Source organism: Corynebacterium yudongzhengii (assembly GCF_003065405.1).
GTDB classification, from domain to species: Bacteria; Actinomycetota; Actinomycetes; order Mycobacteriales; family Mycobacteriaceae; genus Corynebacterium; species Corynebacterium yudongzhengii.
The window spans coordinates 2124979-2240321 of the sequence record NZ_CP026947.1 but is presented as its reverse complement, the minus strand read 5'-3'; the positions used below and the strand labels follow the sequence as shown (position 1 = coordinate 2240321).

General features: G+C 65.5%; 102 protein-coding genes, 3 pseudogenes and 2 riboswitches (2 of these 107 only partly in view). Of the genes and pseudogenes, 55 read left to right on the top strand and 50 right to left on the bottom strand.

Annotated features, from left to right (window positions below):
• Positions 1-55 carry the 3' portion of an FUSC family protein gene (locus C3B44_RS10400; protein WP_235840497.1) on the top strand. The gene continues 1121 nt to the left of window position 1, outside the view, so the window shows 55 of its 1176 coding nt (coding positions 1122-1176); its start codon lies beyond the left edge, outside the window; the stop codon is at positions 53-55.
• Between the two features lie 613 nt (positions 56-668).
• On the opposite strand, the gene C3B44_RS10395 is transcribed toward C3B44_RS10400, so the two are convergent.
• From C3B44_RS10395 to speB, 3 genes and pseudogenes are all read right to left on the bottom strand, one after another.
• A complete protein-coding gene (locus tag C3B44_RS10395; protein WP_108432300.1) occupies positions 669-2036 on the bottom strand; it encodes a YjiH family protein in 1368 nt (455 codons plus the stop codon).
• Positions 2037-2116: 80 nt separating this feature from the next.
• Positions 2117-3796, bottom strand: a pseudogene (locus C3B44_RS10390) (flavin monoamine oxidase family protein); the annotation flags it as partial.
• A 31-nt stretch (positions 3797-3827) separates the two neighbouring features.
• Positions 3828-4786, bottom strand: a pseudogene (gene speB, locus C3B44_RS10385) (agmatinase).
• A 272-nt stretch (positions 4787-5058) separates the two neighbouring features.
• Here speB and C3B44_RS10380 point away from each other — a divergent pair.
• Genes C3B44_RS10380 through C3B44_RS10370 form a run of 3 tightly spaced genes read left to right on the top strand, consistent with a single transcriptional unit; the run spans position 5059 to position 6759 of the window.
• Positions 5059-5820, top strand: coding sequence for a nitrilase-related carbon-nitrogen hydrolase (locus tag C3B44_RS10380; protein WP_108432298.1), 762 nt, complete (start codon positions 5059-5061; stop codon positions 5818-5820).
• 47 nt (positions 5821-5867) lie between these two features.
• A complete protein-coding gene (locus C3B44_RS10375) occupies positions 5868-6326 on the top strand; it encodes an Lrp/AsnC family transcriptional regulator (protein WP_108432297.1) in 459 nt (152 codons plus the stop codon).
• Entirely contained in the window at positions 6319-6759 is a 441-nt protein-coding gene (locus C3B44_RS10370) for an Lrp/AsnC family transcriptional regulator (protein ID WP_158268671.1), read from the top strand. Before C3B44_RS10375 ends, C3B44_RS10370 begins: the two co-directional genes overlap by 8 nt.
• A gap of 508 nt (positions 6760-7267) precedes the next feature.
• Here C3B44_RS10370 and C3B44_RS10365 read toward each other — a convergent pair.
• Positions 7268-8200 carry a DUF2382 domain-containing protein gene (locus C3B44_RS10365; protein ID WP_108432295.1) on the bottom strand — a complete coding sequence of 311 codons (933 nt, stop codon included), beginning with the start codon at positions 8198-8200 and terminating at the stop codon, positions 7268-7270.
• Positions 8201-8562: 362 nt separating this feature from the next.
• Positions 8563-9549 carry a hypothetical protein gene (locus C3B44_RS10360; RefSeq protein ID WP_108432294.1) on the bottom strand — a complete coding sequence of 329 codons (987 nt, stop codon included), beginning with the start codon at positions 9547-9549 and terminating at the stop codon, positions 8563-8565.
• Between the two features lie 148 nt (positions 9550-9697).
• Here C3B44_RS10360 and C3B44_RS10355 point away from each other — a divergent pair, with 148 nt between their 5' ends.
• Positions 9698-10990 carry an adenylosuccinate synthase gene (locus C3B44_RS10355; RefSeq protein WP_108432293.1) on the top strand — a complete coding sequence of 431 codons (1293 nt, stop codon included), beginning with the start codon at positions 9698-9700 and terminating at the stop codon, positions 10988-10990.
• A 14-nt stretch (positions 10991-11004) separates the two neighbouring features.
• Complete coding sequence (gene purT / locus C3B44_RS10350; protein WP_235840498.1) at positions 11005-12225, top strand: formate-dependent phosphoribosylglycinamide formyltransferase; 1221 nt, start codon at positions 11005-11007, stop codon at positions 12223-12225.
• Between the two features lie 506 nt (positions 12226-12731).
• Here purT and C3B44_RS10345 read toward each other — a convergent pair.
• Entirely contained in the window at positions 12732-14102 is a 1371-nt protein-coding gene (locus C3B44_RS10345) for an FAD-dependent oxidoreductase (protein WP_108432291.1), read from the bottom strand.
• A 162-nt stretch (positions 14103-14264) separates the two neighbouring features.
• Here C3B44_RS10345 and pta point away from each other — a divergent pair, with 162 nt between their 5' ends.
• Together pta and C3B44_RS10335 are read left to right on the top strand one after the other, a co-directional pair.
• Positions 14265-15629, top strand: a complete 1365-nt coding sequence (gene pta / locus C3B44_RS10340; RefSeq protein ID WP_108432290.1) for a phosphate acetyltransferase — start codon at positions 14265-14267, stop codon at positions 15627-15629.
• A gap of 3 nt (positions 15630-15632) precedes the next feature.
• On the top strand, positions 15633-16829 hold the full coding sequence (locus C3B44_RS10335) for an acetate kinase (protein WP_108432289.1): 1197 nt from the start codon (positions 15633-15635) through the stop codon (positions 16827-16829).
• Between the two features lie 452 nt (positions 16830-17281).
• On the opposite strand, the gene C3B44_RS10330 is transcribed toward C3B44_RS10335, so the two are convergent.
• From C3B44_RS10330 to C3B44_RS10315, 4 genes are all read right to left on the bottom strand, one after another.
• Positions 17282-18211: a hypothetical protein gene (locus tag C3B44_RS10330; protein ID WP_108432288.1), complete on the bottom strand. Its 930-nt coding sequence runs from the start codon at positions 18209-18211 to the stop codon at positions 17282-17284.
• A gap of 614 nt (positions 18212-18825) precedes the next feature.
• Positions 18826-21318 carry a serine/threonine protein kinase gene (locus C3B44_RS10325; RefSeq protein ID WP_199222460.1) on the bottom strand — a complete coding sequence of 831 codons (2493 nt, stop codon included), beginning with the start codon at positions 21316-21318 and terminating at the stop codon, positions 18826-18828.
• A complete protein-coding gene (locus tag C3B44_RS10320; protein ID WP_235840499.1) occupies positions 21311-22354 on the bottom strand; it encodes a glutamate ABC transporter substrate-binding protein in 1044 nt (347 codons plus the stop codon). Before C3B44_RS10320 ends, C3B44_RS10325 begins: the two co-directional genes overlap by 8 nt.
• Positions 22354-23871: a hypothetical protein gene (locus C3B44_RS10315; RefSeq protein WP_108432286.1), complete on the bottom strand. Its 1518-nt coding sequence runs from the start codon at positions 23869-23871 to the stop codon at positions 22354-22356. The genes C3B44_RS10320 and C3B44_RS10315 overlap by 1 nt, the downstream gene beginning before the upstream one ends.
• A 74-nt stretch (positions 23872-23945) precedes the next feature.
• On the opposite strand from C3B44_RS10315, the gene C3B44_RS10310 reads away from it, so the two are divergent.
• The 5 genes from C3B44_RS10310 (at position 23946) to C3B44_RS10290 (ending at position 28765) form a co-directional block, all read left to right on the top strand.
• Entirely contained in the window at positions 23946-24452 is a 507-nt protein-coding gene (locus C3B44_RS10310) for an NUDIX domain-containing protein (protein WP_108432285.1), read from the top strand.
• A 26-nt stretch (positions 24453-24478) separates the two neighbouring features.
• Entirely contained in the window at positions 24479-25432 is a 954-nt protein-coding gene (locus C3B44_RS10305; protein WP_108432284.1) for an ABC transporter ATP-binding protein, read from the top strand.
• Positions 25433-25438: 6 nt separating this feature from the next.
• Positions 25439-26257: an ABC transporter permease gene (locus tag C3B44_RS10300; RefSeq protein ID WP_108432283.1), complete on the top strand. Its 819-nt coding sequence runs from the start codon at positions 25439-25441 to the stop codon at positions 26255-26257.
• A complete protein-coding gene (locus C3B44_RS10295) occupies positions 26250-27425 on the top strand; it encodes a multidrug effflux MFS transporter (protein WP_108964118.1) in 1176 nt (391 codons plus the stop codon). The genes C3B44_RS10300 and C3B44_RS10295 overlap by 8 nt, the downstream gene beginning before the upstream one ends.
• 95 nt (positions 27426-27520) lie before the next feature.
• Entirely contained in the window at positions 27521-28765 is a 1245-nt protein-coding gene (locus tag C3B44_RS10290; RefSeq protein ID WP_108430557.1) for an IS256 family transposase, read from the top strand.
• Positions 28766-29600: 835 nt separating this feature from the next.
• Here C3B44_RS10290 and cls read toward each other — a convergent pair.
• From cls to thiC, 3 genes are all read right to left on the bottom strand, one after another.
• Complete coding sequence (gene cls, locus C3B44_RS10285) at positions 29601-31082, bottom strand: cardiolipin synthase (protein ID WP_108432282.1); 1482 nt, start codon at positions 31080-31082, stop codon at positions 29601-29603.
• 1 nt (position 31083) lies between these two features.
• Entirely contained in the window at positions 31084-31923 is an 840-nt protein-coding gene (locus C3B44_RS10280; protein ID WP_108432654.1) for an exodeoxyribonuclease III, read from the bottom strand.
• A gap of 10 nt (positions 31924-31933) precedes the next feature.
• Positions 31934-33709: a phosphomethylpyrimidine synthase ThiC gene (gene thiC, locus C3B44_RS10275; RefSeq protein ID WP_108432653.1), complete on the bottom strand. Its 1776-nt coding sequence runs from the start codon at positions 33707-33709 to the stop codon at positions 31934-31936.
• Positions 33707-33821: riboswitch (TPP riboswitch) on the bottom strand. (Overlaps the previous gene by 3 nt.)
• A gap of 83 nt (positions 33822-33904) precedes the next feature.
• Here thiC and C3B44_RS10270 point away from each other — a divergent pair.
• Positions 33905-34684 carry an SDR family oxidoreductase gene (locus C3B44_RS10270; RefSeq protein WP_108432281.1) on the top strand — a complete coding sequence of 260 codons (780 nt, stop codon included), beginning with the start codon at positions 33905-33907 and terminating at the stop codon, positions 34682-34684.
• A 29-nt stretch (positions 34685-34713) separates the two neighbouring features.
• Positions 34714-35943, top strand: a complete 1230-nt coding sequence (locus C3B44_RS10265; RefSeq protein ID WP_108432280.1) for an MBL fold metallo-hydrolase — start codon at positions 34714-34716, stop codon at positions 35941-35943.
• A gap of 782 nt (positions 35944-36725) precedes the next feature.
• Here C3B44_RS10265 and C3B44_RS10260 read toward each other — a convergent pair.
• Both C3B44_RS10260 and C3B44_RS10255 read right to left on the bottom strand, forming a co-directional pair.
• Complete coding sequence (locus tag C3B44_RS10260; protein WP_108432279.1) at positions 36726-37712, bottom strand: N-acetylglutamate synthase, CG3035 family; 987 nt, start codon at positions 37710-37712, stop codon at positions 36726-36728.
• On the bottom strand, positions 37713-38315 hold the full coding sequence (locus C3B44_RS10255) for a peptide deformylase (RefSeq protein ID WP_108432278.1): 603 nt from the start codon (positions 38313-38315) through the stop codon (positions 37713-37715).
• A 16-nt stretch (positions 38316-38331) separates the two neighbouring features.
• Here C3B44_RS10255 and C3B44_RS10250 point away from each other — a divergent pair, with 16 nt between their 5' ends.
• Genes C3B44_RS10250 through C3B44_RS10235 form a run of 4 tightly spaced genes read left to right on the top strand, consistent with a single transcriptional unit; the run spans position 38332 to position 41074 of the window.
• The gene (locus C3B44_RS10250) at positions 38332-38583 is read left to right on the top strand and encodes a DUF3263 domain-containing protein (protein ID WP_108432652.1); all 252 of its coding nucleotides are present in this window, start codon (positions 38332-38334) and stop codon (positions 38581-38583) included.
• A gap of 10 nt (positions 38584-38593) precedes the next feature.
• Entirely contained in the window at positions 38594-39337 is a 744-nt protein-coding gene (locus C3B44_RS10245; protein ID WP_158268659.1) for a LytR C-terminal domain-containing protein, read from the top strand.
• Positions 39337-40467 carry a glutamate--cysteine ligase gene (locus tag C3B44_RS10240; protein WP_108432276.1) on the top strand — a complete coding sequence of 377 codons (1131 nt, stop codon included), beginning with the start codon at positions 39337-39339 and terminating at the stop codon, positions 40465-40467. Before C3B44_RS10245 ends, C3B44_RS10240 begins: the two co-directional genes overlap by 1 nt.
• A 10-nt stretch (positions 40468-40477) precedes the next feature.
• The gene (locus C3B44_RS10235; protein WP_108432275.1) at positions 40478-41074 is read left to right on the top strand and encodes an alpha/beta fold hydrolase; all 597 of its coding nucleotides are present in this window, start codon (positions 40478-40480) and stop codon (positions 41072-41074) included.
• Positions 41075-41290: 216 nt separating this feature from the next.
• Here C3B44_RS10235 and mnhG read toward each other — a convergent pair whose 3' ends face one another.
• The 8 genes from mnhG to C3B44_RS10195 all read right to left on the bottom strand — a co-directional run bounded on the left by mnhG (position 41291) and on the right by C3B44_RS10195 (position 50219).
• Positions 41291-41722: a monovalent cation/H(+) antiporter subunit G gene (gene mnhG / locus C3B44_RS10230; RefSeq protein ID WP_108432274.1), complete on the bottom strand. Its 432-nt coding sequence runs from the start codon at positions 41720-41722 to the stop codon at positions 41291-41293.
• 3 nt (positions 41723-41725) lie between these two features.
• Positions 41726-42001 (bottom strand): monovalent cation/H+ antiporter complex subunit F, encoded by a 276-nt coding sequence (locus C3B44_RS10225; protein WP_108432273.1) that lies wholly within the window; start codon positions 41999-42001, stop codon positions 41726-41728.
• Between the two features lie 5 nt (positions 42002-42006).
• Positions 42007-42516: a Na+/H+ antiporter subunit E gene (locus C3B44_RS10220; RefSeq protein WP_108432272.1), complete on the bottom strand. Its 510-nt coding sequence runs from the start codon at positions 42514-42516 to the stop codon at positions 42007-42009.
• A complete protein-coding gene (locus C3B44_RS10215) occupies positions 42516-44243 on the bottom strand; it encodes a Na+/H+ antiporter subunit D (protein WP_108432271.1) in 1728 nt (575 codons plus the stop codon). Before C3B44_RS10215 ends, C3B44_RS10220 begins: the two co-directional genes overlap by 1 nt.
• Positions 44236-44733, bottom strand: a complete 498-nt coding sequence (locus C3B44_RS10210; protein WP_108432270.1) for a Na(+)/H(+) antiporter subunit C — start codon at positions 44731-44733, stop codon at positions 44236-44238. The genes C3B44_RS10215 and C3B44_RS10210 overlap by 8 nt, the downstream gene beginning before the upstream one ends.
• Positions 44734-47784: a Na+/H+ antiporter subunit A gene (locus tag C3B44_RS10205; protein WP_108432269.1), complete on the bottom strand. Its 3051-nt coding sequence runs from the start codon at positions 47782-47784 to the stop codon at positions 44734-44736.
• A gap of 345 nt (positions 47785-48129) precedes the next feature.
• On the bottom strand, positions 48130-48648 hold the full coding sequence (locus C3B44_RS10200) for an acetyl-CoA acetyltransferase (RefSeq protein WP_108432268.1): 519 nt from the start codon (positions 48646-48648) through the stop codon (positions 48130-48132).
• 209 nt (positions 48649-48857) lie between these two features.
• A complete protein-coding gene (locus C3B44_RS10195; protein ID WP_199222434.1) occupies positions 48858-50219 on the bottom strand; it encodes a dipeptidase in 1362 nt (453 codons plus the stop codon).
• Between the two features lie 229 nt (positions 50220-50448).
• On the opposite strand from C3B44_RS10195, the gene groL reads away from it, so the two are divergent.
• From groL to ppk2, 4 genes are all read left to right on the top strand, one after another.
• The gene (gene groL, locus C3B44_RS10190) at positions 50449-52089 is read left to right on the top strand and encodes a chaperonin GroEL (protein WP_108432267.1); all 1641 of its coding nucleotides are present in this window, start codon (positions 50449-50451) and stop codon (positions 52087-52089) included.
• A 415-nt stretch (positions 52090-52504) separates the two neighbouring features.
• Positions 52505-52705 carry a hypothetical protein gene (locus tag C3B44_RS10185; protein ID WP_108432266.1) on the top strand — a complete coding sequence of 67 codons (201 nt, stop codon included), beginning with the start codon at positions 52505-52507 and terminating at the stop codon, positions 52703-52705.
• Positions 52706-52775: 70 nt separating this feature from the next.
• Positions 52776-52922, top strand: a complete 147-nt coding sequence (locus C3B44_RS10180; RefSeq protein ID WP_108432265.1) for a porin — start codon at positions 52776-52778, stop codon at positions 52920-52922.
• A gap of 1047 nt (positions 52923-53969) precedes the next feature.
• The gene (ppk2, locus tag C3B44_RS10175) at positions 53970-54866 is read left to right on the top strand and encodes a polyphosphate kinase 2 (protein ID WP_108432264.1); all 897 of its coding nucleotides are present in this window, start codon (positions 53970-53972) and stop codon (positions 54864-54866) included.
• Positions 54867-54882: 16 nt separating this feature from the next.
• Here the strand turns inward: ppk2 and C3B44_RS10170 are convergent, their stop codons facing one another.
• The 5 genes from C3B44_RS10170 to C3B44_RS10150 all read right to left on the bottom strand — a co-directional run bounded on the left by C3B44_RS10170 (position 54883) and on the right by C3B44_RS10150 (position 61103).
• On the bottom strand, positions 54883-55803 hold the full coding sequence (locus C3B44_RS10170; protein WP_108432263.1) for a sulfite exporter TauE/SafE family protein: 921 nt from the start codon (positions 55801-55803) through the stop codon (positions 54883-54885).
• Positions 55804-55880: 77 nt separating this feature from the next.
• Positions 55881-59792, bottom strand: a complete 3912-nt coding sequence (locus C3B44_RS10165) for a Pls/PosA family non-ribosomal peptide synthetase (protein ID WP_108432262.1) — start codon at positions 59790-59792, stop codon at positions 55881-55883.
• A 2-nt stretch (positions 59793-59794) separates the two neighbouring features.
• On the bottom strand, positions 59795-60265 hold the full coding sequence (locus C3B44_RS10160; protein WP_108432261.1) for a MarR family winged helix-turn-helix transcriptional regulator: 471 nt from the start codon (positions 60263-60265) through the stop codon (positions 59795-59797).
• A 59-nt stretch (positions 60266-60324) separates the two neighbouring features.
• Positions 60325-60621: a rhodanese-like domain-containing protein gene (locus tag C3B44_RS10155; protein WP_108432260.1), complete on the bottom strand. Its 297-nt coding sequence runs from the start codon at positions 60619-60621 to the stop codon at positions 60325-60327.
• 5 nt (positions 60622-60626) lie between these two features.
• Positions 60627-61103, bottom strand: a complete 477-nt coding sequence (locus C3B44_RS10150; protein ID WP_108432650.1) for an inorganic diphosphatase — start codon at positions 61101-61103, stop codon at positions 60627-60629.
• A gap of 730 nt (positions 61104-61833) precedes the next feature.
• Between C3B44_RS10150 and dacB the strand changes: the two genes are divergently transcribed.
• From dacB to C3B44_RS10090, 12 genes are all read left to right on the top strand, one after another.
• Entirely contained in the window at positions 61834-63132 is a 1299-nt protein-coding gene (gene dacB, locus C3B44_RS10145; RefSeq protein WP_108432259.1) for a D-alanyl-D-alanine carboxypeptidase/D-alanyl-D-alanine endopeptidase, read from the top strand.
• An 18-nt stretch (positions 63133-63150) separates the two neighbouring features.
• Positions 63151-64080 carry a tRNA lysidine(34) synthetase TilS gene (gene tilS / locus C3B44_RS10140; RefSeq protein ID WP_108432258.1) on the top strand — a complete coding sequence of 310 codons (930 nt, stop codon included), beginning with the start codon at positions 63151-63153 and terminating at the stop codon, positions 64078-64080.
• Positions 64081-64102: 22 nt separating this feature from the next.
• Positions 64103-64690 (top strand): hypoxanthine phosphoribosyltransferase, encoded by a 588-nt coding sequence (gene hpt / locus C3B44_RS10135; protein WP_108432649.1) that lies wholly within the window; start codon positions 64103-64105, stop codon positions 64688-64690.
• Positions 64691-64802: 112 nt separating this feature from the next.
• Positions 64803-67220 (top strand): ATP-dependent zinc metalloprotease FtsH, encoded by a 2418-nt coding sequence (gene ftsH, locus C3B44_RS10130; RefSeq protein ID WP_108432257.1) that lies wholly within the window; start codon positions 64803-64805, stop codon positions 67218-67220.
• Entirely contained in the window at positions 67207-67818 is a 612-nt protein-coding gene (gene folE, locus C3B44_RS10125; protein ID WP_108432256.1) for a GTP cyclohydrolase I FolE, read from the top strand. The genes ftsH and folE overlap by 14 nt, the downstream gene beginning before the upstream one ends.
• A gap of 50 nt (positions 67819-67868) precedes the next feature.
• Entirely contained in the window at positions 67869-68684 is an 816-nt protein-coding gene (gene folP, locus C3B44_RS10120; protein ID WP_108432648.1) for a dihydropteroate synthase, read from the top strand.
• Positions 68677-69045, top strand: a complete 369-nt coding sequence (folB, locus tag C3B44_RS10115; RefSeq protein ID WP_108432255.1) for a dihydroneopterin aldolase — start codon at positions 68677-68679, stop codon at positions 69043-69045. Before folP ends, folB begins: the two co-directional genes overlap by 8 nt.
• A complete protein-coding gene (folK, locus tag C3B44_RS10110; RefSeq protein WP_108432254.1) occupies positions 69045-69548 on the top strand; it encodes a 2-amino-4-hydroxy-6-hydroxymethyldihydropteridine diphosphokinase in 504 nt (167 codons plus the stop codon). Before folB ends, folK begins: the two co-directional genes overlap by 1 nt.
• Positions 69549-69568: 20 nt before the next feature.
• Positions 69569-70036, top strand: coding sequence for a DUF3180 domain-containing protein (locus C3B44_RS10105; protein ID WP_108432253.1), 468 nt, complete (start codon positions 69569-69571; stop codon positions 70034-70036).
• Between the two features lie 10 nt (positions 70037-70046).
• Complete coding sequence (locus C3B44_RS10100; RefSeq protein WP_108432252.1) at positions 70047-71057, top strand: DUF6779 domain-containing protein; 1011 nt, start codon at positions 70047-70049, stop codon at positions 71055-71057.
• Complete coding sequence (locus C3B44_RS10095; RefSeq protein WP_146183480.1) at positions 71054-71755, top strand: 6PGD fold domain-containing protein; 702 nt, start codon at positions 71054-71056, stop codon at positions 71753-71755. The genes C3B44_RS10100 and C3B44_RS10095 overlap by 4 nt, the downstream gene beginning before the upstream one ends.
• Positions 71752-72564, top strand: coding sequence for a pantoate--beta-alanine ligase (locus C3B44_RS10090; RefSeq protein WP_108432250.1), 813 nt, complete (start codon positions 71752-71754; stop codon positions 72562-72564). Before C3B44_RS10095 ends, C3B44_RS10090 begins: the two co-directional genes overlap by 4 nt.
• On the opposite strand, the gene C3B44_RS10085 is transcribed toward C3B44_RS10090, so the two are convergent.
• Complete coding sequence (locus C3B44_RS10085; RefSeq protein WP_108432249.1) at positions 72542-73507, bottom strand: Ldh family oxidoreductase; 966 nt, start codon at positions 73505-73507, stop codon at positions 72542-72544. The genes C3B44_RS10090 and C3B44_RS10085 overlap by 23 nt on opposite strands.
• A 140-nt stretch (positions 73508-73647) precedes the next feature.
• Between C3B44_RS10085 and C3B44_RS12100 the strand changes: the two genes are divergently transcribed.
• Both C3B44_RS12100 and C3B44_RS12095 read left to right on the top strand, forming a co-directional pair.
• The gene (locus tag C3B44_RS12100; RefSeq protein ID WP_268876438.1) at positions 73648-74346 is read left to right on the top strand and encodes an alkaline phosphatase; all 699 of its coding nucleotides are present in this window, start codon (positions 73648-73650) and stop codon (positions 74344-74346) included.
• A gap of 22 nt (positions 74347-74368) precedes the next feature.
• On the top strand, positions 74369-75148 hold the full coding sequence (locus C3B44_RS12095; RefSeq protein WP_268876439.1) for an alkaline phosphatase: 780 nt from the start codon (positions 74369-74371) through the stop codon (positions 75146-75148).
• Positions 75149-75151: 3 nt separating this feature from the next.
• Here C3B44_RS12095 and C3B44_RS10075 read toward each other — a convergent pair whose 3' ends face one another.
• On the bottom strand, positions 75152-77023 hold the full coding sequence (locus tag C3B44_RS10075; RefSeq protein ID WP_108432248.1) for a BCCT family transporter: 1872 nt from the start codon (positions 77021-77023) through the stop codon (positions 75152-75154).
• A gap of 105 nt (positions 77024-77128) precedes the next feature.
• On the opposite strand from C3B44_RS10075, the gene lysS reads away from it, so the two are divergent.
• Positions 77129-78688, top strand: coding sequence for a lysine--tRNA ligase (gene lysS, locus C3B44_RS10070; RefSeq protein WP_199222435.1), 1560 nt, complete (start codon positions 77129-77131; stop codon positions 78686-78688).
• Positions 78689-79407: 719 nt separating this feature from the next.
• On the opposite strand, the gene amrS is transcribed toward lysS, so the two are convergent.
• Positions 79408-80460 (bottom strand): AmmeMemoRadiSam system radical SAM enzyme, encoded by a 1053-nt coding sequence (gene amrS, locus C3B44_RS10065; protein WP_108432246.1) that lies wholly within the window; start codon positions 80458-80460, stop codon positions 79408-79410.
• 1 nt (position 80461) lies between these two features.
• Positions 80462-81700, bottom strand: coding sequence for an AmmeMemoRadiSam system protein B (gene amrB / locus C3B44_RS10060; protein WP_158268660.1), 1239 nt, complete (start codon positions 81698-81700; stop codon positions 80462-80464).
• A 163-nt stretch (positions 81701-81863) separates the two neighbouring features.
• Here amrB and C3B44_RS10055 point away from each other — a divergent pair, with 163 nt between their 5' ends.
• On the top strand, positions 81864-84665 hold the full coding sequence (locus tag C3B44_RS10055; RefSeq protein WP_108432244.1) for an ATP-dependent Clp protease ATP-binding subunit: 2802 nt from the start codon (positions 81864-81866) through the stop codon (positions 84663-84665).
• Positions 84666-84868: 203 nt separating this feature from the next.
• On the opposite strand, the gene C3B44_RS10050 is transcribed toward C3B44_RS10055, so the two are convergent.
• Positions 84869-86035 carry a lipase family protein gene (locus C3B44_RS10050; protein WP_108432243.1) on the bottom strand — a complete coding sequence of 389 codons (1167 nt, stop codon included), beginning with the start codon at positions 86033-86035 and terminating at the stop codon, positions 84869-84871.
• 147 nt (positions 86036-86182) lie between these two features.
• On the opposite strand from C3B44_RS10050, the gene C3B44_RS10045 reads away from it, so the two are divergent.
• Positions 86183-86353, top strand: a complete 171-nt coding sequence (locus C3B44_RS10045) for a DUF4236 domain-containing protein (protein ID WP_108432242.1) — start codon at positions 86183-86185, stop codon at positions 86351-86353.
• Here C3B44_RS10045 and C3B44_RS10040 read toward each other — a convergent pair.
• Positions 86332-87204 carry an HhH-GPD family protein gene (locus C3B44_RS10040; protein ID WP_108432241.1) on the bottom strand — a complete coding sequence of 291 codons (873 nt, stop codon included), beginning with the start codon at positions 87202-87204 and terminating at the stop codon, positions 86332-86334. The genes C3B44_RS10045 and C3B44_RS10040 overlap by 22 nt on opposite strands.
• 24 nt (positions 87205-87228) lie before the next feature.
• Between C3B44_RS10040 and C3B44_RS10035 the strand changes: the two genes are divergently transcribed.
• Both C3B44_RS10035 and C3B44_RS10030 read left to right on the top strand, forming a co-directional pair.
• Positions 87229-87894 (top strand): carbonic anhydrase, encoded by a 666-nt coding sequence (locus tag C3B44_RS10035; RefSeq protein ID WP_108432240.1) that lies wholly within the window; start codon positions 87229-87231, stop codon positions 87892-87894.
• A gap of 10 nt (positions 87895-87904) precedes the next feature.
• Complete coding sequence (locus tag C3B44_RS10030; protein WP_108432239.1) at positions 87905-88585, top strand: hypothetical protein; 681 nt, start codon at positions 87905-87907, stop codon at positions 88583-88585.
• Between the two features lie 752 nt (positions 88586-89337).
• Here the strand turns inward: C3B44_RS10030 and C3B44_RS10025 are convergent.
• The 3 genes and pseudogenes from C3B44_RS10025 to C3B44_RS10015 all read right to left on the bottom strand — a co-directional run.
• Positions 89338-89604: pseudogene (locus C3B44_RS10025) on the bottom strand (DUF805 domain-containing protein); the annotation flags it as partial.
• Positions 89605-89724: 120 nt separating this feature from the next.
• Positions 89725-91113, bottom strand: coding sequence for a DNA repair protein RadA (gene radA, locus C3B44_RS10020; RefSeq protein WP_108432238.1), 1389 nt, complete (start codon positions 91111-91113; stop codon positions 89725-89727).
• Between the two features lie 9 nt (positions 91114-91122).
• Positions 91123-91701: a hypothetical protein gene (locus tag C3B44_RS10015; RefSeq protein ID WP_146183481.1), complete on the bottom strand. Its 579-nt coding sequence runs from the start codon at positions 91699-91701 to the stop codon at positions 91123-91125.
• Between the two features lie 239 nt (positions 91702-91940).
• Between C3B44_RS10015 and C3B44_RS10010 the strand changes: the two genes are divergently transcribed.
• Genes C3B44_RS10010 through ispF form a run of 3 tightly spaced genes read left to right on the top strand, consistent with a single transcriptional unit; the run spans position 91941 to position 93694 of the window.
• Positions 91941-92519 (top strand): CarD family transcriptional regulator, encoded by a 579-nt coding sequence (locus tag C3B44_RS10010; protein WP_108432236.1) that lies wholly within the window; start codon positions 91941-91943, stop codon positions 92517-92519.
• Between the two features lie 19 nt (positions 92520-92538).
• Positions 92539-93222: a 2-C-methyl-D-erythritol 4-phosphate cytidylyltransferase gene (gene ispD, locus C3B44_RS10005; RefSeq protein ID WP_108432235.1), complete on the top strand. Its 684-nt coding sequence runs from the start codon at positions 92539-92541 to the stop codon at positions 93220-93222.
• Between the two features lies 1 nt (position 93223).
• Positions 93224-93694 carry a 2-C-methyl-D-erythritol 2,4-cyclodiphosphate synthase gene (gene ispF / locus C3B44_RS10000; protein WP_108432234.1) on the top strand — a complete coding sequence of 157 codons (471 nt, stop codon included), beginning with the start codon at positions 93224-93226 and terminating at the stop codon, positions 93692-93694.
• On the opposite strand, the gene C3B44_RS09995 is transcribed toward ispF, so the two are convergent.
• The 3 genes from C3B44_RS09995 to C3B44_RS09985 are packed head-to-tail and all read right to left on the bottom strand — an operon-like array spanning position 93691 to position 96594.
• Complete coding sequence (locus C3B44_RS09995) at positions 93691-94644, bottom strand: ArsA family ATPase (protein ID WP_108432233.1); 954 nt, start codon at positions 94642-94644, stop codon at positions 93691-93693. The two genes, ispF and C3B44_RS09995, sit on opposite strands and share 4 nt — an antisense overlap.
• Positions 94635-94913, bottom strand: a complete 279-nt coding sequence (locus C3B44_RS09990; protein ID WP_235840462.1) for a cory-CC-star protein — start codon at positions 94911-94913, stop codon at positions 94635-94637. Before C3B44_RS09990 ends, C3B44_RS09995 begins: the two co-directional genes overlap by 10 nt.
• Positions 94903-96594, bottom strand: coding sequence for a carbon starvation CstA family protein (locus C3B44_RS09985; RefSeq protein ID WP_108432232.1), 1692 nt, complete (start codon positions 96592-96594; stop codon positions 94903-94905). Before C3B44_RS09985 ends, C3B44_RS09990 begins: the two co-directional genes overlap by 11 nt.
• Before the next feature lie 143 nt (positions 96595-96737).
• On the opposite strand from C3B44_RS09985, the gene nagB reads away from it, so the two are divergent.
• Both nagB and C3B44_RS09975 read left to right on the top strand, forming a co-directional pair.
• On the top strand, positions 96738-97532 hold the full coding sequence (gene nagB, locus C3B44_RS09980; protein WP_108432231.1) for a glucosamine-6-phosphate deaminase: 795 nt from the start codon (positions 96738-96740) through the stop codon (positions 97530-97532).
• Positions 97533-97546: 14 nt separating this feature from the next.
• The gene (locus tag C3B44_RS09975; RefSeq protein ID WP_108432230.1) at positions 97547-98332 is read left to right on the top strand and encodes an alpha/beta fold hydrolase; all 786 of its coding nucleotides are present in this window, start codon (positions 97547-97549) and stop codon (positions 98330-98332) included.
• Positions 98333-99437: 1105 nt separating this feature from the next.
• Here the strand turns inward: C3B44_RS09975 and C3B44_RS12005 are convergent.
• Positions 99438-99962: a hypothetical protein gene (locus C3B44_RS12005; RefSeq protein WP_235840463.1), complete on the bottom strand. Its 525-nt coding sequence runs from the start codon at positions 99960-99962 to the stop codon at positions 99438-99440.
• 96 nt (positions 99963-100058) lie between these two features.
• Between C3B44_RS12005 and C3B44_RS11825 the strand changes: the two genes are divergently transcribed.
• Positions 100059-100298 carry a transposase gene (locus C3B44_RS11825; RefSeq protein WP_108430616.1) on the top strand — a complete coding sequence of 80 codons (240 nt, stop codon included), beginning with the start codon at positions 100059-100061 and terminating at the stop codon, positions 100296-100298.
• A 105-nt stretch (positions 100299-100403) separates the two neighbouring features.
• The gene (locus tag C3B44_RS11820; protein ID WP_199906017.1) at positions 100404-100889 is read left to right on the top strand and encodes a transposase; all 486 of its coding nucleotides are present in this window, start codon (positions 100404-100406) and stop codon (positions 100887-100889) included.
• A gap of 46 nt (positions 100890-100935) precedes the next feature.
• On the opposite strand, the gene C3B44_RS09960 is transcribed toward C3B44_RS11820, so the two are convergent.
• Both C3B44_RS09960 and C3B44_RS12000 read right to left on the bottom strand, forming a co-directional pair.
• On the bottom strand, positions 100936-101187 hold the full coding sequence (locus C3B44_RS09960) for a HigA family addiction module antitoxin (RefSeq protein ID WP_235840472.1): 252 nt from the start codon (positions 101185-101187) through the stop codon (positions 100936-100938).
• A gap of 14 nt (positions 101188-101201) precedes the next feature.
• Positions 101202-101420 (bottom strand): type II toxin-antitoxin system RelE/ParE family toxin, encoded by a 219-nt coding sequence (locus C3B44_RS12000; RefSeq protein ID WP_268876440.1) that lies wholly within the window; start codon positions 101418-101420, stop codon positions 101202-101204.
• A 972-nt stretch (positions 101421-102392) separates the two neighbouring features.
• Between C3B44_RS12000 and cysS the strand changes: the two genes are divergently transcribed.
• The 5 genes from cysS (at position 102393) to C3B44_RS09930 (ending at position 107836) form a co-directional block, all read left to right on the top strand.
• Positions 102393-103778 (top strand): cysteine--tRNA ligase, encoded by a 1386-nt coding sequence (gene cysS / locus C3B44_RS09950; protein WP_108432229.1) that lies wholly within the window; start codon positions 102393-102395, stop codon positions 103776-103778.
• Between the two features lie 13 nt (positions 103779-103791).
• Entirely contained in the window at positions 103792-104733 is a 942-nt protein-coding gene (gene rlmB / locus C3B44_RS09945; RefSeq protein ID WP_108432228.1) for a 23S rRNA (guanosine(2251)-2'-O)-methyltransferase RlmB, read from the top strand.
• A 19-nt stretch (positions 104734-104752) separates the two neighbouring features.
• Positions 104753-104851, top strand: a riboswitch (TPP riboswitch).
• Positions 104844-105650 (top strand): hydroxyethylthiazole kinase, encoded by an 807-nt coding sequence (thiM, locus tag C3B44_RS09940; protein WP_108432227.1) that lies wholly within the window; start codon positions 104844-104846, stop codon positions 105648-105650. (Overlaps the previous riboswitch by 8 nt.)
• A gap of 2 nt (positions 105651-105652) precedes the next feature.
• A complete protein-coding gene (thiE, locus tag C3B44_RS09935; protein WP_108432226.1) occupies positions 105653-106285 on the top strand; it encodes a thiamine phosphate synthase in 633 nt (210 codons plus the stop codon).
• A gap of 3 nt (positions 106286-106288) precedes the next feature.
• On the top strand, positions 106289-107836 hold the full coding sequence (locus C3B44_RS09930) for a bifunctional hydroxymethylpyrimidine kinase/phosphomethylpyrimidine kinase (RefSeq protein ID WP_108432225.1): 1548 nt from the start codon (positions 106289-106291) through the stop codon (positions 107834-107836).
• A gap of 3 nt (positions 107837-107839) precedes the next feature.
• On the opposite strand, the gene C3B44_RS09925 is transcribed toward C3B44_RS09930, so the two are convergent.
• The 4 genes from C3B44_RS09925 to C3B44_RS09910 all read right to left on the bottom strand — a co-directional run bounded on the left by C3B44_RS09925 (position 107840) and on the right by C3B44_RS09910 (position 111812).
• Entirely contained in the window at positions 107840-108685 is an 846-nt protein-coding gene (locus tag C3B44_RS09925; RefSeq protein WP_108432224.1) for a CE1 family esterase, read from the bottom strand.
• A gap of 469 nt (positions 108686-109154) precedes the next feature.
• Positions 109155-110063, bottom strand: a complete 909-nt coding sequence (locus tag C3B44_RS09920; protein ID WP_108432223.1) for a metal ABC transporter permease — start codon at positions 110061-110063, stop codon at positions 109155-109157.
• Entirely contained in the window at positions 110064-110765 is a 702-nt protein-coding gene (locus C3B44_RS09915; RefSeq protein ID WP_108432222.1) for a metal ABC transporter ATP-binding protein, read from the bottom strand.
• Positions 110766-110777: 12 nt separating this feature from the next.
• The gene (locus tag C3B44_RS09910) at positions 110778-111812 is read right to left on the bottom strand and encodes a metal ABC transporter solute-binding protein, Zn/Mn family (RefSeq protein ID WP_108432221.1); all 1035 of its coding nucleotides are present in this window, start codon (positions 111810-111812) and stop codon (positions 110778-110780) included.
• Positions 111813-111918: 106 nt separating this feature from the next.
• Here C3B44_RS09910 and C3B44_RS09905 point away from each other — a divergent pair, with 106 nt between their 5' ends.
• Positions 111919-113025, top strand: coding sequence for a LacI family DNA-binding transcriptional regulator (locus tag C3B44_RS09905; protein WP_108432220.1), 1107 nt, complete (start codon positions 111919-111921; stop codon positions 113023-113025).
• Positions 113026-113029: 4 nt separating this feature from the next.
• Here the strand turns inward: C3B44_RS09905 and otsB are convergent, their stop codons facing one another.
• The 3 genes in view from otsB to C3B44_RS09890 are tightly spaced (at most 21 nt apart) and all read right to left on the bottom strand, a layout consistent with a single transcriptional unit that may run on beyond the window.
• On the bottom strand, positions 113030-114283 hold the full coding sequence (gene otsB, locus C3B44_RS09900; protein WP_199906016.1) for a trehalose-phosphatase: 1254 nt from the start codon (positions 114281-114283) through the stop codon (positions 113030-113032).
• A 21-nt stretch (positions 114284-114304) separates the two neighbouring features.
• Positions 114305-114784: a hypothetical protein gene (locus C3B44_RS09895; RefSeq protein ID WP_108432219.1), complete on the bottom strand. Its 480-nt coding sequence runs from the start codon at positions 114782-114784 to the stop codon at positions 114305-114307.
• Positions 114781-115343, bottom strand: the 3' portion of a protein-coding gene (locus C3B44_RS09890; protein WP_108432218.1) for an alpha,alpha-trehalose-phosphate synthase (UDP-forming). Its footprint extends 889 nt past the window's final position; 563 of the gene's 1452 nt are visible here — the last part of the coding sequence; its start codon lies beyond the right edge, outside the window; the stop codon is at positions 114781-114783. Before C3B44_RS09890 ends, C3B44_RS09895 begins: the two co-directional genes overlap by 4 nt.

The following is a 115343-nucleotide window of genomic DNA, read 5'->3' as shown; positions in this document are numbered from 1 at the left end:
GCCGACGTCGAAGACCCCCGCAGTTCCGCCCGAGATCTGGGACGGGCGGGAGTAGCGCGGGGCCTGTGGAGGGTTGCGGATTCGTGCCAAACGGTGGGTTGCTGGGAGGCTGGTTGATGGGGCGGTAGCGCGTTCGTATGCCTGGTCGAAAGGAGTCGGTCCGAAACGAGTCTCACGAGGTCGAAACCAGTGCTCCTTTAGGGGTTCCTGTTTTCGACCAGCGCTAGCGCAGTATGCGAATGGGGTTGCCCAACCCCGGTCGCGGCCGGTTTCGTGGGGGCTCGCGTGGCACTCGAACACAAACGCTTGAAGGAAGAACCTTGTAGGACGCCAAATCGGGCTATTTTTCGCGCAAATCCTTGTCGGGCGCGCCCTTCAAGCATCTTCCTTTAAGCGTTTGTACAGCGACAAAGCGGGCTCGCGCCGAAAGGGCGCCTGCCTCGTCCTGTCGACTGACTGTCTCACAGCGTGACAAAGCGGACATCATGTTCTCATAGGAGTTTGAATCCTTGTTCCCAATAGTGAACTGACTGATGCCCGCTTTGTAACGCACCTTGAAAACAGAAAAACAAGGAGTGTCACTGCCATCATGCCTGAGACCATCACAACGACACAACTCGTCGACGGGCTTCTCTTGTGAGGCGGGCGCGGGGGACGTCGATAAGCGATCAGTAGAACAGGTGGGCCATCGCCACGATGACCGGTAACGTGATGACGGTGCGAAGCAGGAAGATCGCCACCAGGTGGTGGAAACGCACCGGGATCCGCGAGGCCAGGAGTATGCCGCCGACCTCAGACATGAAGATTAGCTGCGTGATCGACAGGGCACCGATGATAAACCGGGTGATCTCCGCGTCGATGGAAGCAGCGAACGCCGCCGGCAGCAGCATGTCCGCGAAACCGATCAAAAGGGTGCCGGAGGCTGCCTCGGCCTCCGGGACCTGCATCAGCTCCAGCACGGGGACGAACGGGGCGCCAAGCCAGGTGAACAGAGGCGTGTGCTCGGCGAGCATCACCGACACGGTGCCAATCGCGAGGACGCCCGGGACCACCACGATCCACATTTCCAACACGTTGGAAAGCCCGTTGCGGATCACAGAGCTGAGGCGCACCTCAGAACCGCGCTGCACGCCGTTGGTCCAGGCCCGGCGGAGCATGCCGTGCTGCGGCCGGGTTTCGTCCTCCGGTTTCGGGGTGACGCCTTCGGCGTACTCGTCGGGAATACGGGTCAGCGGCGGGATACGCACCATGATGATCCCGGCGATGAACCCCGCGACCACGATGGTGAGGTAGAACCGCAGGAACATGTGCTGCAGGTCGAGGTATTCGAGGATCACCACGGTGAAGGTGACCGATACGATGTTGAAGGTGGTGCCCAGCACCGCCGCTTCGCGCTTCGTGTAATAGCCCTGCACATACTGCTGGTTGGCCATCAGCACGCCGATGGAGCCATCGCCTAGCCAGGAGCTCAGCCCCACCACCGAGGAGCGGCCGGGCAGGCGAAACAGCGGGCGCATCAACCGGGTCATCAGCGCGCCGACGAAGTCCAGCAGCCCGAAGCTCAGTAGCAGCGGCAACAGCAACCCGGCCAGCAAGAAGACCGACACCAGCACCGTGGCCAGATCGAGGATCACCATGCCGGTGTTTTCGCCCCACACCTCCTCCGGGCCGATTTGTATGACGATCAGCACCGCGAGGATCAGCCCGACGACGCGCACCGCCATCCACGCCCAGCCGATGTCGAAGAGGGTGCGGCCCAAGCGGGTGTCGAGGAAGGCGGGCCGTGCCGTCCACCAGAGCAGGCTGCCGAGCACGGAGATCGCCACCAGGACAATGATTGCCCAGGACACGATGCTGCCGAGGGCCGTCGTCAGGGAGTCGGAGATCAGGGCGATGGGGATGCCCAGGGAGCCGGCGCCGTCGGGAACCGGGATCATGAAGATCAGCACGCCCAGCAACGAGGGCAGCAAGAACCACAAGATGCTGGATGTCCGGGAACGGGTGGTGGTCGTCGACGACGTCGAGCCCTCACTCATCGGATACCGTCCTTCGTAGTATTCGACACCGCCGCAGGATCAGTCGTCGCGGCCTTGTCTACGTTGTTGTCACTGTTGTCGAGGCGCACCGGGCGGAGTTCGTCGAACAAATCGCCCGGTCCGGGGTTGGCGGGTGCGGAGGGACCGCCGAGGTGGCGCACCACGCCCCACACGGCGTTTAAAGCGGTAGTGACCGCCCCCTCCGCCCAGCCGGCGGTGAAGGAAATATCGTCACCGGCAAGGAAGATTCCGCGCTGGTGGTCGTCCAAGTCGTCTTGGACGAAGTGGCTGAACAGCCGTTCCTGGTACCGGTAGTGGCCAGGCAGGTTGTTCTTGAACGCGCCCATGAAGTTCGGATCCGACTCCCAGGACACCGTGATCGGTTCTCCCACGATGTGGGAGCCGATGTCCAGGCCGGGGTAGATCTTGTGTAGCGAGTGCAGCATCGTTCGGGTGCGTTCGGTGGCATCCAGAGACAGCCACTTCAGTGCGTCGTCGTTCCAGGTATAAGACAGGAGTATAGCCGCGGGCCTGTTCGGACCCTCGTCCAGGAGGTACGTCGCGCGGGGAAGGCGGTCGGTCAGCGTCATCGACATCACCGGCCGTCCCGTGTCCGGGTCAATGTCGCGCCAGAAGGGCCGGTCGACCATCACGAAGGTCTTCGAGGAGAGCATGTAGTGGCTCTTTTCGATCGCGGTCCACATATCGGCGCTGAACAGGGACTCGTCGGTATCGATCCGGCTAGACAGCAGCCAGGACTGACACGTCACGACGGCGGCGGCGTATTCCCGGGTGCGTCTCCATTTCTCCGTGATGCGGAACCCCGCGGGAGCCCCTGAGCCCGCTGAGCCTTCGGCGCGGTGGATGCCGGTGACCGCGCCGCGCGGGGCGCCGTCGTGAAGCGACGCCAGCGAGGTGCCGGCCGGCCAGTGCACCAGATCGGCCGGGGTGTGCTCCCAGAGCTCCAGGGGCAGGCGCTGTGCTCCGCCGACGATGCCGCGGTGGTGGTCGTCGGCGTCGGTAAACACCACGCGCAGCACTTCCAGGATCGAGTTTGTGAAGTCGGTGTCCCAGCCGCCGGACCCGAAGCCGACCTGGCCGAAAGTCTCCAGGTGCTCGAAACTCAACTCCCGGAACGCCTTCGACGACGAGAGGAACCCATAGAACGAAGTGTCGTCGTACTTCGCCACCAACTCGTTCCACAGCCTCTTCAGCGTGTGGGTATCCCGGGCGCGGATGGCGTCCTGGATGGCGTCGATCTCGGCGTCTTCGGTGAGAGCCTGCTTCCAGGCCTCGGCGACCTCCTGGTAGAACTCGGGAAGATCTTCCGGAGATTCGGCGTAGACCGTCTTGTTCTTCAACTCCACCATGGTGGAGGGAGTGACCTCGGCGAGGGGATTCGGGAAAGCGCGGGTCTTGAGGCCCAGCTGGTCGACGTAGTGGTAGAACGCCCGGCCGGAGGTGGGAAAACGCATCCCGCCTAAGTCGACAACGACCTCGTCGTTGCCGTTGAACGCCTGGGACTTCAGCCGACCGCCGATGGCGCCGGCCTCATAGACGACGGGCTTCAGGCCCATCTTCATCAGCTCGTAGGCGGTGACCACCCCGGCGAGCCCGGCGCCAATGACCGCCACCTCGGTGCCGTAGGCGGATTCCGGAACAGAACCCAGCCCGGCCGGGTGCGCCAGGTAGTGGTCGTAGCTGAAGGGGAAATCGGGGCCGAGCATGGTCAGCGGCGAAGAAGCGGGCGAAGCGGTCATGGTGGGCCTTTCGATGTGTTAGCTCGTGGTGTCAGCGCAGTGAATGATTCATGGCGGAGATGAGTTCGTAGACCACGTGGCTGGCGGCGATGCCGGTCAGCTGGGCGTGGTCATAGGCAGGGGCCACCTCCACGACGTCGGCGCCGACCAAGTTGAGATCCGCCAGGCCGCGCACCACCCTAAGGATTTCGCGGCTGGTCATTCCGCCGGCTTCGGGAGTGCCGGTGCCCGGGGCGTGGGCGGGGTCAACCACGTCGATGTCGATGGAGACATACACGGGGCGATCGCCCAGCCGGGCCCGGATGCGGTCGATCGCTTGGGCGATGCCGTGTTCCTCGATGTGGACGCTGCTGGTGATCTGGAAGCCGAGCGTTTCGTCGTCGATAAGATCTTGTTCGCCGTAGAGCGGGCCGCGCGTGCCCAGGTGGGCGCTGGCGGTGAGATCGATGAACCCTTCCTCCGACGCGCGCCGAAACGGGGTGCCGTGCGTGATGGGGGCGTTGAAGTAGGTATCCCAGGTATCGAGGTGCGCGTCGGCATGCAGCACAGCCACCGGGCCGTGTTTTTCGGCCATGACCTTCAGCATCGGGTAGGCGATGGTGTGGTCGCCGCCGATGCACACCAAGCGGTCGGCGCGCTCCAAGAGTGCGCGGGCGCCGTCGGCTATCTGGGTGATGGCCTCGTCGATATTGAAGGGGTTGGCCACGATGTCGCCGGCGTCGGCCACCTGGGCGACGGCGAACGGGGAGATGTCCAGCGCCGGGTTATAAGGACGCAGCAACCTGGAGGACTCGCGCACGTGGGAGGGGCCGAAGCGGGCGCCGGGCCGGTAGCTAACGCCTGTGTCGAAGGGCACCCCGGCCACTGCGATGTCGGCGTGGCCGACGTCGTCGAGCGTCGGCAGTAGGGCGAAGGTGGCTGGCCCGCATAGCGGGGAGTCTGCGATGAGTCGCGCGGGCCGATCGGCTCGGGCGTGGGCGGGACGGTCATAGGGCCTCCTCACTCAAAAATGTGACGCGCTGCACAATTATGTGCAATGGGTATTAAGCGCTGCGTGGAGCCCTGGCAATGGTGCGTGACGACGTGGAGCGTGGCTTTCGCAGCGGGTTTGAGGTGATATCGCACCATAGTGTTGACCACAACGCATGCCGGATGGCGGGCCGCGAAGGATCTGTCGGTTGTGGTGGTCATTTGCGCCGAATTCGCCTTGGTATGTCCTCGGCGGCCTCGCCGGGGCGGCGGTTTGCTGGATAATAGGGGCCATGAAAATCGCGGTGTTCCAGGGCAGGGCCGAGCCGACCCAGATCGAGCGCAATCTGGGCGTGATCGAGGTGGCGGCTGCCGACGCCGCCGAGCGCGGCGCCGCGCTGCTGCTCACCCCAGAACTCCTCCCGGTGGGATACGCGCCGCGACGCATACGCGGCGGCATCAGCGCAGGTGACGTCGCCGAAGCCCACCTCAAGCTGGAAGAGATCGCGCGTACCCACCGGATCGCCCTGGCCTATAGCCTGCCCGGGGAGGAGGCCCCGGCATCTCGCGGGATTACCGCCACCCTGGTGGATGCCACGGGCACGCGCCGGGCGCACTATCAGAAGGTGCACCTGTTCGGCGAAGATGAGAAGGCCGCGTTTCGCTCCGGGATGGCGCCTCCTCCGGTGGTGGATCTCGACGGGCTGCAGGCGGGCCTGGCGGTCTGCTACGACATCGAGTTTCCGGAGATAGCCCGGGCGGCGGCCACCGCCGGGGCGCAGTTGCTGCTCGTGCCTACCGCCTTAGCCGGCGACGTACCGGAGATCCCGCAAATGCTCATCCCCGCTCGGGCGCTGGAGAATCGGATGACGGTGGCCTACGCGAACCACGTGGGGGTCGAGGACGGCCTGGACTTTGCGGGGCGCAGCGTGGTGGCCGGCCCGGATGGTGGTGTTCTCGGCGCGCCGGATCCCGGGCTGCTCGTCGTCGACGTGTCTGCTCCCACGACGCCGGGTCCGGAGGAGCCGTGGTACCTGGAGGACCTGCGCCCATAAGTCTATAGCGGCTGGTCGAGCGCGGGTTTGGGGCGGAAAGAGGGGCTATGAAGCGAGATCTCGACGAGGCCCTCATCCAAGCCCTGCGGGAAGACGGCAGGGCCACCTACCAGGAGCTGGCCACCCGCCTCGGGGTGCAGCGCGCTTTGGTCTCTGCTCGGGTGCGCGCCCTAATCGATTCGGGCGAGGTCCGGATCGTGGCTGCCGCCGACCCGGCTTTCGTGGGCGATCGCGCCCTCGCTCATGCCTCGATCACCGGGCATGGCGATCTCCGCGAACTGACCGAACGACTGTGCGCGCGGAGCGAGATCCCTCTCGTATCGGCGACGTCGGGGCCGATGGACATCGTCGCCGAGATCCGCGCGAGCGATCAGATGGCCCTGCGTGAGACGGTGCGCTGGATCCGCGGGCTGGCTGGGGTCGATACGGTGCGGATAAACGTATACACCGACGTTTGTGCGCGGCACCTTCTCTTCGCACTTCACCGGGACGGCGAGCGTGGATAGCATTGATGCCGCGCTCATCGAGCACCTGCGCCGTGATGGCCGCGCCAGCTACCGGGATCTGGCCGAGAAGGTTCGCCTCTCCCAGACCGCCGTTCGCGCCCGGGTGCACCAAATGCTGGAAGAACGCATCCTGAAAATCGGCGCGGTGATTCGCCAGGACAGCGACTCGACCCGGGTGAAGGTGGGCGTCGGGCTGAACCTCGGCGGCGATGAGGCCGCCGTGCTGGACGTGCTGGCGGAGAGGCCGGAAGTCGAATTCACTGCTCGGACGCTGGGTGGCTACGATCTTATCGCGACGGTCGTCGGGACCTCCCCGCGCGAGCTTTTCGCCCGGCTGCGCCGCCTCGACGCCGTTAATCGCATGACCACCTGGTTCCACCTGCACACCGTGAAAGAGGACTACGGGCAGTCGATCTCTGGGCTGCGTGGCTGAGGGGTGGTGTTTCGGCTTGTGGGGCGTCTGTGTGGCTGAGCTGTGTGCATGTTGCGCCTGCGCTGGTCGAAATCAGGTGCTCCTAAACGAGTCCCGCGAAGTCGAAACCAGTGCTCGTTTCGACCGGTTGTTTTCGACCGGGAGGCGTGGTTAAACGCCGTTAAGGTACTGGTGGGGTGGATGGGGCGTGAGCGTGGATTGTGGTGGTTCCGGTGTGGTGGCATGCCTCCCGTTCGTCTCCCCGGCCAACCCGCACGCATGTTGCGCTTGCGCTGGTCGGAAGGAGGTGTCCCTAAAGGAGTCCCGCGCGGTCGAAACCAGTGCTCGTTTCGACCGGCTGCTTTCGACCAGCGCAAACGCACCATGCGCCCACCACGAACACAACCGCGAACGCAACCACGCACACAGCCAAAACCCCACCAAAACACGGAAAAACCCCTCACCACAAGCGGTGAGGGGCCCTTCGCTATGACCGTAAGCCGACCTTAAGCCGGAGAGCTTAAAGAGCTTACTTCTTGTCGAGGTTGTCGGTGCCCTCGGACTCGATGCGCTCCTTGGCGACGTCCTCGGTGACAGTCTCGGTGTCCTGGATGGTCTCCTTGTTCAGGTTGACCTTCTCGACCGGGACGGACTCCTTGGAGACGTTCACGCGCTCCCCGTGCAGGGTGACGGAAGCCTCGTCGTTGTCGCCAACCTTCTGGTTGGTGATGTTCTTGGCTTCTTCCTCGGAGATCGGGGTGCGCTCGACGGAGACCTCTTCGCGCTCGACCGGGACCTCGACGGTCTCGGTGTCGTGCACGGTGTACTTGCGCAGGCGGACCTCGCCAGCGTCCTGCTTCTCCTTGTCGACCTTCAGGCGCTCCTCGGAGCGGATCATCTCGCCCTCGTTGGTGGTGTTCCCAGCGGCCGGCTCGGTCTCGGTTTTCTCAGCAGCGGCCTTCTCGGCGGCGACCTTGTCCTCAGCGGCGTGCTCGCCGTGGGTCAGGTCGTGCTCGCGGTTGGCGTCGGCAGCGGCGCCACCGGCAACGCCCGCACCGGCACCGGCGACACCTGCGCCAGCGGCGCGGTTGTTGCTGCCCTCGGCGTTGGCTTCACGACGATCCGCCTCGTAGTTCGTGCGGTTCTCGGAGTTCTCCAGGCCGTAGTGGCGGTACAGGCTCTCCTGGTCCTCGTTGGACAGGTGAGCGTCACCGTCGACGTTCGGGGCGTCCTTGATGCGGTCCTTCTGGAAAGCCAGGCGCAGCTCGTCGCCCTCGAAGGAGTGGCCACGCAGCGGGACCAGCGAGGAGCTCATGCCGAACAGGCCGTGGTTGACCTCGATGAAGTCCGGCTGGCCGGAAATGTCGTTGATGAAGACTTCGTTGACGCTGCCGAGCTTCTCGCCGTCGACGTCGTAAGCGGTAGCGTCCAGCAGTTCGCGGATCTGACGGTTGTTGGCCATTGGAATTGTCCTTTCCGTTGAAGTTTGTCTGGAGAATTCCCAGATGGTTCTTTTTGTGGGCCGCCCCGCTATCGGAGCGAGCGACACCGTCCATCCTAGGGATGTTTCGCAACTGCTGCATTGACCGAACGTGTCTGTCTCCGCGGCGGTGGTGAACTGGGTGGCGCCGATCGAAAGCTACAGGTATAAGTGCGCGGTGAAATCTTAAATCGTCGAAAAATGCCCTTTGCGCTGCACTTCAGGTGACCCGATCGATAAGTCCAAGCGCATAAAACGACCGCGCGTTTAAGGCCAACATGAACGCAACCTTTCGGGCATATTGCCGGCCTATAACGATCCCGTAAAGTGTTAGCTATCTCACATTAGGCGGGGCGGGCGATTTGTAGGTCGCGCAGGTGTCGATAAAACGTCACCCGATCCACCGGCCGCTTAGCCTCCACCCCGTCGACCGTCACGAGCATCCGGTTGCCGCCCGCCTGGAGTGCGCGCCCGTAGGTCGTTGTGCGCGGATCGACCCCGCCGGTCGGCGCCTCAGCCGCGGAGACCAACCATCGCAGCGCCGGGGTCTCATAAAAGCTCTGTGCCTGCTGCGGTCCGATGCTGTCGACGACCCGGTCGCTCAGCCGCGCGCGCAAGCCTCGGCGCGAGGAACCAGAACCGGAACCCGCGGGCGGCGTCATGATGCGTAGGGCGGCGATGCCGGGGGCGCCGATCGTTGGCACCAAACGAGCCCCGAACTGGCTGAAGAAGCGCACGTTGGCGGGCCGGATCTGCTGCTGGACGAGGGTGGTGTCGTCGACGATGATCTCTCCTTCGAAGGCGCCGCCGTCGGAGTGCGTGACCGTCGCTACGCCTGCGACCACCACACCTTGGTCGTTGCGGATCACCGGCACCGGCTGCGGGCGCCCGCGCAGCGCCAAGGCCAGCTGGCCGGGCCGGGCGCTCGGCAGCGACCAGTTCGTCGCCGCCGCCGACGTGGGGTCAGTGGGCACGTAGCCGACCGGCGCCCAGAGGTAATCGCCGCGCATCATGCGGGTGAGTACGGCGCTGAGTGCGGCGTCGTCACCTGCGACGACCACCCGCAGCTCCTCCTCGGGCGACTGCGGCGGCGGTCCCGGCTCCCCGAGGTGGGAGACGTCCGGGCGCTGCGCGATCTCGTCGAGCGACGGCGTGGGATCGTGGGGGAGGACCTCGTGGGCGAGCTCGTCGAGAAACCGCAGTTCCTTGCGGTGAGGGCGGGCGTCGAGCTGGTGGATCGTGACCGTGGCCGTGGGCGCGGCGAGCGCGTCCAGATCGGCGCGCGCGGGCAGGTGGGCCGCGGAACCGCAGGCCAGGTAGGCGATACGCATAGGTTTTAACGTACCGGGGGAGTGGGGGCGGGTGGGAACCAGGCGTCGAGAATTTCGGTCGAAGCCTGCGGCCACTAGGATGAGTGGGCGGTTAGCAGGGGCCGGCGACAGGCGCCCAAGCCTCGGAGAATTATTCGGGAAGTGACACATGGCTGCAATCGTGATCGTCGGTGCCCAGTGGGGCGACGAAGGCAAGGGCAAGGCCACGGACATCCTTGGCGGGCGGGTGGATTACGTCGTCAAGCCCAACGGCGGTAACAACGCCGGGCACACCGTCGTCGTCGGTGGGGAGAAATACGAGCTGAAGCTGCTGCCGGCCGGCATCCTCTCGGAAAACGCGACGCCGGTGTTGGGCAACGGCGTGGTCATCAACTTAGAGGCGCTGTTCGAGGAGATCGACGGCCTCGAGGCCCGCGGCGCGAACGCCTCCGAGCGCCTCAAGGTCTCCGCGAACGCGCACCTCGTCGCGCCCTATCACCAGGTGCTCGACCGCGTGCACGAGCGGTTCCTGGGCAAGCGCGCCATCGGCACCACCGGCCGCGGCATTGGTCCGACGTACGCGGACAAGGTCGCCCGCATCGGCCTGCGCGTGCAGGATGTTTTCGACGAGTCGATCCTGCGCCAGAAGATCTCTTCGGCGCTCGACGTCAAAAACCAGATGCTGGTGAAGATGTACAACCGCAAGGCCATCGAGGTCGAGGAGGTCGTCGAGTACTTCTTGAGCTTCCGCGAGCGCCTCGAGCCGCTCGTCGTCGACAGCGAGTACCTGCTCAACACGGCTCTCGACGAAGGCAAGCACGTGCTCATGGAGGGCGGCCAGGCGACGATGCTGGACGTCGACCACGGCACCTACCCGTTCGTGACCTCCTCGAACCCTTCGGCCGGGGGCGCGTGCGTCGGCTCCGGTATCGGGCCGACGAAGATCACCAGCTGCCTGGGCATCATCAAGGCGTACACCACGCGCGTGGGTGCTGGTCCGTTCCCGACCGAGCTTTTCGACAAATGGGGCGAGCACCTCCAAAACGTCGGCGGCGAGGTCGGCGTCAACACCGGCCGCAAGCGCCGCTGCGGCTGGTACGACTCGGTGATCGCCCGCTACGCCAGCCGGGTCAACGGTTTTACTGACTATTTCCTCACCAAGCTGGACGTGCTCACCGGCATCGGCGAGATCCCGATCTGCGTGGCCTACGACGTCGACGGCGAGCGTTTCGACGAGATGCCCACCAGCCAGACCCAGTTCCACCACGCGGAGCCCATCTTCGAGACCATGCCCGCCTGGGACGAGGACATCACCGGCTGCACCACCTTCGACGAGCTGCCCGAGAAGGCCCGCGACTACGTGCTGCGCCTCGAAGAGCTCTCCGGCTGCCGGATCTCGTATATCGGTGTCGGCCCGGGCCGCGACCAGACCATCGTGCGCCACGACGTCCTCGCGTCCTAAACTGGACTGTCACCATGTACCCACATCCCCCGATCGAATCCATCGGCACGCCTATGTCGGGCAACGCCACGACCGTGTTGCTGCTCGGCTCGGGTGAGCTCGGCCGCGAATTAACCCTGTCCTTCCAGCGCCTCGGCCTCGAGGTCCATGCCGTAGACCGTTATGCGGACGCGCCCGCCCACCAGGTAGCCCAGTATCAGTACGTCGCCGACATCTCCGACACCGACCAGGTCCGCTCCCTGATCCGCCGCATTAGGCCCGACTTCATCGTCCCCGAGATCGAATCGGTCGCCGTCGACGCGCTCATCGAGATCGAAGAGTCCACCGGCGTGCACGTCGTGCCCTGCATCCGCGCCTGCGCGCTGACGGCTCGTCGCGAAGGGATCCGCTCGGTCGCCTGCGACGGACTTGGCTTGCCGACGACCGCCTATGCCTTCGCCACCACCCTGGAAGAGTTCCGGGAGGCGTGTGAGGAGCTGGGCTATCCCTGTGTGGTCAAGCCGGCCGTGTACACGTCGAGCATGCGCCACGTCTTGGTCGAATCGCCCGAGGATGTCGAACGCGCCTGGGGGCAGGTCTACCGCCCGACCGACCGGGGTGAAGACGCGATCGTCGTCGAGCGCTTCGTCGACTTCGACGCCGAGATCACCATCCTCGCCGTGCGCTCCATCGACCCCGCCACCGGTGAGCTGGCGACCTGGTTCAGCGAACCGATCGGCCACCGCCACCACCAGGGCGCGCTGATTGAGTCCTGGCAGCCCATCGAGATCACCGAGGACGCGATGGACAACGCCCGCTCCGTCGCCGCGCGCATCACCAACGCGCTGGGCGGACAGGGTGTGTTCGGTGTCGAGCTGTTCATCGCGGGTGACGAAGTCTACTTCTCGTCCGTCTCCCCACGCCCACACGACACCGGCATGGTCACCCTCGGCACGCAACGGTTCTCACAGTTCGACCTGCACGCCCGCGCCATCCTGGGCCTGCCTATCGACGTCACCCTCACAAGCCCCGGCGCCTCCGCGTTCCTGCTCGCCGAAGAGTCCTCTCGCAACGTCTCCTACTCCGGGATCAACAAGGCGCTCTCGGTCGCGGAGACAGACGTCCGCCTCTTCGGCAAACCCACCGCCTACCCCGGGCGCGCGATGGGGGTGGTGCTCACTACCAGCGAGACCGTCGACGGAGCCCGGCGGGCCGCGCGCGACGCCGCCAGCATGGTGGAGATCCGGACGCGGTAGGGCTGGGTTTTCGGGACTGTTGGGGTGCGGTTGTGGTGCCATGCGTCTCACTGGTGCTGTCGTTTCTCGACGGGCGCCTGTTGCGCTAGCGCAAGACGAACGCGGGCTAACCGGAAGCCTGTAGGCGCCCGGGAGCTCCACCTCAGTCCACGCACCAACCCCATCCGTCACAGCAGAAACTTAAACGCCGTTTAACGCGTTTAGTCAGACGCCTGGTCGAAATCACCCCCATAGAAAGGAGCCCCACGCGGTCGAAACCAGGACTCCTTTAGGGGTGATTCCTTTCGACCAGCGCTAGCGCTGCATGGCAGGCAAACCTAAAAGGTCGCGCAAGCCCCACAGAAGAAACCGACGAGACGGATAAAAAGACTGGCCGGCGACCCTAACCGCCCGTCCGCCCAAGCTCTCGTGTTGCGCTACAGTATCATGGACGAACAGCGCAGAACGCTCAGCTCACCAGCGAAAACGCAGCCACCGCAAACGCGAGCCCAAAAGCAAGCCCAAACCTACTCCGTAATATCCTGCGGTCCGGAGTACTTCAGCATGTCGTCCCACTCGACGATCTTTTTGCGCTCGCGACCTTCGGCTTCGCCGGCGGCGCGTTCGGCGTCATCGAGGCGGTGCCAGCCGGCCCAAGTGGTGATCGGGTGGTCGGATTCCTCGAAGAAGGCTGCGACGTCTTTGCGGGTCCGCTTCGGAGCGGGGGTGAGTTTCTGGGCGCGGTAGTCGTCGAGAAGCATGGTGATGGTGTCTTTGGCGTCGGACTTGGTGTTGCCGATCAGCCCGACCGGTCCCCGCTTGATCCAGCCGGTGGTGTAGAGGCCGGGGACGGGGGTGCCGTTGACGTCGTTAAGTACGTGGCCGCCGTCGTTCGGGATGACGGAGGCGTGGTGGTCGAAGGGGACGTCGCGCACGCCTTCGGGGCGGTAGCCGACGGCCCGGTAGACCTGCTGGACGTCCCAGGTGTGGAATTCGCCGGTGCCGGTGACCCCACCGTTGCCGTCGAGCTCGGTGCGCTCCGTCTTCAGGCCCACAACCCGGCCATCGGAGCCCAGCACCTCGACGGGGGAGTGGAAGAGGTGGATGTAGATCTTGTGCGGGGCGTTCTTCGGCTCGCGCATGGCGTAGCCCTCGAGGATCTGACAGACCTGGTCGACGGCCTTCTTCTCGCGGCGGGCGGTTTCGGAGGCGGCGTCGTAGTCGATGTCCTCGGGATCGACTATGACCTCGATGTTCTCCGAGTAGTCGAGCTCCTTGAGCTCCTGCGGGGTGAACTTCACCTGCGCGGGCCCGCGGCGGCCGAAGATGTGCACCTCCTTGATGCGGGAGGCGTTGAGGGATTCATAGACGTTGTCGGGGATTTCGGTGACGTGCAGCTCATCGGCGGTTTTCGCCAGGATGCGGGCGATGTCGAGGCCCACGTTGCCGACGCCGATCACCGCGACCTTCTCCGCATCCAGGTCCCAGTCGCGGCGGAAGTTCGGGTTGCCGTCGTAGAAGCCGACGAACTCGCCGGCGCCGTGGGTGCCCTCGAGATCCATGCCGGGGATGTCGAGGTCGCGGTCGGCGGTCGCGCCGGTGGAGAAGACGATCGCGTCGTAGAACTCGCGCATCTTCTCGACGGTGATGTGCTTGCCCACCTCCACGTTGCCGATGAGCTCGATCTTCTCGTTTTCCAGCACCCGGTGCAGGCTGCGCACGATGCCCTTGATGCGCGGGTGGTCCGGGGCCACGCCGTAGCGGATGAGTCCGAACGGGGCGGGCATCTTCTCGTACAGATCGACCTCGATGTTGACGTCCGACTTCACCAAGAGGTCGGAGGCGTAGATCCCGGCGGGGCCGGCGCCGACGACTGCGATACGTACGTGGCTGGACATGGGTTGGTAGTCACGACCTTTCTCAACGGGTGCTCATCCCAGAGTTTCCCCCAGTGTACTTGAGGTGCGCTGCGTAAATACCTGCACGGTGCGGGCCGCTTTGGCAGACTGGGAAGAGCACTGCTCAGTCAAGGACAACTCTAAGGAAGGGCCCGCACTGTCATGTCCGCCAATTCATCCGTGCTGCTGACCGTCGTCGGTCGCAACTTCGATGGTCTCGACGTCGACGCAATCGCCACCCAACGCGGCCTTACGCGCACCAACATCAACGATCTTGGGAGTAACGTCGCCGAGGTGCTCGAGGCGGTCGGGGAGATCGGCGGACAGCTGTTCGTCGGTTCCGGCAACCAGGTTCTCGACGCCAAGTCCGCCGCCGCACTCGGCGTGCCGATGGTGGTCAGCTACGACCGCCCTGGCCCGCACGTCGATATCTATGTGGCGGAGTCGGAGAGGTCCGGCACGGTCGTCGCCGAGGCGTGCGACGCCGAGCGCACCCCGGCGGCCGTCGCGGCGGCGCAGGATATCGAGGTCAAGCCGTACATGTCGCCGTCCGTCTTCAAGCATGGGCTGGCTGAGCAGGCCCGCACGACGGGCGCGCACATCGTGCTGCCCGAAGGCGAGGACGACCGCATCCTGGAAGCCGCCCACGAGGTGCTGGAATCCGGCATCGCGCGGCTGACCATCCTGGGCGATCCCGATGACATCCGCGCCCGCGCCGAAGAAAAGGGCCTGGACATCTCGGGCGCTGACATCATCAACCACGAAACCTCCGAGCTGCGCGAGGAGTTCGCCGCCGACTTTGCCGAGCTGCGGAAGCACAAGGGCGTCACGCTCGAGCAGGCGCGCGAGACGATGCAGGACATCTCGTACTTCGCCACGATGATGGTGCACAAAGGACTTGCCGACGGCATGGTCTCCGGCGCCGCCCACACCACCGCGCACACCATCAAGCCGTCGTTCCAGATCATCAAGACGGTGCCCGAGGCCTCGGTCGTCTCCTCGATCTTCTTGATGGTCATGCGCGGGCGCCTCTGGGCGTTCGGCGACTGCGCCGTCAATCCCAACCCGACGGCCGAGCAGCTCGGCGAGATTGCCGTCGTCTCCGCCCGCACCGCCGCCCGTTTTGGTATCGACCCGCGTGTGGCCGTGTTGAGCTACTCCACCGGTGCCTCCGGCGCTGGCCCCGACGTCGAGCGGGCGGTGCAGGCCGTCGCAAAGGCGCGGGAGCTCGACGGCGAGTTGCTTGTCGACGGCCCGCTCCAGTTCGACGCCGCCGTCGACAAGGGAGTCGCCGCGAAGAAGATGCCGGACTCCGAGGTCGCCGGCCAGGCCACCGTCTTCATCTTCCCGGACCTCGAGGCCGGCAACATCGGCTACAAGACCGCCCAGCGCACCGGTGCCGCCCTCGCCGTCGGCCCGATCCTGCAGGGACTGAACAAGCCGGTCAACGACCTGTCGCGCGGCGCGACAGTCGCTGACATCGCCAACACCATCGCCGTCACCGCTATCCAGGCAGGAAAGAAGTAAACCATGTCCTATGTACTCGTGATCAACTCCGGCTCCTCGTCGATCAAGTTCCAGATCGTCGACCCCTCCGCCGGTGCCACGGACACCCCGTTGGTCTCGGGGCTCGTCGAGAAGATCGGTGAATTCCGCGGCGGCCTCACCATCAAGCACAACGGCGAGAAGCACGAGCACGTGCTGACGATCCCCAACCACACCGCCGGCTTCAAGCGCGCCTTCGCGGAGCTCGACCGCCTGGGCTGCGGCCCCACCCAGCTGGACATCAACGCCGTGGGTCACCGCATCGTTCACGGCGGCACCATCTTCTCGGAGCCGGTGCTTCTCGACGAAACCGTCGTCTCCACCCTCCGCGAACTCATCCCCCTCGCCCCGCTGCACAACCCGGCGAACATCGACGGCATCGAGGTCGCCCGCCGCCTGCTTCCGAACCTCCCGCACGTCGGCGTCTTCGACACCGCCTACTTCTCTGACCTGCCGGATTCGGCGGCGGTCTATGCGATCGAGAAGTCGCTGCGCGAGGAATACCACATCCGCCGCTACGGCTTCCATGGCACCTCGCACGAGTTCATCGCCGGCGAGCTGCACAAGCAGTTCGACCAGCCCGCCGAGGAGATCAACCACATCACGCTGCACCTCGGCAACGGTGCCTCCGCCTCGGCGGTGCGCGGCGGCAAGCCCATCGACACCTCGATGGGCATGACCCCGCTCGAAGGCCTCGTCATGGGCACCCGCTGCGGTTCCATCGACCCCGGCATCATCTTCCACCTCTACCGCGAGGTCGGCCTGAGCATCGACGGTATCGACAAACTGCTGAACAAGCGCTCCGGCATGAAAGGCCTGGCCGGCTCCAACGACTTCCGCGACATCCACCAGATGATCAAGGACGGCAGCCAAGACGCCCAGCTCGCCCTCGACGTCTACGTCACCCAGCTGCGCCGCATCCTCGGTTCCTACATGATCCAGCTCGGGCGCGTCGACGCCATCGCGTTCACCGCCGGCGTCGGCGAGAACGACCCCGTGCTGCGCCGCCTCGCGCTCGCCGACCTGGAGAACTTCGGCGTCAAACTCGACGACTCGCGCAACGAGAGCGTCGGCGAAGGCGTCCAGCTCATCAGCACCGACGACTCGCCCACCCGCGTCTACGTCGTGCCCACCAACGAAGAGCTCGCCATCGCGCAGAAGGTCGACCGGTTGGTGGGGTAGGCGATTTCGCGGGTTTGCGTGGTGCTTCGCGGACGCTTGACCTGCGGTTTTGCTTGCTTGCTTTCTGCTGAGGGCGGGTTTGGTGCTGTTTTCGTCGCCTGGTCGAAAACAGCCACCCCTAAAGGAGTGCTGGTTTCGACCGCGCGAGAGCCCTTTCTATGAGGGTGAATTCGACCAGCGCTAGCGCAACATGTTGGGTTGGTGCGTGGGATGCGAGGCGTGGGTAGTCAGTTGCCTCACTAGTCACGCTTTTCCCAGCAGTCTCACCGGGAGTCCATGAAAGCCGGTTCGGCCGTCCGCGCACTCACCTGGTCGAAAGCAGCCGCCCCTAAAGGAGTGCTGGTTTCGACCGCGCGAGAGTCCTTCCTATAGGGGCGCTTTTGGCCAGCCCTATCGCAACATGCAAAACGCGCCACCACAACACCCAGAACCCCCGGCACCAGCCTCGCGCTCTACGCCCCGAGTCCGAGCCCGCGCCCGCGAGCCAGGGCGCCGCGCAGCATCTCGATGAGCGGTACTGTCCCATCCGGGCGTTCGATCAGATCGTCACGTTCGACGCGCAGCACCCAAAAACCGCGGTTTTGCAGGTCTTTTTCGCGTTTGCGTTCCATGCGCAGCACATCGTCTGTCTTTCCGAAGGTGGTGCCGTCGTACTTGAAGGCACCGTCGACTTCGACGATGATGTGGTCGTCGATGAGCATGTCGACCCTGTGTGCGCCGATCTTCACCTGCGTGCGGACGGTGCACTCGAGGTCGGACTGCAGGATCAGTACACGCGCCCAGGACTCCAGCGGGCTTTCGATGCCGGGGCGTGCGAGGTGAAAGACTTCGCGGACGGCTCGGGAGCCGGGGTGCGGACGGCCGAAAGCGCTGTGACGGAGCGTCTCGAGGCTGAGGTGGGGGTGTCGGTGTAGCACGCCTTCGAGAGCAATGACGCGGGCGATGATGCCTTCCCAGCGTGTGATGTCGAGAATCGTGCGAGCGAGGGTGGTTACCCGCACGCCCCGGACCTCGATGATGTGCTCCTTCGGCAACGCCGCCGAGTGATAGCGACGCCCCGGCGGCACGAGATGCGGCGCCGGCTGCTTCCCGGATGGCAGCGTCAGATCGATGGGCCCGTCGTAGCTGAGGACGGGCAGCCCGTGTAGGAGAGCGGCGGCTACTCCGCTGACCACCGCCTTATCGACGGTCTTCCCCACCGCCATCGCCATCGCCGTCGCGCGTTGCCACGGCGGCAGTTCCTCATAGCGATCCGCCGGCATGGCGATTTCGCCGGTCAGCCGGATGAGCTTACCCTCGTGCAGTTGTTGGTAGACGAAATCATTGCTGAGCTTGACTTTGCGAAGCTCCAAAAGCTTGAAATGTGCGGTCCAGTTATGCATGGCCTCATCCTTGCGTATGTGCGCCCATGACCGCTGGCACTGCTGTCGCACCTGTGGATAACCGGTCGATTGGCGCGTTTCTGCCGATCGTTATCCACAGCTTTCCGAACTTCGCTTGCCGACGGACCCTCCGTACGCTCTAATCAAAACTTCGGCAGGCAACAAGAGGCCGTGAGTGCCTGCCCGCACCCCACATCCCGCCCGTCGGCCCCACATGCCGCGTTAACGCTGGTCGAAAGCGCCCCTATAGAAAGGACTCTCGCGCGGTCGAAACCAGCACTCCTTTAGGGGCGGCTGCTTTCGACCAGGTGAGTGCGCGGACGGCCGAACCGGCTTTCATGGACTCCCGGTGAGACTGCTGGGAAAAGCGTGACTAGTGAGGCAACTGACTACCCACGCCTCGCATCCCACGCACCAACCCAACATGTTGCGCTAGCGCTGGTCGAATTCACCCTCATAGAAAGGGCTCTCGCGCGGTCGAAACCAGCACTCCTTTAGGGGTGGCTGTTTTCGACCAGGCGACGAAAACAGCACCACACCCGCCCCCAGCAGAAAGCAAACAAGCAAAACTCCAGTTCAAACGCCCCCGAAAACAACCAAAACCCGAACCAACCCTAAAACCACGTCCGCGGACGGACGCGGTTTGCCATGTCCACGAGCGCGTACCGGTGCCGCGCGGACGGCGCGATGCGCGCCTGCATCCGCAGCGTGTCGGAGAGCCCCTGGCGCAGGCCGGTCTGCGTGAAGGGGTATTCGAAGAGGTTGTTTTTGCTGGCCGCGGATTCGACGCCCGCGCTTTGGAGGAACTCGAGGCCGGCGGACATGACGGCGATTTTGATCTGTAGGTAGCGGGGCTCGTTGGTGGGGATCTCGTCGAGTCGGCGGGCGGCGCGGCGGATGCGGGATTCGGTGAGGCTGGTGGAGACGAGTTCGAGGATCGTCGTGAGTTTGGCCATCCGGTGGTGCCGGGAGGACTGGGGGACGCGGTCGAGCGCTTGGACGGCGAGTTCGGTGAGTGATTCGGCGATGAGCTGGCGGGAGAGCCCGAAGGCGCTGGAGACCGTGGTGGGGTTGGTGGCCCAGACCATGCCGTAGAGGCGCATGGCGTGGAAGCGCAAGAGTTCGGGTTCGGTGGTGACGTGGGACCAGATGTCTTCGTCGGGGTAGTGGGCTTCGAACTCGGCGAAGAACTCGTTGTCGAGGTTGGAGAGGTTGCCGCCTAGGCCGGCGACCACGCGGGCGAGTTTTTCGGGCAGTAGTCCGGTGTGGTGGGAGTCGGTGGCTTGGAGCATGAGCTCGTCGACCGCCGCTAGGGCGAGCTTCGGGGCTGGTTCGCCGGGCAGGATGGAGAGCACTTCGTTGAAGTGGCGTTGGGCGGAGGCGAGGTCGTCGAGAAGCAACGAGGTCACGCCGGAGTACCACTGGTAACGCCAGTCCGTGCCCAGCTTCTCCGAGAGCGTGCCGAGCCACTTGCGGGCCTGCGACGTCAGCCCGAGCTCCAGCATCGCGCGCACCACGCCGAGGGGGATTTCGGCGGATTTTTCGTATTCCTCGGTGCGCATGGCCTGGCGGAGGGTTTCCAGGGCTTCCTGGGGTTCGGTGTAGGAGAAGCCGGAGAGCATGGGGGCGCCGACGTCGGAGCGGTCGAGGAGTGGGGTGGGGATGGCGTCGACGACCTCGTCGGAGGTGATCGTGATGGTGCGGTCGATGCCGTCGATGAGCTGGTCGGTGCGGAAGACGAGGTGTTTGGTGCCGAAGGTCGTACGTTGCGGCGAGAACAGCGAGTGCTGGGCGGGGTGATAGTCGCCGTCGCGCAGCGCGATGACCTCGCGCAACACCCCGTAGAGCTGGGTGGAGAGCTCCTCGATGGAGCGGAAGCGCTGCTCGGGATCCGGGTGGGTGGCGCGCTGCAGCAGCCGGTAGAACGACAGGTAACGACGCAGCGTCGGCTCCTGCGACGGCGACGGCAGCCCCGGCTTGTACACTCCGTCTTCGCGCGGCAGGTCGATGGTCAAGGCGGCGAGCGTGCGCCCGATCGTGTAGATGTCGCTGGCCACGGAGGGGCCATGCGTGGCGACGTCCGGCGCCTGGAAGCCCTTCGTCCCGTAGATATAGCCGAACGCGCCGATCCCGCTGACGGCCCCGAGGTCGATGAGTTTGACTTGGTCTTCGGTGACGATGATGTTGTCCGGCTTGAGATCGTTGTAGACGACGCCGCGCGAATGCAGGTAATCGAGGGCTGGCAGGACCTCGAGGATGTAGCCGATGGCGATGTCGATCGGCAAGAGGTGGCCTTCTTGCGCGTTACGCCGCGCCCGCAACGAGGGCCCGCCGACGTATTCCATGACGATGAAGCCGCCGGGGACGCGCTCGTCGTCAATGAAGTTGTAGATCTTCACGATCCCGGGATGCGTGATGCCGGCGAGGAACTCGCGCTCGGCGCCGGCGGCGGCGGTCTCGTCCTTCGAGGACTCCGACTGCATCCCCTTGAGCACCACGAGCCGCCCGGAGACGAAGTGATCGTAGGCGAGGTAGATCCAGCCCATGCCGCCGTGGCCGATCACGCCGAGGATCTCGTACTGCTCGGCGACGATATCGCCCGGATTCAGCTGCGGCAGCGGGACGCCGGGCTTCTTCGCGTCCTCCGGATCGCGCAGCGCCTTACTCGGCGGGGTGGGCGGGATGAACGGCAGGTGCACCATGCCGTCGGCCACGGGCCGGGCGTGGCGCGCCGTGCCGTGGCGGGAGCGGAAAGTTGACAGCGCTTCTCGACGGGCGCGTTCCGACGTCTCCTCCTTCGACGCTTGCGCACTGCCGCCCTTATCCCGCAGGTTGCCTAAGTCTTTGAGGAGGCCGGCGATGTCGCCGACCTCTTCGTCGTCAAGCTCTTCTTCGTCGTCATCATCGGCGAAGGGGTCGAAGGCGACGGCCTCGGTGCCGGGGTCGGCGGCGTGGTCGACGGCGCCGGTGGGATCCTCGGCCTCGTCGGCGAAGGGGTTGTACTGCACGGCCTCCGTGCCGCCGGATTCGCCGTCCTCGTAGGAGTCGTCGTCGGCGGCATAGGGGTCGTATTCGACGGCCTCGGTGCCGGTGGATTCCTCACTCATCGTCGGGCTCCTCCCGATAGTCGGGTGCGGGCATCGTGGCGTGCGCCAGGGTGCCACCGAACCACTCGTTGTAGAGCCTTTGCCAGGTGCCATCGCGATCGATGCGCTCTAAGGTGTCGTTGACCTGGCGAACCAGCCCGGCGGAGCCATCGGCGGCGTCGGTGCCCTCGGTATCGCTGGGGTGCCGAATGGCGATGCCATAGTGCTCGTTGCTGGCGGGCTCGCCGACGATATGCGTCGACGGGTCCTGGTCGGCTATGCCCGCGAGGATGGTGTCGTCGGTGATGATGGCCTCCACCTGGCGCTGCTGGAGCGCGAGCAGACAGTCGGGCCAGCGGGTGACCTTGAGAATATCGGAGTTCGGCGCCAGCGTACGCACCCGATCGAGGGTGGTCGAACCGGCGGAGGCGCACACCCGCAGCCCGGGCAGATCGGAGTAGTCCTCGATGCCGGAGTTCTCGTGGACGAGCATGCGCGTCGAGGCCTCGAGATAAGGCGCGGAGAACTGCATCTCCTCTTGCCGGTCGGCCGTGATGGTGGTGGTACGGATGATGAGGTCGACGACGTCGTTGCGAAGCACCTCCGTGCGCTCCGGGGAGGAGACGAAGCGGAAGTCCACCGCATCCGGGTCGCCGAAGATGTCGCGGGCGATCTCCCGGCCGAGCTCGACCTCGAAGCCCTCGAGCGCCCCGGTCAGCGGGTTGCGATAGGACAGCCGGTTCTGCGCCTGGTCCACGCCGATGCGGATGCGGCCGCGCTCGAGGATCTCCGGCACGCGCTCGGCGGGCTCGGCGTCATCGGGGGCGAGGGTGCCCTCGAGGTCGTCGGTGTCGATGTCGTCGGCGGCGACGGTGCCCCAGTACTCGATCTCGGCGTCCTCGGGCAAGGGGAAGCCGGCGTCGGTGGACTCCGGCTCGGGGATCCCGCCGGCCGAGGCGACGTCCGGGGCGGAGGCGAAAGGATCGAGTGTCGACGAGCAGCCCGCCAGCACCACCGCGCAGGCGGCGACGGGGACGAGGACAAGGCGGCGTTTCATCACAGGTACTCCTGGAGTCGGGCACGGATGCCGAGCCACACGCTGAGCACCGCCGCGAACGCGAGGACCAGCACCACGGTGGCGACGGCCGTGGTCGCGTTGAGACCGTCGGCGATGAAGGTGCGCATGGCTAGGCGGGCGTCGTCGATAAGCTTGCTCAGCGAGCGATCCAGCCGGGCGGCTGCGGCGGCGCTGGTGGGCTCGCCGTCCTCGCTGACCTCGAGGGTGGTGGCGAGATGCGCGGCCTCGTCATAGTCGCCGTTGTCGATGGCGACCTCGAAGCGCGCGTGCGCGCTATCCCAATCGTCGAGCGCCTGGCGGGCGGCCTCGACGTTTCCGGCCGAGGCCGCCGGCGTGCGCATCGACGGGGTGCCGATCCAATCGAAGCGGCTGGCCTCCGCCGAGTCGATGACGCGCTCCATGTCATCGAGCGCCTCCGTGACGCCGGCGCTCATGGCGTCGAGGGACTCGCGGGCCTCGGTGGAGCTCTCGCGGCGCAGCAGAGTCAGCGTCTCGCGGGTCTGCGCCTGCTGCGCGAGGATGCGCGAATTCGTCAGCGAATCCCACGGCTGGGACGCCTCCTGGAAGCCGCGGAAGCCGGCCTGCCAGGTCATGAAGTTCGACGTGGAGACCCACAGCGTGGCCACCACGATGCACACGGTAGCGAACAAGAAACCGCGGTTGAGGCGCCGGCCGGTGGTGCGCCACAGCCACCACTGCGCCAGCACCAAGAACATGATCGCCGCCACCAGTCCGGACAGCGGAATCCACTGCGGGGTGGTGAGCTCTTCCTGCTGGGCGGCGACCTGGTTGCTGGTGGTCTGGAACAGCTCCGAGGCCGCGGGCAAAAGCTCGTTGCGCATGAGAGCCGAGGCGTTCGCCATATAGGTCACGCCGATGGGATGGCCCTCGCGGGCGTTGGTACGCGCGATTTCCACCATCGCGGTATACACCGGCAGATCGCGCTGGATCTCGGTGACGAGCTCGCCGATGCGCGGATCGCCCTGCTCCACGCCCGTGGCCGACTGGGTGGCGGCCACCGCGGCCCGGTCGATCGCCGAGTAGTAGCGATCCAGCGCGTCCTCCGAGGTCGTGCCGGAGCGCACGAAACTGCTGGTCGCCTCCGAATCCGCGAGCGAGAGGTTCGTGTACAGATTATGCGCGGCATAGCTAAGTGGCTCGGTCTCGGATAGGAGGACGTCGAGATCCTCCTGGCGCTGGGCGGAGGAATCGGACATGGAGTAGCCGGCGGCGATGATCGCCACGGACAGAAGCACCGTGATCCCCGCCATCTTGCCCGGGGTGGTGGCCAAAAAGTTGTAGATGGTGCGCAAACGGCCGAGCGGGCCGGCGAGCCCGTCGGTGAGCGCCCGGCGCCAGCGGGGGCGGGTGTCACTGTCCTCGTGGAGCTCGGCGGCGGGCGTGTAGGCGTCGAGCCAGGCATCGCCCGACGCGGACGGATCCTCGGCGGGCGCTTCGGAGCCCGTCTCACCGCGTTTCGACTGCACACCGGTCATTGGTTCACTCTAACCCGCCCGGTAGCCCTTACGCCACGGGTGCGGGGCGAAAACTCGCGCTACGATCGAAGGCCATGCAGGGAGATGGAGACGGATGGTCGGCAGGGCCCGACGGAACCCGGCGCTGGGGCAGGCACGGCGCGGCGGGGCTCGTGCTCGTCGACACGCGTGGCGACGAGCCGAGTGTGCTCCTCCAGCACCGCGCGACGTGGACGGCCGAAGGTGGTACCTGGGGTGTGCCGGGAGGGGCGCGCGACTCGCATGAAACGGCCGCCGAGGCCGCGGTGCGGGAGGCAGTCGAGGAGGCGGGCATCGATACCACGCTTATCGACGTCCGCGCCGAGCTGGTCACCGCCGGGCCTTTCCCCGCCGATCCTCGGCGCCCGGAGCTGGCGGGCCAGTGGACCTACACCACGATCGTCGCCACGGCCGACGGGCAGATCCCGGTCACCCCGAACGAGGAGTCGCTCGAGCTGCGCTGGGTGGGTCTCGGCGAGCTCGAGAACTATCCGCTGCTGCCGGCTTTCGCCGAATCGTGGCCGAATGTTTACCAAGTGATCAGGAAGTTACTGAGCTCATAGTTTTCCTATGTGGCATCCTGGTGAGCATGATTCACGCAGTCGGGCTGACTAAGCAGTACAAAAACGTCACTGCGGTCGACGACCTCACCTTCGACGTGAAACCCGGTGTGGTGACCGGGTTTTTAGGGCCGAATGGCGCGGGCAAGTCGACCACCATGAGGATGATCGTGGGGCTGGATAATCCCACCTCCGGCACGGTCACCATCGGCGGGGAGAACTACCGCGACCTCAAGCGGCCGTTGGAGAAAGTCGGCGCGCTCTTAGACGCCAAGTCCGTCCACCCCAACCGCTCCGCGGCAGCCCACCTGCGCTGGATCGCCCAGTCCAACGGCCTGCCGACCTCCCGCGTCGACGAGGTGTTGGGCCTGGTGGGCTTAAGCGATGTCGCCGGCAAGAAGGCCGGTGGCTTCTCCCTCGGCATGGGCCAGCGCCTAGGCTTGGCCGGCGCATTGTTAGGCGATCCCGAGGTGCTTATTCTCGACGAGCCGGTCAACGGTCTCGACCCGGAGGGCATCCGCTGGGTGCGCGGGCTCATGCAGGCCCTCGCCGCCGAGGGGCGCACCGTGTTGGTGTCTTCCCATCTGCTCTCCGAGATGGCGCAGACCGCCGAGAACCTCCTGGTCATCGGCCGGGGACGCCTGATCGCCGACACCCGCGTGCGTGACTTCATCCGCGATCACTCCGCCACCACCGTGCTGGTGCGCACCCCATATGTGGAGGAGTTCTCCGGCGCGCTCGACGCCGAGGGCATCGCCCATGAGCGCCAGAAAGACGAGGAGGGGCGCGACCAGATCGCGGTGCCCGATGCCACCTCCGACGACATCGGCGCGCTGGCCTATTCGACGGGCGTGCTGCTCACCGAGCTGACTGAGAAGTCCGCCTCGCTCGAGGACGCGTTCTTCGAGATGACCCAGGGCTCCGTGCAATACCGCGCCGCCGGCGCGGGTGCCGATGCCGGCGCGAAACAGGAAGGACGCTAAGCAGAGATGTTTATCAACACCCTCCGGTCCGAGTGGACCAAGCTGCGCTCCACCGCGTCGTTCTGGTGGACCACCGCCCTCGTCTTCGTCGTCAGCCTCTCGATCACCGGCCTCACCGCGGCGCTGGTCAGCCCGCAGGACCCGGCCGCCGCTGGCGCCGGCGCCGGGAACCAGGAATTCTACGTCGAGGCCGACCCGGCCATGGGTGCCTTGATCACCCCGCAGACCGCCATCTTCCCGTACCTGATGTTCGGCATGGCGGTCGTGCTCATCCAGGCGATCATGGTGGTCACCACCGAGTACCGCTTCGGGCTGACCTCCGGCAACTTCCTGGCGACGCCGAAGCGCTGGCCGGTGGTCGTCGCCAAGCTTGTGCTCTACGGCTTCATCGGCGCGCTCATCGCGCTCGTGTTCACCGTCGCGGCGTATGTCCTCACCAACACGCTGCTTGCCGAGGAGATCCAGGACACCTTCACGCCCTTCGAAGACGAGGCTGGCCAGCGCCTTCTGTGGGTGCTGCCGCTGGTGACCGTCGTCGCGATCATGTTCGTCCAAGGCATCGGCTGGCTGGTGCGCCAGACCGCCGGCACCGTGGCGATCACCATCATCCTCCTGCTCGGCTTCGACCAGCTGCTGCGCGTGATCCCGGATGTCGGCGCGGAGATCGCGCGCGCCATGCCATTTCTCAACATGAACGCCTTCATCCAGAACATGCCCTACGAAAACACCGACTGGCCGGTGTGGTCCTCGCTGGCGGTCTTCGCCGCGTGGGCGATCGTCGCGTGGGTGGCCGGACTCGTGGTGACGCTGCGTCGCGATGCCTAAACCCGGCAGCGAGAACTACCGCTTCTCGCTCACTCTCCTCATCGGCATCGCGGTGCTCTCGGCGGCGGCGCCCTTTTCGATCGACATGTATCTGCCGGCGCTGCCGGGCATCGCCGCGGACTTCGGCACCACCCAGCCGATGGTGCAGCTCACGCTGTCCGGCTTCGTCATCGGCCTAGCCGTGGGCCAACTGGTCATCGGCCCGCTCTCCGATGCCCTCGGCCGGCAGAAACTCATGATCGCCGGCGCGGTGCTCGCGCTCGTAGCGGCCATCGCCGCCGCCCTAGCCCCGACGATCTGGGTACTCATCACCGCCCGCGTGCTCCAGGGCTTAGGTTCCGGGGCGTGCATGGTCGCCTCCCGCGCGGTGATCCCGGATCTCGCCAGCGGACGACGCGCCGCCAAGGCTTTCGCCGCAATGATGTCGATCCAAACGCTCGCGCCGGTGCTCGCACCCGTGGTCGGTGGTCTGCTCGTCGAGCCGATCGGGTGGCGCGGGCTGTTCTGGGTGCTCGCCGGGCTCGCACTCGTGCAGCTGGGATCGGCCGTGTTCATCATCCCCGAGTCCCGACCTGCGCACCTCCGCGAGAAAGTCACCGTCACCTCGGTGGCCCGCAACTACCGCTATGTCATCGCCAACGCGGGATTCCGCGGCTACCTGCTCGTAGTGGTCTGCGCGTTCGGCGCGCTGTTCAGCTACCTCTCGGCGTCGTCGTTCATGATCCAAGGCGAGATGGGCTATTCCCCGCGCACCTTCTCGTTCATCTTCGGGTTCAACGCCGTGGGATTGCTGCTGGGCAACATCATCAACGCCCGACTGATCGACCGCTTCGACCCGCGCTACCTCGTGCGCTATGCCGCCGGGGCGCAGCTGCTGGCCGCCGGGGCGTTGCTCGCGGTGGTGGGCACTGGCGGTGCGCCGGAGGGGGTCATCTTCGCGCTGTTGTTCCTATTCGTCTCCCACCAGGGATTCGTGCAGGCCAACTCGATGTCGCTGGGCACCCTGCAGGTTCGCTCGCGGGCCGGCGGGGCCTCGGCGCTTATGGGGTTCTTCCAGTTCGTCGTGGCCGGCGCGATCGGCCCGGTGGTGGGCTTAGGTTCCTCCGCCGGGGTGGCGATGTCCCTGAGCATGGCCGTGGTTGCGTCCGTTAGCGTGGTGTATCTGTAGCCCGCGGTAAGTCTTGTGCCGGTGTGCATGAAGGCGACCATCGCGGGTACCTTTCGAATCAACTTCTACCTATCCTCGAAAGGAAGTACCCTGCGATGGCCGCTGACCCTCATCATATCGATCCGACCGCGTATCTCGAAGAGCTACTGACTCAAGCGTCCCCAGATTTGATGCGCCAAATGCTCTCGGACTTCATCAACCAAATCCTCTCGGCTCAGGCCGACAGCGTCTGCGGTGCTGACTACGCCACTGTTTCTCCGCAGCGCACCAACACCCGCAATGGCTACCGTCACCGCCAACTCGACACCCGTGTCGGCTCCATTGACGTCGCTATCCCAAAACTACGCACCGGGAGCTTCTTTCCTGATTGGCTTGTGGAACGACGCAGCAGAACCGAACGGGCCCTGACCACAGTGATCGCCACCTGCTACTTAAAGGGTGTCTCCACCCGCAGGATGAACGACCTGGTCGCAACACTGGGGATCACCAACCTGTCGAAGTCCCAGGTCTCTGACATGGCCAAAGAACTCGACATCATGGTCGAGGAGTTTCGAACCCGCCCGCTTGATCAGGGCCCGTACTACTACCTGTCCTGTGATGCGGTGACCATGAAAGTTCGTGAAGGCGGACGGGTAGTCACGACCAGCGTGCTTATTGCCACCGGTGTCAATAACGACGGCTACCGGGAGCTTTTGGGCATGCAAGTAGCAACATCAGAGTCCGTGGAATCTTGGACCGGGTTCTTCCAGGACTTAAAAGCCCGCGGACTTGGTGAAGTCTACCTCGTCACTAGTGATGCCCACCTGGGTATCCAGGCCGCTGTCGGCCAAGTTCTTCCTACTGCCGGTTGGCAGCGGTGCCGAACGCATTTTGCCAAGAACCTTTCCTCGAAAGTTTCCAAGCGCGGGTGGACGACGTTGTCGGGGATGTTTCATTCCATTTTTCAGCAAGCCGACGCCAGGTCCACGTGGGACCAAGCCCGGGAAGTAGTAGAGTTCTGTCACCAGCGTTTCCCAGAAGTAGCCGGATACGTGGAAGAGTCGTTGGATGAGATCTTAGCGTTCACGAACACGCCGAAAGCTGTGTGGACGAAGGTGTGGTCGAATAACCCGACGGAACGACTCAACCGGGAAATCCGCCGGCGTACTGACGTTGTCGGCATCTTCCCCAATCGGGCCGCGGTAGTACGACTCGTCGGGGCAGTGCTCGCCGAGCAGCATGATGATTGGATTCAACAAAAGCGCTACATGTCACTGGCAAGCCTGGAACAAACCCGAAAGCTTATCGTCGCCAACACCGTCGACGCGAGCAACACCGTCACGACCGAGGGAGCGGCCTAATGCACAGCAACCCAGCCCGCGCCGGTCCCCGACACCCCCTCCACTAGATTCCAATGATTCAGGAAGGACAGATACACCACTCCCGCGGACTTGACCATGGCCGTGTGCTGTCTCGCCGGGCTGCTCGCGGCGGTCTATGCGACGACGCGGCCCGGGCCCTCGGCGCGGGAAGTGGAGTAGGGGTTCTGCGTTTTCTGGGTTTTCTGATGCTCACATGGTGCGCTAGCGCTGGTCGAAATCACCCTCATAGAAAGGAGCTCCGCGATGTCGAAAGGAAGGGCGTTTGCGGGTTCCTTTCGTAATGGTGAATTCGACCAGCGGTAGCGTGTTATGGGCGTATGGCTGGGCGGCGTATGGCTCCGCCGCCTGATCGTCCCGCTAGTCCCATCAGTCACTCCTGTGTGCCCTTGTGACCTATCAGGCTCCTTCTGGCATAGCGTGATGGCCGGCAGTGGCTGACTTTATGGCGTCTCGTGGTGTTCGAGCACAAATGCTTGAAGGAAGAACCTTGAAGGGCGCAAAATCAGGCCATTTCCTCACACAAAACCTTGAAGGGCGCGCCCTTCAAGCATCTTCCTTCAAGCTTTTGTGTGGCAACAACGCGGAACCGCACCGAAAAGCGGACCTTCGGAACGTTAGGTACCCTAGCGGCCATGCAGCGGTATCGCGTTCGTACGCCTGGTCGAAAGGAGCCACCCCTAAACGAGTCTCACGCGGTCGAAATCAGCACTCCTTTAGATGCTCCTCCTTTTGACCAGCGACAGCGCAACATGCAGAAACCAACAGAAACCAGCAGAACCGCCAGAACCGAAGAACCCTCAGCAGAACCCCCAACCTACTGCAACGCCGAAGTCAGCTTCGCCACGTTATCGACATAGCGCCGGCGCCAGCTGCGCTTGTTCCACTGCGCGAGGGTGAGCTCTTTCGCCACGGAGAGGTAGTTGTTCGCGAGGGCGTGCAGCTGGGGGATGAGGTCACCGTCGCTGACCAGCACCGTTGATTCGTAGTTGAGGCCGAAGGAGCGCATGTCCAGGTTCGACGACCCGAAGGCCGCGACCGAGCTTTCTGGGACGTCGTCGGGGTCAGCGATGAGGAACTTCGAGTGCAGCACGAAGGGTTTCGGGAACTGATGGATGTGGATGCCCGATTCCAGGAGCACCTTGTAGTACGACGACTGCGCGTGATGCACTAGGAACTGGTCCGCCTGCTCGGAGACCAGCAGGTCGACACGCACACCCCGGTAGGCGGCGGTGGTTACGGCCTCGAGGATCGATTCGTCCGGGATGAAGTACGGCGAGCAGATGATCAGGTGCTTCTTCGCGTGGTAGATCAGCGAGGTGAACATGCGCAGGTTCGGCTCGGTGGTGTATCCCGGCCCGGAGGGGATGAGCTGCACGACGTTCGTATCGCCCGGGCGTCCGCCGATGTCGTGCGGCGGGCGGATCGCCAGCGTCTCACCGGATTCGGTGTACCAGTCGACGGCGAACATCTGCTCCAGCGACGCCACGATCGGCCCGCTGAGTTCCACCATGTAGTCGATCCACTGCCGCCCGGCGCGCACGTTCTTGGACACGAGGTAGCTGCGGTCGATGAGGTTGAGCGAGCCGATGAACCCGATGTCGCCGTCGACGACGACAACCTTGCGGTGGTTGCGCAAATCTGGGCGGCGGAAGCGCAGCCGCCATGGCGCCAGCGGCAGCATGTGCCGCCACTTCACGCCGATCGCGTCGAGCCTCTTGCCGAGGGAGAAAAACCCCGGATACTTCAGCGAGCCGATCTGGTCGAACAACAGGCGCACCTCGACGCCGCGGGCGGTCGCGCGCTTTAGCGCCTGGAAGAACACGTCGGTGGTCTCGTCCCAGGCCACGATGTAGATCTCCACGTGGACGTAGCGCTTCGCGGTGTCGATCACGTCGGCCATGCGGCGGATGGCGTCGTCGTAATCCGCATAAAGCCCGCGGTTGTGCCCGTAGACTGCCGGGTGCCCGGTGAGCTCCCGGTTGAGCTGCACGATGGAGGCGAGTTCCGCGCCGGGTTCGGCGCCCGGGGGGTGATCGGGGATGTCGCTTTGGACGTCCTCGATCATCGCGTTCGCTTCCTGCTGGATGCGGTGGCGGCGCCGGTTGATATACGGCGAGCCCATGAGCAGGAACAACGGCAGGCCGATGAAGGGCAGAAGCAGGATGAGCAGCAGCCAGGCATTGCTTGACGACGGCCGCCGCCCCTCCGGAATAATTCCCACCGCGGCGATCTTGATCGCGTAGTCAATGGCTAAACCGACCACCTGCCAGGTGGAAAAATCGAGGTCGATCGTCATATCAGCGCACGCTGTCGTAGTCCGGCGCGTCCACCCTCGCCGCCTCGAGGTGGTAGTCGACGATCACCGGCGCGTGGTCCGAGGCGCCTTTGCCGGAGCGTTCGTCGGCGTCGATAAGCGCGGAAGTGGCCTTTTTTGCCAGCGCCGGGGAGGCGAGGTGGTAGTCGATGCGCATGCCCTCGTCCTTCTGGTAGCGCATGCCTTTGTAGTCCCAGTAGGTGTAGCGGCCGTCGGCAAGGGAGCGGGTGATCTCGGCCATCCCGGACTCCGTGAGCATCCCGAAGGCGGCGCGCTCGGGTTCGGTGACGTGGGTTTTGCCGTCGAACACCGCGATGTCCCAGACGTCCTCGTCGCGCTCGGCGACGTTGAAATCGCCCACCATCGTCATGAGCGTTTCCGGGTTTTCCTCCAGCTCGCGGCGGGCGTACCAGCACGCGGACCAGAGGAAGGCGAGCTTGTAATCAAAGTGGCGATCGCCGATCTCCCGCCCGTTGGGCACATACAACGACCAGACTTTCACCCCGCCGCAGACGGCGCCGACCGCGCGCGCCTCGAGGGGCTGCTCGGCATCCGGGTCTTTTGCGAAGCCGGGCTGGCCGGGCAGGTGTTTTTCGACGTCGTCGATGCCCACGCGCGAGATGATCGCCACGCCGTTCCACTGGTTGAAGCCGACGTGCGCGACCTCGTAGCCGATGGCCTCGAAAGCCTCGTAGGGGAACTTCGCGTCGCTGGTTTTGGTTTCCTGGACGGCTAAGACGTCGACGTCGTGACGTTGCAGAAAATCCACCATGCGTTCAGCACGGCTGCGGGCGGAGTTGACGTTCCACGAAGCGATGCGCATGGACACTAGGTTACCTACTGCGGGCCTCCTCGGCGGTGAGGTAGATGCTGTTGCCGGCTTCTTTGAACTCGCGGGACTTCTGCTCCATGCCGGCCTCCGCCTCGGCGTCCGTGGCGGTCTCCGGCAGGCCCACCCCGGGCATGCCGAGCTCGGCGCCGAAGGTGTCGCGGATGTCCTGCGAGATGCGCATCGAGCAGAACTTCGGGCCGCACATCGAGCAGAAGTGAGCGGTCTTCGCCGGCTCGGCCGGCAACGTCTCGTCGTGGTAGGACTGCGCGGTCTCCGGATCCAACGACAACGCGAACTGGTCATGCCACCGGAACTCGAAGCGGGCCTTACTCATCGCGTCGTCCCAGTCGCGCGCACCCGGGTGCCCCTTCGCGACGTCCGCGGCGTGCGCGGCGATCTTGTAGGTGATCACGCCGGTCTTCACGTCGTCCTTGTTGGGAAGACCCAGGTGCTCCTTCGGGGTGACGTAGCAGAGCATGGCGGTGCCACCCATGGCGATGTTCGCCGCCCCTATCGCCGAGGTGATGTGGTCATAGCCGGGCGCGATGTCGGTGACGAGCGGGCCCAGGGTATAGAAGGGCGCGCCATCGCAGAACTCTTGTTCCTTCTCGTTATTGACCTGCACTTTATCCAGCGGGACGTGGCCGGGGCCTTCCACCATCACCTGCACATCGTGCTCCCACGCCTTCCGGGTCAGCTCGCCGATGGTCTTGAGCTCGGCGAACTGAGCGGCGTCGTTGGCATCGGCGGCGGAACCGGGGCGCAGTCCGTCGCCAAGCGAAAAAGCGACGTCGTAGGCGGCGAAGATCTCGCACAGCTCGTCGAAGTTCTCGTAGAGGAAAGACTCCTGATGGTGCGCCAAGCACCAGCCGGCCATGATCGAGCCGCCGCGCGAGACGATGCCGGTGACCCGGCGGGTGGTTAAGGGCACGAACGGCAGGCGCACGCCGGCGTGGACCGTCATGTAGTCGACGCCCTGTTCGCACTGTTCGATGACGGTGTCGCGGAAGATCTCCCAGCTGAGGTCTTCGGCGACGCCGTTGACCTTCTCGAGCGCCTGGTAGATCGGCACGGTGCCGATCGGCACCGGAGAGTTGCGCAGGATCCACTCGCGGGTGGTGTGGATGTCATTGCCGGTGGAGAGGTCCATCACCGTATCGGCGCCCCAGCGGGTGGCCCAGCGCAGCTTATCGACTTCCTCGCGGATCGACGACGTCACCGCCGAGTTGCCGATATTCGCGTTGATCTTCGTCAAAAAAGCGTTGCCGATGATCATCGGCTCGGATTCGGGGTGGTTGACGTTGTTCGGGATGATCGCGCGCCCGGCGGCGACCTCGCGGCGGACCTTCTCGACGTCGCAATGCTCGCGCAACGCCACGAACTCCATCTCGCGGGTGATCTCGCCGGCCCGGGCGTAGTGCATCTGGGTCACCTTCCGGTCCTTCGCGGCGCGCAGGGGCTTCCGGCGCGTGCCCTTCCACTCCTGGCTGGCCTCGCCGCGCTTGAGCGCGCGGTTGCCGTCGTCGAGAAGGTTGCGGGCGCGACCAGTGTATTCCTCGACGTCACCGCGGGCCCGGATCCACTCGCTGCGCAGCCCCGGAAGGCCTTCGGTGGGTTCCGCCCAGGGCCCGCGGGTGCGGTAGATCTTCAGCGGCTCGTTGGGGCCGGTGGGGGAGTCGTCGAGATCAATCGCGGTTTCGGGAACGCTCAGCCCGTTCTCCTCGATCGGAGCGTAGCGGTGCTTGGGGTGGATTTCTCGCGCATACACGTCCGTCATGGACTTATCCTCACTTCCTTCGCTGGTGCTAACCAGACAGGTTCAAACGGTGGTCGCGCGGGATACAGCGCGGATCTCAGCCCTCTACCTTCGGGCCCCCGTGTTCGGTCGGTGTCTTTTCACCGTAGCGCAGTCCGGCGGGTTATGTGGGAGTTCGGGGTAGATTGTGTGAGATGACTCACTTAAGGTGTGGGTATGACGCGATCAGTATTTATCAGTGGCGGGGCCCGCGGTATCGGCCGCGCCACTGCCGAGATCCTCGCCGAGCGAGGATGGACGGTGGGGGTCTACGACCTCGTCGACGGCTTCGACTGGGTGCACAGCGACTCCGTGCACACCGGCTTTCTCGACGTTAGCGACCCGCACACGTGGGAAGATGCGCTGGCGGAGTTCGCCGCGGCCGCTGGGGGCGGCATCGACGTCGTGGTCAACAACGCCGGGATTCTCTACGGCGGGCCTTTCATGGAGGAAGGTTCCTACGACAAGGGCGCCCAGCTTGTCGACGTCAACGTCAAAGGCGTGCTCTTCGGCGCGCGGGCGGCCTACCCCTGGCTGAAAGACGGTGGAGGCAAGCTCGTCAATATCGCGTCCGCCTCCGCTATCTACGGCACCCCCGATATGGCGGTCTACTCCGCGACCAAATTCGCGATCCGGGGTATTACCGAAGCGCTCGAGCTCGAGTGGGCCGAGGAGGGCATCGACGTCGCTTCCGTGTGGCCGCTCTATGCCGCCACCGGGATGCTCGACGGGGTGGAAACTAGCGGCACCCGGCGCCTCGGGGTCAACCTCACACCGGCCGAGGTGGCGCGCGCGGTGGCCGACGTCGTCGAGGCCCCGCGCCGTAGCCCCATCAGAATCCATCATCCGGTGGGCAGGCAGGCCAAACTCGCGTACCTGACCTCGCGCTTTTCGCCCACCTGGCTGTGCCGATACATCAACGCGAAACTGACCAGTGACCGGCCTGTGCGCCTGTGAGATTGCCTGTGCCGGGGAAAGGAAGACCCATGACCAGTGTCGAACCCGTAACCAGTGGACGCCGAGACGACTGGGGATCCAGTGATAGCGTCCCTTATTCGTCGAGCCCCGACATCGTCCGCGAACGCCAGCTCGTGGATCCGCCCACTATGCGGCCCATCCCGGAATTCGACGGTGTCCACGACATCTGGCTGCGCGGCAAGCGCGTCGAGGCGGTGCGCGAGGCGGCCCGCGCTTATCGACGACGCTTCCTTACCCAAGGCACCGTCCTGGGCGTGCGCTCCTTCGACATCGCCTCTGCGCCCTATCCCGCGCAGTACGCCTTCCAGAACTACTCGATCCACCTCAACCCCCTGATCAGCATCATCAACCGGATGCTGGTCATCCAGTACGAGGACTTCAACGGCGTGCCGCGCACCCTGGTGTGGGAGCCCACCGTGGCGGACGGGACGAAGAAGGCCGGCTTCTACAGCTCCCTGCTCGGGCAGGGTACCGGGCCGAAATGGTTCCGACGTCTCGCGCGCACCGCCCAACGCCTCGGCACCGAAAAGCTGCTGGCCAAGTACTTCAACGACCCCGACGACATCCTGCCGTCGGTGGGCATGAACAACGCGGATGTCGACTATGTCTCCTTCGACCACCTCCACGTCCAGGACCCGCGCATGATCGTCGGCTCTGTTCACGAGGTCCCCGCCGGTGAGCCGGCATACGAACCGATCTTCCCGCATGCCCGGCTGCTCGTCCACGAGGCGGAGCTCGGCACCTTTGAGGCGCTGCACCCCATGCAGTCCTCCTGGTACGTCGAAGGCGGGATGGACGGCGTCGACCGCGAGGTGCTCTCCACCTTTGCCGGCGACGTGGAACTCGGCGTGGGTATCTCCTTGCTGTGGACTCCCGGGCATACCGACGGCAATCACTCGCTGTGCATCAACACCCCCGAAGGCGTGTGGATCTCCTCCGAAAACGGCATGGCCGCCGACTCCTGGCAGCCCGAGCTCTCCCGCATCCCCGGCATCAAACCCACCGCCGACTTCTACGAACGCGAGGTCGTGCTCAACGCCAACACCCTCGAGGACTCCCTCGACCAATACGACTCCATGATCAAGGAGAAAGAGATGGCGAGCTACTGCCAGAAGGATCCCCGCTGGAAGCAGATCCTCGCCTCCTCGGAGTGCGCGAACTGGAAGCGGCAGTGGCCGCTGGTGCCCACCATCACCCACGGGGGCATCAACTACGGCGAGATCAAGCGGCGGAAGTAGGTTTTCTGGGGTTGGGTGGGGTTGGGTGTTTCTGTGGGTGCGCTTGCGGACGTTTCATGTTGCGCTAGCGCTGGTCGAAAACAGCCACCCCTAAAGGAGTGCTGGTTTCGACCGTGTGAGAGCCCTTTCTATAGGGGCGCTTTCGACCAGCGGTAGTGCGGTATGAGCATGTGGCCGGGCGGGCGTGCGACTCTGCTGCCTGGTCGTCCCGCCAGCCTCATCAATCACTTCTGTGGGGCTCCGGCGGTCCGTCAGGCTCCTCCTGCCATGCTGCGGTAGCGCTGGTCGAAATCAGGTCTATATAAAGGAGTCCCGCGCGGTCGAAAGGAAGGGTGTTTGTGGGGTCTTTTCGTGATGGTGCTTTCGACCAGCGCTAGCGCTCTATGCGGATGCGGGGCGCAGGCCTGATCGCGGTCAGTTCTGTGGGACCTGCGGGCCATTCGAACACAAATGCCTGAAGAAAGAACCTTGTAGGACGCAAAATCGGGCCATTTTCTCACACAAAACCTTATAGGACACGCCCTACAAGCACCTTCTTTCAAGCCTTTGTGCAGCAGAAACGTCAAACCGCACCGAAAAGCAGATCGTCAGAACGCTAGGCGCCCTACCGGCCATGCGGCGTTATCGCACTCGCACGCCTGGTCGAAACCAGTACTCCTTTAGGTGTGACTGCTTTCGACCAGCGCTACCGCACTACGGCCAAGCAGCCGCAAAACCATCCCGAACGCAGTACCTAAAGAACCGCCAGAACCCCAAAACACAGAACCCCAAACACCAACACCCTACCGCTTTAACGCGTATCGGTGTCGGTGATGTTCGATGAAGCCGAGTTTGTCGTAGAGCGCGATCCCGGCCTCGTTCGTGCTGATGACCTGCAGATACGCTTTCTCAGCACCCTGCCGAGCGCCCCAGGCGAGCACTTCCGCGCCGAGCAGGGTTCCCAGTCCGCGGCGCCGGAAATCTTCGGCGACTTCGACCGCCGAGTAGCCCAGCCAGGTCGTCTCGTCGGTGGATTCGGTGATGGTCGCGCGAGTGATCGCTACGGTCTGACCTTCCGCATTACGCAGGCGGGCGAATGCCATCGTGCCGTCGATCTCGTCGTAGAGCGCGCGCAGGGCGTCGACGGGGAGTTTCTCGCCGCGGAAGTGGTAGAGCTCGAGCCAGTCGTCGTCGGGTTGGGCATCAATCGATACCGAAAAGCCATTCGCCGGTACGGAAGGAAGGTCCCGCAGAACCCGGGTCATTACTAAAATTTCGGGGCCGAGCTCCCAGCCGTCGAGGCCGACGACCTGCTCCGCGGCCTTGCCGATGCGCTCCGGGATGTGGAGGCGTACGGGCAGGTCGTGCGACTGATAAAACGCGGTGATCTCGTCGAGCGGCAGCGCGGTGAAGCCGGCCGCGCGGCCTAAGGGTGTGACCGAGTGCGAGCGTTCGGTGATGCCGTCGCCGGCGCGCATGAGCCACTGGCCGTCGGTGCTCCAGCGGTGGTCGGTGCCAGGGAAGGCTTTGGCGTAGGCGGTCTCGACATGCCGGATGTCGGAGTTGCGGATACGCCGCGGCGAGAGCTTCTTCACCACGTAGATCTGCTCCTCCGGGATCTCCACGGCCGGCAGGTCGGAGGGGTAGCCGCCGACTTCCTGGGGGCGGATGGTTAGCGGATCGAGGGCTATGACGTGGCCGATGACGTCGGAAAACGTGTCGTCGAAACGCCGCCGACACACGACGCGCTCGCCGATGGCCACGCGATCAGAGCGGAAGATATATGACATCTAGTGTCCGAACGGGTCCTCGTCGACGCCGGGGGTCCAGGTGTTGTTTGGCACCTTCCACCCGTTGGCCTTGATCTCCTTTTTGGCCCTGCGCTTGTTTCGGCCCACGAGGACGTCTGTGTAGACGTAGCCGTCGAGGTGGCCGACCTCGTGCTGCAGGCAGCGGGCGAAAAAGCCGTAGCCTTCGACCTCTATCCGGTTGCCGTTTTCGTCGGTGCCGGTGACTTTCGCCCAGTCGGCACGCCCGGTGGGGAAGGCGAGGCCCGGAAGGGAGAGGCAGCCTTCGTGCTCGGAGCCGTCGGTCGCCGGCATGGACTTGGGGATCTCGCTCGTCTCGAGCACCGGGTTGATCACGGTGCCGCGGCGCATGCCGCCCTCGGGCTTTTCGGTGCCGTCGGGGCCTTCGGTGTCGGGGCAGTGGTAGACGAACAGGCGCTTGTTGATGCCGATCTGGTTCGCGGCCAATCCGACGCCGTTGGCGGCGTCCATGGTTGCGTGCATGTCGGCGATGAGTTCGGCGAGCTCCTCGGGCGACTCCGTGACCGGCTCCGTGGGCGTGTGTAAGACGGGGTCGCCGTAGATGACGATGGGGCGAATGGTCATGGCCTACAGTTTAGGCATGCCCGAGCTGACCGAATCCGATGCCCGCCTTCTCGAGTTCGAACGCACCGCCCCGCGCTCGGTCGGCGCGAAGGAGGAGGCTATCCGCGCACAGTTCGACATCACCCCGACGCGCTATTACCAGCGCCTCAACCTGCTCATTGATCTCGACGCCGCGATGGCCGCCTACCCGACCCTCACCGCCCGGTTGCGCAGAATTCGTGATCGACGCGCCGAGGAGAAAGCCAGGCACAGCGACAGTAGTTACTAGTGTTAACGCTGTGACTAATGTGAATCAGGAGAATCAGACCACGGAAACCGGCGCCGGGGTCCCTCTGCGCGGACTCGCGATGGTGCTCATCGCCGTCGCTGTCATGCTCGGCCTCTGGGGCCTTTATGCCCTGACCCAGGGTGGCGACGACACCACCACCGCCAGCGGCGATGACACCACCGCGACCGCCGAGGCCGACCGCCCCGAAGCAGGTGCCGACGACACCGCCGCCCCCACCAACCCCCGCGAAGAAGCGACCGACGACGCCGCGGACGCCCCGGGCGCCGACGACGCCGCCCGCCCCACCGACGACCGCAGCAACGGCGCCGCCGCCACTGGTGCACGTGCCGGCGCGGGCGCAGCCGGCGGCGCAGGTGCAGGCGCAGGAGCGGGTGCAGGTGCCGGCGCGAACGCCGGCGACGCCGAGGCCGCCGAGCCGCTGCGCATCAACGTTCTCAACAACTCGCTGGAGCCGGGCATCGCCGAGGATGTCTACCGCGATCTCAAGGAGCAGGGCCGCGAGATGGGCACCCACGGCAACCTCGCGGAGTCGGACGCCATCGTCGCCGAGACCACGGTCTTCTTCGCCGAGGGAGATGCGGAAGGTGAGCGTGCCGCCCGGGAGCTGGCCGATCACATCAACCGGACGAACGGGCTGCCGGCCGTCGCCAAGCCTAATGCTGAAAGCCTTCCCGACGAGGTCACCGGCGACCGCCAGATCACCCTGGTGCTCACGGGCGGAATTAACGTCTGATGGCGCAGTCGTTCAAGCGCTCGCCGAAACCGACCCTCGGCGTCGAATGGGAGGTCGGCGTCATTGATCCTGTCACCCGCGACTTGGTGCCGCGGGCGGTGGAGCTGATTGATCTGGTCAATGATCGGCACTCGGAGATCCATTTCGAGCGCGAATTCCTCCAAAACACCGTCGAGCTGGTCACCGGCATCCACGACAGCGTGCCCAGCGCCGTCGCCGAGCTTCACGACGACCTCGAGGCCCTACGCGTCGGCGCCAACGAACTGGGGCTGAAGTTGTGGGCGTCAGGTTCGCACCCGTTTTCCGACTTCCGCAAACAACCCGTCAGCGCCAAAATGACATACGCGGAAATCATCAACCGCACCCAGTACTGGGGCCAGCAGATGCTCATCTGGGGCATCCACGCGCACGTGGGCGTCAGCCACGAGGACCGGGTGTGGCCGATCATCAACGCCCTCATGACGAAGTACCCGCACCTGCTGGCGCCGTCGGCGTCGTCACCCGGCTGGGACGGCATCGACACCGGCTACGCCTCGAATCGCACCATGCTCTACCAGCAGCTACCGACCGCCGGCATGCCCTACCAGTTCGGCTCCTGGCAGGAGTGGCTCAACTTCGAGCACGACCAGGCCACCAGTGGCGTGACGAACCACACCGGCTCCATGCACTTCGACATCCGCCCGGCCGCGAAGTGGGGCACGATCGAGATCCGCGTCTCCGACGCCACCTCCAACCTGCGGGAACTCTCCGCCCTGGTGGCGCTCGCGCACTGCCTTGTCGTCTACTACGACCGCAAGATCGACCGCGGCGAAGACCTGCCAACCCTGCAGCCCTGGCACGTCGCCGAAAACAAGTGGCGCGCCGCGCGCTACGGCATGGAGGCGCTGGTGATCACCTCCCGCGACACCGAGGAACGCTGGATCACCCAGGAGCTCGACGAGCTTATCGACGAGCTCATGCCCGTCGCCCACGACCTCGACTGCGCACCCGAGCTCGCTTTAATCCCCGAGATCTCCGAACGCGCGGCCGGCTACTCCCGGCAGCGACGCCTCTTCCAGCTGGAGGGGGACTGGAAGCCGGTCATCGATAAGACGGCCGCGGAGATGTGGGAGCTGCGCCCCGAACGGTAGATTGGGGCGCATGGAAGACAAGCATCCTGATTCTGAAGGCCCTGATCAGACCGCGGGATCGCGCACGGTGATCCTGCTCGGTGCGCCGGGCGATCTGCCCGACGAGTGGAGCGGCGTCATCAACGCGCTGCCCGCGGAGATCTCGGCGCGCCCGGTGGCGAACACCGGGCAGCCGCTCGAGCTCATCGAAGAAACCCTCGACAAACACGAACTCCGCAACGTCGACATCGTGGCGTACTCCGGCGGCGCGATCGTCGCGGGGCTCTTCGCTGCGCGCCAGCCCCAGCGCGTTGGCCGCCTCATTCTCGTCGACCCGGTGGTCGGACTCGATGAGAGGTCGATCCGCGCCGCGCGCACGATCTTCCGCTTCATCCCGAACTTCATGTTCAAGCGCAAGGGCACCACCAAGAAGCAGACGATCGAACAGATGGAACGCGCCTCGATGGAGCTGTCGAAGGTTCAGGCCAAGATCATCACCTTCGGCAATTCCGCCCAAGCCCGTAAAGCTACCGAGTTCTTCGGCGCCGCGTCTGCGGGTAACGCCGTGGACTACCGCGAAGAGCCCGAGCAGTTCGTCGCGCTGATCCAGCAGGGGCTAAGGTTTTAGGTTTTTGGTGGGGTTGTTCGGGTGCTGTTGGGGTTCTGATGCTGTTCGGCGTATGCCGCGCTATCGCTGGTCGAAACGAGTTGCACAGAAAGGAGTCCTGGTTTCGACCGCGCGGGACTCCTTTAGGGCCCCCCTTTCGACCGGGCGTGCTAAAACGATACCGCCGCATGGCTCCATCAGGAGTGATCAGCCCAAACCCACACCGAAACCAGGACCCTAAGCCCCCGGCGTGCTCCCGGTCCGCCTTTCGATGCGCCGGCTGATCTCTCCGCGCTTGCGGCCGGGGCGTTCGGCGGGTGCTTCGTTGAGGGAGAGATCCTCGGGTTCGCCGTAGAGGCCTTCGCGGCGGGAGATGCGTCCGAGGCGCTGGGCGGTCACGGGGGAGGTCATGAGCGCGAAGATCACCAAGAGCAGCAGCATACCGAGGTCGCCGCGTTCAGAGACCGAGAATTCTTCCGAGCCGGTCACGTGGATGGATGCGCCGAGGATGATGAGGATCAGCCCCGTGGTCTGGGGTTTCGTGATCGCATGCACGCGAGACATGGTGTCGCGGAAGCGGACGACGCCCACGGCGGCGGAGAAGACGAACACTGCGCCGGGGATGAGCAGTACGAGTGAGAGGATGTCTGCGATGAGGTTCCAGTTCATTATCTAGGCACCGTCCCTCTTGCGGAAGCGTGCGACGGAGATCGACGAGATGAACCCGAGCAGGGCGACCACCAGCATGGCGTTGACGACGGTGGTGTCGAGGGTCCAGCAGATGTAGATCGCTAGCGCACATTGGATCATGGCGATGAAGCCGTCGAGGCCCAGCATGCGGTCCATGGAGTTGGGACCGGCGATGATGCGCCAGACCACGATGACCAGGGCTGTGGCGATGAGGATCGCCGGCAGCACAAGGATGACGTTGTAGAGATGGTCGTTCATGTCGGTCAGCCCTCCTCGAAAATGCGGATCATGGCGCGCTCTAGTTCGGTGATGCTTTTCTTTTCGCGCTCTAGGGCTTTCTCGTCCGGAACGGAGAGCAGGTGCACCGTCCACATGCGGTTGGCGATGTCGAGGTCAGAGACCGAGCCGCCGGGCTGCAGGTTGTAGGCGACGGTGGCGAAGTAGAGCACGAGTTCGTTGGATACGCGCATCGGCATGCGGATGATCGCGGTCTTCGGCGGCGGTGCCGGGCGCAGCGCCAGCCACGCCACCTTGACGGAGGCGATGATGAGGTCGCGGAACCAGACGATCACGAAGCGGATCAGCCCTATCCAGTGGACTCTCATGCCGCCGATCGGCATGGCGGGTAGCGGCAGGAGGATCACCACGCCGAGGCCCACGATGATCCCGGCGAAGACGTTGGCCCAGGACAGCTCGCCCATGAGCAAGCACCACATGACAACGATCCAGGCGACGAAGGCCGGGCGGATGCGGAAACGTAGGCGGTTGAGCATCAGTTGTTCGCCTCCTCGTCAGCCGCCGGGCGCAGCGGGTGGTCGCGGTTTTGGAACTGGTCGGGCTCCTGGTCCGGGGTGGCCTGGTCCAGGGTGCGGCCCGGATCAGACCAGTTCGTGCCTAAGACGGCCTCCCGGTAGATGGTGGTGTCCTGCGCGCTTTCGGCGGCGCGGTCGGTCACGCCGGACAGCGGGCCGGCCACCAGGGTGATCGCGCAGAGCACGGTCACGAGCATGCCGGTCGAGCCGAGCATGCCGAAGGGGATGCGGCCGACGTCCTGGCGCTCGGTGAACTCGACTTCGTCTTCGGTGACGTCGGCCAGCGGGGCGGGACGAGCCATCGCGATGGCGCCTTCGGGGGCGTCCTTGCGGTCGCGCCAGAAGCCCTTCGACCAGACCAGCACCATGACGTACAGCGTCAGTAGCGAGGTCACCACGGCGCCGCCGATGAGGACCCACGCCAGCCAGGAGCCCTGCTCGGCGCCGGCCTGGAGGAGGACCACCTTGCCCAAAAAGCCCGAAAACGGCGGGATGCCGCCCAGGTTGAGCGCGGGCACGAGGTAGAGCACCGCGACCACCGGCGCGGTGTACATCAGTGAGCCGAGCCGGCGCAGCGACGAGGTGCCGCCTTGGCGCTCGATGAGGCCGACCACCAGAAATAGTGCGGTCTGCACCAGGATGTGGTGCACGGCGTAGAAGATCGCGCCGGAGAGGCCCGGGGCGGTGCCGAGGCCGATGCCGAAGATCATGTAGCCGATGTGGCTGACCAGGGTGAACGACAAAAGTCGCTTGATGTCGGTCTGCGCCATGGCGCCGAGGATGCCCACGATCATCGTGGCCAGTGCCACGACGAGCAGGAGGTCGTCGAACTCGCCGTCGGTAAACACGGTCGAGCGCATGCGGATGATCGTGTAGACACCGGCCTTGGTCAGCAGGCCCGCGAAGATTGCGGTGACCAGTGAGGGGGCGGTGGGGTAGGAGTCGGGCAGCCAGGCGTCGAGAGGCACGACGGCGGCCTTGATTCCGAAGGCGACGAGCAGGATGCCGAAGACGGCGGCGCGCGTGCCGTCGGGAACCTCCTCCATGCGGATGCCGATCTGCGCCAGGTTTATGGTGCCGACTGCCGCGTAGACACCCGCGATCGCGATGAGGAAGATCATCGACGAGACGATCGAGACGACCACGTAGTTGATGCCGGCGCGCACGCGCGAGGCCGAGGCGCCGAGCGTGAGCAGCACGTAGGAGGCGACGAGGAAGATCTCGAAGCCGACGTACAGGTTGAACAGGTCGCCGGCGAGGAACGAGAGGTTCACGCCCATGGTCAAAAGCAAATAGGTCGGCTGGAAGACCGCGATGGGGTCTTCGGTGCCGCCGTCACGGATGCCCTGGGCGATGGCGAACCGCATCACCGCGAACAGCACGATCGAGCTGACCGCGAGCATGATGCTGGAGAGGCGATCGGCCACGAGCGTGATGCCGATCGGCGCGTCCCAGCCGCCGATCTGGACGGTTTGGATGCCGTGGAGGTCGCTGATCGCCACGAGCATGAAGCTCACGGCCATCAGGCCTGCCAGCGCGATCAGCGCGATCCAGCGCTGGATGCTGGGGTGCCGGGCGAAGAGCAGCGTCAGCGCTGCGCTGAACGCCGGCAGCAGGATCATCATCGGGATGAGATACGGCGCATAGGGCGCGACCATATCGACGTAGGGGGCGAGAAACTCACTCATCGTTGGCCCCCTTCACGGGAGACTCGAAGGACTTCGGGCCGAAGGAGTCGCCCTCGCTGGTCATGCGGCCGGTCTCCGGGTCGTCGGAGGCATCGTGATCCGGTGCGGACCACGAGGTGTTCGACCTGGCCGCGGTGGCGACGGCGGCGTCCTCGGCGTCCTGTTCCACGATGTCCGCGGTGCGGTAGCGGTACTGGCGGTAGATCAGGGTGAGGATGAACGCGGTCAGCGCCATGGAGATCACGATGGCGGTGAGGATCATCGCCTGGGCGAGGGGATCGGCGTTTTCGGGCCCGGCGACTTCGTTGTCGCGGCCCACGATGGGCGGGGATCCGGCCGCGCCGCCGGCCTGCAGGATGAGCAGGTTGGCGCCGTTGCCGAGCAGGACCACGCCCATGAGGATGCGGGTGAGCACCTTGTCGAGGATCAAGTAGACCCCGGCGGTGACTAGCACGCCCGCCGCGAGGAGCAGAACCAGGTTGGCTTCCATTTACTTGTGCTCCTTTCGGTCGTTATCGTCGTCGGGGTCTGCGTGGCTGGTGGGATCCAGCGTCGCGGTGGATGGGCCGCGGGGTGACGACGCCAGCGGTCCGCGCGCCACCGTCCGCGAGCCCGTCTTCTCGTGGCGGCGGCGCTGTTCGGCGGCGCGCGCCAGCGAGCGGGCCCGATCGCGGGCGCGCTGCTTACGGATGTCTTCTTCCAGATCCAGCTGGGAGCCGGTCGAGTCGAGGACGTGCTTGATGAGGCCGATGACGATGAGGTAGACACCGACGTCGAAAAGCAACGCCGAAGGGATGGAGAAGTAGCCGATCAGCGGCACGTTCTCCCAGCTCCAGTAGTAGCTGGTCAGAGGCGGTGCGCCGTCGAGGATCATCGGCAAGACGGCTGCGAGACCGGAGGCGATGAGGCCCAAGCCCAGCAGGCGGCCGGCGTCGATCGGCAGGGCCTCTTCGAGCTCGGCGCGGCCGCCGGCGAGGTAGCGCAGGCTGAACGCGAGCGCAGCGACGAGGCCGCCGGCGAAGCCGCCGCCGGGGGCGTTGTGGCCGGCGAAGAAGAAGTACACCGAGAGCACCATCATCGAGGGGAAGAGGATGCGGGTGGCGATGTCCACCATGATCGAGCGGTTCTGCACCTTCTCGGGCTCGACGTCCGCGGCCAGCCAGCGGCGCCCGTGGGTGCGCAAGACCGGGCGGCGGGTGTCGCGGGTGAAGGAGCGGTTGCGGAAGATCAGCGAGGCCACGCCGGTGGCGGCGATGATGATCACGGAGATCTCGCCGAAGGTATCCCAGGCACGGATGTCCACCAGGATGACGTTGACGGCGTTGGCGCCGTGGCCGATGGCGTCGGCAAGTGCGGGGATCGCCTCCGAGATGGGTTCGGCGGTGCGCGCGTTGATGGCAAAGAGCGTGACGACGGTCGCGATCAACCCCACCGCAATAGCAATCCAGGCGCGCAGGCGGTTCGAATCGCCATTGACACGCAGGTCCGCGGTGGTGGGCAGCTTGCGCAGAACGAGCACGAAGATGACCATGATGACGGTCTCGACGAGCGCCTGCGTCAGCGCCAGGTCCGGGGCGCCGTGCAGCGCGAAGACTATGACCAGGCCGTAGCCGGTCACGCCGACGGCGATGACCGCGGACAGACGGTTGACCAGGAAGCAGGCGGCGACGGCGGCTGCCATGATGACGGCCGCGGCGGCGGCCTGCCAGGCGGTGTCCCACAGGACCATGCGCACGTCGTTGAGCTCGCCGAGCAACAGTGCGCTGCCCGGCAGGAGGATCATCACGGTGAAGATGACGCCGAGGTTGATGGTCAGCGAGCCGCGCTGCGTCTGGGCGGTCAGGCGCAGCGAGATCTTGCGGAAGAAGTCGACGATGTTGTCGTAGACGTGATCCGCGGACCCCAGGGCCGGGGCGTCGAACTGGGCGCGGCGCACCAGCTCGCGCTGCCAGTGCATGATGAGACCGGCGATGACGATGAACACGGTGAGCAGAAGCGGCAGGGTGATTCCGTGCCAGAGCTCGAGGTGGAAGGCGCTTTCGCCGTCGGCAAGCGGGGTGACGTTATCCAGGTGGATGTTGATCGCGGCGTCCATGGGCACCGGCCACAGGCCGAGTACCACGGTGCCGACGGTGAGGATCAGCGGCGCGATCCACAGCGAGAAGCCCATGTTGTGCATGTTCTGCACGGCCTCGGAGGTGCCGCCGCCGCTGGGGTGATCGGCGCTCTTGGTGGCAAAAGCGCCGTGCAAAAAGTACAGCGCATAGGCCATCGTGAGCACGGAGCCGACCACCAGGCCGACGAGCAAGAGCTGGCCGGGCATGCCGACGAGCAGTTCCTCTTCCAGCACCGTAGTCAGCGCGGTCTCCTTGGCGATGAAGCCGAACAGCGGCGGGATGCCCGCCATGGACAGCGCGGAGATCCACGCCAGGGTGGCCATGAGCGGCTGGTGCTTGCCCAGGCCGGAGAACTCGCGGATATCGCGGGTGCCGGCGGTGTGGTCGATGGCGCCAACGATCATGAACAGCGCCGCCTTGAAGAGCGAGTGGCTAAACGTCAGCGCCAGGCCGGCCTGCAAGGCTTCGCGGGAGCCGATGGAGATCACCGACATGATGAAGCCCAGCTGGGAGACGGTGCCGTAGGCGAGGATGAGCTTGAGATCCTTCTGCTTCAGCGCCATCCAGCCGCCGAGCAGCATGGTGAACACGCCGAGGCCGATGACGATGAGGTGCCAGCCCTCTACGACAAAGAAGTCCGGCGCCATGCGCGCGACCAGGTAGATGCCGGCCTTGACCATGGCCGCGGAGTGCAGATACGCCGAGACCGGGGTCGGGGCGGCCATCGCGCCGGGCAGCCAGAAGTGTGCCGGGGCGATCGCGGACTTCGACAGCGCGCCCGCCAGGATCAGGCCCACGGCCGTCAGGATGAAGGGGACATCGCCCAAGGAGTCGATGTCCGCGACCGCGGAGAAGGTCCAGGCCCCGGTCTGGCGGCCGAGCAAGATGATGCCGACGAGCATCGCCAGCCCACCCAAGGTGGTCACCATCAGCGCCTGGCCGGCGGAGCGCCGCGAGGAGGCCCGCTCGCCGTAGTAGCCGACGAGCATGAAGGACAGCACCGAGGTGATCTCCCAGAAGATGTACATCAACAGGAGGTTGTCGGAGATGACCAGGCCGAACATCGCCGCGGCGAAGGAGACCATTTCCCCGCTGAACTTTGCCAGCCGGGGCGGATTGGAATCGAAGTAGCCCCAGCAATACACCAGCACGAGGGTGCCGACTCCCAAGATGATGAGGCTGAACAGCGCAGCCAGGGAATCGAGGCGCAGGTCAATATTGAGGTGTACCGATGGCATCCACTCGATGCTGTGGACTAAGGCCCCGCCATCATTAAAGGTCCCCTGTAAGAAGTGGGAGAGCACCCAGCCGAAACCTGCGGCGGGCACGATCGCCAGCAGCAGGAATCCGGCCTGGCCGATCCAGCGGATTAAGACGGTGGCCACCACGGCAGCGAGCGCGAGGGCGAACAGCAGTACTAGCACGTTATGGCAGCTCCCCACTTAGGCACGGTCGCGGGTGGTTGAATGATCAAGCGTTATTCCCCGCCGTGAGGCCGGCGCCGTCCCGATGGCTAGTCCTTTAAAAAATCAAGACAAAAGCAGCGGCCGGTTTAGAAGTTTTAATACCCATAAACCGGTGCCACCGTGGATGCTCCTGCGTCGATCCCGCCGGGGACCGCGGGGCGTGGCCCGCTGCAGGGGTGCAGACACGGTATGCAATAAGGCGCCGCGCACTGGCGCGGCTAACAAGAAACTACCTTAACCCGAAATCCATTGCTGCAAAAGTGAAGTATTCACTGACAGTGTTGAATTCCCTGCGTGTGTGGCCTAGCCGTGGATGCGCTGCGCGCCGGAAGCCAGGGCGTGGGCGATGGAGGTCGCGTCCGTGGGCCCGAAGCCGACGGCCCAGGCGGTGCGGGTGTGATCCCACTGGTGGGCGACCTCGAGGAAGGTGACGGTGGCCTCGAAGATGCGCTGCTGGCGGAAGGTGCGGATCTCGACGTAGCGTCCCTCCTCCGCCAGGAAGTGGGTGATAGCTGAGGCCGGCCCGGTGGCGATGGTCTCGCGGCGGGTGCTCGTCGGGGCGGCCGTTTTGGAGTAGGTGGTTAGCTCGGCGCTGAAGCGGGCCTTGCCGGCGCGCAGCTTCTCGCTGGTCAGTCCGGTGATGCGCAGATCCGGGGTGGGGCAGTAGGTGGCGGTAAACAGCGGCCAGCTCATGCCCCGGGCCTCTTTCCGCAGTCCCTTCGGCAGGCGGTGGGTGCTACCGAAGCGGTGCTCGAAGGGGTCGGCCTCAGCCGGGGTGGTTCGGGTATCCGGGGTAGCGGTGATCGGGGTGTAGTGCTGCATCTCGTAGGTCCTTTGATGTCCGTGGGGTGGAGGTGGGGACCAACCGAAGGATTCTGGGAGCTATCAGGACTACTACCCCGGGCGCGGGGGTTGGTCCGGGAACTAGACCGCGCCGGGGTACGTAGCCTTGGCTACTCGCTTCGGTAGGAGGATGCTGTGCGTCATGGCACTGACTGTAACCCCTGTCACATTAAAGCGCAAGGGGCGCGCTACTTTGGCTGGTAACTGGTTAAAAACAGTGCCTCGGCGATGGCGATGTTCTCGATCTCGGTGGGGTCGACGGACTCGTCCGGCGAGTGGATCGCACACTTCGGCTCCTCCACGCCGAACAGCGCGATGGTCGCCTGCGGCTGCGCGGCCTGCAGGGTGGCCGCCAGCGGAATCGAGCCTCCGGCACCGATCTGCACCGTCTCCTTCTCGTCGTAGGCCTGCGCCAAGCACGCCGACAAATGCTGGGTGGCCGGCACGTCGGTGGCGGTGGCGAAAGGCTCGTTGATGTCGCTGACCTCGATGTTTAGGTGGGCGCCCCACGGGATGTGTTGCTTCAAGTGCGCGACGAGCTTCTCGACGGTCTTCCGCGCGCTCATCGGGTGCGGCACCCGCAGGTTTAGCTGGGCGCTCGCGGTGGCGGGCACGGCGTTGACGGCCTCGGAGACCGGGGTGGAGCTAAACCCGGTGACGGTCACGGTCGGGCGCGCCCACACGAGATCGGCGGGGCTATCGCCCTCGGCGCCGAAGAGCTCCACGCCGTCGAGAACCCCGGCATCGGCGCGGAAGGTCTCCTCGACGTAGTCGGCGCCCTCCCAGGTGGCGCTGGTATCCACGCCGTCGATCACCGTGTTGCCGCTGTCGTCGCGCAGCGAATCCAAAAGGCGCACGAGCGCGGCGACGGCATCGGGGGCCGGCCCGCCGAGCATCCCGGAGTGCACCGGGGCGCGCAGCGTACCGACGGTCACCGTCACCTGCGCGCCGCCACGCAGGCTCGTGGTCAGCGTCGGCGTGCCGACGGCCCTATTGCCCGTATCCGCAATGAGGATCGCATCGGCGGCAAAAAGCTCGGGGCGCTTCTCGACGAGCGCGCTCAACCCCTCCCCACCGCGTTCCTCGGAGCCTTCGATGATGGCGGTGACGTTGACCTTCGGCCCACCGGCGACCTCGGCGGCGCGCAGGGCCGCCAGGTGCATGATGACGTTGCCCTTGCAGTCGGCGGCGCCGCGGCCGTACCAGCGCCCGTCGCGCTCGGTGAGGGTGAAGGGGTTCGCGCTCCAGGCCCGCGGGTCGCCGGCGGGGACCACGTCGTGGTGCGCATAGAGCAACACGGTGGGGGCGTGCTTATCGACGACGCGGCTGCCTTGGATCAGGGTCGAGCCATCGTCGGTGTCGATCTTTTCGATCTCGAGGCCGACGGCGGCGAAAGCGTCGGCGACCCAGTCGGCGGCTCGGGCGGGATCGTCGCCGATACCGGGCTCGTCGTGCACCGAATTGAAGCCGACGAGTTCGCTGAGTTGGCGGAAGATCCGGTCGCGATCGGAGCGCACCGTGTCAGTAATAGTAGAAAGCATCTCGTTCATGGGGTCGAGCGTAGCGCTAAAGCGGTCGGAATTGTCTTGCAGTCGGGCACTCCGAGTGCTAGAAATGGGTTCTAGCACTTGATGTAGTTGAGTGCCAGAAAACGCTCAACCGAGTGGGTGAGGCTGGTCTTCTTACACTCTCCAGCCGCGCCGTCGCGGGCGCCTACTTGGCAGCGGACGTCTGGAGTGTCGTCCTGAATGTTTATCGACAAAGGAGCACGAAGAAAACATGTCCAAGATCATCGCTTTCGATGAGGAAGCACGCCGCGGTCTCGAGACCGGGCTAAACACGCTCGCCGACGCGGTGCGCGTCACGCTGGGCCCCAAGGGCCGCAACGTGGTGCTCGAGAAGTCCTGGGGCGCGCCGACCATCACCAACGATGGCGTCTCCATCGCCAAGGAGATCGAGCTCGAGGATCCCTACGAGAAGATCGGTGCGGAGCTCGTCAAGGAGGTCGCCAAGAAGACTGACGACGTCGCCGGTGACGGCACCACCACCGCGACCGTGCTGGCCAAGGCGCTCGTCTCCGAGGGCCTGCGCAACGTGGCCGCCGGTTCCAACCCGATGGGCATCAAGCGCGGCATCGAGGCCGCCACCGACAAGGTCGCCGAGACCCTGCTCAACAATGCCAAGGAAGTAGAGACCGAGGGGCAGATCGCTCAGACCGCCGGCATTTCGGCGGCTGACCCGGAGATTGGCAAGCAGATCGCCCGCGCCATGTACGCGGTCGGCAACGGCTCCGTGAACAAGGAGTCTGTCATCACCGTCGAGGAGTCCAATACCTTCGGCGTGGACCTCGAAGTCACCGAGGGTATGCGCTTCGACAAGGGCTACATCTCCGGTTACTTCGCCACCGACACCGAGCGACAGGAGGCCGTGCTCGAGGATCCGTACATCCTCCTGGTCTCCTCCAAGATCTCCAACATCAAGGACCTGCTGCCGCTGCTGGAGCAGATCATGGAGTCCGGCAAGCCGCTGCTGATCATCGCCGAGGACGTCGAGGGCGAGGCTCTCTCCACCCTCGTGGTCAACAAGATCCGCGGCACCTTCAAGTCCGTCGCCGTGAAGGCCCCGGGCTTCGGTGATCGCCGCAAGGCGCAGCTGCAGGACATGGCCATCCTCACCGGCGGCCAGGTCATCTCCGAAGAGGTTGGTCTCTCCCTGGATTCCGCCGACCTGGAGCTTCTGGGCAGCGCCCGCAAGGTGGTCGTCACCAAGGACGAGACCACCATCGTCGAGGGTGCCGGCTCTGCCGAGCAGATCGAGGGCCGCGTCAAGCAGATCCGCGCCGAGATCGAGAACTCGGATTCCGAGTACGACCGTGAGAAGCTGCAGGAGCGCCTGGCGAAGCTCGCCGGCGGCGTCGCCGTCCTCAAGGTCGGTGCCGCCACCGAGGTCGAGCTCAAGGAGCGTAAGCACCGCATCGAGGATGCCGTGCGCAACGCCAAGGCTGCCGTTGAGGAGGGCATCGTCCCGGGCGGCGGTGTCGCCCTGCTGCAGGCCGCCAAGGTCCTCGAGGACAACCTTGGGCTGGCTAGCGACGAGGCCACTGGCGTCAAGATCGTCCGTGAGGCGCTCAGCGCCCCGCTGAAGCAGATCGCCTACAACGCCGGTCTCGAGCCCGGTGTGGTGGCCGACAAAGTCGCCAACCTGCCCGACGGTGAGGGCCTCAACGCCGCTACCGGCGAGTACCAGGACATGATGTCCAACGGCATCCTGGACCCGGCTAAGGTGACCCGCTCTGCACTGCAGAACGCTGCGTCTATCGCCGCACTGTTCCTGACGACTGAGGCGGTCGTCGCGGACAAGCCGGAGCCGGCCGGAAACGCTGGTCCGAACATGGACGAGATGGCCGGCATGGGCATGTAAACTAGTCCGAACGGCCTAACGCCCGCCCCCACCCCCGGAACGGGAAGGGGGCGTTTTCTTTTGTCTACTAGTGTGACTGGTGTGACAGATAGGGTTAGTTGGGAGTGTTTGAATTAAAAAATTTTTCGGGACCGGCGTAGTGTTGTTGAAAATCAGTGTCGTCGATTATTAAATAACTCCCAGATAGTATAACCAGCTTGAGGGATTATATTAATGATCGTACCTAATGTTTTGTAACTTAAAATTCACTTGGAATGGAAAAATGAAATATGAAAGCTGCTGGTAATGCGCGAAAATTGGGATTGATTGTTCTGAAACCTGTGCCATAATTGTCGCTGGGACGCCCTGAAGGGTGTCTGGATATGACCGTAATGTTCCGGTAGAAACGCCGGAAGAATTCGCTAGTAGTTTCATCATGGATCTCGCCACCATTCAGGGGCACCTCGACAACTTCGTCACCACCTGGGAAGGCTGGACCGCCGTTCTGCAGGGCATCCCGCAGTTCCTGCTGAGCTGGGCTGAAGCGGACTTCCAGGAGCTGTTCGAGAATACCTCCTCCAGTGTCGAGGCTCTGTCCTCCGGTTCCTCCAACGCTGGGTCCGATGCCAACCAGTAACTATCCCCTCGCCATTTGACGGCGTAGGTCACATCACACCAACACCCTTCTGACTTTCAAGGAGATCAACATGTCTGACAACAGCAGCTTTTCCGAGTTCGCCACGAACCTGAACGCCCTGTCCTCCGAGGGCTTCTTCGGCTGGCTCTTCGACACCTGGGGCGAGCTCACCGACATCGCCGCCGGTGCTTCTGACCTGATCGGCCTGGTCCTCTAAGATCACGCCACCGCCGGGCATGGCCCGGCAGGTTTGTTAAACCGCTCGCGACCGCATCGGTCCGGGCGGTTTTCGCGTATCTGCGCATAGCCAGGATTCATCTCGTTTGCGATAGCGGGTTATCGGGCGCTAGAGGCCGCTTCGGGGTGGCGGTAGTGCGTGTTCGCGTAGTTGGTAGCAGGATTCCGGCTACCTGGTAGCACCCTCTGGCTCCGACGCGTCTCTGATGCGGAGGCCTCGTAGTTCGGCGTTTCCTGTGTCAGTAACGGGGGAGGGAATTCTTCTTTTCGGGCGCACAGATACTACGTCGATAATTCCCATCCCACGCTGTTCGGCCCTGCGAGGTCTCTTCCGTCGGTGTGTGTCTGCCGGAGCGTTCCTTGTGCCTCGGAGATCAGCCTGAAGAGAATTGTTGGAACGCCGTCTTGGTCTGCTGGTGGAGGTGAAGCCCACCTACTCGGCTATGTCGCCGGATAGTGCTGGCCGGTTTTTACGCACGTGCGTAATCGGAAATCATTGGATTCCAGGGAATTCATAGGTACGCGAGCCACATTGTCACCTTTGGCCTCAGATTTTTACGCACGTGCGTAAAACGTGGCCAGACCCCCTCACCCTTAGCCGCCCTCACGGGTCACTGTAACGACCCTGCAACCAGAACTGTCCTAGACTCCCGATGTCGCCGCAGAGTGCGGACCGAAAGCTTTACGCACGTGCGTAATCGGAAATCAATGGATTCCAGGGAATTTATAGGCGTTCGGCACACGCTGTCACTTGCGCCGCCGAGGCCCGGGTCGTGTCGGCCGGGCCTGGATGGCTTTTACTAGCTACCCGGAAACCGTCGCTACCGTCTTGCCGGAGAAGCACCACCAACAAACCGCACCTGACAATAAAAACGAACCAGTATCACCGAAGCGCCCAGCATAACTATGCGGCCGCATAGTAAGCCCCTGTCCCACGATCGATTCCTCCCCATCATCGCGAAAGCCACCAACCCCGAAGGCCTATCTCGACGGACGAAATCCCTGGAGAGCCACTAGAATAGGAACTATGGCTGAACACGACGACGACATGCCGATGATCGATTTGACCGAGACCGAAGGCTACATGGTCGACGACTCGGATGAGGATGATCCGGTACTCCTGCGCGAAGATGGCACCCCGATTCAGACGTGGCGTGAGCAGTACCCGTACGACGAACGCATGACCCGCGACGAGTACGAGGTGGTCAAGCGCCAGCTCCAGATCGAGCTTTTGAAGTGGCAGAACTGGACGAAGGAGACCGGCCAGCGCCACATCATCCTCTTTGAGGGGCGGGACGCCGCCGGCAAGGGCGGAACCATCAAGCGCTTCAATGAGCACCTCAACCCCCGTGGTGCGCGCACGGTGGCGCTGGAGAAGCCGTCGCCACGCGAGTCCACCTCGTGGTACTTCCAGCGCTACATCGCGCACTTCCCGTCGGCTGGTGAGATCGTGTTCTTCGACCGCTCCTGGTACAACCGCTCCGGCGTCGAGCGCGTCATGGGTTTTTGCACCGAGTCCCAGCATGCGGAGTTCCTCCGTGAGGTCCCGATGCTCGAGAACATGATCTTGGGCTCCGGTATCTCGCTGACGAAGTTCTGGTTCTCCGTGACCCAGAAGGAGCAGCGCACCCGCTTCGCCATCCGCCAGGTCGACCCGGTGCGGCAGTGGAAACTCTCCCCGATGGATCTGGCCTCGCTGGATAAGTGGGACGACTACACCCGCGCCAAGGAAGAGCAGTTCCGCTACACGGACACGGATGAGTCCCCGTGGATCACCATCAAGTCGAACGACAAGAAGCGCGCCCGCATCAACGCGATGCGCTACATCCTGTCTAAGTTCGAATACACCAACAAGGACCACGAGGTGGTCGGGGAGCCGGATCCGCTCATCGTCAAGCGTGGCCGCGAGCAGATCGGTGACTAACCCGCCTAAAGAGCACCTACCGGGTCGGCGGGGCGCTTAACGTCCGGTCGACCGGCGGGTTTTCCGCCGCCGCACGGCGGCGCCTGCGCGCACCCGAAATAGACAGCCACAAACCGACCACCAGGATGATCACCCGCACCGCGACCAACACCGCGGTGTTCTCCACGCCGAGGAAGTCCAAGACCTTCGGCACATTGAGCACCATCAACACGGTGCCCACGGCACCACCAAGGAGCGCCGAGTTCAGCCGGCTAATCGCCCACGCGGCGATGGGAGCGCCAATCACGCCCCCGATCATCAGTGCCAGCGCCGCCGCGAGGTTCGCGACCATCTCCTCCCACAGGCCGAAGATGAAGCCGATGACCGCGGCGATCGTCACCAGAAACTCCGCCGCGCTCACCGTGCCCACGATGCGTCGCGGGGTAATGCGCCCGCGGGTCAGCAGGGCAGAGGTGGTTACCGGGCCCCAGCCCGCACCACCCGAGGCGGAGATAAACCCGCCGAGCGTGCCCAAGCCCAGCAGCAGCGGCCGGGACTCCTGACGCTTCTTCAGCTGCTCGTCGACGCGGGTGCGCGCGAAGCGGATGAGCAGAAGCAAGCCGATCGCCGCGAGGATCGTCGCCGTCAAAGGCTGCGCCGCATCGAGGGACAGCCGCGACAGAAACGTCGCACCCACGAAGGAACCGATAGCACCCGGGATGCCGATCGTCGCCACGATCCGCCATTCGACGTTGCCGAACTTCCAGTGCGACAACCCCGAGGCCAGCGTCGTACCCAGCTGGGCCGTATTCACCACCGCCGAGGCAGTCGCCGGGGCCATGGCCGTGGCCGTCAGGATCGTCATCGACGTGGCGCCGAAACCCATGCCCAGCCCGCCGTCGACAAGCTGGGCCGCAAAGCCGGCGAACGCGACGAGCAAAAGGGTGAGTAACCCCATGGCCTTCCTTCCTCCGGGTGCGATACTGCACGACGACACTACCCGATAATGGACAGAGCCGTCTATTTAAACCGGAGTTATTTTCGAAGGCCCACCGGCTCGATGGGGTTGCCGCGCCAATAGGTCCCGGCGGGCACCTTATCGCCGCGCATCACGAGCGATCCCGGGGCCACCGTAGCCCCGCTACCCAGCACACTTGCCGGCAGCGTGACCGAGTGGGCGGCGAGCGTGGCACCGTCTTCCAGCGTGACCGTATCGAGGCTCATGACTCGGTCCTGGAACAGGTGGGTCTGCACCACGGTACCCGGTCCGACCGTCGCGGCGCGACCAATACTGCACAGATCTGTCTCTGGCAGCCAGTAGGACTCGACCCACGCGCCGCGGCCGATCTTCGCCCCGAGCACGCGCAGCACCAGGTTGTGCTCACCCGTGCCGAGCGCGTGCTGGAAGAACCACGGCGCGGCAACGGCCTCGATGAAGGAATCCTGCAGCTCGTTGAGCCACACGAACCCACTGAACAGCGGATGCTCGCCCGGGCGGTGCCTGCCCACGCACACCCACTTCGCGATCACCGCGCAGGCCACCGCCACCGCACCCGCGGCCATGAGCACCAGCCCGCCGAGCGAGGCCGCAGCGATCACACCGAGCGTGACGACGAGCGCGTGCAGCGTCATCAGCACCCCAGCAAAGATCATCGCCGAGGCCAACACCGCCAAAAGCCGCAGCGTCTCCACTGCGCCGCGAGCGATCTTCACGCCGATACCCGGGCGGTAGGTGCGCGTATCGCCGGCGGCGGAATCGACCTCGACGCGGCGCATGCGCTCCGGCGGCGAGCCCCACCAGTTGGAGCCGGCCTTCGCCTTCTTCGGCGTCGACGACTGCACAGCCACCAGCGAGTTCTTCGCCAGCTTGCGACCCGGGGTGGTGATGCCGGAGTTGCCGACGAACGAGCGCTTGCCGATCTTCGTCTCCGCCGTGCGCACCCAGCCGCCGCCGAGTTCGTAGCCGCCGACGAGGGTATCGTCGGCAAGAAAGGCCCCGTCTTTGACCTCGGTGAGAGTTGGCACCATGACTGCGGTGGAGATCTCCACGTCCTTGCCGATCGTCGCGCCGAGCGCGCGCATCCACAGCGGGGTCAGCTGGCCGGCATAGAGGGGGAAGAGCCGCGTGCGCGCCTCGTCCATGAGGCGGCCGAGCGCCCACAGCCGCCAGCCCTGCGCCGAGTGCACCGGGGCCACGCCTGTGCGCAGGCCGAGAGAGAGCACCCGCACACCCAGCCAGGTCAGCGCCATCGCGACGGCGAAGTACACCAGCGCGCCGATCGGGGCGAATAGCACCGCGCCGATATAGGCAGAACCGCCGGTGGCCGCGACGAGCGCGAGGGTGGTCGCGATGCCGGCCAGTATCGCCACCAAGGGCAGCAGCGCCAAGGCGACGGAGGTCGCGCCGTAGATGCCCACCCAGTGCGGGCGGCGCGCCGGGTGATGATCCGGGAAGCGGTGCTTCGAGCGGCCGACCTTCTCCGCCGACGAGCCCGCCCAGCGGGCCCCGGACTTCACAGGTTTCTCGCCGGTGACGGTCGAGCCGGCTTCGATGTGCGCGTTCGCGCCGATCACGGTCCCGGGGAGCAGGTGCGAACGGGTGCCCACGCGCGCGTTCGAGCCGATCTTGATGCCGCCGACGTAGAGCACGTCGCCGTCGAGCCAGTAGCCGGTGAGATCGACCTCGGGTTCGATGGCGGCGTGGTTGCCCAGGCTCAGCAGGCCGGTCACCGGCGGCAGGGAGTGCAAGTCCACGCCCTTGCCGATCTTCGCACCCAACAGCCGCGCATAGGTGTTTACCCAGGTGGCGCCGGCTATCTCGCGGGAGCCGGAGGCATCCGCGAAGCGCTCGGCCGCCCAGATGCGCAGGTGGGTGGGACCGCCGCGGCGGTAGTCGCCAGGCGTGATCCCGGCGGTGAGCGCCCGGGCACCGAGCGCGCCGATGGGCACACGCCCCAGCGGGGTGGCGAAGACCACCAGGAGCGCGAGCGTGAGCCACAGGTTGGCGCTATAGGCCCACTCCGCGCCGAGGGCACTCATCGTGGTGGAGATCAGCAGCAGCCAGGCCAGCAGGCTGAGCGCCTTGAGCGTCATCACCGGCACCTGGATGAGTGTCTGAGCGATACGCGTGGACGCTCTCACCGGGGCGACGGTGCGGGTCGGGGTGGCGGTGGGATCGGAGATCTCCACGCCGGTGGCGGCGGCGATCTCCTCGACGCGCTCGGCCAGGGCTCCCAGGCGCGGGTGGTCGTAGAGGTCGCGCACCGCGATGGCCGGCACGCGGTCGCGGATCTTCGCGATCAGCGATGCCGCCGCCAGCGAGGAGCCGCCGAGGCTGAAGAAGTCGTCGTCGGGGCCTTCGACGCTCACGCCGAGGTTGTCGACCCACAAGCCCGCCAGCCAGGCCTCCGTGTCGGTCATGGCGGTGGTGGAGGCGACGCCGACGTCGGGAAGCGGCCAGGGCAGCGCCTTCTTGTCCACCTTGCCGGAGGTGCGCACCGGCAACTCCTCGAGCACGCCGATCCGCGGCACCAAGGCGGCGGGCATGGTCTCGGTGAGACGCTCGGTGGCTAAGGCGTGATCGAAGCCGGCCTCGGGATCCTCGAGCGAGACATAGCCGACGAGCACCTTCTGATCCCCGCCGGTGGTCTGCACCGCCACTGCCGAGTTATAGACGTTATCCAAGGCGGCGACGTTCGCCTCCACCTCGCCCAATTCGATGCGGCGTCCGCCGATTTTCACCTGATCGTCGACACGCCCGACGAAGTAGAGGCCCTCCACCTCCAGGCGCACGTGATCACCGGTGCGATAGGCCCGCTCCCACCCCAAAGACGGCATGGGGGCGTACTTCTCGGCGTCCTTCGCGGGATCCAGATACTTCGCCAGCCCGACGCCGCCGATGACCAGCTCCCCGGTCTCGCCGAGGCCGACCTGCTCGCCGGCGTCGTTGACGACGGCCAAATCCCACCCGGCCAGCGGCAGGCCGATGCCGACGGGCGAGCTCGGGTAGAGGCGCTGCGCACTGGCGACGACGGTGGCCTCGGTGGGGCCGTAGGTGTTCCACATCTCGCGCTCGTCGGTGGCCAAACGGTCGACGAGCTCCTGCGAGCAGGCCTCACCGCCGACAATGAGCAGGCGCACGTGATCGAGCGCCTCCGCCGGCCACAGGTCCGCCAGGGTGGGCACGGTGGAGACGACCGTGATGTCACGGCGGATCAGCCAGGGACCTAAGTCCATGCCCGAGCGCACCAGCGAACGCGGCGCCGGCACCAGGCAGGCTCCGTGGGCCCAGGCCAGCCACATCTCCTCGCACGAGGCGTCGAAGGCAACCGACAGGCCGGCGAGGACGCGGTCTTCCGGACCCAAAGGCCTGCCGGGGGCGTCGGCGAGGAACATGGCGGCCTCGGCGTCGACGAAGGCGGCGGCCGAACGGTGGGTCACGGCCACGCCCTTCGGCTTGCCGGTGGAGCCAGAGGTGAAGATGATCCACGCGATGTCGTCGAGATGCGGCCGATCCGCATCGAGCAGCGCGTGCGAACCGGAGGAATCCGGGTGCTCGGTGAGCATACGGAAGCCTTCGTCGGTAAACAGCGCGTCGATGGCGGCCTCGGTGAACACGAGCTCGGCGCGCTCGTCGGGATCGTCGGCGTCGACGGGGACGTAGGCGCCGCCGGCGGCGATCGTCGCCAGAATGGCCAGGTAGAGCTCGCGACGGCCCGAGGTCATGCGGATGCCCACCTTATCGCCGCGGCGCAGGCCGGCGGCGTGCATCTCCGCGATCATGAGGTCGACGGTGTGGATGAGCTCGGAATAGGTGATGATCTCGCCGTCGTCCAGCGCCGAGGCTTCGGGGAAGCGCTTGGCGGTGGCGGCGAGCACGTCGTACAGGGTGCGCGCCGGCGGGGCCTCGTGGCTACGGAGGTACTGCGGAGGAATGTGATGCGACACGGCTAGTCGTGGGCCTCCTCCGCCCGATCGGCATTAAGGATCGCGGACGCGAGCTTGCGCAGGTGCTTGAGCTGCTTATTTGTCGACGCGTCCAAGGCGCGGTCCTCCGCAGCCGTGACGATCTCGGTGAGCTCGTTGTGCATCTTGCGGCCCTTCTTGGTGGCCGCGACGATCTGACGACGCCGGTCCTTCGGGTCGCGCTCGCGCTTGGCCCAGCCGCGGGATTCGAGCTGGTCGATGAGGCGCACCATGTCCGAGGCATCGATCGCCAGAGTTGCGGAGAGGGCGGACTGGCTGGCGGCGTCGGCCTCGACGAGGCAGGCGAGCACCCAGTGCTCACGCAGGGTCAGATCGCGCTTGCCTAAGGCGGCCTCCACCTCCTCGCGGGTGCGGCGGCGCAGCCGCTCAATCTGGAATGACGGCGACTCGAGCAGCGAGGTGGGGATGGCGGTAACGGCAGGTGAATTCGACATGAACCACGATGGTAGCCGTCCTACCGTTACTTCCCATAATCATGGGTTTAAACCCATGATTATTTTTCGGTGGGAAGTTCTGCCTCGATCCAGGCCAGGGTGCCTCCGGTGACGTTGATCGCCTCCACGTCGGGGAATGTTTCCTCGAGAAACTCCGCCATGCGCGCCGAGCGTCCGCCCGAGCGGCAGATCAGATAGACCGGCTCGGCGGGGTTGATCTCCTCGGTGCGCTGCGCCAGCTCTGACATCGGGATGTTGACGGTGCCGACGGCGTGCGCCTCGGCGTACTCGTCGGGCTCGCGGACGTCGATAAACTGGCTGCTTACAGGGACTTCGGTGACGTTGACCTGTTTCATGGCGACTATCCGTTGTGGTGGGCGACGGCCTCTTCGTGGATCTTCTCGGCCTCGGCCTTATCGCCCCAGCCGGAGCCCTGGACCTCCTTGCCTGGCTCCAGATCCTTGTAGTGAACGAAGAAGTGTTCGATCTCGTTGCGGGTGAACTCCGAGACATCCGAGATGTCCTGGAAGTGATCGAAACGCGGGTCGTCGAGCACGCAGAGCAGCTTGTCATCGCCGCCGGCCTCGTCGGTCATCTTGAACACGCCGACGATGCGCGCCTTGACGATCACGCCGGGAACCACCGGCTCCGGGGTGATGACCAGCGCGTCCAACGGGTCACCGTCCTCACCGAGGGTGGCGTCGATGAATCCGTAGTCAGCCGGGTACGTCATCGGGGTGAACAGGTAACGGTCGAGGTAGACCTTGCCGGTCTCGTGATCGACCTCGTACTTGTTGCGCGAACCCTTGGGGATCTCGACGGTAACTTCAACCTTCATCTCGGTTCCAAGCTCCTTCATAGCTAGCTGATGAGGACAAATTTCCGGCTTCGATCCTACCCGCGACTAGAACATCGCCGGCGGATCCCACAGATTCTGCGGGGTGTCTGGCTTTTGGGTGTGGTGGTGTTGTGGTTGTCGGTGGGAGCTCGTCCTTTCTATGAGGGTGAATTCGACCAGCGTTAGCGCTCTATAGGGTGCTCGGGCGGTGGTGGCTGTATGGTTACGGTTCGTGCGCCTCATCAGTCTCGCCTGCCTCTTCGGCCCCGTCTGTCACCGCAGGTGGCTTGCCGTGTCGCTTTCGCGTCTGCTTGGGGTCTGGTTTCTCATGCAGCGATATCGCTGGTCGAAAGGAGTCTCGCGCGGTCGAAAGGAGGACTCCTTTCTATGAGGGTGAATTCGACCAGCATTAGCGCTCTATACGGCGCTCGGGCGGTGGTGGCTGTATGGTTACGGTTCGTGCGCCTCATCAGTCTCGCCTGCCTCTTCGGTCCCGTCTGTCACCGCAGGTGGCTTGCCGTGTCGCTTCCGCGTCTGCTTGGGGTCTGGTTTCTCATGCAGTGATATCGCTGGTCGAAAGGAGTCGCTCCGAAACGGAGGGTGAATTCGACCAGCGTTAGCGCTCTATAGGGGGGGCGGCCGCGTCGGTTTCGGCTGCGCTTACCCGGCGCGCCAACCCAAAACCCGAAAACCCGTCGCGCACCCGACTGCCGCTACAGTTGTCTCAGTGATGAGCGTGAAGACATGGGGTATAGCAATCGCGGGTGTGGTGTTGACGGGGGCCGTCGGCGTCACCGCGGTGACGGCCGTCAGCCTGCACCGCGAGTACTCCGAGCTGGATCACGGAGAGCCCTTCGAGCTCACCGCCGGCCCGCCGCTGCTCGATCCCGCCGGAACACCCGAGCAGGTAGAGGACGTCGACACTGCCGCGCTCGCCACCCGCCTGGGCGAGTTGGCGCAGGACCCGGCGCTCGGCACCTTCCACGGCGTGGTCACTGACACCACGACCGGCGAGGTCGTGTGGGATAACGCCCCCGACGAGGCGCTCGTACCCGCCAGCGCCACCAAGATCCTCACCTCTGCCGCCGCGATCCTCGCTCTCGATGCGGATCACCGCCTGACCACCCGCGTTGTCGCAGGCGAGCAGCCGGGCGAGGTCATCATCGTCACCGGCGGGGACGTGTGGCTCAACGGCGAGGACCTGGCCGCGCTTGCCGAGCAGATCACCGCCCACGTCCCGGAGGTCACGCGCGTGGGGATCGATGCGTCGGCGTGGACGGGGACGGATTACGTCGATAGCTGGGATCCGACCAACATCGACGGCGGCTACGTCGCCCCGCTGCAGCCCGCCATGATTAACGGCGGACGCCTCACCGCACCCGCCGGCGACGTGCCTCGCTCGCACACCCCGGCGCTGGACGTCGCCGCGGCCCTGGCCGAACGCGTCGGCGCCGAAGGCAGCGGCGAAGACACCGCCGACCCGCAAGCCGAGGTCATCGCCGAGATCCAGTCCGATCCGCTGACTGCTCGTACCGAAGACATGATGCAGCACTCGGATAACGTCATGGCGGAGGCCATCGGCCGCGAGGTGGCCATCGCCACGCAGACCGGCACAAGCGTCGAAGACGCCGTCGCCGCCACCTTGAACACGCTCACCGAAGCCGGCATCGACGTCACCGGCGTACACCTCGAGGACAACTCCGGGCTCAGCGACAACAACCGCATCCCGCCGCGCGTGCTCAATGACATCCTCACCGCTGCGGTGACCGGCACCGAGCTGCGCCCGCTGCTCGATACCCTGCCGGTCGCTCATGGGGAGGGGACCCTGGAGGATCGTTACGCGGACCTTCCGGGCCGCGGCTATGTCCGCGCCAAGACGGGCACGCTGACCGGCACGAACGCCTTGGCCGGGACCGTGATCGCGGACTCCGGGCGCATCTACGCCTTCGCGTTGCTCTCCAACGACGCGGATATCCTTTCCGGCCGCCAGGCCCTCGATCGCTTCGCCTCCGCCATCCGCGAGGACTAGTAGCGGACTAGAAACACCATGCCGGCCTTCGACTACCCCCGTCACAGCCCGCACTTCCTCGCCTGCCGGCGGGCCTGCCGGCCGATCGCGCAAGCACATCAAGAGATCGTCGTGGGCTTATCCGGAGGCCCGGATTCCCTCGCGCTCGTGGCGGCGCTCACCATCGAGGGCAGCGAGGTCGAAGCGATCATCATCGACCACGGTCTGCAAGAAAACTCCGCGGCCATCGCCCGTAGCGCCGCCCGGCAGGCCGAGTACTTACAGGCACGCCCGCGCATCATCACCGTCACCGTCGAGGAAGGCAGTGGTACCGACGGCACCGAAGCCGAGGCGCGCCGGGCTCGCTACGACGCCCTGACTAGCGCGGCCGGGAAAAGACCCGTCGCCGTCGCGCATACCCGCAACGACCAAGCCGAAACCCTGCTGCTGACCGCGCTGCGCGGGCACGCCACCGGCATGCTGCCGCAGACCGGAAAGATCCTGCGGCCCTTTCTGGAGGTGACGCGGGAGGACACCGTCGGCACGTGCCAAGAACTCGGCCTCGACTACTGGGAGGATCCGCACAACGACGATCCCGCCTACCGGCGCGTCGCGCTGCGCCAGGCCGTTCTGCCGCTGCTCGACGAGATCAACGGCGGCGCCACCGCCGCACTCGCCGCAGCCGCCGCCGAACTGGCCGAAGACAACGCGCTGCTGGCAGAACTCGCAGGTGAGCCCACCGATGATTGCACCGAACTCGCCGCTCAGCCCGCCCCGCTGCGGCGGCGCCGCATCGCTGCCTGGCTGCGCAGCCATCACCTCAGTGTGACGAAGGCGGTGATTGGGGCCGTCGATAAGCTAGTGACAACGCCGGGTACGGCTGCGGCCGTCGCCGCCGGGCACGCGCACGGGAAGCGGTTGGACGTGCGACGAATCGGTGGCAGACTGTCACTAATCCGGCAGGAATGAGAAAGGTGCCAAGCCGATGACGTTGCACGATAAGAAGGACTTCGACGTTCCGCCGCACCGCTACGGCGATGACGTCGAATCGATCCTCATCTCCGAGGACCAGCTGCGCGCCCGTGTGCGAGAGCTCGCGGACAAGGTCTCGGAGGAATATCGGGATATTGACGATGACCTCATCCTCGTGTGCGTGCTCAAGGGTGCGGTGTTCTTCCTCACCGACTTCGCCCGCGCGCTGTCGATTCCCTCCCACATGGAGTTCATGGCGGTCTCGTCCTATGGCAACTCCACCTCGTCGTCCGGTGTGGTGCGGATCTTGAAGGACCTCGATCGCGATATCGAGGGCCGCGATGTGCTCATCGTCGAAGACATCATCGACTCGGGCCTGACGTTGAGCTGGCTGATGAAGAACCTGCGGGGTAGGCATCCGCGGTCGCTGAATGTCATCACGCTGCTGCGCAAGCCCGAGGTGCAGACCGCGAAGGTCGACCTCTACGACGTGGGCTTCGATATCCCCAACGAATTCGTCATCGGCTATGGCCTCGACTACGCCGAGCGCTACCGAGACCTGCCCTATGTGGGGACCCTGCACCCGCGTGTCTACGGGGACGACTAACCTGCCACCCACGGGGTCTCTCGCACCTGCGAGGGGCCCGATGCCCAAGACTTCCCACAAGAAAGGTCGTACCCGCCCGGCCGGCGGGGCTCAGGTTCGGTAGCTCACACTTATGAAAAACAAGCGAATTCTTCAGATCGGACTGGGCGCGGCGATCATCCTCGTTCTGATCTACGTCGTCTCCGCCCTCACCGACGACACCCGCAACTTCCTGCGGGTGGATACCTCGGTGGCGATGGAGCAGCTCGCCGCCCAGAACGTCGACGAGGCGCAGATCGACGACCGCGAGCAGCGCCTGCGCCTGGAGCTGACCGAGCCGATCACCGTCGAGGAACGCGAAGACGTCGACCAGATCATCACCCAGTACCCGGCGCGGACTGCGGATCAGATCTTCGATGCCGTCGAGGGCTCGAACGCGAATAGCTACACCACGAACGTCACGCAGGATTCCTTTCTGCTGAGCATGCTCGGCTTCCTGCTGCCGATGCTCATCCTGTTCGGCCTGCTGTTCTTCTTCATCACCCGCATGCAGACCGGCCGCGGCGGCATGTTCGGCATCGGCGGCAACAAGGCCAAGCAGCTGACCAAGGACATGCCGACGAACACCTTCGAGGACGTCGCGGGTGCCGACGACGCCGTCGACGAGCTCCAGGAGGTCGTCGACTTCCTGCAGGATGCGGAGCGCTATGAGGAACTCGGCGCGAAGATCCCCAAGGGCGTGCTGCTCTACGGGCCGCCGGGTACCGGTAAGACCCTGATCGCCCGCGCGGTCGCCGGTGAGGCGGGGGTGCCGTTCTACACGATCTCGGGTTCGGACTTCGTCGAGATGTTCGTCGGCGTCGGCGCCTCCCGGGTGCGCGACATGTTCAAGCAGGCCCGCGAGAACAAGCCCTGCATCATCTTCGTCGACGAGATCGACGCCGTCGGCCGCCAGCGCGGCTCCGGCATGGGCGGCGGCCACGACGAGCGCGAGCAGACCTTGAACCAGCTGCTCGTCGAGATGGACGGCTTCGGCGACCGCGAGGGCATTATCCTGATCGCGGCCACCAACCGCCCCGACATCCTCGACCAGGCGCTGCTGCGCCCGGGCCGTTTCGATCGCCAGATCCCGATCACCGCGCCGGATCTCAAGGGCCGCCAGCAGATCCTCAAGGTTCACGCCCGCGGCAAGCCGATGGCGGAGGACGCGGATCTCGACGCCCTGGCCAAGCGTACCGCCGGCATGTCCGGCGCGGATCTGGAAAACGTCATCAACGAAGCCGCGCTGCTCACCGCCCGCGTCGGCGGCAACGTGATCACCGCCGACGCCCTCGAGGAGGCCAGCGACCGCGTCATCGGCGGCCCCCGCCGTTCCTCGAAGGTGATCTCCGAGCAGGAGAAGAAGGTCACCGCCTACCACGAGGGCGGGCACACCTTGGCGGCCTGGGCGATCAAGGAGATCGAGCGGATCTACAAGGTCACCATCTTGCCGCGCGGGCGCACCGGCGGGCACGCCATGACCGCCCAGGAAGACGACAAGGGGATGTACAACATCTCCGAGCTCTTCGCCCGCCTCGTTTTCGCCATGGGCGGCCGCGCCGCCGAGGAGGTCGTCTTCGGCCTGCCCACCACCGGCGCGTCCGCCGACATCGAGCAGGCCACCAAGATCGCCCGCGCCATGGTCACCGAGTACGGCATGTCGCCCGCACTCGGCCCGGTCAAGTACGGCGAGGCCCAGGGCGATCCCTTCTCCGGCGGCGGGCAGGGCGCGCAGCTCGACTACTCCCCGGAGGTCGCCGAGCGTATCGACGAGCAGGTCGCCTACCTCTTGCGCTTGGCCCATAAGCGCGCCTATGACACGTTGGCGCGCTACCGCGATCACCTCGACCGGCTGGCCGAGCGCCTGCTGGAGAAGGAGACGCTGCGCCGCCCGGACCTCGAGGAGCTTTTCGACGACATCGTCCCCGAGGAAGTCGGCGACATCTACCCCGACGAGATCGAGGAGTTCCCGCGCCAGGCCGGCCGCGAGCCGGTGAAGACCCCCACCGAGATCGCCATCGAGCGCGGCGAGGAGCCGCCGAAGCGCTTCAGCCTGCTCGATGCCTCCCGCCAGGCCCGTGAGCGCCGCCGCCAGGAGCTCGAGCAGCGGGACAAGGGCGGCGACAGCCACGGCGATAAGCCAGGCAAGGCCCACTCCGGCGCCCACCGGCCCGCCAGCCACGGCCTGCCGCACTACGAGGGCACCCCGCCGCCGAAGAACTGGCATGTGCCCGGCTGGCCGGATAACGAGAACCCGAACCCCTATGCCGAACACCCTGGTATGCGCAACTACCCGGGCGCGAAGGACGCCGAGGACGCCGAGGGCGACCACAGTGACGAGCGCCCGAGCGACCGGCCGACCCAGCAGTTCGGCTTCCGCCTGCCCGAACACGAGCGCCCCACGCGCTCGGCAGACAGCGACGAGGAAGAAGCCCCGGGGATGCTCGATGACGTCCCGGAGGCCGAGCCCGGCCAGGCCGGCCAGGAAGGACGCCCCGATGATCGACCGTGATGATGACACCGAGTTCGACCCGGAGAAGTTCCCCGGTTTCGACGCCCCGCGCGCCGAGGCGGCGATCAGGGAGCTGCTTTTAGCGGTCGGGGAGGACCCCGAGCGCGAGGGCCTGCGCGATACCCCGGCGCGGGTGGCCCGGGCGTTCGCGGAGAACTTCGCCGGCTTGCACACCGACCCGGCGCAGGTCTTGGAGCGCACCTTCAACGAGGATCACCAGGAACTCGTGCTGGTCAAAGACATTCCCATCTATTCGATGTGCGAGCACCACCTGCTGCCCTTTTTCGGGCACGCGCATATCGGCTACATCCCGAATAAGGAGGGCAAAGTCACCGGGCTGTCGAAGCTGGCCCGGGTGGCGGACCTCTACGCCAAGCGCCCGCAGGTGCAGGAGCGGCTGACGCGGCAGATCGCGGATGCGCTCATTGATAAGCTGGGGGCGCAATCGGTGATCGTTGTCATCGAATGTGAGCACATGTGCATGGGCATGCGCGGTATCCGCAAGCCCGGCGCTGTCACCACGACCTCCGCCGTGCGCGGTGGCTTCGAGCGATCCGCCGCGTCGCGCGCCGAGGTCCTGAGCCTGATCAGGAGTTGAGCATTTTGGCAGTATCTGAGCGCCTTCCGGCCCCGGGCCGCTGCGTGGTCATGGGCATCGTGAATGTCACCGAGGATTCATTTTCCGACGGCGGCCGCTACCTCGAGATCGACGACGCCATCGCGCACGCGAAGCAGCTGGTTACCCAGGGTGCGGACATGATTGACGTCGGCGGCGAGTCCACCCGGCCTGGGGCCACGCGTGTCGACGAGAAGACCGAAATCGCCCGCATCCGCCCCGTGATCCAGGCGCTGTCGGAAGAGGGCATCGTCACCTCCGTGGACACCATGCGCGCCGCCACGGCGGCCGCGGCGGCCGAGGCCGGCGTCGACATGATCAACGACGTCTCCGGCGGGCTCGCCGATCCCGCCATGTATTCCGTGATGCGCGACGCCCGCATCCCGGTCTGCCTCATGCACTGGCGCACCGTGGCCGGCGCGGACTTCGCCGAGGCCGGCGGCCAGGCCGATCACGGCGGTGACATCGTCGCCGACGTGCAGCAGGTGCTCGGTGAGCTCGTCGATAACGCACTGAAGGCCGGCATCGCCGCCGAGGACATCGTGCTCGATCCGGGCTTGGGTTTTGCGAAGTCGCGCGCCGACAACTGGGCTCTGCTGCGGGCACTGCCGCAGCTTATCGACGGAGATTTCCCCCTCCTCGTCGGAGCCTCCCGCAAGCGTTTTCTGGCCCAGATCCGCACCGACCGCGGCTACCACCTCGCCGATGCCGATCCCGCCACCGCCGCCGTGACCGCCATCTCGGCGCAGATGGGGGCGTGGGGAGTGCGCGTGCACGACGTGCCGACGTCTCGCGACGCCGTCGACGTTGCCAGCGCCTGGAACACCGCCGGAGCCCATCGTGGCTGACCGCATTGAACTGACCGGCCTTTCCGCCTACGGCTACCACGGCGTCTTAGAGCACGAGCGCGAGGTGGGGCAGACCTTTAGCGTCGACATCTGCTGCTGGGTTCAGCCCGCGCGTAACGACGATCTGACCACCACCGTCAACTACGCCGAGCTCGCCGAGCTAGCCCACGCCGTGGTCACCGGACCGCCGCGTCAGCTCATTGAGACCGTCGCAGCTGACATCGCCGAGGCTGCCTTAGAGCGCTACGAGGTGCTCCACGCCATCGAGGTCACGGTGCACAAACCGCACGCCCCGATCCCGCGGCCCTTCGGGGACGTGGCCGTGACCGCCCGCCGCAACCGCGAACACAGGAGAAAGTGATGCGCGCCGTATTGTCCATCGGAACCAACCAAGGCGACCGCGAAAAGCTGATGCAGAGTGCCCTCGATTACTTCGCTGCAGACACCGTGGCCTCCTCCCAGGTGTACGCCACCCCGCCGTGGGGCATGGAAGACCAGCCCGACTTCCTCAACTCCGTCATCATCATCGAGACGGACCTCGAGCCCATCGAGCTGCTGCGCCGCGGCCAGCGCCTTGAGACCCGCGCCCAGCGCCAGCGCAACCAGCGCTGGGGCCCGCGCACCCTGGATATCGACATCGTCGCTGTCTACGACGAACACGGCACCGAGCTAAAGATCACCGACTTCAACCTCTCCATCCCGCACCGCTGGGCCCAGGACCGCGCCTTCGTGCTCGTGCCCTGGCTCGACGCGGACCCGAAGGCCACCCTCTATGGCCGCCCGCTCAAGGAGTACTTGGACGAGCTCGAGGAAGAGGAAGTCGCCGCCGTCGTCCCGCACGTTAAAGGCAGCGAGAAGCACTAACCTCCGGAAAACTTAAAGCTATGCAGCGCACCAACATCTTCGCCCTCGGTGGGGCCAGTGTCTTCATCGCCGCCGCGTTGGGGATTATCACCTGGCACTTCTACGGGTACTTCCCGCCGCTGCCGGCGGCCGGGCCAGTGACGATCTGGATTCTGGCCCTCGTGTGCGTGGTACTCATCGTGGTGGTGCGCCGCAACCTCAAAGAAGGCCGCATCGGTCTCGATCGCTCCCAGCTCGATCCGATGACGGTGGCGCGGATGATGGTCGTCGGCAAGGCGTCCGCGTGGACCGGCGCCATCCTTGCCGGCGGCTATGTCGGCATTGCCAGCTACGTGCTGCCGCACGCCTCCGAGCTCATCGCGGCCGGAGAGGAGACCCCCGTGGTGATCGCCGGTGTGCTGGGCTCGCTGGCGTTGGCTGTGGCCGGGGTGGTTCTCGAACGAAACTGCGAAACACCACCGCCGCCGGAAGGGGAATCCATTGGTTAAGCTAGATTCCATGCGTGAAAAGAACGGCACCGATAACAACACCGGCAACATCCTGCTGATCGCCCTCGTGGTCCTCGCCGCTGTGGCGAGCATCGTGATGCTGTTCACCGACAGCGCCGTCGCGCTGAAGATCGCCCTTTTGGCTGCGCTCTGGGCGGCGATCATCGGCTTCTTCCTCGTCTACCGCTACCGTAACCAGGCCCGTGAGGCCGCCAACGAAGCGGAGATGCGCGAGGAAGTCCACAGCGCCGAGATGGACAAGCTGCGCGCCGAGCACGGCAATGACTCCACCCTGCGCGAGCTGAAGGAAGAGATCGCCGTTTTGCGTGATCGCCTCGAAGAGCTCACCGGCGAGTCGCTCGGTTATGAGCCGGATGCCATCCGCGCCGATGCCCGCCGCATCCCGGAGGTCGAATCCCCGCGCCGCCCCGGCGATATCCGCGTGGTCACAGACACCGAGCCCGCCGGCAAGGGCGAGACCGGAAAGACCCGCAGCGCCTCGAGTGTCAGCCAGTCCACCGGCTCGCACGTCGCCCCGCCGGCTCCGGCCGGCGAAGAGCACCCGCCGCTGAAGTATGTCGACTCCGCGCGCCCGGAGCCGAAGAAGGCGCCGGAGACCGCTTGGGAGCCCGTGACCGCCGAGCAGGTCAAGGTCGACGACGAGCCGTACCACGGCGCCCACGAAGCGCCGGAAGAAAAGGAAGAAGCGGAAGCGCCGAAGCGCCCTACCGGCGCCCCGAGCGCGGACGCCGTCGCCGGGCGCATCGGCTCGCACCGCGCCACGAAGGCGGAATCGAACCCGCTGTCCGCGCTCATCCATGAAAAGACCCGCGCCGAGGCCGCCAGCGATGACGCTGAAAGGCGTTCGGAGGAGCCGTCGGCACGCCAGCGGCCCGCGGTGAGCGAGCAGCCCGCCCCGGCCGAGGAGGAACACGCCGGTGGGCGGCGGCGTCGCGATGAAAACGCCCAGGCCGTCTCCGTCGCCGAGCTGATGCGCAACCTGAAGGGCCGCGGCCAGTGACCCCACCCCGCATGCGGGTGGGATACCTCAGCGACGAGAGCGATCACACCGACCTGCGCGAGTCGCTGCAGGATCTCGGCCACACCGTGAACGCGGTCAGCGAATCGGCCGAAATCACCGACTGCGAGCTGGTGATTATCGCCGTCGATGAGGCGCGCCTTCCCGAGTACGTGGAGGCCTTAGCGCTGCATGCCCGGCGAGGGCAGATCTTCGTACACACCGCGCTTTCCTACGGCGCCCAGATCCTCGATCCGCTCGAGACCACCGGCGCGGTGGTCGCCGCACTCGCCCCGCTGGCCGGGGAGATCTGGGTCATAGACGCCCTCGACGAGCTGGGATCGACCATCATCGAGCTGCTCGCCGCGGAGCTGGGCCTGCGCGTTTTCCCGGTCCCGGATAGCCGGCGCCAGCGCCTGCTGGCGGGCCTGAGCTTCGCCCGTTTCGCCGAGGCCGCCCGCAATGACGCGGCCTCCATGCTGCTGGAGGCGCTGGGCAATGAGAAGGCCGCCTGCGATATCGCCCGTGGGGTGGTATCGGCGGGGGCGTTGCCGGGCGTCGATAAGCTCAGTGCCCAGCACGCCGCGATGGCCGATCCGGGCCTGGCGCGCTCCTTTGTGGATTTGGCGCGGCGCACCGCGGAGCAGACGGGTGCCGACGACATCGAACTCTGGGCCATCGGGCAAGATAGAGGCTCATGAGCTTTCAGTTTCGTCAGGCCCAGGAATTCGACTCCCTCGAGCGCGTGCGCATGCTCGGCTCGGCGATGCGCAAAACCGGCCGGCCCGTCGTCCTCGTGCCGCTCCACGACGACCTCCACACCGGTCACATCTCGCTGATCCGCGCCGCGACTCTGCTGCCGCGCGCGGTGGTCGTCATCGCCTGGACGGGCACCGAGGTGCCGAAGATGCTTGCCGACGAAGGCGTCGACGTCGTCTGGCGCGTCCGCGACGAGGATCTGTGGCCTAAGGGCCGCCCGGCGACTACCGTGCAGGCGCAGGAAGGCCTCGAACCGGCCGCGGAGATCAACCGCGAGCTCACCCGCCTGGTGGCGCTTCTAGGCGCGCTGAAGCCGAGCGATGTCGTGGTGGGGGAGAAGGACTTCGAGCTCACCGTGGCCTTGACCCGCGCGATCGCGGATCTCCACCTGGGCGTGGAGCTGCACGGCGTGCCGACGGTGCGCATGCCCGACGGCCTGGCCATCAGCTTGCGCAACGCGGCGGTCGCCGAAGCTGACCGGGAGAAGGCCATGGTGCTCTCCGCGGCGCTGACCGCCGGGGCGCACGCCGCCGAAGAGGGCAAGGACGTGGTGTTAGATACGGCCAGCGGGATTTTGGCGTCCGCCGGCATCGAGCCGGAGTACCTTCAGTTGCGCGGGCTCGACATGGGGGCCCCGCCCACCGAGGGCGATGCCCGCCTGCTGGTCGCCGCCACCATCGGTGGGGTGCGTTTGATCGACAACGTGGGCGTGCCGATCGGCATCGGGTTTAAAAACCTGGAGGATAATTAAGCTGCGCCCACAGCTCATCGTCGACCTCGATGACCTTCGGCAGCGGCTGTGTCGCCGCCGCATGTCCCGGCAGGTAGACGCCGTAGTCCTCGCTGAGGCGGACCAGGTGCTCGGCGATCGCCTGCCCGCGGTTTTCCCCGAAGGCCTCGGGATCCAGCGCGAGGGCGAAAAGCCCCACCGCCGGGGATTCATCGCCCTCGGTATACGAGGGCGCATCGACCGACGGCGTGGCTCCGGCCAAAAGCGCCAGCGTTTCCGAGATGAGGCCGATGTTCGCGCCCTTGCGCCCGCCGAAGGGCAACAGCGCGCCCGTTAACGCCTCCTGCGCGCTGGTGGTGGGCTGGCCCTCGCTGTCGACGGCCCAGCCTTCCGGCAGCGACTCGCCGCGCGCGGCCGCCCGGCGCACGTCCTGAAAAGCGCGGGGGCTTAAGGCCTGGTCGATGGTCATGGTCTCTGGGACGGCGAAGGCGAGCGGATTGGTGCCGACGGTGCGCCGACCGTCGTCACCCAGGGCGACCAGCGCGGGGGAGTTGGTGGTCACCAGGGTGATCAGCCCGTGGGTGGCGAGCGTGCGCGCGTACCAGCCCAGCTCGCCGGTGGTAAAGGAGTTGTGGATAGCCACGATGGCGGTGCCGTTCGCCCGGGCCGTGCCGAGGATGTCATCGAGCGCGCTGTGGAACGCGAAGTGGGCTATGCCCTCATCCGCGTCCACGCTGACGATCGCCCCGCGCGCATCGACGCTGGGCCCGGCGGCGCCGTTGAGCGAGCCGCGCTTAAGCGCCGCCAGATAATCCGGGATGTGGCCGACGCCGTTGCCGTGTTTACCGTGCTGATCGGCATCGACGCTGGCGGCGGCGAAGACCGTGGCCGCCGGGCGGTGCATGCCGGCGGTGATGAGTGTGCGGGTTAGAACGTCGCGAAGCGTCTCGACGGACGTGCGCATCGTGGTCCTCCTAAAAATAGTGGCTGGGTTCACATGTTCTTTGAAAGTGCTTCACAAACCGTAACGAACCGGTAAATCAACGTACCTAGCCTCCGTGAAGTACCCATCCTTCCAGATCTTTCTCCAAGGAGTACTTCCCTATGACCTCTCTGCGCCGCACCTCGCGGGCGTCCCTCGTGGCCGCCGTCAGCGCCCTGACCCTCGCCGGCGGCATCCTGCCGGCCTCCGCCAGCTCCTTAAGCTCCGGCTCGAGCCTCGGCTCCAGCTTCGGCTCCTCCCAAGGCTCCGGTTTCGGTTCCAGCCTGCCGGGCTCGAGCTTCCTCGGGTCCAGTGAGCCGGGCGCTGATGATGACGCTGAGGCCCAATCCGAAGACCCGGAGAACATCATCTACATGATCGGCGACGGCATGGGCTACAACCACGTCGCCTCCACCAACTTCTTCGAGACCGGCCAGTCCCGCTACCAGGTCGAGGGCCCGAACGATCCAGCGCAGCTCGAGGAGGCCGCCGGCGATGCCGTGCAGGTCTACGAGCAGGATGACTTCCACCGCCTGTCCATGACCACCTTCCCGGAGGGCAAGAGCTACGACCCGCAGGCCGCCTGGACGGACCACGACTACATCAAGCAGGACCCCACCGACTCCGCCGCGGCGGGCACCGCCATGGCCACCGGCACCAAGACCACCAACGGTTCCCTCGGTGTTGACTCCTCCGGCGAGGCGCTGGAAAACGTCTCCGAGCTCGCCGCTGAGCAGGGCAAGTCCGCCGGCGTCGTCTCCTCCGTGCCTTTCTCGCACGCCCCCGGCCGCTTGGGGTGCGCACAACGAGTCGCGCAATGACTACCACGGCATCGCCGCTGAGATGGTCGCCTCCGAGCTCGACGTCATCATGGGCGCCGGCCACCCGTTCTTCGACGACAACAACGCCCAGCTGGACGTGCCGAACTACAACTACGTCTCCGAAGAGACCTACAACGCCCTGGCCAACGGCGAGACCGAATTCACCTTCTTCGACGAGACCGCCGACTTCGAGTCCCTGGCCGCCGGCAACGTCACCGAGGGCGAGCGCTACTTCGGCCTCCCGCAGGTCGGCTCCACCCTGCAGCAGGGCCGCGACGGCGACGCCGCCGAGCCCTACGCCGACGAGATGAACGGCGTCGTCGATCTGAGCACCATGGCCACCGGCGCCCTGAACGCGCTGAACACCAACGACGAGGGCTTCCACCTCATGATCGAGGGCGGCGCCATCGACTGGGCCGGCCACGACAACGACTCCGCCCGCGACATCGAGGAGACCCAGGACTTCAACGACGCCGTGGAGGCTGTGGTCAACTGGGTCGAGACCAACTCCTCGTGGGACGAGACCCTCGTGATCGTCACCGCCGACCACGAGACCGGCTACCTCTCCGGCCAGGATGAGAACCCGGAGTGGCGCGCGATCACCGGCCAGGCCGGTCAGGTCCCGAACCACGAGTGGTACTCCGAGGATCCCACCAACCAGGTCGTGCCGTTCTTCTTCCGCGGCGCCGGCTCGGAGGACATCCTCGCCGCCACCACCGGCACCGACCCGGTACGCGGTGACTACGTGGACAACACCACCGTCGCGAACCTCACCTTCGAAAACTGGTGGGCCCGCGACTAGTATCTAGCGCTTACCCCAGTCATCGGAGCTGACCGGGCGGGACTGCTCGATGATGCGGGTATCGCGGCGCTCTTCTTCGGGGCGATCGGCCCAGTCGCCGGTCACCCCGAGGTTGCCGCCAATGAGCACGTCGCCCGGGATCACCAGGTTGCCGTCCTCGTCGTAGGTCATGCCGTTGGCGGGGAGGGGATCGCCGTTTTCGTCATAACCCGGGGCCGACTTCTGCTCGTGCTTCTCCAGCTTCTCGGCGCTGTCCGTCTTCTCCCACTGGCGGGTGCTCACGCGCCGCTGCGCCGCCGAGTCCTCCACGAGGCCCTTGGCGAGGGCGTACATCATGATGAACTGGATGAGGAAGAACGGCAGCGCCACGATCACCACGACCTGCTGCAGCGTGTCGATGCCGGTGTCCTGGCCCACCAGGATGATCGCGGCGGTCACGGCGCCGATCGCGACGGCCCAGCCCACTCGGTAGTAGGTGGGGGTCTGGTTCTCCTCGCCGGTGGCGAACATGTCGTTGACTAGAGCCGCCGAGTCGATCGACGTGATGAAGAAGATCACGATCACCGCCAGCGCGAACGCCGAGACGATCCCGGCGAGCGGGTACTGATCCAGCAGGCCGAAGAGCGCGAAGGGGACGTCGCCGTCGTGCACGACGCGCTCGGTGAGCCGGCCCGGGTTGTCCTGCTCGGCGTCGATGCCCGCGCGGCCGAAGACGGCGAACCACACGAGGTCGAAGATCGTCGGGACGATGAGCACGCCGCCGATGAACTCACGCACGGTGCGGCCGCGGGAGATGCGGGCGATGAACATGCCGACATACGGCGACCAGCAGATCGACCAGGCCCAGTAGAACACGGTCCAGCTGCCCTGCCAGCCCGGGTTGTCGTTGAAGGAGTCGGTCCAGAACATCAGCTCCGGCAGCCACTGCGCGTAGATGCCCACGGATTCGACGATGAAGTTCAACAGCTTCAGCGTAGGGCCGGTGATCAGGATGAACACCATGAGCGCGATGGCCATGCCCATGTTGATGTTCGACAGGATCTTAATGCCCTTATCCAGGCCGGTGCCGACGGAGATCGAGCCCGCCACCGTAATCGCCAAGATGATGGCCATCTCCACCCAGCCGATCAGCGGCACATCCCACAGGATGTTCATGCCGGCGTTGATCTGCAGGGTGCCCAGGCCGATGGACACCGCGATACCGAAGGTGGTGCCCACGATCGCGAGGATGTCGATGAGCTTGCCCGGCGTCGAGTAGATCCGGCCGTGCAAGATCGGCGCGAACACGGACGACAGGCGCGGCGGCAGCTTGCGCTTGTAGATGAAGTAGCCCAGCGCCAGCCCCGGCAGGGTCATGATGACCCACATGTGGATGCCGAAGTGGTAGAAGGTGAAGCCGAAGGCCTGCTCGATGGCCTCGGGCGACATGGGGGCGAAGTCTCCGCGCGGCGGGTTGACCGCGTGGTTGAGCGGCTCCGCCACGCCCCAGAACATGAGCGTGGCGCCCATGCCGCCGGCAAAGAGCATCGCGAACCAGGTGGACAGGCGGTAGCGGGGCTCTTCGTCGTCGTCACCTAGGCGCACGTTGCCGAAGCGGGAGACGAACAGCCCGATAAGGAAGAGGAACGCCGTGGAGACGCCGCCGATGTAGAACCAGTTGAGGTTGTTGACCAAGCCGTCCGCCACGGAGGCGAAGAACTGTTGCGAGCGCGTCCCGAAGGCCAGGGTGACAACGACGAACACCACAATGAAGCCCAGCGCGCCGCAGAAGATGAAAGGATCTGACTGAAGACCCTTCTTCTGGGATTTCTGTTTTTCGTGGTCTTGAGAACTCAGCGGTTCCGATTCGATCCGCCGACTAGTGGAATGAGACATAATAGCCTTGCCATGGGGTGGAGGGATATCTGCTCTATTATGCATAACTCGCGGTGGAAAGCCGACCCCAGTCGTCGCGGGGGCCATCGGCTAGTCTGGAAGACCGTGAGCGAGCAGAAGAAGACCCAGGACATTCCCGAGCAGACCCGCATCCGCCAGGAGAAGCGCGCGAAGCTGCAGGAGGCCGGCCACGACCCCTACCCGGTCGCTGTCGACCGCACCACGAGCCTGCGCGACCTGCGCAAGCGCTACCAGGTGGCTAACGAGGACACCGAGCGTATCGACGGCGTGACGTACCTCTCCGCCGGCGAGGAAACCGAGGACGTCGTCTCCGTCACCGGTCGCATCATGTTCCAGCGCAACACCGGCAAGCTCTGCTTTGCCACCCTCCAGGAAGGCGATGGCACCCAGCTGCAGTCGATGCTTTCTCTCGCCGAGGTCGGCGAGGAGCAGCTGGCCAGCTGGAAGGCGGACACGGACATGGGCGATATCGTCTCGGTCACCGGCCGGGTCATCGCTTCTCGACGAGGCGAGCTCTCCATCATGGTCTCCACCTGGCACATGGCGTCCAAGGCGTTGCGGCCTCTGCCGGTCGCGTTCGCCGACATGAGCGAAGACCAGCGGGTGCGCCACCGCTACACGGATCTGATTATGCGCGAGGAGGCGCGTCGTAACGCGCTGATCCGCATCAAGGTCATGCGCGCGCTGCGCCACTACCTGGAAAACGAGGGCTTCTACGAGATCGAGACCCCGATGCTGCAGACCCTGCACGGTGGTGCGGCGGCGCGGCCTTTCGTGACTCATTCGAACGCGCTCGATCTGGATCTATACTTGCGCATCGCCCCAGAGCTCTACCTCAAGCGGGCGGTCGTCGGCGGGCTGGAGCGCGTCTTCGAGGTCAACCGCAACTTCCGCAACGAAGGCATCGACTCCTCGCACTCGCCCGAGTTCGCGATGCTCGAGACCTACCAGGCCTGGGGCACCTACGACGACGGCGCCCGCACCATCCGCGAGCTCATCCAGGCCATCGCTCTGGAGGTCTTCGGCTCGACGACGGTCACGCTTGTCGACGGCACCGACTACGACCTCGGCGGCGAATGGCCGGAGCTCGACATGTACGACTCCCTCAACGAGGCTCTGGCCCGCAAGCACCCCGGCCAGCCGGAAGTCACCATCGACTCCAGCGTGGAGGAGCTGCGCGGGATTGCCGATGCCATCGGCCTCGAGGTGCCCGCGGGCGGCGGCTGGGGCCACGGCAAGCTCGTCGAGGAGATCTGGGAGCTTCTGTGCGAGGACCAGCTCTATGGCCCGATCTTCGTGAAGAACTTCCCAGTCGAGACCTCCCCGCTGACCCGCGATCACCGCTCCAAGCCCGGCGTGACCGAGAAGTGGGACCTCTACGTCCGCGGCTTCGAGCTGGCCACCGGGTACTCCGAGCTCATCGACCCCGTTATCCAGCGCGAGCGCTTCGAAGACCAGGCCCGCCTGGCCGCAGGTGGCGACGACGAAGCCATGGTCCTCGACGAGGACTTCCTCCACGCAATGGAGCAGGGAATGCCGCCGACCGCCGGCACCGGCATGGGCATCGACCGCCTGCTGATGGCTCTGACCGGCCTGGGCATCCGCGAGACGGTGCTCTTCCCGATCGTGAAGCCGGAGCAGTAGGTTCTTTCGGGTTGCCGGGGTTGCTGGCGTTTTCGATGGTCAGGGCGGTTTCGGGGGGGCTTCTGTGTGCGGGATGTCGAAAGGAGTCGGTCGAAAGGAGGCGTCCTTTCGACTTCGTGGGACTCGTTTCTGTAAGGGTCCTTTCGACCAGCGTTAGCGCCGCATGGGGCTCGGGCAGGTCGGTTCTCCTTGTCGCCGGCTGGTCGCCCCATCCGCCCCTTCTGTAAAGCGTGGCGGCTCGCTACGCTTGCCTGCCCATGCCGCGCTATCGCTGGTCGAAATGAGTAGCATCTAAAGGGGTCCTGCTTTCGACCTTGTGGGACTCCTTTCTGGGCGACTCCTTTCGACTAGGCGCGCGAAAGCGATGGCGCCGCATGGCCGCTAGGGTGCCTAGCCTTCCGTAGGCCTGCCTTTCGGCGCAAGTCCGCGTTGCTGCTGTACAAAACCTTGAAGGAAGATGCTTGAAGGGCGCGTCTTACAAGGTTTTGTGCGAGAAAAAGGCCTGATTGTGCGTCCTACAAGGTTCTTCCTTCAAGCATTTGTGTTAAGCGCCACAGAAGGGCCGGGAGCCAATCGCGACCCGGACTGAGGCTCCCGCATTCATATAGAGCGCTATCGCTGGTCGAACTCACTCTCATAGAAAGATCACCTCATCTCGACCAGTCCCAACAAAGCGATACCGCAACATGATCGCTAGGGCGCCTGATTCTCCGTGACCCCTAACGCTCGACGCCCTCGGGAATGCGCTGCCGCCCGAAGGACCCGGCGCCCAAGGGATCGAAGACCCCGGGGATGGACTGCCCACACGACTCGCAGCATCCGGAAGCATCCAGCGAGTACTCCAGGATGTCGTACCAATCGCGCACGATCACCGCCGAGCCGCACCCTGGGCAGAACGTGGTGTCGCCATCGCGAGAGTGCACGTTGCCGGTATAAACGAAGTGCTCGCCGGCGTCCATCGCCAAGGATCGCGCCCTCACCAGCGTGGATGCGGGGGTGGGTGGGGTATCCATCATCTTGTGCGACGGGTGGAACGCGCTGAAGTGGTGCGGGACGTCGGGACCCATGTTGTTAAGGACCCACTCGGCCATGGCGGTGATCTCCTCGTCGCCGTCGTTCTTGCCGGGGATGATCAGGGTGGTCAGCTCCGTCCAGATGTCCTGTTCCGCCAGCCAGGCGAGGTTGTCCAGCACAACATCCAGCCGCGCGCCGGTGAGTCTGCGGTAGAACTCCGGGGTGAAGGCTTTGAGGTCGACGTTGACCGCGTCGAAGGCGGAAAAGAAGGCCTCCCGCGCGTGCGCTTCGATATACGCGCTGGTCACTGCAATGGTCTTCAGCCCGCGCTCACGGCAGGCACGCGCGGTATCGACGGCGTATTCGGCGAAGATGACCGGGTCGTTGTAGGTCATCGCCACCGATTCCGCACCCCACGACGCCGCTGCCTTAGCTATCGCGTCCGGCTCACCGGTCGAGGAGACCGTGTCCCATTCCCGCGACGTCGAGATCGACCAGTTCTGGCAGAACTTGCAGCCGAGGTTGCAGCCGGCGGTCCCGAAGCTCAGCACCGCGGATCCCGGCAGGAAGTGGTTGAGGGGCTTCTTTTCCACCGGGTCGAGGCAGAATCCGGAGGAGCGCCCGTGCGTGGTGAGCACGATCTGCTGCCCCTGGCGCTGCCGGACGTAGCAGAAGCCGCGCTGGCCCTCGCGCAGGCGGCATCTGCGGGGGCAGAGGGTGCATTCGAGGCGTCCGTCGTCAAGCGATTCTTGCCACATGTCATCTCCATTCCCTGGCGGTATACGTTTCCATCCGGGCGTCGTCGGGCCACGCCCGCCACCCGGCCTTGCGCATCAGCTGTGTGAGGAACTCCTCCGGCGTCTCCAGCTGCTGCCACACCATCGGCAGGAAGGTTCCGCGCCCGCTTTGCGACGACAACGTCACCCCCACCCCCGGTTCCAACAAAGAGAGGGCTTCGTCGCGGCTCACCCGGCCCCGGTCGACGGGTGTGCTGAGTACGGAGACCTCCACGTCGATGCCGTCGAGGGAGTCCAGCGGCGCGAAGCGCGGGTCGCGGAAGGCGGCGTTGCGGGCGTTGATGCGCACGTCCTCTAAAAGCGGCCGGTGGGCGGTGACCGATCCGATGCACCCGCGCAGCTTCCCGTTGGTGGTGAGGGTGACGAAGGCGGCGCCGTCGGCACGCAACCAGGGATGCTCGAGCTCAACGTCGTCCCCGGCGATGGCGGCGCGGGCGATCTCCGGCAGCTGGGCGCCGATTTCCCGATACGCCACCGCCGCGTAACCGACCACCCGTGAATAATCGCCCGAGGCGGTGCCCGAGTGATCGCGGGCGAGCACCTCGGGATATAGCCCCTCGCGCGCCGCGATCACGCTCAACCCGTTCCAGGCCTTCTGGCCGCAGGCATCGTTGCCGACCAGAGGCTCGAACGCCTCCGCCCGCTTGAGCGCGGCATCGTCGTGCGCGACGGCGGCATCGGCCTCCAAGGAGTGTGACATGTCCGAGCTGATAATGACGCCGGCGGTGGGATCGGCGAGCGTGGCGTCGATAAGCTGCGCTACCGCAGCCGCGTCATCTTCTGCCACCACGACCGGGAAGATCTCCGCCTCCGGGTGGGTGAGCTGAAGAAACGGCAGGATCACCTCGATGCCGTGTTCATCCCGATGCACCCGCGGGGCCGAAGCTATCTCAGCCGGCTGCCACACGCGCATCTTGCCAAGGGGTGTGGCCAGCGCCTGCGCGCCGGGCGTGCACATGCCGCGATAAGGCACTCGGTGGTTGGGGGAGAGGATCGCAATCTTGCGTAACGACGGCGCCAACTCCCGCACCGCCCGCGCCGCCACCGCACCGGAAAACTGATAGCCGGCGTGTGGGCAGACGACGATGCGGGCGTCTCCCGGCGGGTGGGGCGCGAGGAGCGTGGAGACCTCGGCGCGCAGCTGTTGCGGGTCGGCGGGGTAGAACAAACCTGCGACGGCGGGCGGCCTGACAGTATCCATGACCTCTAGCTTAGGGCTGTTCGCTACCGGCGTACAGGCCTCCGGCCTGCAAAAATGCCCGTATGGTGCTAAGGGTGGCCGGAAAAGGAGAATGATCTGTCCACCCCGGGCGTTAGAGTGGGTGACAGTTTTAGCAACAGACGGCATTTAGTAGGGAGACGACATGTTCGAGAGGTTCACCGACCGAGCCCGTCGCGTCATCGTCCTGGCCCAGGAAGAGGCCCGGATGCTCAACCACAACTACATCGGCACCGAGCACATTCTGCTGGGCCTGATCCACGAGGGTGAGGGCGTCGCGGCGAAGGCGCTCGAGTCGATGGGCATCAACCTCGATGACGTGCGCGGCGAGGTCGAGGAGATCATCGGCCGCGGCACCCAGCCGCACACCGGCCACATCCCCTTCACCCCGCGCGCCAAGAAGGTGCTCGAACTCGCGCTGCGCGAGGGCCTGCAGATGGGGCACAAGTACATCGGCACCGAATTCTTGCTGCTCGGCCTCATCCGCGAGGGTGAGGGCGTGGCTGCGCAGGTGCTCATCAAGCTGGGCGCCGATCTGCCGCGCGTGCGCCAGCAGGTTATCCAGCTGCTCTCCGGCTACGAGGGCGGCCAGGGCCAGAACCCTGAGGGCGGTCCGGCCGGCGCTGGCGCAGGTGCCGGCGGTGGCCCCGTCGGCGCCGGTTCCGGTGCTGCCGGCCGCGGCGGCGGGCCCGGTGGCGGCGGTGGAGACCGCTCCAACTCCCTGGTGCTAGACCAGTTCGGCCGCAATCTCACCCAGGCGGCGAAGGAGGGCAAGCTCGACCCGGTCGTCGGTCGCGGCAAGGAGGTCGAGCGCATCATGCAGGTGCTCAGCCGCCGCACCAAGAACAACCCGGTGCTCATCGGCGAGCCCGGCGTGGGCAAGACCGCCGTCGTCGAAGGCTTAGCTCTGGATATCGTCAACGGCAAGGTCCCGGAGACCCTGAAGGACAAGCAGGTCTACTCCCTGGACCTCGGATCCCTGGTCGCCGGCTCCCGTTACCGCGGTGACTTCGAGGAGCGCCTGAAGAAGGTGCTCAAGGAGATCAACCAGCGCGGCGACATCATCCTGTTTATTGATGAGATCCACACCCTCGTCGGCGCCGGCGCCGCCGAAGGCGCCATCGACGCCGCCAGCCTGCTCAAGCCGAAGCTCGCCCGCGGTGAGCTGCAGACCATCGGTGCGACCACGCTGGATGAGTACCGCAAGCACATTGAGAAGGACGCCGCCCTCGAGCGCCGCTTCCAGCCGGTGCAAGTCGACGAGCCCTCGCTCGAGGACACCGTCGCCATCCTGAAGGGCCTGCGCGATCGCTACGAGGCGCACCACCGCGTCTCCTACACGGACAGCGCGCTGGAGGCGGCGGCCAGCCTCTCGGATCGCTACATCAACGACCGCTTCCTGCCGGATAAGGCCGTCGATCTTCTCGACGAAGCCGGCGCCCGCATGCGCATCAAGCGCATGACCGCCCCGGAGTCGATTCGCGAGGTCGATGATCGGATCGCCAGCGTGCGCCGCGAGAAGGAAGCCGCGATCGACGCCCAGGACTTCGAGAAGGCCGCCGGCCTGCGCGATCAGGAGCGCAAGCTCAACGAGGAACGCGCCGAGAAGGAAAAGCAGTGGCGTGCCGGCGACCTCGAGGACATCGCCGAGGTTGGCGAAGAGCAGATCGCCGAGGTGCTCGCCAACTGGACCGGCATCCCGGTGTTCAAGCTCACCGAGAAGGAATCCAACCGCCTGCTCCACATGGAGGAGGTCCTCCACGAGCGGATCATCGGCCAGGACGAGGCCGTCAAGTCTGTCTCGCGGGCCATCCGCCGTACCCGCGCTGGCCTGAAGGACCCGAAGCGTCCGTCCGGTTCGTTCATCTTCGCTGGCCCCTCGGGTGTCGGTAAGACGGAGCTGTCGAAGGCTCTCGCCGAGTTCCTCTTCGGCGACGAGGACGCGCTCATCCAGATCGACATGGGCGAGTTCCACGATCGCTTCACCGCCTCCCGCCTCTTCGGCGCCCCGCCCGGCTACGTCGGCTACGAGGAAGGCGGTCAGCTCACCGAGAAGGTCCGCCGTAAGCCCTTCTCCGTCGTGCTTTTCGACGAGATCGAAAAAGCCCACAAGGAGATCTACAACACCTTGCTCCAGGTGCTCGAGGAAGGCCGACTCACCGACGGCCAGGGCCGCATCGTCGACTTCAAGAACACGGTGCTGATCTTCACCTCGAACCTGGGCACCCAGGACATCTCCAAGGCCGTGGGCTTGGGCTTTACCGGCTCCAAGGAGTCCGACGAGGCCGCTAAGTACGAGCGCATGAAGACCAAGGTCAACGACGAGCTGAAGAAGCACTTCCGCCCGGAGTTCCTCAACCGTATCGACGACATCGTGGTTTTCGCCCAGCTCACCCGCGAGCAGATCGTCGAGATGGTCGAGCTGCTCATCAGCCGCACCGACAAGGCGCTGGCCGAGCAGGACATGAGCATCGAACTGACCGACAAGGCCAAGAACCTGCTGGCCCAGCGCGGCTTTGACCCGGTGCTCGGTGCCCGTCCGCTGCGTCGCACGATCCAGCGCGACATCGAGGACGTCATGAGCGAGAAGATCCTCTTCGGCGAACTTGGTGCGGGCGAAATCGTCACCGTGGACGTGGAGAACTGGGACGGCGAGTCCAAGGACACCGAAAACGCCACCTACACCTTCACCCCGCGCCCGAAGCCGCTGCCGGAGGAGGCCTTCAGCGAGATCTCCCCGGAGGCCGCTGAAGCGGTGCGCGACGTCGAGGACGCCGCTGACGATCCGGCCGACGTCCCGGAATCCGACGTCGAGGGTCCGCGGACCCCGGACGACGGTGAGGCCTCGGATTCCTCGGATGCTGAGCCGGGTGATTCCGGCGGCGACGATGATGGCGGCGACGAGCCGCCCGCCTCCGCCGGCGGGTCCGAACCGCAGCCGCAGTAAGCCGCTGATGCGGCAGGAAGGCCGCCCCTGGTTCCTTCGGGAATTGCGGGGCGGCCTTTTGCATGCGTGTGTGGGAAGGAGTTGGGCCGCGGATTTAAGTAACTACCGACGATCTGGCGGTTTCGAGGGCCGAAACGAGATTATCGTCGGTATTTACTCAAAAACTCTGCCGGATGGCCCGTGAATCAGGGCAACCGCACACCTCAGCAGTTCGTCGGCGCGGGCGTGCCGTGGAAACGATCGAACAGATAGACCAGCGAGTCGGGCACGTCTAGCGCCATGCCTAGGGCATGGTCGATGGCGTAGGGAAGACTGCTGGTTGTGGAGATCACTTCGTGGCCGCGGTATTCGACCGTCGAGCCGGCGGCGCAGTAGTCCGCTGCGAGCTGTCGGACCTGGCCGTTGGGGATGATGTCGTCGGCGGTGGAGGAGCTGATCATGATCGGCCCCGTCGTCGCCGCTTGGCCGAGCTTTTCGCGCGCGAACGTCTCCGCGATCACGGGGTCGTTGAGCGCCGCGGAGGTCAACGTTTCGCCGGACACAGTCAGCTGCCGAGTATCAGTCATGGCCCACTTCAGCGTGGAGTCGACGATGCAGTTGTTGGCGTTATCGGCCAAGAAGTGCCGCCCCTTGTCGTTGAGGATCTCGTCTAAGGCGGCGGCGAATTCGGGGTCGCGGTCGGCGAAGCCGGCCATCGCGTAGCCTAAGACGCCGACGATGGAGGAGCCGTCGACAGCTCCCAGCACGGAGGCCAAGTCGGCGGGCGGGGCTCCCGCGTAGGTGCCGCGAATGTCCAGTTCCGGGGCGTAGGAGGCCGCGTGTTCGGCCGCGGCGGCGGTCGCTCCGCCGCCTTGCGAGTAGCCGTAGAAACCGACAGGCCCGTCGCCGGCGATGGCGCGGGCGGCGTCGAGGACCGCGTGGGCTTCTTCGGTGTGGTGGACGTAGGTGTGCGGGCCGTCGGTACCTAAGCCGACGTAGTCGGTGACGACGGCGCGCACCCCGCCCAGCGCCGCCATCTGGGGCAGGGGCACCTCGTAGTTGACGTTGATGTTGCGCGGGGTGAGGGAGGCGTACAGGTTGTCGGCACGCGAGGGAGCGCACTGATCGCCGGCGCCGCGCGTGCCGGGTGCGAAGACGATCGTGGGGGTCGGCCCCTCGCCGGGCCAGGGGCGCACGGGCTCGATGACGAAGCCAGAGACCTCCACCGGGCGCCCATCAGCGGTGGTGGAGGTATAGAGAATGCGGTACGCCTCGAGCGGGTGGGCGGCCGGGCTGCGATTAATCAGCTGGCCCGGGGTGGTGTCGGCGTGTGCCTCGGCAGGCACCAGAAGGGCCAGGCCGAGCAGGATGGGCAGAAGGATTCTAAGCATCGTCTCTTTCCTCGGATGAAGTGATTTTGCATAAGAAGATACGTCTTGATTGGGATCTAGGCAACAATTACCTGGCCACGGAAGTATCAAAGATGCGCCACGCTAGGATAGGACGCGACAGTCTGCAGGCATCCGATCGGAGGCGAGATGGGTATCTTTTTCAGGGACCGCAAGAAAGTCGGCAAGAATAGCTGGCTGAACTTCTCGCGCTCCGGGGCGAGCGGCTCCACCAAGATCGGCCCGGTCACCATCAACTCCCGCGGCGGCTTCTGGGTGAACCTGCCCGGCGGCCTCAACTACCGCGGCAGGTGGAAGTAGCCGCGGTCGTCTTGGACGGCGAGGCCGTCGTCGATAAGCGAAAATAACGCCCGCGAGCGTTGCGCTTCGTCCGGCCACACGGCGTCGATCTCCCGCTTATCGACGCCACCTGCCGCCTCCCGCAACCTCTTCATAATCAGCCCGCGCACCTGGCGATCGGTGCCAGCGAACTTCTGCACCCGCCTTTTCGCCGCGGCTTTGTCCTCCGCGCTCGGCTCGGGGCAGCCGGCGGCGTGCCAGGCGCAGTCGTCGAGAAGTGGACAGCTCTCGCACGCCGGCGAGGTGGCGGTGCACACCAAGGCGCCGAGCTCCATGAGCGCGGCGGAGAAGCGGGGGCCGGTGCCGTCGTCAGGCAGCAGCGCCTCGACCTCCTTTAGCTCCTTTGCCCGCGCCGGGCCCTGCAAAAACTCGCCGGCGACCGCGCGGCGATACACCCGGCGCACATTCGTATCGACCACCGGCACATTCTTCCCATACGCAAAACACGCCACCGCCCGTGCCGTATAGGCGCCGATGCCGGGCAGGGCGAGCAAGGCATCGACATCGGAGGGCACCTCGCCGCCATGCTTATCGACGACCACCCGCGCGCACTCATGCAACCGCAGCGCGCGGCGCGGATACCCGAGACTTCCCCAGGCCCGCAGCACCTCATCCGCCCCCGCGTTGGCGAAGGCTCGCGGGGTCGGCCAGCGACGCATCCACTCCCGCCAGATCGGCGCGACGCGCGCGACCGGCGTTTGCTGACTCATTACCTCCGAGAGCAGCACACCCCACGCGGGGGTATCCGGGCTGCGCCACGGCAGGTCGCGTTCGTGGGCGTCGAACCAGGGGAGGAGCTTGCGAAAGGCCATGAGGTGCCAGCTTACAATGAGGTTATGCCTACTCAGATGTCAGCCGCGAAGGCGTGGGAGCTTCTGCGCGCCGGCAACGCGCGCTTCGCTAGCCACGACTCGCACCACCCCAACATGGACGCCGACCGGCGCCGCACCCTTCGTGACGGCCAAAACCCCATCGCCGTCGTCCTCGCCTGCTCCGATTCCCGCGTGCCCGTCGAGCTCATCTTCGACGCCGGCCTCGGCGACATCTTCGTCGTGCGCACCGCCGGCGAGATCCTCGGCGAATCCGTGATGGGCTCGATCTCCTTTGCGGTGAACTCGCTGGAGGTCCCGCTGGTCATCGTGCTCGGCCACGAGGCGTGCGGGGCGGTCAAGGCGGCGGCCACAGCTATCGACGGCGGCGGCATCCCCGACGACCACCAGCGGGTGCTCATCGAACGCGTCACGCCCTCCATCCTCGCCGCGCGGGGGGAAGGCAAGTCCGCGACCGATGACTTCGAACGCCGCCACGCCGGCGAGGTGGCCAACCAGCTGATCCAGCGGATGCCGAAGCTGGCGGCCAAAGTCGCCGACGGCACCGTCGGCGTCGTCGCCGCCCGCTACCAGATCACCGACGGCACAGTAGAAACCCTCGCCACCCACGGTGGGGTGCAGGAGGGACACGCGCCGGCCGAGATGCCACCCGGCGAGCCGGGCACGCAATAAACTGAGAGGCGTGACTTACTCCAACGATCAGCGCCTCCCCGAGAAGTACTACCGCCGTCGCCGCGCCGCCGCGGTGGTTGTGCTCCTAGTGGTCATCGGCCTGCTCGTGTGGGGGCTGACCGCACTCGCCCGCTCCGGCGGGGACGATGAACCGGCCGCCGGTGCTGCCGGGGTGGAGGAGACGACGGCGGCGTCTTCTTCGGAGTCGGCGGAGCCTTCGGAGACTGAATCTGAGTCGGAGTCCGAGTCCGAGTCCGAGTCGGAGGAGCCTTCGGAGACCGCCCGCGCCGCAGGTGAGGATGGCTGCACCCTCGAGGATCTCCAGATCACCGCCGACAGCAACCGGGCGACTTATCCGGCGGGGGAGCAGCCGACGTTCTACATGACCGTCGCCAACCCCACCGACGAGGGCTGCCACATCGACCTCGATGAGAACACCCTGCGTTTCGAGGTCTACGACCTCGCCACCAACGAGCGCATCTGGTCGGACGTCGACTGCTACGACTCCGTCCAGACCGGCGAAGAAACCTTCCCGGCTGGCGAGGAGCGCTTCTTCGAGGCAGTCTGGTCGCGCACCGCGTCCGCGCCGGGTCAGTGCGACAACCGCCCCGACGTCCCCGCGGGCAGCTACTTCCTGCACACGGTGATCGGGGAGAACCCGTCTCCCGCGCACACCTTCAACCTGCGGTAGGGGTCTCTGGTTTTCTGGGTTGTGTTTTTCGGTGCGGTCTTGTGATGAGAAGCAGGTTGTGTGGGCGGGGCGTTTAGTGGGCATGGGGCGGTATCGCTTTTGTATGCCTGGTCGAAAGGAGTCGCTCCGAAAGGAGTCCCGCGCGGTCGAAACGAGTAGTCCTTTCTATGAGGGTGAATTCGACCAGCGTTAGCGCTCTACGTGGGGGCCGATGACTTAGTCCGGATCGCGGTTGGCTCCGGGCCCTTCTGTAACGCTCGAACACAAATGCTTGAAGGAAGAACCTTGTAGGGCGCGCCCTTCAAGCATCTTCCTTCAAGGGTTTGTGTAGTAGCAACGTCAAACCGCACTGAAAAGCGGACCTCCAGATCGCCTGAGGGCCTAATGGCCATGCAACGTTATCGCTCTCGTACGCCTGGTCGAAAGGAGTCGCCCAGAAAGGAGTCCCACGCGGTCGAAACCAGCACTCCTTTCTATGGCTCTGCTTTCGACCAGCGATAGCGCGTCATGCGAATTCGAGGCGGATTAGCCCTAAAGGCAGGCCCCTGAGCGTCTGGCGCTCTAGTAGCCATGCAACGTTATCGCTCTCGTGCGCCCGGTCGAAAGGAGCCACCCCTAAAGGAGTCCCACGCGGTCGAAATCAGCACTCCTTTCTATAGCCCTCCTTTCGACCAGCGCTACCGCCTCATGCAAGCGCCCCACGCCCAGCAAGCCCAGAACGCCCAGCAAGCCCAGAACCCCCACCAAACCACCTACTTCTTCTCCGAAGGAAAGAGCAAAAACGCGATCAGCGGGATCGTTCCCACTAACGGGAAGAAGATGAGGATGAAGAGATGACCCGGAAAACCGGCGTCCCTCAGCCTCCTCGAGGTCAGGGCCAGGAAAGGGATGAACGCCAGCACGCCGAAGATGTCTGCCCAGTAGTCCCCGAAGTAGTTGGCGAGAATATTCACCGGAATAGCACCGAGGATGATGGCTAAGAATGCCCACCAGAACTCGCTCTGGGATGCGCGCCCGCAAAAGTTGAAGTACTGGGCGAATGTGGCGTTGAGAAGAGGCTCCCGCGCCGGGTTTGGGCGGCGGTAGCGTTTATTAACCTATCGAAACGATCGAGTTGCTATTCGTTGTGCCCACGAAACCTACCGTCGGCATACCTCGATTGCATCCGCCAGCGTGCTACACGAGTGAACCCGCATCCCGTCCGCCTCACCAGCAAGAGAGCTTCCAGCAGGAACGATCGCCTGCTCATAGCCGAGCCGCTGAGCTTCCTGCAGGCGCCGGCCTAGGTTCGGCACGCGGCGCAGCTCGCCGGCCAGCCCGACTTCGCCGACCACCACCGTCCGCGGGGGTAGTGGGGTTTCGTGCAGCGAGGACCACGTCGCCAACGCGACCGCCAGATCGGTGGAGGTTTCGGTGATACGCATGCCGCCGACCGTCGCTACGTAAGCGTCCTTGTCGTTGGTGCGCTCGCCGGCGCGTGCCTGCAGCACGGCCAGGACCATGGGGACGCGGTTGTTATCCAGGCCGGTGACTACGCGCCGCGGGTTCTTTGCCACCGGGTCCACAGTGAGTGCCTGCACCTCGGCGAGGATGGGGCGCACGCCGTCCATCGCCACGGTCACGGCCGAGCCGTCCGGGGTGTGCCCCTTGTGTGAGAGGAACAGCCCGGAGGGGTCGGCGACTTCGCGGATGCCGTCGGCGGTCTGCTCGAAGCAGCCGACCTCGTCGGTCGCGCCGAAGCGGTTCTTGATCCCGCGCAGCATGCGCAGCGAGGAGTGCCGGTCGCCTTCGAAGTTGAGGACGACGTCGACAAGATGCTCCAGCACCCGTGGTCCGGCGACGTTGCCGTCCTTCGTCACGTGCCCGACCAGCAGGATGGGCACGTTCGTGCGTTTCGCCAGCGTCGTCAGCGCCGCCGTGACCGCCCGGGATTGCGCGACGCCGCCGGCGACTCCTTCGACGCCGGGCGCCTGCATCGTCTGCACGGAGTCGACGATGATGAGGGAGGGCTTCAGCGTCGAGACGTGGTGGAAGATGACATCAAGATCGCTTTCCGCCGCGAGGTAGAGGGACTCTTTGAGGGCGTTGGTGCGTTCGGCACGCGCGCGCACCTGCCCGGCGGATTCCTCCGCGGTGACATATAACGCCGTGCGCTCGAGCGCCGCCCAGCGCGCCGCCACCTCCAACAGGAGTGTGGACTTGCCGACGCCCGGCTCCCCCGCCATCAGCACCACCGAACCGGGCACCACGCCACGGCCCAAGACGCGGTCGAGTTCCCCGATGCCGCTTTTCACCGCCGAGGCATCGGCGGGGTTGATGCGGGTGATAGGGGTGGCGGGGGTGCTTGCCGACGGACGCAGCGTCCTCGAGCCACCCCCGCGAGAAACACCGGAGGAGCCGGCGGCCTGGAGAGGCGTCGACTCCTCGAAAGTGCCCCAGCTACCGCACTCGGGGCAGCGGCCCAACCACTTGGGCGAGCTATAGCCGCACTCGGTGCAGGTGTGGAGCGTGCGGGGCTTTTTAGCCACCGAAACCGACTAGAAGAGCTCGGTGGTGGACTCGCCCTCGTCGTACTGGCGATCCAGCTCGCCGGCTTCCGGGGTCGGGGCGGAGACGGTGGCGGTGACCTCGATCGGCTCGTCGAGGTGGTCGAAGGTGAAGCTCACCGGCAGGTTGCCGGCGAAGGCCCAATCCTGGTTCTCGAGGGTGACGGTGGTGTACTGGGTGCAGTCGGAGTTCGACTGCGGCATGCTCTCCAGGTGGGAGGGGGTGTCGGCGATGAGCGTGCACTGCTCCGCGATCGGGTCGGTGGACTCGAGCTGTGCTTCCTGGCCGTCGACCTCGACGGACTCCAGGGTGTACTCCTGGCCGGAGGGGTCCTGGTTGGTCACCGCGAACTGCATGGAGGCTTCGCCGGTGGTGTCGTCGATAAGTACGGTGATGTTTTCGACCGCCACCCCCAGTGCCCGGTCTCCGCCCGAGGCGCCGTCCACGGCCGCCACCTGGCTCGAGGTCTGGGTGATCTGGCCGGCGGAGCAGGCGGCCAGGGCCATAGCGGACAGGGCAGCGGCGGAGATCATGCCACCACGACGAGCGGCACTCTGCAGGGACTTCACGTCTGGTCCTCCAACGAAAAAAGGGGCACTTCTAGTTATTCCAGATACCTACCTTAGTCCCTGTCACCTCGCGCGACACAGTTTCGGCCCATTCACTTCATCACAGGGGGTCAACTTTCGTAGTAGCCTTCCGCCAAGCATGCCGGCAGCTCCCAGCCGGCGGCCCGGATACGCGGGGTCGGTGGTAGTATGTGGGGGCTGGAATCGGTTCGCGGCACGGGAGAGGTTCGGTAAAGGTCATGGAGTTCAAGGTCGGCGAAGTCGTTGTCTACCCGCACCACGGCGCGGCGAAGATCAGCGACCTGGAAACGCGCGAGATGAACGGGGAGACCCTCGAGTTTCTGGTCTTGTCCATCCTGCATTCCGACCTGGAAGTGCGCGTACCCAAGAAGAACGCGGAGATGGTCGGGGTGCGCGACGTCGTCGGCACCGAGGGCCTGCAGAAGGTCTTCTCCGTGCTGCGCGAAACGGACGTCGAGGAAGCCGGTAACTGGTCTCGCCGCTACAAGGCGAACCAGGAGCGCCTCGCCTCCGGAGACATCAACAAAGTCGCCGAGGTCGTGCGCGATCTGTGGCGCCGTGACCAGGACCGTGGGCTGTCGGCGGGCGAGAAGCGCATGCTCGCCAAGGCCCGCGCCATTCTCGTCGGCGAGCTGGCTCTCGCCGAGCCGGTCGACGAGAAGAAGGTCAAGGAGATGGACGAAAAGATCAAGGACACCATCGAGCGCCACCGCGCCGCCGGCCTGGTCAAGGCCCCCGCGCCGGAACTTGATGAGGATGTCGACATCGACTCCCTGAGCTTCGACGACGAAGACTAGAAAGACCCGCGAGGCCGTCATGCGAGTCGTTGCCGTCGTCGCCGCCGCCGGTCAAGGCACCCGCCTAGGGGCGGATGTGCCGAAGGCCTTCGTCCGCCTCAAAGGCATGAGCCTGGTCGGCCGTTCCGTCGACTCGCTGCGCGCTTCCGGGGTGGTCGACGAGATCATCGTGTTAGTCGGCGAGGGCATGGAGCGCTACTGCCGTGACATCCCGGACGTCCGCCTCGTACGCGGCGGCGGCGAGCGCGCCGAGAGCGTCTGGGCGGGCTTGAGCGCCATCGACGACGAGGACGCCATCGTGCTCGTCCACGACGCCGCCCGGGCGCTCACCCCACCCGGCATGATCGCCCGGGTGGTCGCCGCGACCACGGCAGGTGCCGACGCCGTCGTCCCCGTCGTTCCCGTCACCGACACGATCAAGGAGGTGGCGGGGACGCGGGTCGTCGCCACGCCGGAGCGCGCGAGCCTGCGCGCCGTGCAAACCCCGCAGGCCTTCCGGCTGGCGGCGCTGTGGGAGGCGAACCGTCGTTACTTCGCCGAGGACGACCCCGGGTTTAGCGCCACCGACGACGCCTCCCTGATGGAATGGTGCGGCCACGAGGTGCTCACCGTCGCCGGGGACCCGCTGGCGTTTAAGATCACCACCCCGATCGACCTGCGCCTGGCCGAATCCGTGCTCGACTACGCCGCCCAAGGAGAATGAGATGATCCCGCTGATCGGTACCGCCGTGGACGCCCACCAGATCGAGAAAGGCAAGCCCTGCTGGATCGCCGGCCTGCTCTTCGAGGGCGAAGACGGCTGCGAGGGGCATTCCGACGGTGACCTCGTCTCCCACGCGATCGTCGACGCCCTGCTCTCTGCCTCGGGGCTGGGGGATCTGGGGTCTTTCGTCGGCACCGGCCGCAAGGAATATGACAACGTTTCCGGGGCGCGCCTGCTCACCGAGTGCCGCGAGGCGCTCGAGGAGGCCGGTTTCCGCATCGGGAACGTCTCCGCGCAGCTGATCGGGCAGACGCCGAAGATGGGCCCGCGGCGCACCGAGGCCCAAGCCGTGCTCAGCGAGCTGATCGGCGCGCCGGTGAGCGTCTCGGCGACCACGACCGACCACATGGGCTTCACCGGCTCCGGCGAGGGTCGCGCGGCGATCGCCAGCGCCATCGTCTTTACCGACTAAAGCTGCGCCGCGAACGCCGCGAAGGCCTTAGGGTCGGTGAGATCGTCGGTGACCAGCTCCAATTCGGTGCGCGGCAGGTCGGGGACGAGCTCGTCGAGCACAGCCAGCACCTCGTTTTCCCACCCGCGCCTTTGCGCCAGAAACGCGCCCTGATCCTGCGGCGAGAGCCGGTTGACCACGAGCCCCAGCACCCCCACGCCCTCTTCGCGCAGCTCAGCGCGGAACTCGGCCGTTTCCTGCACCGGCATCCGCTCCGGGGTGAGCACTAGGACGAACCCGCAGCGTGTGGAATCGGTGAGCAAGGCGCTAAGCCTTTCGAACCTCGCTTTGCGACGGTGCAAAATCGACCGGATCCGCTGGTTACGACGCTCCGTCGGCGAATGGTCGCGCACCGTCGCATCGAGGCCGCGGGCGGCGGCGCCGAGGCGGTCGGACTTCTCGCGACCCTCGAGGAGCCCGTCGGTAAACGCGCCCATGAGCTGGGGCAGCTCCATGAGCCGGGCGGTGTGCCCGGACGGGGCGGTATCGAAGATGATGAGATCGTAGTGCTCAGTGCGCTCGGTGATCTCAGCGATGCGCTCCAAAATCGCGGATTCGTGGGTGCCCGGGGCACGTACGGCCAGCTGCAGATGCTTCGAGATCTGCTGATGCAGGTGCTCGGGCATGAGCGCATGCATGGTCTTTTCCACCTCGGCGACGTGGCGGCGCGCCGTTGCCGCCGGATCCAGCTCGATCGCCTCGAGTCTGGGGTTCAGGGCGGTGGGTTCGTCGCCAAGCGAACGCCCAAACAGGTGGCCTAAGTTGTGCGCCGGGTCCGTGGAGACCAGCAGCACGCGCTTCCCAGCGGCGGCCAAGCGCGTGGCGAAGGCGGCGGCCAGCGTCGTTTTACCCACCCCGCCTTTGCCGCCGACGAAGACCACGCGGCGCGCGGCAACATCATCTAGCAGCATTGCAGATTCTCCAGCGGCGAGCGATCCGTGCCCATGCGCGTATGCCAGGCGTGGAAGTCCTCGTAGACGATGGGAAGTAACTCCATGGTGTGAAAGCTGGCGGGGTTCGGCACGCCCAGCGCCTCCGAGAGCACGAGCAGGAAGAACAGGTCATCCTCCTGCTGGCGGGCCTTGAGGAACGCCGCGCGGTACGGGGCGGCGTAGTACTCGGTGAGCTGGTGAGAGAAGCTGCGCCACGTCGTGGCCAGCCGGTTCAGGCTAGCGAACACGGCTGGTGGCGTGGTCGTCGAAGTATATCTGCGGCTGGTTGCGGGCATCCTTCATGGAGATCAACGCCTCGATGGTCACCCACGCCCCGGCGATCAGGATGATGAGATCCAGGCTGAACAGCAGCCACTCGCCGGCGGCGAAGAACTGGCCGAGCTGGATGACCATCGCCCACAGCGAGACGGTGAGGATGAACAGAAGCGGCAAAAAGACCGGCCAGGTCGGGCGGCGCAGGCGCATGAGCATGACGCAGAGGATCGACAGGGTGAGAGCGGCCATGAGCTGGTTGGTGGTGCCGAACAGGGGCCAGATGACCATGCCGCCTTCGCCGTCGGTACCCGTGGAAAACGCAAGCCCGAAGCCGACGAGGATCACGATGATCGTCGCCGTCACGTTGCCCGGCTTCGCGCCGAAGAGCTCGCCGATCTCCTGGACGACGAAGCGGTGCAGGCGCACGCCGGTATCCATCGTGGTGGCGGCGAACAGCACCGCCATGGTGGCGAGGATGGTGGCCGACAGCGACGTGGGGATCCCCAGGCCGGTGTTCATGAGCGCGCCGCCGCCGGCGACGAACGCCTCGACGCCTCCCTCGTTGAACGAGGAGTAGATCTCCTCCCACTGGGCCAGCGACTGGAAACCGGAGGACACGGCGATGAGCGTACCCAGGGCCAAAAGGCCCTCGCCGACGGCGCCGAAGTAGCCGACGAAGCGGGCGTCGGTCTCCTTATCCAGCTGCTTCGACGAGGTGCCGGAGGAGACGATGCCGTGGAACCCGGAGATCGCGCCGCAGGCGATGGTGACGAACAGCAGCGGGAACAGCGGCGGCGTATCGCCCGGGGCCTGGTCGTTGAGCGCCGGGGCCACGACGGTCGGGGCCGTGACCAGGAAAGAGGTGTACAAGATAGCGAGGCCGACGAAGAGCTGCAGGCCGTTGATGTAGTCGCGCGGCTGCAGCAGCACCCACACCGGGAGCAGGGAGGCGATGCCGCCGTAGAGGAACAGGGTGACGATCCAGAACGCCGCCGGGGAGAGCCCGAAGATGCTCTCCGGAAGGGTGACGGGGAAGCGGTCGCCGATGATCATCAGGGTATACAGGGCGACGACGCCGACGACGGAGACGATCGGCAGGTTCCAGTGGAAGCGGTAGATCGCCTGGCCGACGAGCAGGGCCACCACGATCGCGCCCCACGTCGGGATGACGGCCGTCGGGGTGGAGACCAACAGGCCCGAGATGACCACCGCGAAGGCCGTGACCACCATGAGCAGCAACAAGAAGATCACGACGAGGAACAGCAGCCGTCCGCGCTGGCCGATGTAGCGCCCCGACAGCGTGCCGATCGACTGGCCCTTATGGCGTTGCGACGCCCACAGCGCCCCGAAGTCATGCATGCCCGCCATGAACACCGTGCCGAAGACCACCCAGAGAAACGCCGGCAGCCAGCCCCAAATCACCGCGACCGCCGGGCCGACGATCGGCGCCGCCCCCGCCACGGAGGTGAAGTGGTGGCCCCAGAGCACGAACTTGTTGGTGGGCACATAATCGACCCCGTCTTCCATGGTGTGCGCCGGAGTCTCGTAGCTCTCGGAGAGCTGGAATACCTTGCGGCCTAAGAACCGGGAGTAGAGGAGGTAACCGCCGGCCATCATCGCCAGGCCGATGAACATGAGGATCAGCGCATTCATAGTCGTGCTCATTTCGTGGGACTAATAGTGTGCGTGTAACACTTAATACGAGCCGGTGAGGCGTGTCACATTGAAGGGTTAGTCGGCGGGGGTGATCGTTGTAGGATGAAGGCGAGCGTGCCGTCGATACCTTGAGGAGCACCGTGGACATTCTCATTCGGGATACCCCCGACCAGGTCGCACAGACGGCCGCCGACATCGTCGAAATCTACGTCCGCCGCGGCCAGACCATCGGGCTGGCCACCGGCTCCACCCCGCTCGGGCTGTATCGCGAGCTCATCCGCCGTCACCGCGAGGAGCACTTGAGCTTCGCCGGCATCGACGCGTTCTGCCTCGACGAATACATCGGCCTGCCCGCCGACCACGAGCAGAGCTACCACCGCTTCATCCGCGACAACTTCACCTCCCAGGTTGACTTCGCCGACGAGCGCGTCCACAGCCCCGACGGCATGGACCCGCGCCCCTGGGTCGCCGCCGAGCTTTACGAAAAGCACATCCGCGATGTCGGAGGTATCTCCGTGCAGGTCCTCGGGGTGGGCACCAACGGGCACATCGGCTTCAACGAGCCCGCCTCGCCGTTGCGGGCGCGCACGCGCGTCGAGACCCTGCACCAGCAGACTCTCAGCGACAACGCCCGCTTCTTCTCCTCGCCTGAGGAGGTGCCCACCCACGCCATCACCCAGGGCCTGGGCACGATTCTCGACGCCCGGCACCCCCTCCTCCTCGCCACCGGTGAGGGCAAGGCCAACGCCATCGCCGCGATGGTCGAAGGCCCGCTCTCGGCGAGCTGTCCCGCCAGTGTGCTGCAGCTGCATGATCAGGTGACGGTGGTCGTCGATAAGCCGGCTGCCTCGCAGCTCGCCGACATTGATTACTACCGTCACATGGAATCCGCGCGGCCGGAGTGGATGGGTCTCGACGGCCTGCCGGTCGACTAGCTAGCCTTGGGGGTATGCTGGCCAGACTCGTTCGGGGCCCGCGCAGCGCTCCGCAGATCCTACTCTCCCACGGCGTCGGCGACTGCGCCGCCGGCTTCGCCGACCTCATCGCTGAGCTTAGCCCGCGTTTCCGCGTCCTAGCGCTCGATCACCGCGGCCACGGGCACTCCTCGCGTTTCGACGACTCCCAGCTCCGCCACCCCTTCGCCGCGCTGGTCGGCGACTTCATCGCGGAGCTGGAAGTGCTGGATCGGCCGCTGGTCTACGGCCACTCCATGGGTGCGGCGATCGCGGCGGAGGCCGCCATCCACCGTCCCGACCTGGTCTCCGGGCTGATCCTGGAAGACCCGGCCTGGCTGACGATGAGCGACGAAGAGCGTTCTCTAACCGGCGAGGCGCGGGCCGAGCAGGTGCGCCGCGAGCTCGCCGATCTCCCCGCCGCCCTGCACGCCAAGGTGAGCGAGGAAGGCTGGTCGCTGACCGAGGCCGCTGCCTGGGCCGCCGGGCGCACCCAGGTGCAGACGGAGTTTTTGCGCACGGGCGTCGTCACCGGCCGCAGCCCCTGGCGCGAGCAGGTGGGCCGGCTCGCGGCCTCCGACACCCCCACCCTCGTGCTCACCGGCTCGGGCGAGGGCGCGATCGTCGGGCCCCAAGGTGCCGACGACATCAACGCCTACCCCGCCGGCGCCGAAAACTTACGCTGCGTACTTATCGACGGCGCCGGCCACTGCCTCCGCCGCACCCACGGCACAGAGGTCTCCCGCGCAATCGCGCAGACCCTCGAGTGGCACGCGATGTAGGGGGTTGTTCGCGTTGCTGCTGTGTTGTGTGAGTGGTCGATGAGGCGGAGGGGCTTGCATGGGCCGACGGTCGACTCCTGGCATCAGGGATTGGTGTGTCGGTCAGATGAGTACGACAGGTTAGGAAAGCACTTGGCATCTGCGCTCTGTGCGGACAACGCAAGCAAAACGAAATGAGAGAACAATGGGTGATGGGCATGTTGGGGTTCGGGGTAGGTGGTAGTGTCCGCGTAGTTGGTCATAGGGTTCCGGCTACCTGATAGCGCCCTCTAAATCCGACGCATCTCTCAGGCAGAGGGCCTTGTAGTTCGGTGTTTCCTGTGCCGGTAATAGGGAGGGAAGATCTTCTTTTCCGGTGCACAGAGGCTACGGCGATACGCCTTATTCCACAATGCGCGGCCCCGTGGAGTCTCTTTCGTCGGAATGCGCCGGTTGGAGTGTTTGTCGCATTTTGGTGATCGGCCCGAAGAGAATTGCTGGAGCGCCGCCTTGGTCTACTAGCCGAGGTGAAGAAACGGTAGTCGCTTACGCAACTATGCCGCGGCATAGTGCGGAGCAGATTTTTACGCACGTGCGTAAAACCGGGCCAGACTCCACCCTCCGCCCTAAGAGGGCCACGGACTCGCCCCGCGAGCGGAGACGGCCCTCCGTCGGTTAGCGCTTGCGACCGTCCCCGCTGACGAGTGCGCCGTGCGGCGATCGCTAGTGCCGCCGAGGGCAATTGGATCCCGCACGCGAGCGCACTGGCCGGAGTGCCGATATGAAGAATGGCACCCCAACTTGGCCTAACTCAGGTCAGAGGTCAGCGCAGCCAACAACCCTACTCAGGCCGGTAGGGGTGATTTCCAGCTTTTAAGCTGAGTGATGACGGTGGGGGCGTTGCGCGCGAGAGTGGTCTTCCATGACAGTTTGCCCTCTTTTTGAAGCCTCGGTAATGGGATGAACCTCTAGGCGTTCGGCTTGTTCCTTAATCCATGATGAGTGCACACGGTCAGGAACTGCCGGTAGAGGACAAGAGATCGCGAGCTTGCTGGCCAGCAGGTCCGCTTTGGCTTCATGATCGGCACTGTCAACAGATAGGTCGTCGAGGATGACCTCGCCATTATCAGCCAGGTGGCCCAATAAAAACATGGGCTACCTCATGAAGGATGGTGAATAGCACCTTATCGAGCCGTTTCCCCCGTCCTGATATGCCAATGACAGGGTGTCCGTCGACCATCATGGCGCAGCCGTCGAGTTTTCCTCCCTTGAAAGCCTTCACATAAACGAGTTTGACCCCTGCCTTGGCGGACAGAGATTGGAACTCAGCAAACGCCTGCGGGGCACGCGCTCTACTCGGCAGCGTCCGGGCGAGGTCTTTTAGTGTCTCCCTGGAGTAGGGGGTAGCGTCGAGGGCGCTGGCGGTTGCCCTAACGCACGCTGCCCACGCCTCTTGCAGCACAGTGATACTTTCCTCGTGGTTACTACGGCGGGCGGCAAAGCTTATTCCTGAGGGGTCTTCAAAGCATTCCTTGCCGAATGAGCTCAGCACCTCCCGAGCCTGCCCTTGCACGTCGGTGGCTGTGATGTATCCCCGCTTGGCGAGCAGGGAGACGGGAGTTAACTCTCGTAACTGTGCGCGGGTTTTCACCGCCTTGAGGTTGTCCTGTGTCTGGGCGTCCTAGGGCGTGTCTGACAATTGAGGGAAGCGTGGCATGGGACCCTGGCTCCCGTGTCGCGTTTTCACATGTTGAGTGATGCCCAGTGGGAGATGGTCGAAGAGCTTCTGCCCCGTCGCACGGGGAGAAAAGGCCGACCGTTCTCCGATCCCCGGCAGATGCTCGAGGCCATCCTCTACTGCCTTCGGGCAGGGATCGCGCGGTGTGACCTGCCCGCCTGCTTCGGGTCCTGGCAGACGGTCTACACCTGGCACAACCGGATGGCCAAGGACGGACACCTGGGACGTGATCTTTCAGCGACTTCTTAGACAGGCCGATACGGAAGACCTGATCGACTGGTCGGTGTCGGTGGACTTTGACGATCGCCCGGGCCCATCAGCACGCCACGAACATCACGCGGGTCACAGGGGGCTTTGTCGAATTACAACAACCCGCTGGCCGAGCCGCCTGATCACGCGGTCGGCCGATCACGGGGTGGTCTGTCTACCAAGGTCCACGCCCTGGTCGACGGCCACGGCATGCCCCTGACCATGATCGTCACTGCGGGCCACCGCGGTGACTGCCCGGTGCTGATCCCGTTGTTGAAACGCCTGCGGATGCCCGGGACGGTGGGCCGACCGCGCACCCGGCCCGATGAACTGCGCGCGGATAGGGCGTATGCATCGAAGGCTGTGCACAGGTATCTGCGCGAGCGCAAGATCACGGCGACGGTCCCGGAGAAGAAGGACGTGATCGCCGTCCGGAAGCGGAAAGGCTCGATGGGTGGGCGTCTACCGACGTTCGATGCGCAGTCCTACAAGGGCTGCAACGTGGTGGAACGGTTTTCGGCAACCTCAAGCAGTGGCGGGGTGTGGCAACCCGGTACGACAAGCTCGCGGTTGTCTACCGGGTCGGCGTGATGGCTATCGCCGTCATGACCTGGCTGAAGAAATTGTCAGACACGCCCTAGGACTGCTTCCATAGCAGGTAGGAGTCCTGGAGGTTGAGCCAGAGCTCCGCGGAGGTGCCCAGGGCAGCACCGATCTGGGCTGCGGATTCGCGCGTTATCTCCTTCTTCCCGGAAATAATCTCCGACACAAACTGCTCCGGCCGTCCGAGCACCTCAGCAAAGTCGGTTTGGGTCCAACCGCGGGCTTCCAGCTCGTCAGCGAGAACTTCTCCGGCCGAGAATACCTCCGCCGCAATTGGGGCGTTCATGAGTTCACCTTCTCTCAGTGGTAATCCACCATGTCAATGACGATTACCGAACAGCCATCGCTGTCGGTTGTGAATTTGAGGATGAGCCGAAACTGCTTGTTGAGGCGGATCGAGGAGGTCCCGGCTCGGTCGCCTTTCAGTTGTTTGAGATGCAAAGATCGCAGGGCCCGCAGGTCGTGTTCATCCTTGGCATTGACCAAGATCGGGATTTTCTTGCGGTATGCCTTAACGATGTCCGAGCCCCATTATTTAGGGGTATAAGATGCGTCCTCGGCCACGAGTCGAAGCTCGTCGTCGTCGAAGAGGCTGCGCGCCAAGTCCCCTTCGTCCAGTTCGCTAGCGCCGTGTCCATCGGAGGTGACCTGTCCGTCTCTACTCACGTAGGGCACATCACCCTTCGCATGAAGGACAATATGCGAGTGCTGGCGGTACCACAAGGTCAAGGTCCCAAAGAGCGCCAGTTCGAGGGGTAATCACCATTGCTGATCGTTCGCGCGAAATCAGCACTCCTTTAGATGCTCCACATTTCGACCAGCGCTAGCGCGCTATGCGGGTGCGGGGACTCAGGCCTGGTCGCGGTCAGTTCTGTGGGACCTGCGGGTCATTCGAACACAAATGCTTGAAGGAAGAACCTTGTAGGACGCCAAATCAGTCCATTTACCAACACAAAACCTTGAAGGACGTGTCCTTTAAGCAACTTCCTTCAAGGGTTTGTGCAGCAGCAACGCGGACCCGCACCGAAAAGCAGACCTACAGAAGGCGAGACACTCTAGCAGTCATACAACGCCATCGCCTCCGCACGCCTAGTCGAAATCACCCCCACAGAAAGGAGTCCCGCGCGGTCGAAACCAGGGCTCCTTTAGATGCTCCTCATTTCGGCCAGCGATAGCGCAGTATGGCTTCGATGTAGGCCCGGGTCCCGGCAAGCAGTCCAGAGCGCCTCGCGCGGGAGCATCCGCGTGTCCTATCTTTAACGCGCTTCCGCTTCAACGAATTCAGCCACCCCTAAAGGAATCCCACGAGGTCGAGTCCACTAAGTGTGTAGGCAAGACATGCTGATCGTTCACCTGAGTCGCGCCTCAAAGACTAGGGACATGCACTCCTGGTGTTTTAGGCGGCGCGGGGTAGCCCCCAGGCACCCTTCCTAAAACCTTCCCAAAGCCCACGCACCCAGACGAATAACCCCAGCCCGTAGAATATGACCCGTGACTCTCTCGATTTTTGATACTGCGACCGGCACTCAGCGCGATTTCGAACCGATTCGACCGGGGCACGCCTCGGTGTATCTGTGTGGTGCGACTCCGCAGTCCGCGCCGCATATCGGGCATCTGCGCAGTGGCGTGGCCTTTGATATTCTGCGCCGCTGGTTGGAGCATTCGGGTCTGGATGTGGCGTTTGTCCGGAATGTCACGGACATCGATGACAAGATCCTCACCAAGGCGAATGACAACGGACGCCCCTGGTGGGAGTGGGTGTCTACTTATGAGCGTGAGTTCACCCGCGCGTATAACCTGTTGGGGGTGGCTCCGCCGTCGGTGGAGCCCCGCGCGACGGGCCATGTCACCCAGATGGTGGATTACATGCACCGGCTCATCGACGCCGGCTTCGCCTACGCCGCAGAAGGCAGCGTCTACTTCGACATCGCCGCGTGGGTGGCCGCCGAGGGCTCGGATTATGGGCACCTCTCGGGTAACCGCGTCGAGGAGATGGAGCAGGGCGAAACCGATAGTTCCGGCAAGCGCGGCCCGCAGGACTTCGCGCTGTGGAAGGCGGCGAAGCCGGGTGAGCCTTCGTGGCCGACCCCGTGGGGCAACGGGCGCCCGGGCTGGCATTTGGAGTGCTCGGCGATGTCGACGTGGTATCTCGGCGAGAGTTTCGACATTCACTGCGGCGGCCTCGATCTGAAGTTCCCGCACCATGAGAATGAGATCGCGCAGGCGCACGCGGCCGGCGATGGTTTCGCCAACTATTGGATGCACAATCATTGGGTGACCATGGCGGGCGAGAAGATGTCGAAGTCGCTGGGCAACGTCTTGAGCATCGACAACATGCTCACGCTGGTGCGCCCCGTCGAGCTGCGTTACTACTTGGGTTCGGCCCATTATCGTTCGGTCCTGGAGTATTCGGAGTCCGCACTGAAGGAGGCCGCCGCCGGCTATCGCCGCATCGAGGACTTCGTGCGGCGCGTCGGCGAGGTGGAGATCTCCGAGGTCACCGGCGCCTTCGCGGAGGCGATGGACGACGATATCGCCGTGCCGAAGGCGCTCGCCGAGATCCACAACGTCGTGCGCCGGGGTAACTCGGCACTTGCCGACGGCAACCAGTCCGCCGCCCACCAGGCCGCCGGGCAAATCCGCGCGATGACGGCGGTGCTCGGGGTCGACCCGCTCGATGAGCGCTGGCAGGCCGCGGGGGATACGCGGACGCAGGAAGCGCTCGATAAGCTGGTGACCGCGGAACTTGCCCGGCGCAGCCAGGCCCGCAAGGATAAGGACTTCGCCACCGCCGACGAGGTGCGCGACCGCCTCGCCGCCGCTGGCATCGAGGTCACTGATACCGCCGACGGCCCCGAGTGGTCGCTCAAGGACTAAGGAGCTGTTTTCTATGGCAGGCAATGACCGGCGCCGCAACATCCGCAAGAGCAACAAGAAAGGCCCGACGAAGGGTTCAGGCGGCAAGGGCCGACGCAGCCTCCGCGGTAAGGGCGCGACCCCGAAGGCCGAGGACCGCGTCTATCACGCGAAGTACAAGAAGAAGATGGAGCGTAAGCGTCGGGATTCAGGCCGGCACGAGCGCCAGGGCAACGAGTTCGTCGTCGGCCGCAACCCGGTGCTCGAGTGCCTGATGGCGAAGGTCCCGGCCAACGCACTCATCGTGGCGCAGGGCACGGGTAACGACGATCGCCTCACCCAGGCCGTCCAAATCGCGAATTCGCGCGGCATCGTCACCCGCGAGGTCCCCCGCCACGAGATGGACCTCATGACCGGTAACTCCCTGCATCAGGGCGTGGGCCTGGAGATCCCGCCGTACAAGTACGCGGACGTCAATACGCTTATCGCCGAAGCCGCCGATCGTCCGGAGCCGGGCATGTTCGTCATCCTCGATAACATCACCGACCCGCGCAACCTCGGCGCGGTGATCCGCTCGACGGCAGCGTTCGGCGGGCATGGCGTGATCATCCCGGAGCGCCGCTCTGCGTCGGTGACGGCCGTCGCCTGGCGCACCTCCGCCGGCACGGCGGCGCGCCTGCCGGTGGCGCGGGCGACGAACCTCACGCGCACCGTGCAGACCTTCCAGAAGAACGGCTACCAGGTCGTCGGTCTGGACGCCGGGGGAGAGCACACCCTCGATACCTACGACAACGCCACCGACCCGGTGGTGATCGTCGTCGGTTCGGAGGGCAAGGGCATTTCGCGGCTGGTGCGCGAAAACTGCGACGTCATCATGTCCGTGCCCACCACCGACTGGGTGGAATCTCTCAACGCCTCGGTCGCCGCCGGGGTGGTCTTAAGCGAGTTCGCGCGCCAGCGCCGCACTCAGAGCTAGCACGCTCTGTTAGCATCGAGGCATACACACGGGGTGCCCGGCAGAAGGCGGGGCTGAGATCACACCCGAGGAACCTGCACTAGTTAGCACTAGCGAAGGGATGTGAAAGCTTGACGCACGATAGCTATACCCAGGCACACGAGGCGCTGCGGGAGCAGGCGCCGCTCGTGCACTGTCTTACGAATTCGGTGGTCCAAGAGGTCACTGCGAATGTCCTTCTGGCCGTCGGGGCTGCGCCCGCGATGGTCAGCCACCCCGTGGAGGCCGCCGAGTTCGCCGAAGTGGCGGATGCGGTGCTTGTCAACGTCGGCAACCCGCACCTCGACCAGCTCAAGGCCATGGACAACGCCCTGGATACCGCCCGGCGCCACCACAAGGTCACCGTGCTGGACCCCGTGGCCGTCGGTGGTTTGAGTGTGCGCACGGAGTTCGCGCGGCGGGTCGTCGAGAAGCGGCCGACCGTCATCCGCGCCAACCCCTCCGAAATCCTGCACCTGCACGCCGCGGTCACCGGTTCCACGCACGAGGGCGGCCGGGGCGTGGATGCCACCGACAGCGTCGATTCCGCTCTCACCGCCGCGCGCGAGCTCGCCGAGTATTGCGGGGCAGTGGTGGCGGTCTCTGGGGCCACGGACGTCGTGGTGTCTCCTGGGCGCGTCACGCGTATCGACGGCGGCGATCCCCTCATGGCCGTCACCATCGGCACCGGCTGCGCGCTCGGGGCGGTCGTCGCCGCCTTCGTGGCCGCCGCGGACAGCGCCCACGACGCCACCGTGGCCGCGCACGTCGCCTTCGCCACCGCCGCCCAGCGCGCCGCCCACCGCGCCGACGGCCCCGGCACCTTCCGGCAGTTCTGGCTGGACGAGCTTTATCGCCTGCCCGCGGCCGGGGTGGCGTGCCGCATCACCGAGGACTGACGATGGACCTCGATTACCGCCTCTACCTGGTCACCGACTCCCGCCTGCCCGGCGGCTATGAGCGGGTGCCCGCGGTCGTCGCCGAGGCGATCGCCGGCGGGGTGAGCATGGTGCAGGTGCGCGACAAAGAGCTTGACGACGACACCTTCGCCCACCTCGCCCGCGCCGTCGAGAAGGTGGCGCGCCCGCACGGGGTGCCGGTGCTCGTCAACGACCGCGTCGAGATCGCCGTCGAGCTGGGCTTGGGCGTGCACGTCGGCCAGCAGGACATGGCGCTCGACGAGGTCCGCGCGCTGGTCGGCGAGGCGGTGCCGGTAGGGCTTTCGGTCAGCAACACCGCCGAACTGGAGGCCATCGAGGCGTGCCAGACGCGCCCCGACTACGTCGGCTTAAGCCCGCTTTGTGAAACCCCTACGAAAACGGATACCGCCGCTGCCCTGGGCTATGAGGGCACCCGCCGGCTGGCCGCACGTGCCCACGCGATGGGGCTGGCAGCCGTGGCGATCGGCGGCATCAACCACGACAACATTCGGCAGGCCCGCGCCACCGGTGTGGACGGTGTGTGCGTGGTCTCCGCGATCATGGCGGCCGCCGATCCGCGCGCCGCCGCCCGTCAACTTCTCAAGGAGTGTTGATTCATGGACCAGCTTGTCCCCCGTGTTTTAAGCATCGCCGGCACTGATCCCACCGGTGGCGCCGGCATCCAGGCCGACCTCAAGGCGATCGCCGCCGCCGGCGGTTTCGGGATGTCGGTGGTCACCTCGCTCGTCGTCCAGAACACCCGCGGCGTGCAGTCCGTGCACACCCCGGAGCCGGACTTTTTGCGCGCGCAACTCAAGTCCGTCAGCGACGATGTGACAATCGACGCCGTGAAGATCGGCATGATCGCCGACGAGGCCTCCGCCCGCGAAGTCGTCGCCTGGCTCGAGGAGCTTGGCGACGTGCCCGTGGTCATCGACCCAGTCATGGTCGCGGCCTCCGGCCACGCGCTCGCCGAAAGCGTCTCCGGCGAGCTGCTCAAGAAGGCCACCGTTCTCACCCCGAACCTCACCGAGCTCGCCCAGCTCACCGGAGGAAAAGAGGCCACAACGCGTGCCGAAGCCAACGCCCAGGCAACAACACTCGCCGATACCACCGGCGCCCTCATCCTCGCCAAAGGCGGACACCTCTCTGCGGATGACCGCGGCAATACCCTCATCGGCCCCGGCGGTGAGGTGCTCACTCACGCTTCCTCGCCCGCGGTAGAGACCTCCGCCTCGCACGGCACCGGCTGCTCCCTCTCCTCGGCGCTGGCGACCCGCCTGGCGGTGGGGGAGTCCTACGGAGAGGCCGTCGCCTGGGCCACCGACTGGGTGCGCGAGGCCCTCGAATACGGCGAAGACCTCCAGGTAGGCCAGGGTAACGGGCCGATCGATCACTTCCACCGGCTGCGTCGGCAGGCGGCGGCCAGCGATCAGCGCCCGCGGCTGCGCGGGTTCATCGATGCATGGGAGGCCCCGGAGGCGTTGGGGGTGGACGTCGATACGCCGGCGCCGACCCCGGTCGTCGCGCCAGCCGGTCCGTGGACCGCCGCCCTGTGGGAGGCCGCCGGCGATGCGCTTCAGCGCTTCACCACCGACGGCTTCGTCCCCGCGCTCGCCTCCGGCGTGCTGCCTCAAGAGAAGTTCCTGTTCTACCTCACACAGGACGACTACTACCTCGAGGTCTACTCGCGCGTGCTCGCCGGGCTGGGGCTGAAGGCCGAAAACCGGGAGGAGCGGCGCATGTGGGCCGAATCGGTGACCGAAGCGATCGCCGTCGAGCAGGGCATGCACGCGCAGTTCGGCGTCGACGCCCAGATAGACCCCTCGCCCGCGACGCTCGCCTACACCGACTTCCTGCGCGCCGAGGCGCAGAACGATTACCCCATCGCCGTCGCCGCCGTACTGCCGTGTTTCTGGGTCTACGCGCAGGTCGGGGCGGATCTGGCCAGCGCGAGGACCGAGGACCACCCTTATGCATCCTGGTTGGGTACCTACGAGGACGCAGGCTTCCAGGAGGCGACCGCCCGCGCCGTGGCGGTGGCGGAAAAGGCGCTGGCCGGGGCGTCGGCGCGGCAGCGGGCGCGGGCGGCCCAGGCCTTCGTGCGCGCCTGCGAGCTCGAGGCGGACTTCTTCGCCCAGGCTATGCTCACGGACGCTCGCTAGGTTTCAGCCGGCGCGGAGGTCGAAGAAGTCCGCCGTGGCCTCGGCGGCGATGAGCTGGTCGGTGCCCGCGCCGAGGCGCGCATCTAGCTTCTTCGGCGCCGGCACGAGATGCCCCATCCCCTCGACGGTGATCAGGCGCACTGGCGGTTTATCGGTGGCGCTCCAGTCTTCGGTGATCACGCTGCCTGAGCTGGTGCGGGTGACGCCTTCCGGGTCGTGACCGTTGATGCGGGCGGATATCTCTCCGGTATCGCGGAAGGAGCGCACTGGCCCGCGGTTGTTGCCATCCATGCCGGCCTCGCCGCCGGTGTACGGGGCGATCGGATCCGCGGTGCCGTGGATGGAGAGAAAAGGCGTCGGCACGGCGTTAGCTGTGTTGATGCCGGGCAGGAGGTTTTCCGGGGCGGGCAGCGTGGCCGCATAGGTCGCCGCCCCTTTCAGCAGCCCGGGGGCCTCGAGCAGGAGCCGGTAGACCATCTGGCCGCCGTTGGAAAACCCGCAGCCATACACCCGCTGCGGGCTGAGGTCGTAGTGGTGAGTGAGCTTATCGACGAGCGTGGTCACAAATCCCACGTCATCCACACGCAGCTGCCGGGTGCGTTCCCCGAGGTCACGGCGGGCATCGTTGAAGTGATGATGAATGCCATCCGGATAGACCACCACGATGCCGCGCTCGGCCAGCGCGTCGAAGGTATGGCCGGTGAAATTGCGCGCCACATTCGACGACTGCAACGAGCCGTGGAAATACAACAAAAGCGCGTGCGGCGTCAGCTCATCCGGCGCGACGATGGTATAGCTGCGCCGGCGATGGTCGTGGTCGAAGGATCCTCGAGTGACGGTATAAGACACGGCTTAACAGTTTAGTGCTGTTCGTTGGCGTTTCTGGGGGCTTTTGGGGTTTCTGTGCTGTGTTCACAGGTGATTGCCGAGTTGGGTGGTCTGTCGGGAATGTAGCGGTATCGCGATTGTGTGCGTGGTCGAAAGGGCCCGCTCCGAAAGGAGTCTCGCGCGGTCGAAACCAGTACTCCTTTAGGGGTGACTGCTTTCGGACAGCGATAGCGCGGCATGACGGGAGGAGCGGGCAAGACGTGAGAGACTCACGGGAGAGACTGGTGGGGCGGATGGGGTGACCAGCCGACCGCCATAACCGTCAACCCCTCCGGACCGTCATGTTGCGCTTACGCTGGCCGAAATCACCCTCATAGAAAGGAGTCTCGCGCGGTCGAAACCAGTACTCTTTTAGGAGTGACCGCTTTCGGCCAGCGATAGCGCTTTATACGCCAAACCCCGAGCAGCCACGCAACCCCGAGCAACCCACCTAATCGAGGTGGTGGTGCGGATCGGGGGTGGGCTCGGGGCGTTCGTCGTAACGCGCGGCGGCGACCTCATCGCGGGAGATCTTGCGCTCGCGCAGCGCACCGATGGTGCGGCAGATGAGGTAGATGATGAACGAGATGGTCGTGACGAACACGCTCACCGGCAGTCCCGGCGCCAGCGAGAGCAACAGTCCGCCGACCGCGGAGATCTCCGCGAACAGCACCGACAGAAGCACCGTGGTGAGAGGGGAGCGGGCCACATGCGCGGCGGCCGCGCCGGGGGTGATCAGCAGCGCCATGACCAGCAGGGCGCCGACGATCTGCACCGACTGCGCGGAGGTCAGCCCCACGAGGATCGCGAAGACCACCGCCAGGCCGTGCACCGGGATGCCCACCGCCCGCGCCATCTCCGGGTCAGTGGAGGCGAACAAAAGCGGGCGCCACAGCAGGATGACCGCACCGATGACGATCACCGTCACGAGCGCCAGAAGCCACGTCGAGGCGCTGGAGACGCCGACGATCTGGCCGGTCAGCAGGCTCATCGCGGTCGTCGAGTTGCCGGGGTAGAGGTACAAAAACAGCACGGCCAGCCCGAGGCCGAAGCTCATGACCACGCCGATCGACGAGTCCTGCTGCCCGCGGAACCCCAGCACTGCGAGCACGATGGCCGCGGCGATCGCTCCCGCGAGCGCGCCGAAGCCGATGTTGAAGCCGAACACGAGCGCCGCGGCCGCGCCCATGAGCGCGAGTTCCGAGGTGGCGTGCACCGAAAAGGACATGCGCCGCAGGACGATCAGGGGCGTCATCACGCCGGAGAGCACGCCGAGCAGCGCGGAGGCGATCACGGCCTGCTGCACGAAGCCGACCTGCAAGAGCGCTTCGGTGTCGGCGAAGAATTGTTCGAGGCTCATCTAGATCACCACCAGTCGTCCGTTGACTTCGGCGACCTCGACTTTGGTGCGGTAGAGGTCGGAGAGGACGTCGGAACGCATGACTTCGTCGACCGTGCCCACCATGTGGCCGTGCGGCGCGAGGTAGAGCACGCGGTCGACGATGCCGAGCACTGGGTTGATGCCGTGGGTGACCATGATGATGGCGGTCTTATGCTCACGGCGGCGTCGCTCAAGCTTGGCGACGGTATCGTGCTGCCGGGCGACGTCGAGGGAAAGGAGCGGTTCGTCGGCAAGCAGCAGCTGCGGGTCGGTGGCCAGCGCCTGTGCCTGGCGGATCAGTTGTTGCTGTCCGCCCGAAAGCTTGCCGACGGGCTTATCCGCCAGCCCCTGTGCATCCACGGCGGCGAGGAGCTCTTCGACCTGGCCTTTCCGCGGGTGTCGACGAGTGATCGTCCCGTGCGCCAGCGACAGGGAGACCAGATCCCGGGCGCGCAGCGGCAGGTTGCGGTCGAACATGCGCTGCTGGGGGATGAACCCCACCCGCGCGTCGACCTTCACCTTGCCGCGGGTCAGCGCGCGGGTGCCCAAGATGGTGTTGAGCAGCGTCGACTTGCCGGACCCGTTGGGACCGAGCACGGCGAGGAACTCGCCGGGGGCCACCTCTAAGTCGAGGCCGGACCATAAGGGGTCGACGGCTGCGTCAGTGAAGCGAACTAGCACCTAGGACAAGCCCTACTGCTCGGAGGAGACGTTCTCAGCGGCGTCCTCGAGCTCGGAGACGACCTCTTCGAAGTAGTCGAGGAACTCGGTGCCCTCCGGCGGCAGCTCGCCGATGGTGACGATCTGGACGTCGTTCTCCTCGGCGGCGCCGTGGATGCGCTCAGTCAGATCCGTGGCGGTCTGCGGGTTGTAGAGCAGGATGTCGACCTCGCCGGACTCGATGGCCTCGAGGAAGGCGGCCAAATCAGCGGCGGCCGGCTCGGAGTGGTTGAGCGTGGCCTGGCGGTAGCCGGTCGGGGTGACGTCGGTCAGGGAGGAGTCGTCGATGAGGTAGTCGCCGATGGTCTCGGTCTGGGCGACGGTGGCCTCGGGCAGGTTGGAAAGGCGCTCGCGCAGCTCGTCCATTTGCTCGACGACGGCGGTGGCGTCCGCATCCTCTTCCTTCGCCGCGAGGTCCTCGGCGACCTGGGTGATAGCGTCGACGTCGAACCAGATGTGCTCGTTGCCCTCGACGGAGTGGACGTCGCCGTGAGCGTGGTCGTGGCCGTGCTCGTGGTCATGGTCGTGACCCTCTTCGCCATGCTCATGATCGTGCTCGTGGCCCTCCTCGCCATGCTCGTGGTCGTGATCATGACCATGCGCGTGGTCGTGGCTGATGAGCGGCAGCGGGTGGATGATGTTCTCCTCGCCCGCGTCTTCCATGATCGGCTCGTAGAGCCAGGCGTCGTAGCCGCCGCCACCGACGACCACGAGGTCTGCCTCTAAGGCGGTGGCGATGTCGGTGGCTGCGGGCTCGAAGTGGTGCGGATTTTGGCCGGGGTCGGTGATGAGGGCTTCGATCTCGGCGTCGTCCAGCACCTCGTCGGCGACATCGGCCCACACGGAGGTGGAGGTGACGACCTGAGTAGTGGCATCGTCACCATTGCCGGAGGCGTTGGCGTTCTCACCGTTGTCGGCAGAATCAGTCGAGCAAGCGATGAGAGAGCCGGCGGTCAGAGTGGTCAGCGCTGCGGCACTAAAGCCGCGGAAAAGGTGAGATTTTCTCATGCGGAAAGTTTCACATTGTTGACAATTGTTGTCAAAATGAAAACATGGTGAAAATGCCTGCCAGATGCTGCGGAAAAGCCTCACGGGCCACCTAGAATGAACAACCATGGCCCCAGATCACCCTCGCCCCCGCGGCACGCTTGCGTCGCTCGCCGCCGAGCTCGGGGTGTCGCGCACCACCGTCTCCAACGCCTACAACCAGCCGGACCAACTCTCCGCGTCCTTGCGCGAGCGCATCTTGGCCGTAGCCGCCGCCCGCGGCTACCCCGGGCCCAACCCGACGGCGCGCAGCCTGCGCACCAGCCGCGTCGGCTCCGTCGGTGTCCTCATGACCGAGCACTTAAGCTACGCCTTCGAAGACCACGCGAGTGTCGATTTCCTCGCCGGGCTCGCCGAGTCCTCCTATGGCACCGAAAACGCCCTGACGCTCGTGCCGGTCGGCCCCGGCGATGACTCCTCCACCGCCCCCGTCTTCCGCACCGTCGTCGACGGCTTCGTCATCTATTCCGTCGCCAACGAGGACCCGCACTTAGCCGCCGCCCGCGCCACTGGCCTGCCGCTGGTCATCTGCGACCAGCCCTATGACACGAAAGACCTGGCCTACGTGGGTATCGACGACCACCAGGCCATCGCGCCCGCCGTGCGCGCGCTCGTCGAACAGGGGCACCGGCGCATCGGGATCCTGGCGAAGCGGCTCACCCGCACCCGCCACGACGGCGCGGTCGCACCCGCGGACCTGGACACCGCCGGGCTGCACGTCCAGCGCGCCCGCATCCTCGGCGCCCTCGACGTCCTCGCCGCCGCCGGCATCGATGCCGAGCGCGTGCCGATCGTCGCTAGACATCACAACGACCACGACACCGCCGTCGACGGTGCCCGCGAGCTTCTCGATGCACACCCCGAGCTCACGGCCGTCGTGTGCACCACCGACTCGATGGCCTTCGGCGTGCTCGATCTCGCCCGCCAGCGCGGCATCGACGTGCCCGGCGATTTATCGGTCACGGGTTTCGACGGCGTCGAACTCGCCCGCCAGCGCGGACTGACCACCGTCAGCCAGCCTATGCGGGCCAAGGGGGCGGCGGCCGGCCAGATCCTCAACGAGCTTATCGACGCCCGCCTCACCGGCACCCCGCCAGCCACAACAGCGCCGCGCAAAATCTTGCCGACGCACTTCCTGCCCGGTACCACCGTCGCCCCAGTGCCGGAGAACTAGAGAGCTACTCGACGAGATTGGCGCGCGGGTCGCGGCCGGTGGCGGCGACGAGCTGCTCGACGGGGGAGGCGTCCGCCGGGATCTCGACGGGGGGGTCGTAGTGGCCCGTTTCCACCATGCGCTCCTCGTTGACCAGCTCGTAGTGGCGCAGCAGACGGGAGGCGAAGTTCTCGTCGAGCTTCGGATTCACCCCGATGGCCCGGGCCATGTCCCAGGTGTGCACGAACAAATCGGTGTTCAGCGAGGTGCGCACGCATTCGAGGGCGGCGCGGTTGTCGTCGTCAAGCAGAGCCCGCACGGCGTCGATGAACGTGAAGTACTCGTCGACCGGGTCATCGCCCGGCACCGGCTCGAGCCCGAGCTTCTTCGGCACCCAGGTGTTAAGGTGCCGGATGACATCGCGCGCGGACCAGCCGGTGCACGGCGTGGGCACCGACCAGTCCTCGACCTGGTGGACGATCGCGCCCAGGCCGGCGGCGCACCACTCGAAGCGGCCGGCGGTATCGCGGGGGAATTGGATGTGGGCGGCGCGGGCGTCGGCAAGTTCGGTGAAAAACTCCGCGACCTCCTCGATGTTGGCCACCCGCGCCGAGGCGGCGGTATGCCCCTCGCCCACCTTGATGCCGTAGTCCTTCTCCCCGAGCACGGCGAAGCCCTGCTCATCGGTGACATCGTCGCCGACGAAGACGGTGCGCTCCGGTTCGTACTGGTCGCGGACCTTCTCGATCCACGTGCCCTTCGTCACCGAGGTGACCGAGAACTCGACGATGTTCTTGCCTTCAATCACGTGCGCGCCCTCGAAGTCGAGCTGGGCGATCTTCCGGAGGATCTCCTCGGCCTTCTCGGGGTCCTTCTTCGCCAGCGTCGCGACGTGGGCGACGCGCTGGAAAGGCTTGCGCTCGACGAAGGTGCCGTGCTCGTCGAGAAGCGGCTTCAGCGCCGCCTCAATCTCGTCGAGGCGCTTCTGCTGCGCGAGCGACGGGCCCGTCGAGAAGGAGGACTCGTTGCCGTGCGAACCCGCACGGATGATGGGGGCGCGCAGGTCGCAGACCTCGGCTAGGCCCTCGAGGTGACGGCCCGAGAGGATCGCGACGCGCGTATCCGGCATGCCCGCCAAGCGGGTCAGTGCTGCCAGCGATTGGGAGTTGACGGGAACGTTGTAGGCATCGGCGGAAAAGCCCGCGAGCGTGCCATCGAAATCCGAAACGACAAACAGACGGTCTGCGGACGCGAGCTCCGCGACGATCGGGGAAAGCATGCACTCTAGCGTACCCGTCGTTTAGAGCGTTGCCAGTCTCAGGGAGGGGTTGTCGACGGCGTGCGTGGTCATGGATATGAGCAGCTCACCGTGCGTCTGCGGCGAAAAGTCCAGGGTTTCGCCGGCAGCGAACATCTCGGTGACCAGACTATGCACCCGCCGCGCCGAGTCATCGCAGTCTCCGGCCTCGGAAAGCTCGGCGTCTTCGACCGTGAGTGCGTCGGCGTCTTGGGCTCGCGCCGGCTTACCGGCGTCGACAAACGTGACGACGGCCTGCAACTGCCCACACCCCGTCGTCGCCGTAACACTCGACTCGCCAAAACTCATGGTCACGCTGCCGGCCACCGTCGGCGGCAAAGCCGAGGGCGCGCCGGGCTCGCGGTAGGCGTCGGTGACCGTCCAGGTCGGCCCGACGATCGCCGCCTCGGCCTGGGGGCGCTCGCCGCAGGCGGTGGCGACCAACCCGGCCGCGCACACCACGGCCGCTAATCGACGACTCATCGCCGCGCCTCGTCCAAATCCCGCAAGGAAGCGTTCGCCCAGGCGTCGACATCGAACGTTAAGACCTGCTCATGCATGGCGCGCATCCGCGAGCGCATCGTCTCCGGGTCATGCTCGAGCCCGCGCACCGCCTGCAGTAGCGCGCGTTTCAGCGACTCGATGTCGAAGGGGTTGCACAGGTTGGCCTGGAGCAGTTCGTCGGCGGCGCCCGCGAACTCCGAGAGCACCAACGCGCCCGAGCCGTCCGGGTGGCAGGCGACGTACTCCTTGGCCACCAGATTCATGCCGTCCTTAAACGGGGTGACCACCATGACGTCGGCGGCTTGGTAGTAGTGCCGTAGCAGCCGCTTCGGCAGCGATCGGTGCAGGTAGTGGACGACGGGCCGGCCGATTTTCGCAAAACGGCCGTTGATGCGCCCCACCGCCTCTTCCACCTGGCGGCGCGCGGTGCGGTAGTGCTCAATGCGCTCCCGTGAAGGCGTGGCGACCTGCACGAACACCACCTCGTTCGGATCCAGCGCGCCCGCCTCGAGCAGCTCCTCGAAGGCCTCCAGCCGCT

Coding starts and splice junctions, on each gene's coding strand:
- C3B44_RS10265 (WP_108432280.1), top strand. CDS start 34,714: ATGACCAGTGTCGAACCCGTAACCAGTGGACGCCGAGACGACTGGGGA.
- C3B44_RS10220 (WP_108432272.1), bottom strand. CDS start 42,516: ATGCTCAACCGCCTACGTTTCCGCATCCGCCCGGCCTTCGTCGCCTGG.
- ftsH (WP_108432257.1), top strand. CDS start 64,803: ATGAAAAACAAGCGAATTCTTCAGATCGGACTGGGCGCGGCGATCATC.
- C3B44_RS10200 (WP_108432268.1), bottom strand. CDS start 48,648: ATGCAGCACTACACCCCGATCACCGCTACCCCGGATACCCGAACCACC.
- C3B44_RS10225 (WP_108432273.1), bottom strand. CDS start 42,001: ATGAACGACCATCTCTACAACGTCATCCTTGTGCTGCCGGCGATCCTC.
- C3B44_RS10085 (WP_108432249.1), bottom strand. CDS start 73,507: ATGCGCACGTCCGTCGAGACGCTTCGCGACGTTCTAACCCGCACACTC.
- C3B44_RS10075 (WP_108432248.1), bottom strand. CDS start 77,023: ATGTCTCATTCCACTAGTCGGCGGATCGAATCGGAACCGCTGAGTTCT.
- C3B44_RS10045 (WP_108432242.1), top strand. CDS start 86,183: ATGGGTATCTTTTTCAGGGACCGCAAGAAAGTCGGCAAGAATAGCTGG.
- C3B44_RS10235 (WP_108432275.1), top strand. CDS start 40,478: ATGGAAGACAAGCATCCTGATTCTGAAGGCCCTGATCAGACCGCGGGA.
- C3B44_RS10240 (WP_108432276.1), top strand. CDS start 39,337: ATGGCGCAGTCGTTCAAGCGCTCGCCGAAACCGACCCTCGGCGTCGAA.
- C3B44_RS09920 (WP_108432223.1), bottom strand. CDS start 110,063: ATGAGCCTCGAACAATTCTTCGCCGACACCGAAGCGCTCTTGCAGGTC.
- dacB (WP_108432259.1), top strand. CDS start 61,834: ATGAGCGTGAAGACATGGGGTATAGCAATCGCGGGTGTGGTGTTGACG.
- C3B44_RS09960 (WP_235840472.1), bottom strand. CDS start 101,187: ATGAACGCCCCAATTGCGGCGGAGGTATTCTCGGCCGGAGAAGTTCTC.
- C3B44_RS10310 (WP_108432285.1), top strand. CDS start 23,946: ATGCAGGGAGATGGAGACGGATGGTCGGCAGGGCCCGACGGAACCCGG.
- C3B44_RS10210 (WP_108432270.1), bottom strand. CDS start 44,733: ATGGAAGCCAACCTGGTTCTGCTCCTCGCGGCGGGCGTGCTAGTCACC.
- folK (WP_108432254.1), top strand. CDS start 69,045: ATGCGCGCCGTATTGTCCATCGGAACCAACCAAGGCGACCGCGAAAAG.
- C3B44_RS09975 (WP_108432230.1), top strand. CDS start 97,547: ATGCTGGCCAGACTCGTTCGGGGCCCGCGCAGCGCTCCGCAGATCCTA.
- C3B44_RS10325 (WP_199222460.1), bottom strand. CDS start 21,318: ATGAGTGAGGAATCCACCGGCACCGAGGCCGTCGAATACGACCCCTAT.
- folE (WP_108432256.1), top strand. CDS start 67,207: ATGATCGACCGTGATGATGACACCGAGTTCGACCCGGAGAAGTTCCCC.
- C3B44_RS10170 (WP_108432263.1), bottom strand. CDS start 55,803: ATGGGGTTACTCACCCTTTTGCTCGTCGCGTTCGCCGGCTTTGCGGCC.
- C3B44_RS12100 (WP_268876438.1), top strand. CDS start 73,648: ATGACCTCTCTGCGCCGCACCTCGCGGGCGTCCCTCGTGGCCGCCGTC.
- C3B44_RS10260 (WP_108432279.1), bottom strand. CDS start 37,712: ATGTCATATATCTTCCGCTCTGATCGCGTGGCCATCGGCGAGCGCGTC.
- C3B44_RS10250 (WP_108432652.1), top strand. CDS start 38,332: ATGCCCGAGCTGACCGAATCCGATGCCCGCCTTCTCGAGTTCGAACGC.
- C3B44_RS11825 (WP_108430616.1), top strand. CDS start 100,059: ATGTTGAGTGATGCCCAGTGGGAGATGGTCGAAGAGCTTCTGCCCCGT.
- C3B44_RS10375 (WP_108432297.1), top strand. CDS start 5,868: ATGAAGCGAGATCTCGACGAGGCCCTCATCCAAGCCCTGCGGGAAGAC.
- C3B44_RS10055 (WP_108432244.1), top strand. CDS start 81,864: ATGTTCGAGAGGTTCACCGACCGAGCCCGTCGCGTCATCGTCCTGGCC.
- C3B44_RS10320 (WP_235840499.1), bottom strand. CDS start 22,354: ATGAAACGCCGCCTTGTCCTCGTCCCCGTCGCCGCCTGCGCGGTGGTG.
- C3B44_RS10330 (WP_108432288.1), bottom strand. CDS start 18,211: ATGCATAACTGGACCGCACATTTCAAGCTTTTGGAGCTTCGCAAAGTC.
- pta (WP_108432290.1), top strand. CDS start 14,265: ATGTCCGCCAATTCATCCGTGCTGCTGACCGTCGTCGGTCGCAACTTC.
- thiE (WP_108432226.1), top strand. CDS start 105,653: ATGGACCTCGATTACCGCCTCTACCTGGTCACCGACTCCCGCCTGCCC.
- C3B44_RS10365 (WP_108432295.1), bottom strand. CDS start 8,200: ATGGCCAACAACCGTCAGATCCGCGAACTGCTGGACGCTACCGCTTAC.
- C3B44_RS10150 (WP_108432650.1), bottom strand. CDS start 61,103: ATGAAGGTTGAAGTTACCGTCGAGATCCCCAAGGGTTCGCGCAACAAG.
- C3B44_RS09995 (WP_108432233.1), bottom strand. CDS start 94,644: ATGCTGCTAGATGATGTTGCCGCGCGCCGCGTGGTCTTCGTCGGCGGC.
- C3B44_RS10305 (WP_108432284.1), top strand. CDS start 24,479: ATGATTCACGCAGTCGGGCTGACTAAGCAGTACAAAAACGTCACTGCG.
- C3B44_RS10040 (WP_108432241.1), bottom strand. CDS start 87,204: ATGGCCTTTCGCAAGCTCCTCCCCTGGTTCGACGCCCACGAACGCGAC.
- C3B44_RS10290 (WP_108430557.1), top strand. CDS start 27,521: ATGGCCGCTGACCCTCATCATATCGATCCGACCGCGTATCTCGAAGAG.
- C3B44_RS10185 (WP_108432266.1), top strand. CDS start 52,505: ATGGATCTCGCCACCATTCAGGGGCACCTCGACAACTTCGTCACCACC.
- C3B44_RS10345 (WP_108432291.1), bottom strand. CDS start 14,102: ATGTCCAGCCACGTACGTATCGCAGTCGTCGGCGCCGGCCCCGCCGGG.
- C3B44_RS10355 (WP_108432293.1), top strand. CDS start 9,698: ATGGCTGCAATCGTGATCGTCGGTGCCCAGTGGGGCGACGAAGGCAAG.
- mnhG (WP_108432274.1), bottom strand. CDS start 41,722: ATGAACTGGAACCTCATCGCAGACATCCTCTCACTCGTACTGCTCATC.
- ispF (WP_108432234.1), top strand. CDS start 93,224: ATGATCCCGCTGATCGGTACCGCCGTGGACGCCCACCAGATCGAGAAA.
- C3B44_RS10360 (WP_108432294.1), bottom strand. CDS start 9,549: ATGCGTATCGCCTACCTGGCCTGCGGTTCCGCGGCCCACCTGCCCGCG.
- ppk2 (WP_108432264.1), top strand. CDS start 53,970: ATGGCTGAACACGACGACGACATGCCGATGATCGATTTGACCGAGACC.
- C3B44_RS10195 (WP_199222434.1), bottom strand. CDS start 50,219: ATGAACGAGATGCTTTCTACTATTACTGACACGGTGCGCTCCGATCGC.
- purT (WP_235840498.1), top strand. CDS start 11,005: ATGTACCCACATCCCCCGATCGAATCCATCGGCACGCCTATGTCGGGC.
- groL (WP_108432267.1), top strand. CDS start 50,449: ATGTCCAAGATCATCGCTTTCGATGAGGAAGCACGCCGCGGTCTCGAG.
- C3B44_RS09905 (WP_108432220.1), top strand. CDS start 111,919: ATGGCCCCAGATCACCCTCGCCCCCGCGGCACGCTTGCGTCGCTCGCC.
- otsB (WP_199906016.1), bottom strand. CDS start 114,283: ATGCTTTCCCCGATCGTCGCGGAGCTCGCGTCCGCAGACCGTCTGTTT.
- C3B44_RS09985 (WP_108432232.1), bottom strand. CDS start 96,594: ATGAATGCGCTGATCCTCATGTTCATCGGCCTGGCGATGATGGCCGGC.
- C3B44_RS12095 (WP_268876439.1), top strand. CDS start 74,369: ATGGTCGCCTCCGAGCTCGACGTCATCATGGGCGCCGGCCACCCGTTC.
- C3B44_RS10395 (WP_108432300.1), bottom strand. CDS start 2,036: ATGAGTGAGGGCTCGACGTCGTCGACGACCACCACCCGTTCCCGGACA.
- rlmB (WP_108432228.1), top strand. CDS start 103,792: ATGGCAGGCAATGACCGGCGCCGCAACATCCGCAAGAGCAACAAGAAA.
- C3B44_RS10270 (WP_108432281.1), top strand. CDS start 33,905: ATGACGCGATCAGTATTTATCAGTGGCGGGGCCCGCGGTATCGGCCGC.
- C3B44_RS10380 (WP_108432298.1), top strand. CDS start 5,059: ATGAAAATCGCGGTGTTCCAGGGCAGGGCCGAGCCGACCCAGATCGAG.
- tilS (WP_108432258.1), top strand. CDS start 63,151: ATGCCGGCCTTCGACTACCCCCGTCACAGCCCGCACTTCCTCGCCTGC.
- amrB (WP_158268660.1), bottom strand. CDS start 81,700: ATGGATACTGTCAGGCCGCCCGCCGTCGCAGGTTTGTTCTACCCCGCC.
- cls (WP_108432282.1), bottom strand. CDS start 31,082: ATGACGATCGACCTCGATTTTTCCACCTGGCAGGTGGTCGGTTTAGCC.
- C3B44_RS10160 (WP_108432261.1), bottom strand. CDS start 60,265: ATGTCGAATTCACCTGCCGTTACCGCCATCCCCACCTCGCTGCTCGAG.
- C3B44_RS09895 (WP_108432219.1), bottom strand. CDS start 114,784: ATGAGTCGTCGATTAGCGGCCGTGGTGTGCGCGGCCGGGTTGGTCGCC.
- amrS (WP_108432246.1), bottom strand. CDS start 80,460: ATGTGGCAAGAATCGCTTGACGACGGACGCCTCGAATGCACCCTCTGC.
- C3B44_RS10050 (WP_108432243.1), bottom strand. CDS start 86,035: ATGCTTAGAATCCTTCTGCCCATCCTGCTCGGCCTGGCCCTTCTGGTG.
- C3B44_RS10335 (WP_108432289.1), top strand. CDS start 15,633: ATGTCCTATGTACTCGTGATCAACTCCGGCTCCTCGTCGATCAAGTTC.
- ispD (WP_108432235.1), top strand. CDS start 92,539: ATGCGAGTCGTTGCCGTCGTCGCCGCCGCCGGTCAAGGCACCCGCCTA.
- folP (WP_108432648.1), top strand. CDS start 67,869: ATGGGCATCGTGAATGTCACCGAGGATTCATTTTCCGACGGCGGCCGC.
- C3B44_RS10280 (WP_108432654.1), bottom strand. CDS start 31,923: ATGCGCATCGCTTCGTGGAACGTCAACTCCGCCCGCAGCCGTGCTGAA.
- C3B44_RS10300 (WP_108432283.1), top strand. CDS start 25,439: ATGTTTATCAACACCCTCCGGTCCGAGTGGACCAAGCTGCGCTCCACC.
- C3B44_RS10215 (WP_108432271.1), bottom strand. CDS start 44,243: ATGAGTGAGTTTCTCGCCCCCTACGTCGATATGGTCGCGCCCTATGCG.
- C3B44_RS10315 (WP_108432286.1), bottom strand. CDS start 23,871: ATGACCGGTGTGCAGTCGAAACGCGGTGAGACGGGCTCCGAAGCGCCC.
- C3B44_RS10255 (WP_108432278.1), bottom strand. CDS start 38,315: ATGACCATTCGCCCCATCGTCATCTACGGCGACCCCGTCTTACACACG.
- C3B44_RS10155 (WP_108432260.1), bottom strand. CDS start 60,621: ATGAAACAGGTCAACGTCACCGAAGTCCCTGTAAGCAGCCAGTTTATC.
- thiC (WP_108432653.1), bottom strand. CDS start 33,709: ATGACGGACGTGTATGCGCGAGAAATCCACCCCAAGCACCGCTACGCT.
- C3B44_RS09930 (WP_108432225.1), top strand. CDS start 106,289: ATGGACCAGCTTGTCCCCCGTGTTTTAAGCATCGCCGGCACTGATCCC.
- C3B44_RS10295 (WP_108964118.1), top strand. CDS start 26,250: ATGCCTAAACCCGGCAGCGAGAACTACCGCTTCTCGCTCACTCTCCTC.
- C3B44_RS10010 (WP_108432236.1), top strand. CDS start 91,941: ATGGAGTTCAAGGTCGGCGAAGTCGTTGTCTACCCGCACCACGGCGCG.
- C3B44_RS10105 (WP_108432253.1), top strand. CDS start 69,569: ATGCAGCGCACCAACATCTTCGCCCTCGGTGGGGCCAGTGTCTTCATC.
- C3B44_RS10035 (WP_108432240.1), top strand. CDS start 87,229: ATGCCTACTCAGATGTCAGCCGCGAAGGCGTGGGAGCTTCTGCGCGCC.
- C3B44_RS10100 (WP_108432252.1), top strand. CDS start 70,047: ATGCGTGAAAAGAACGGCACCGATAACAACACCGGCAACATCCTGCTG.
- C3B44_RS09910 (WP_108432221.1), bottom strand. CDS start 111,812: ATGAGAAAATCTCACCTTTTCCGCGGCTTTAGTGCCGCAGCGCTGACC.
- C3B44_RS10180 (WP_108432265.1), top strand. CDS start 52,776: ATGTCTGACAACAGCAGCTTTTCCGAGTTCGCCACGAACCTGAACGCC.
- C3B44_RS10090 (WP_108432250.1), top strand. CDS start 71,752: ATGAGCTTTCAGTTTCGTCAGGCCCAGGAATTCGACTCCCTCGAGCGC.